Below are 112,250 nucleotides of genomic sequence, written 5' to 3'. Positions count from 1 at the left end.
GCCGAGCCGCTCGGCCATCTCGGCGCACACCTTCTCGAACCGCGGCCCCTCGACCATGCCCGGGCAGACGGAATTGACGTTGACGTTGAAGGGCCCCGCCTCCAGCGCGAAGCTCTTCGTCAGGCCGCGCATGCCCCACTTCGAGGCGCTGTAGGAGAGCCGGCCGGCCCGGCCGCGGAGCCCGAACGTTCCGCCGATGTTGACGATCTTGCCGTAGCGCCGCTCCATCATCCCCGGCAGCAGCGCCCGCATCGTCAGAAAGCAGCCGGTGACGTTGAGCCGCATGATGTCGTCGAACTCCTCCGGCGTCGTCTCGACACCCGACTTGCCGATCGGACCGCGCCCGCCCGCGACGTTCACCAGGATGTCGACCGGACCGAGCGCCTCCGCAGCCTGGGCGACCGCCGCGTCCACGTCGGCGGGGTCGGTCACGTCGCAGCCGATCACGACGGCACGGCGGCCCCGCTCGCGGACCTTGCCGGCGACCTCCTCGATGGGCGCGAGGTCGCGGCCGACCAGCGCGAGGTCGGCACCCTCGTCCGCGAGGGACAGCGACACCGCCTCCCCCATTCCCTTGGCGGGACCGGTGACGAAAGCGATTCGTTGCGACAGCAGCATGGGTGCTAGAAACTCCAAATGGCATGCATCGCCCCTTCCCGGGGACCGACGCCCATACCGAACGTGTGACAGCGCGGACGCCGATCCGGTGGATGACCGGACCGGGCCCGCGCACGAGCGGCGCATTTGTTGCAGAAACACAGCGCCATAGCGACAGGATACGAAGACACCCATGACAGACGCGGCCGACCTCGTCATCGCCAACGGGACCGTCGTCACCGAGACGGCGACCTTCACCGCCTCGATCGCGGTACGCGACGGGACCATCGTGGCGATCGGCGCCGACGGCGACATGCCCCCGGCCGCCGAGCGCATCGACGCCACCGGGCTCCACGTCCTGCCCGGCGTCATCGACATCCACGTGCACTTCCGCGAGCCGGGGATGACCCACAAGGAGGACTGGGAGACCGGCTCGCGCGCGGCGGCGATGGGCGGCGTCACCACCGTCTTCGAGATGCCGAACACAAGCCCGCCGGTCCACAACGTCGAGACCTACGAGCTGAAGCGCTCCCTCGCGGCGGAGAAGTCCTGCGTCGACTTCGGCATCTACGGCGTCCTCGCCGAGCACAACCTCGCCGACCTGGAGCCGATGGCAAGGGCCGGGGTGATCGGCTTCAAGCTGTTCCTCGGCAACACCACGGGGAACCTTCCCTGCCCGTCCGACGGGGCGGTGCTGGAGGGCTTCGAGATCCTCTCCCGCCTGGGCCTTCGCTGCTCGATCCACGCGGAGAACTCGCCCATTCTCTTCTGGCGGGAGGACCGGCTGAAGGCGGCCGGGCGCAACGCGCCCATCGACCACCTCCTCGCCCGGACCGACGTCGTGGCGCTGGAGGCGCTGTCGAAGAGCTGCATCTTCGCCGAGTGGACGGGCGCGCGGATCCACATCGTGCACGAATCCTGCGCCAGGAGCCTGCCTTACATCTCCTTCTTCAAGTCGCGCGGGGTGGATGTCACGGTCGAGACGCTGCCGCAGTACCTGACCCTCGGCGTGGAGGACATGGATGCGCCGGGCGGTCACGTCGCCCGCATGAACCCGCCGATCCGCGAGCGGGCGCAGCAGGGTCCGCTGAAGGACGCGTTCGCGTCCGGCCTGATCGACATCATCGCGACCGACCACGCCCCGCACACGCCGGAGGAGAAGGACGGGGCGACGATCTGGGACATGGCCTGCGGCTTCCCGGGGCTGGAATCGCAGCTCCCGCTGATGCTTACGCTCGCCTCTGAGGGCGCCTTCTCGCTGCAGCGCTACGTGCAGGCCTCGTCGGCCAACCCGGCGCGCGCCTTCGGCCTCTACGGCAAGAAGGGCTGTCTGGTGCCGGGCGCCGACGCCGACCTCGTCCTCGTCGACCTCGACCGGGTCGAGACGCTGTCGGCGGCGCGGCTGCAGTCCCGCGGCAAGGTCTCGCCGTTCGAGGGCCGCAAGGTGAAGGGCTGGCCGGTGGCGACGCTCGTGCGCGGCAAGCCGGTGATGCGCGATGGCGAGATCCTCGGCGAGAAGGGCTGGGGCCGTGCGGTGCGGCCCGCGATGCCCGAGCCCGCCCCGCGCAACGTGGACACGCAGCTCGCCACCCTCTGCGGCGCCTCCCCCGCCCCCTCGCTCTGAGCGAAGGGGAGCCGCCGCCGTTGCGCCCGCCTCTCCCGGGAGGCGGGACCGCGGGGGCCCGCCAGACCGGACTGCACGTTCATCGACGCCCGGACGTTCCCGCGGGGATGGGGCGCCCGGGCCGGAGCGACAGGCAGCGCCCGCTGTTCCCGGCGCGGACGTCCGCCAGATTCCCCGGCCGGGTACCGCGTTCACCCTCCCCGGCGCCCACGCAATCCGGGGCGGGAGCCTGATCGTCGGAGCCGCCGTCGCGCCCCCCGTAAGGCAGTGTCCGGGACCCGGTGCAAGGGGCCGGAGGCCGGCGAAGCCGCTTGCCCTTGCACCGGGTCCCGGACGCTGCCAGGGGGACAGCGCGATGGCGGCTTCGACGGTCAGGCGGGACCTGATCGCTGGTGGGTCCCGAGCCCGCCGGAGGCTTCGGCCTTGCCCGCAACCGATCCCGGTCCCGACAACGGGACCGGGCCGAGCCACCGACGCCACCGGCCCCAGCCCGGGGCGGCCTCCCGCCACCCGGGTTGGCATGCAATTTGGATTTTCCCGCCCATGGATACCGTTTCCCCGACACGACAGACCGCGGTGGGGCGTTCGCTCCCCAACCGGCGCTGGGACCGGCTGGTGCGCGGCAGAGGCCGGTTCGTCGCCAACGTCGCCCACCCCGACACCCTCCACGCCGCCGTGGTGCGGGCGGCGGAGGCCTACGGCACCATCGAGGCCGTCGACACGACGGCGGCTCGCGGCGCGGAAGGTGTCGTCGCGGTCTTCACCGCCGGGGACTTCGACGGGCTGTGCGCGCCGTGGCGCGCGACGCACCAGGTCTTCGGACAGGCCCGGGTGCCGCAGGAGTTCGCCCTCGCGCGCGGCGTGATCCGCTATGTCGGCGAGCCGATCGCGGTCGTCGTCGCAGAGACGGCCCATGCGGCGCGGGACGCGGCAGAGCTGGTGGAGGTGTCGGTCGCCGGCCTCGACCCGGTCATCGCCGCGACGGATGCGCTCGGCGCGTCCGCCCCCGTGCTGCACCCGGAGCTCGGCGCGGCCTCGCCGGCGAACCTTCACGCGCGGATCGCCCGGGACGCCCCGCCCGCCCCCGGCGGCACCCGCCACACGGTTCACCTGTCGCTCGCCCGCGTGGCGCCGCAGCCGATGGAGACGCGCGGCCTCCTCGCGCACTACGACCCGGCCGAGGGCACGCTCTTCGTGCGCCAGTCGCACCAGCACCCGCACCAGATGCAGGACGTCTACTCGCGCCTCCTCGGCATCCCCGAGCACAAGGTGCAGGTGCTGTGCGACGATGTCGGCGGGGCGTTCGGCCTCAAGCAGCAGCTCCACAAGGACGAGATGGCGGCGGTCTGCGCCTCGGTGAAGCTCGGCCGGCCGGTGCGTTTCGTCGTCACGCGCAACGAGAGCCTGATCTCGGACGGTCAGGCGCGGGACCACGACCTCACCGGCCACGTCGAGATCGGCGCGGACGGGCGCGTCGCCGCGCTGCGGCTGACCGACGTCTGCGGTGTCGGCGCGTTCGGCCTCTTCCCGCGCACCAGCTTCGGCGAGGCGGGCCAGACCTCGCGTCTCTTCGGCGCGCCCTACGCGGTTCCGGCGGTCGCCTACGACGGGACGCTGGCGTTCCAGAACCGGCCGCCGCTCGGGCACTATCGCGGCGTCGGGCACCCGGTCGCGTGCGTCATCACCGAGGCGCTGATGGACGCCGCCGCCCGCGCGTGCGGCGAGGACCCCATCGCCTTCCGCCGCCGGCACCTGCACGACCTCTCCGCCGGGCCCGTCACCACTCCGGGCGGGATCGTCGTCGAGCGCTACCGGATGGCCGAATGCCTCGACCTCATCGAGCGGCGCCTCGCCGAGCTGCCGCGGCCCGCGGACGGGCGCCTGCGCGGCGTCGGCGTCGCCTGCCTGCTGGAGCTGACGGCCAACGGCTCGCGCTACTACGGCGACGGCGACGTCAACATCGCCTGCACCGAGACGGCGGTCCTGAAGATGGAGCCGTCCGGGGTGGTGCGGCTCGCGACCGGCAACACGGACCAGGGCCAGGGCAGCGACCAGATGCTGGCCCAGGTGGTCGCCGGGACGCTCGGCATCGCTCCGGACGACGTCGCCGTCACCTCCGGCGACAGCGCGCATTCGCCCTATGGCGGCGGCGCGTTCGGCTCGCGCGGGACAGCGGTCGGCGGGCAGGCCGCGCGCAACGCGGCCGAGCGGCTGCGCGAGCGGCTCCTCGCGACCGCCGCCCTCCTCCACCAGCGCGACGCGGCGGAGCTGGAGCTGTCCGGCGGGCAGGTCGTCACCACCGACGGCACGGCGCTGATGTCGCTGGCGGAGCTCGCCCGGCTCTGCCACTTCAAGCCCCACCTGCTGCCGCCGGAGCACGAAGCCGGCCTCACCGTGGTCGGGCGCCACGTGCCGCCGGCGGATGCGATGAACGCCTCGGCCGCCTTCGCGGCGGTGGTCGCCATCGACCCGGACACCGGGACGGTCGAGGTGGAGCGGCTGATGGCGGCGCACGAGGCCGGGACGCTCGTCAATCCGCAGAGCGTCGACGCGCAGATCACGGGCGGCGCGGTCCAGGGCCTCGGCCAGGCGCTCTACGAGGCGGTCCGCATGGACGACGCCGGCCAGCCCCTCACCGGCTCGTTCATGGACTACGCCATGCCGCGCGCCGACATGGTGCCGCCGGTGGAGGTCCTCCACGTCCCCCCGCTCCCGGGGGACGGCTTCGCGCCGCGCGGGGTCGGCGAGGCGGGCGCCTCGTGCGCCCCGGCCGCGATCCTGTGCGCCATCAACAATGCGCTGGCCCCCGTGGGCGCAGCGGTCACCGAGCTGCCGGCGACCCCGCTCGTGGTGTGGAACGCCCTCCAGTCGGCACGGAAAGGCTGATCCGATGACCACACTGCGCGAGGCCCGCGTGACGCGCCTCTCGATGGCCGCTCCCGACGACGTGGCGCCGATCGAGGCCGCGATCGCGGCCGGGACGATCGACCCCGCCGCGATCCGCGCCGTCTTCGGCAAGACCGAGGGCAACGGCTGCGTCAACGACTTCACGCGCGCCTTCGCGGTGCGCGCGCTGCGGGACATGCTGAAGGGACATCTCGCCGCGGACGCGGTGGAGCGGGTCGCCCTCGTCATGTCCGGCGGCACCGAGGGCGCGCTCGCACCGCACTGGCTGGTGTTCGAGGCGCTCGACGCCGCCACGCCGCCCGGGGACAGGGCGGACAAGGCCCTCGCCATCGGCGTCCACGTCACCCCGCCGATGGCACCAGAGGAGATCGGCCGGATGGCGCAGGTCGAGGCGGTCGCGGCGGGGGTGCGGACCGCGATGGCGAACGCCGGGATCGTCTCGCCGGACGACGTCCACTTCGTGCAGGTGAAGTGCCCGTTGGTGACGGCCGAACGGGCGGCCTATGCGGCGCGCCGCGGGACCCCGCCGCGCACGGCCGACACGCTGAAGTCCATGGGCCTCTCGCGCGGCGCCTCCTCGCTCGGGATCGCGTTGGCGCTGGGCGAGGTGGCGGAGGGCGACGTGAGCGAGGCCGCCATCGGGGCGGACTTCGGCCTCTTCTCGCGCCGCGCCAGCGCGTCGTCGGGGGTGGAGCTGATGAGCAACGAGATCGTGGTGCTCGGCCGCTCGGCGGGGTGGTCGGGACCGCTCACCATCGACAGCGCGGTCATGGCGGACGCGGTCGACCTCTCCGGCGTCCTCGGGCTCTTCGCCCGGCAGGGGCTGACGGTCGGCGGCGATCGCCGCGTGGTGGCGCTGCTCGCCAAGGCCGAGGCGTCGTCCACCGGGCGCCTGCGCGGCTTCCGCCACACGATGCTGGACGACAGCGACATCGCCGCGACGCGGCATGCCCGCGGCTTCGTCGGCGGCGTCCTCGCCGGGGTGGTCGGACATGCCGAGATCTACGTCTCGGGCGGGGCGGAGCATCAGGGGCCGGACGGCGGCGGGCCGGTCGCGGTCATCGTCCGGCGCGACTGAGCGGCCGGCTCACGCAAAAGGCGCCCGGATCGCGGGCGCCTTTCGGTCCGGAGGCCCCTCCGCCTCTATTCGGCGGGCTGGACGCCGCCCTTGAAGCGCTTGATCTCGCCGGACCGCAACCGCTCGAAATAGGACGTGACCTCGGCCTTCACGATCGGCATCAGCAGGTAGAGCGCGATGATGTTCACCACCGCCATCGCGAAGATCATGGCGTCGGAGAAGTCGATCACGGCGCCGAGCTGCGCGGCCGCGCCGATCACCGTGAAGACGCAGAACGCGACCTTGTAGACCAGCTCGCGCACCTTCCCCTCGCCGACGAGATATGTCCACGCCTTGAGGCCGTAGTACGACCACGAGATCATGGTCGAGAAGGCGAAGAGCACCACTGCGACGGCGAGGATGTAGGGGAACCACGTGAGGCCCGTCGCGAAGGCCGCCGAGGTGAGTTCCACGCCGGTCACCCCGCCCTCGGTCGCGATCTTGCCGTCCTGGACGACGTAGAGCCCCGTCTCCGGGTCGACCTGCAGCGCGCCCGAGATGACGATGACGAGCGCCGTCATGGTGCAGATCACCACGGTGTCGATGAACGGCTCGAGCAGAGCGACGACGCCCTCGGTGGTCGGCTCCTTGGTGCGCACCGCCGAATGCGCGATCGCCGCCGAGCCGACGCCCGCCTCGTTGGAGAAGGCGGCGCGGCGGAAGCCCTGGATCAGCGCGCCGACGATGCCGCCGGCGACGCCGAGCCCGGTGAACGCGCCGGCGAAGATCTGCCCGATCGCCCAGCCGATCTGCTGGTAGTTGATGAGGATGATGATGAGCGCGGTGGCGACGTAGAGGACGCCCATGAACGGCACCACCTTCTCGGTCACCTGCGCGATCGACTTGATGCCGCCGACGATGACGAGGAAGACCACCGCGGCGAGGATCAGCCCGGTGATCCAGCCGCGCCCGTCGAGGAAGCTGTCCGCCCCGCCGGTCACGTTGACGAGCTGCGCGTGGGCCTGATTGGCCTGGAACATGTTGCCGCCGCCGATCGAGCCGCCCAACGTGAAGATGCAGAACACGATCGCCATGATCGAGCCGCCGGAGATGCCGCGTTCGGCAAAGCCCTTGCGCATGTAGTACATCGGCCCGCCGGAGACGGTGCCGTCCGGGTACTCGTTGCGATACTTCACTCCGAGGGTGCACTCGGTGAACTTCGTCGCCATGCCGAGTACGCCGGCGAGGATCATCCAGAACGTCGCGCCCGGCCCGCCGATGCCGACCGCCACGGCAACGCCGGCGATGTTGCCGAGGCCGACGGTGCCGGAGAGCGCCGTGGCGAGGGCCTGGAAGTGGCTGACCTCGCCGGAGTCCTTGGGGTTCGAGTAGTCCCCCTTCACGAGGCGGATGGCGTGGCCGAAGCCCCAGAGCTGGATACCGCGGAAGTAGACCGTGAAGACGACGGCGGCGACGACGAGCCAGCCGACGATCCACGGAAAGTTCGTTCCCGGCACGTTGGAGAAGATGAGCGAGACGAACCAGCCGGTGGACGAGGTGAACACGTCGTTGACCATCTGGTCGATGCCGGGCGCCGCTTCGGCCGCGTCGGCGGCCTCCTGGGCGCGGGCCGCGGCGGCGCAGATCGGAGCGAGAGCCGCGGCGAGCAGGGTTGTGCGGGCGGCACGACGGAAAAAGCTCATGGCGGGACCCTCAGGGAATGATGGTGACGGGGACGGGAGAGGACGCGGCGAGACGCACGCTGACGCTGCCGAACACGTGCTCGCGCACGCTGCGCGCCGAGTGACGTCCGATGACGATCTGGGAGGCGCCGTACTCGTTGGCGATCGCTTCCAAGACTTCGGCGGCGTGACCGTGCTGGACGATGCCCTTCACGGTGTATCCCTCGGCAGCGACCTGAGAAACGGCGGGGTCGATGATACGTTCTTGCGCGACCCGAAGCTCTTCCTCCCGCCGCGCGTGGCGCTTTTCATTTTCCTCCGCTGTCTGGAAGGCGAACGGTGACCATTCGATCACGTAGCATATCAGGAGAAGACAATCGTCGATCTGGCCCAGTCGCGTCTTTGCGAACTCGAGGACCTTGTCGCCTTGCTCGGTCCCGTCGAGACCGACAAGGATCGTGGTCTTTGGCATCGAAGACGCCTCCTCCGAGTTGAGAACACCATTCTCTAGTGTCGAGTGTGATTTACGAATCTGCCAATTACTTCACCTATGGCGAAATATTATGGGTCAACCGCGCGAAAAATCCTGCGCAGGATTGCTCAAATCGTCCGCATGCGGGCGGGGCCGAAGAGACACGCGATTCCCGGCGGTTCGACGGAGGCGCGCCCATTCGCCGGGCATGCGGTGCCTCGCGAGTGACCCGGCCGGCCGGAAACCCGCGGATGCTCCCGTATTCCCCCGGCAGCCGCCCGAAGGGCATCCCGGCACCCGCCCCCATGGGTGCGGGACGGCCGGCGGCCGTCGCCGGTGGCTGGCCGGCGCGTGGCCGGCGCGTCGTTCAGGATGAGAGATGGGGGGCGGTCAGGCCGCATCGCGTCCGGACACAAGGTCCGGCGCCGACCGACGGGGATCGGTGCGGCCGGCGGGCGTCTCCCCTCGAACCGCTCCGGCGGTCGAGCGATGCGAACAGCACCGGCCGAACCGGCACCGCGTCCGCATCCATCGGCATTTTGGTCGGATCTGTCGGCGCAGATGGCCTCACGCGGCGCCATGTCTGCGAATGCCGCGCTCAGGAGGACCGTGCGGATCCGTGACGGGCGGGGTGCGGTCTCCCCCGCGTCGCTGTCCGCGGAGGGCCGGGGCGCCCGGCACCGACGGGTCAGGCGCAGGCTGGGTCAGATTCCGGCGCAGATTCCGGCGCGGTCAGGCATCGGCGGGGTCAGGCGTCGGTGCCTTCCACCTTCCGCAGATAGCAGCCGGTGATGCGCCATTCGCCGTCGGGCTGGCGTGCCAGCATGTAGAGCGCGCGCCAGGGCTGGCCCTCGTTGTCACGGAAGGCCACCTCCTGGGCGAAGGTGCCGTCCGCCTTGGACTGGCTGCGCAGGAAACGCGGCGCACTGGCGTGCGTCACCGGCGCATAGCCCTTGCGCACCATGGAGATGAACCGCTCCGCCGTCGGGAACAGCCGCTTCAGGTCGGGGGCGGCGTAGGCGTAGGCCGACTCCGCGTCGCCGGCCCGCAGCGCGTTCATTTGTCCGAGGATCGTCGCGCGGACCGCGTCGGAATCGGCGTGGGCCGCGCTGGACAGGCCGATGAACGTCAGCACAACGAGGGACTTCATCCACTTCATGGGGCACTCCCGCTCGACGAGACCGTGACTCGCAAATTGCGGGCCAAATGGCCCGCAATGTCAAACCAGCCGAACGTTCGTATCCACCACCGAAGCGGCCGGATTTTACTTCAGAAGTCCCTTGGCGACCTCCGTCAGCTCCGGCCCCAGGTCCGGACGCGACAGGCCGTAGGCCAGGTTGGCCGCCAGGAAGCCGATCTTCGAGCCGCAGTCGTACGTGGTGCCCTGGAAGCGAAGGCCCTTGAAGCCGTCCTCGCGCATCAGGGTCAGCATCGAGTCGGTGATCTGGATCTCCCCGCCCGCGCCCTTCTCCTGCTTGGCAAGGAGGTCGAAGATGCGCGGCTTCAGGATGTAGCGGCCGGTGATGATGAGGTTCGACGGCGCGGTCCCGGCCTTTGGCTTCTCGACCATGCCGGTGACGTCGAACACGTCGCCGCCGCCGGAGATCTCCACCACGCCGTACTGGTCGGTGCGCTCCGGGGCGACCTCCTCCACCGCGATGACGTTGCTGCCGAACTCGTTGTAGACGTCCATCATCTGCGCCATCACGCCGCGCTCGTTCTTGATGATGACGTCCGGCAGCAGCAGGGCGAAGGGCTCGTCGCCGACGAGCTCACGGGCGCACCAGACCGCATGGCCGAGTCCGAGGGGCGCCTGCTGGCGCGTGAAGGAGACGTTGCCGGCGGCCGGGAGCTCGGCGCGAAGCTGCTCCAGCGGTCCGGTCTTGCCGCGCTCGGCAAGGGTCGCTTCCAGTTCGAAGGCCGTGTCGAAGTGATCCTCGATCACGTTCTTGCCGCGCCCGGTCACGAAGATGAATTGCTCGATCCCGGCTTCCCGGGCCTCGTCGACGACATATTGCAGGACGGGTCGATCGACGACGGTCAACATCTCCTTCGGCATGACTTTGGTGGCAGGCAGGAAACGGGTTCCAAGGCCTGCCACGGGCAGGACGGCTTTGCGGACGGGTTGCATCACATTGCCTTTGTCTCGTTAGGACGGCTCCGGCTGGAGCCGACGCGTTTATTACACGGTCGCTTGCAACAAACGATACCGATATGCGCGCTCGAGAAGCAATCCGACAACAATGCTCCCGACAACCCAACCCCCATAATAGTATGGGTCGAAAAAATGGCTGGTGTAGTCAGGGAAATAAAATGTCCGCATCAGCTCCGTGGAATGCATAAATGGATTATAATAGAGAACTTTTTTCATTGTCAGCGGAATATGGTCGGCCGTGTAGAACATGCCCGACACAATATTCAACGGACCGGTAATAATTCCAAATATTGTCGCCCAGAATTTGAAATAGAGTTTGATTACCATGTTCAGCATGCAGAAGCCGAACGCGATACATGCGTTACCAGCTGCTGGAATGATGGAAAGCCAGAAAAACTCCGGCGACGACGTGTTGTAGAAGAAGTGGAAGAAGAAGGTGATGATGGTATACAGGCCCATCACCGCGAGGAACTGGACGAAGATGCCGCCGAGAACGAGGTCGATCGGCTGGATCCCCGGCAGGACCAGGCTGCGCTTCATGCGATTGTACGTCCGGTCGCCGCTGCTCACCGAACCGCGGAACACCGAGAGCGGCACGATACCGGTCATCAGGAAGAGCATGATGTAGTCGCCCAGCCCGGCCGTGCGCAGCCGGATGTAGGAGAAGATGATCGTCATCATCCCCAGCGTGGCGAGCGGTTCGAGCACGAGGGAGAAGATGCCGACCGGTGACTCGGCTCCCCTCGACTGGCCCTCGCGCGCGGCAACACCGTAGATCACCCCGGCGGACCTGAAGACCGCTTCACCCACAGCCGGCATACAATTTCCTTGTGACGATCTCAGACGCGCCGGCGGAACCGAGCGTCGAGCGGATCAAACTGCGGCGGATAGAAGGGGTCGGCGTCAAGCATGTCGGCCCAGTCCTGGCGAAAGCGATGGCCCTCTACCGCACGTTCGTATTGCCAGATCTCGCCCCCCCTCGCAAACAGGCCCGTGGTGCGACGCTGGCCGATGGTCGCCGACTCGTGGTGCAAGGCGAGACTGCCCGGCACCAGCACGTTGGCGAGCCCTCTGGCCCGCACCCGCAGGCAGAGGTCCACGTCGTTGAACAGCACTGCGTAGCGCGCTGCGTCGAAGCCGCCGAGCGCATCGAAGAGGCTGCGGCGGATGGCCATCAGCGCGCCGGTGACGCCGACGACCTCGCTTCGCCGACGCTGACGCCCCTGATACCCCGGCGCACGCCCGGACAGGAAGCGCTCGGCGTGTCGCACCCGCGCCTCGCCCGCCAGCACGAGGCCGGCGTGCTGGACCCGCCCGTCGGGATAGAGGAGCCGGGCGCCCGCGACGCCGACGCCCGGCGCCTCGACGGCCTCCACCAGCGCGTGGAGCCAGCCCGGCTCGGTGAACTCGATGTCGTTGTTGGCGAAAACCAGTATGTCGCCGGCTGCGGACCGGGCGCCGAGGTTGTTGAGGGCGGCGAAGTTGAACGGCCGCTCGTCGCGCAGCACCGTCGCGCCCCGCCCTTCCGCCTCGGCGAGGAGGCGCAGCGCTTCGGCGTCACGCGAGCCGTTGTCGACGAGGACGAGCTGCACCCCCGGATAGTCGGTCGCGCGGATCGTCGCGAGAAAGCGCGTCAGGTGGTGCGGCGCGTCCCGCGTTGCGGTCACGACCGTCACGGCGGGTGCCGCCGCGCGGGCCGGATGTCGCGGCGTGCGAGCCGCCCGCCCTCCCCCGACGCGCGGCACCTGCCACCGCGACGCGGCCTCTCGGGCCAACCTGGCGCCGGCGCGGGCGGCGCGCTCCGGCGGCGACAAGGGCCGCAGCACGAGCCGGTCGATCACGACCGTTCCCGCGTACTCGCGCGGGCGCAGGAGCAGGCGCGGCGTCGTCCCGGAGAGATGAACGACGGCGGAGTGGGTCGCCCCGGCCTCGCGGCGCATGGCTGCGAGGCGCGTGCGCGGCGAGGCTGCGTCGACGGCGAGGACCTGCGGCTCGACCCAGGCCGGCGCCCCCGTCTCGTCGCGGAATTCGCCCGTGACGAGAACCGGCCCCGGCCCCCGCGGCGGCGTCAGTTCGAGGCTGAGGATGCCGTTCTCGGCGACGGCGAAGCGATTGCCCGCGACGGTCACCGCCTCGGCCTCGGCGATGCGGACGCCGGTCCAGCCGGCCGGCGTCTCCGGCCGTGTCCGCGGCGCCGTCTCCGCGCGGGGCGGCTGGCGCACCGGACCGAGGCGCCAGTCCGGCGTCAGGGTGTCCCAGGGCGGCAGGGGCACGGCCACCGCCTTTACGTCCGCCACCGGCTCGTCGAGCGGCCAGACGTCGAACCCGTCGATCGGGGCGTCGAGGGCGATCACCGCCGCGCCCGCGTGGATGCGGACGCGGATGGCGCCGAGAGCCGTGACGGCGGCGAGACCGACCGCCCCGTCGGCCGCCAGCGCCACCCGCCATGTCCCTGCCGGAAGCGGCAACGCCAGCCGGGTGACGGCGCGCGGCGCGAGCCTCGCGCATGCCTCGTGCGCCGCCGTGGCCGCCTCCCGGTGCCCGGCACTCGCCGTCAAGGACGGCCTCCGTTGCAGGGATGCTCGGACGCCGCCGGGCCGCGTCCGCCGTCGGCCGGGACGACTGCTGACTCGTTCGTGTACGATCCACCTCGCGGCATGCGACATTCCCGCCACACTGACTTACGGCTGTATCGGAACGCGAAGGGCATCTCATCCATTCGAGGGTGTCCAGTGTCGGTCGGGGCCGTGTGGGTCCTGATGCCGGTGCGGGCGGTTCGAGCGAAGGATCGGCGGGGGCGGCGTGGCGGCTGGTCCACCGAAACGCCAACAATAATCAAGTTTTATACTGCGCGAATGACTGCTAGTGTGCGGCACGGTTCGCTCCACGGGTGTGCCTGCACCGCGCCTTTCGCCCTGCCGATATAAGTATCTGCTTTCAGTGCTGTTTGCATCAGTTAACGGTTGCAACACTCGTATCGAACTAGCGTGCCTTGAAATACCGTGGTTGTCCTGTACGAATTCCCAACGCCAGGTGACGATAGGTCGTACCTTGCCTATACTTAAGGTCGACGGATGCGGCGATCTGGCTTAATCGCTTTCGGGCTAACGAAGCCGGGTCCGCGTATCCGAGGATGATGTGATGATTGCACAGCATATCCGGAGTTGGGTTTATTTACAGTTGGGTGTAGGACGCTCGCGCGGATGCAACGAAGGCAGGGCAGCGTAACTTGACCCGACCGCTGATCCTTTTTGATCTGACCAGACTGGTTTCGGCCTCGGGCCGTTCGGCGCCGACCGGGATCGAGCGCGTCGAGCTGGCCTACGCCAAGTGGCTGCACGGGCTCAGCAGCGCGGACGTCCGATTCGTCGTCACCATGCAGAGCGTGCGCATGATCGCGGACGCTGCGGTGCCGCAGTTCCTGGAACGGCAGGAGGCCACGTGGGACGCCGGTGCCCAGGGCTTCTCCGCCGAAAGCGCGATCCTCAACGTCAACGAGTTCCTCGCCGGCGACGGTTCGCCGACCGCCCCCCGCCTCGGCTACCTGTCGAAGGAGGAGCGCGAGCTGCGCCGCTCCCGCCGCGGCGTGACGGGGCAGCAGACCAGCCGCTCGCCGATCGCCACCTGGGCGCAGCACATGTCGGCGAGCTGGGCGCGCGAGCCGCTCACCCCGCTGCTGCGCCAGAACCACCGCGACCGCCCGGTGATCTACCTGCGCGCCTCGCTGGACCGGCTCGAGCGTCCGGCTCCGATCGAGCGCATCAAGGCCTTCCCCGGCGTGCGGATGGTCAACGTCTGCCACGACCTCATCCCGCTCGATTTCCCCGAGTTCGTGCGCCCCGGCACCGCGACGACCTGCGCCGCGCGGGTGGAGACGCTCGCCAAGCACGCCGACGGCATCATCTCCAGCTCGCACTACAGCGCCGCGCGGCTGCGCCAGTATCTCGGCCCGAAGCCGCCGAAGATCACCGTGTCGCACATCGGCTCGGAGCCGGCGCGGCACGACTGCGCGCTGCCGCCGCTGGTCGATTCGCCCTACTTCCTCGTCGTCTCGACGATCGAGGCGCGCAAGAACCACATGCTGCTCCTCAACGTGTGGCGCCGGCTGGTGGACGACCTCGGCCACGCGGCACCGAAGCTCATCATCGCCGGCAAGCGCGGGTGGGAGGCGCAGACCCCCATCGCCGTGCTCGACCGCGTCCGCCAGCTCTCTAGCCACGTCTACGAGGCCGGTGCCGTCCCCGACGCCGCGCTCGACCTCCTGCGCCGCAACGCGACGGCGGTCCTGATGCCCTCCTTCGTGGAAGGCTTCGGCATGCCCGTCACAGAGGCGCTGTCGGTGAACACCCCTGTCATCGCCTCCGACATCCCGGTCTTCCGCGAGATCGTCGGCAACGCAGCCGAGCTGATCGACCCGCTGGACGGTCCCTCGTGGCGCCGCGCCGTGATCGAGTATGCCGAGAAGAACTCGCCGCGCCGCGCCGCCGCGCTGGAGCGGGCGAGGCGCTACGAGCCGCCGCAGTGGTCCGACCACTTCCGCGACGTGCGTAACTTCATCGAGGAAGTCGGCCAGGTGCAGCCGAAGATCTACGTTCCGGCCCGGCGCCGGCCGACCTTCGCCGCCAGCCTCCTCGGCGTCTCCCCCTCCCGCACGCTGCTCTAGCCCCTCCCCCGGCCCCCGCTCCGCCGCCGGCGTCCGCCGGACGGGCGCCGCAGGGGTGGACTCTCGGCCCGGGGCGCAATCTGACCTTTGACCGGTGCGGCGCATCCGCTATCACACGCGGGAAACGTGTGTGTGAGGCAAGGGGGAACCGCTTGACCGCAATCATTGACATCGTCGGCCGGGAAATTCTCGATAGCCGCGGCAACCCGACGGTCGAGGTCGACGTCACGCTGGAAGACGGCGCGATGGGCCGCGCGGCTGTCCCTTCGGGTGCATCCACCGGCGCCTACGAGGCCGTGGAACGTCGCGACGGCGACGAGCGCTACGGCGGCAAGGGAGTCGCCGGGGCGGTCGAGGCCGTCAACGGCGAAATCTTCGACGCACTCTCCGGTCTCGACGCCGAGCGTCAGCGTGACATCGACGAGACGATGATCGCGCTCGACGGCACCGAGAACAAGAGCCGGCTCGGCGCCAACGCGATCCTGGGCGTCTCGCTCGCGACCATGCGGGCCGCGGCGGCCTCGGCGCAGCTTCCGATCTATCGCTATGTCGGCGGCGTCAACGCGACCGTGCTGCCGACCCCGATGATGAACATCCTGAACGGCGGCGTCCACGCGGACAACCCGATCGACTTCCAGGAGTTCATGGTGATGCCCGTCGGCTACCCCTCCTTCTCGGAGGCGCTGCGGGCCGGCGCGGAGATCTTCCACGCCCTGAAGTCCAAGCTGAAGCAGGCCGGGCACAACACCAACGTCGGCGACGAGGGCGGCTTCGCGCCGAACATCCCGTCGGCCAAGGCCGCGCTCGACATCATCATGGAAGCCGCCGCCTCGGCCGGCGCGCGGATGGGCGAGGACGTCTTCATCGCCCTCGACTGCGCCTCGACCGAGCTGGTGGCCGACGGCCAGTACCGCCTGGAAGGCGAGCAGCGCACGCTGCAGCCGGCCAAGATGGTCGACTACCTCGCCGAGCTCGTCGACGCCTACCCGATCATCTCGATCGAGGACGGCATGGGCGAGGACGACTGGGACGGCTGGGCGCTGCTGACGGAGCGGATCGGCTCCAGGTGCCAGCTCGTCGGCGACGACCTCTTCGTGACCAACGAGACGCGGCTGGCCGAGGGCATCTCCAGGAAGATCGCCAACTCGATCCTCGTGAAGGTCAACCAGATCGGCACGCTGACCGAGACGCTGGACACCGTGGAGCTGGCGCACCGCTCCGGCTACACGGCGGTGATGAGCCACCGTTCGGGCGAGACCGAGGACTCCACGATCGCCGACCTCGCGGTCGCCACGAACTGCGGTCAGATCAAGACCGGCTCCCTCGCCCGCTCCGACCGCACGGCGAAGTACAACCAGCTCCTGCGCATCGAGGAGCAGCTCGGCTCCTCCGCCCGCTACGGCGCCCACGGCCTGCCGCTCCGCTCGGAGTAGTCCGGCAGCCCCGCTCGTCGGGGCTCACGCCAGAACGCCCCGCGGCTCCCTCCTCCGGAGGACGGCCGCGGGGCGTTTTCATTTCGGCCGCCGGGGCTCGCGAGCCTGACCGCCGGGGCGACGGGCCGTTACTGGGTCGTCCAGCCGCCGTCGACGGGGATCGACGTCCCGGTGATGTTGTGCGCGACGGGGTTGCAGAGCCAGAGCGCCAGCGCGCCGATCTCCGAGGGGTCGGACAATCGCCGGGTGGGCTGCTTCTCGGCAAGAAGGCTCGCGATGCCGGCATCCCGGTCTCCGCCGTACTCCGCGGCGCGCGCCTCGATCTGCGGCGTGAGGATGGCCGTCTCGGTCCAGCCGGGACAGATGCAGTTGACGGTGACGCCGCCGGAGGCCTTGCTGCCCGCCGCCGCGTATTCGAGCGCCGCGACCCGGCTGAGGCCGACGAGGCCGAACTTCGAGGCGACGTAGGGCGCCTTCTCGACCGATGCGACGAGGCCGTGGACGGAGGCGATGTTGACGACGCGCCCGTAGCCGCGCTCCCCCATCCCCGGCATCGCGAGGCGCATCGTGTGAAATGCGGCGGAGAGGTTGACCGCGAGGATCATCTCCCACGTCTCGCGGGTGGCCTCCCTGAGGGAGACCGTCTTCTGGATTCCGGCGTTGTTGACGAGGATGTCCGGCCCGCCCCAGATCGAGACCTCGTGCATCAACGCGTCGATGGCGTCCGGGTCGCGCATGTCGGTGCCGTAGAACCGGGTCTCCGGCGCGCCGGCCTCGCGGATCGCCGCCTCGGCCCTCGCACCGTCGTCGTGGGTGACGAGGCCGTGGACGGCGACGCGCGCCCCGGCCGAGCCGAGCGCCTTGGCGATGGCGAGGCCGATCCCCTGGACCGAGCCGGTGACCAGGGCGGTCTTTCCCTCCAGATAGCGTTCCGTCATCGCATCCCCTTCCCTATGCGGCTGATTTTCGGGGGAGCTTAAACGCTTGCGGCGGCCGGTGGTCGGGCGCCGGAGGAATTTTTCACCGCCGCCCGCCCTGCCATCCGGAACGCCTCATCAGCCGGTCAGGTGTCCTCGCCACCTCCCCAGATGGCGGCGAGGCGGGCGCGCTCCTCGGCGAAGCGGCCGGCGGCGATGGCGTCGCGCAGGTCCGCCATCAGGCGCTGGTAGTAGGCGATGTTGTGCCAGGAGATCAGCGTCGCGGCGAGCGGCTCGCCGACCTTCACCAGGTGGTGCAGGTAGCCGCGCGAGTACTCACGCGAGGCGTGGCAGTCGATCGCCGGGTCGAGCGGCGTGTCGTCCGTCGCGAAGCGCGCGTTCTTGAGGTTGATCTTGCCCTCGGACGTGTACGCCATCCCGTGGCGTCCCTCGCGGGTGGGCATCACGCAGTCGAACATGTCGATCCCGCGCGCGACGGCGCCGATGAGGTCGCCGGGCGTCCCGACCCCCATCAGATAGCGGGCCGAGGTCGCCGGGAGCGAGGGCTCCGTCACGTCGATCGTGGCGAACATGTCCGCCTGCGGTTCGCCGACCGCGAGCCCGCCGATGGCATACCCGTCGAAGCCGATGGCGACGAGGCCCTCGGCCGAACGTGCCCGCTCCGACGGGTCCGTGCCGCCCTGGACGATGCCGAACTGCAGCCGCCCGGTCCCCGCCTCGAGGAAGGTGCGGCGCGCGCGGGCGCCCCAGTCGAGGCTGATCGTCACGGACCGCGCGATCGCCTCGGCGTCGGCCGGGAGGCGGACGCATTCGTCGAGCTGCATCTGGATGTCGGCGCCCAGCTTGAGCTGGATGTCGACGGCCGACTCGGGCGTCAGACGGTGCATCGAGCCGTCGACATGGCTCTTGAAGGTCACGCCATCCGCATCGATCTTGCGCAGCGCCGACAGGGACATGACCTGGAAGCCGCCGGAATCGGTGAGGATCGTGTGCGGCCAGTTCATGAAGCGGTGCAGCCCGCCGAACGCTGCCACCCGGTCCGCTCCGGGGCGCAGCATCAGGTGGTAGGTGTTGCCCAGAACGACCTGCGCGCCGGTGGATTCCACGTCGCGCATCAGCATCGTCTTGACGGTGGCCTGGGTGCCGACCGGCATGAAGGTCGGCGTCTCGACGGTGCCGTGCGGCGTCACCAGGCGCCCGCGCCGGGCGCCACCGTCGACGTGCAGAAGCTGGAAACTCATGACTTGTCCGGGAAGAGGAGCGAGGCGTCGCCGTAGGAGTAGAAGCGGTAGCCCTCGGCGAGGGCGTGGTCGTAGATCGCGTGCATCCGCGGCAGGCCGACGAGCGCGGCCACCAGCATCAGCAGCGTGGAGCGCGGCAGGTGGAAGTTCGTCATCAGCGCGTCGACGACGTTGAAGCGGAAGCCCGGACGGATGAAGAGCCGCGTCTCGCCCTCGAACGGCGCGAGCGTTCCGCCGACGGCGGCACTCTCCAGGATGCGCAGCGCCGTGGTGCCGACGGCGATCACCCGCCCGCCCGCGGCCTTCGTGGCGGCGATCTCGGCGACGGTTCCGGCGGTGACGGTGCCGGTCTCGGCATGCATCTCGTGTGCGTCGAGGCGCTCCACCTTCACGGGCAGGAAGGTCCCTGCCCCGACGTGCAGCGTGACGCGCGACAGGGCGATGCCGGCGCGTTCGAGCGCGGCCAGCAGGTCCTCGGTGAAATGGAGCCCGGCGGTCGGGGCCGCGACGGAGCCGGCGGGGTCGGCGTAGACGGTCTGGTAGTCGGTGGTGTCCTGCGCGTCCGGGGCGCGCTTGGCAGCGATGTACGGCGGCAGCGGCATGGAGCCGACGGCGAGCGGATCATCGGCGAAGCGCACGCGCACCTCGGGCCCCGCGCGGGAGAGGAGTTCCGCCTCGACCATGCGGCCGCCGTCGGTGAAGCGCAGGATGTCGCCCGGGGCGACACGCTTGGCCGGCTTGGCGAACGCGCGCCAGGTGCCGGGCGGATCCTCCGCCAGCAACGTCAGCTCGACCCGCGAGACGCTGTCGCCGCGCACGCGCTCGCCCGTGAGGCGCGCGGGCACGACGCGGCTGTCGTTGACGACGAGCCGGTCGCCGGGACGCAGCAGCCCGGGCAGGTCGCGCACGATATGGTCGCCGATCGCCTCGCCCGGGCGGGAGACGAGGAGCCTCGCCGCGTCGCGCGGCACGGCCGGGCGGAGCGCGATGGCCCCGTCCGGCAGGTCGTAGTCGTAGTCCGCGAGGGTGTCGCCCTCGCTCGCAGCGGCGCTCAAATCAGTCGTCGGCCTTGATGTGGGCGCGCACGATCTTGTCCGGGTTCGCCACGGCGCCGTTGTTGGCCTGGGTGCCGGCGTTCAGGGCGTCGACATGCTCCATGCCGTCGATCACGCGGCCGAACACCGTGTACTGGCCGTCGAGGAAGGTCGCGTCACCGAACACGATGAAGAACTGCGAGTTGGCGCTGTTCGGGTTCTGCGCGCGGGCCATCGAGACGATGCCGCGGGTATGCGGGGTCTTGTTGAACTCGGCCTTGAGGTCCGGATAGTCGGAGGAGCCCATGCCGGTGCCCGTCGGGTCGCCGGTCTGCGCCATGAAGCCCGGGATGACACGGTGGAAGACGACGCCGTCGTAGAAGCCCTCGCGCGTCAGCTTCTTGATGCGTTCGACGTGACCGGGAGCGACGTCCGGCAGAAGCTCGATGGTGACCGGACCGTCCTCGAGCTCGAGGATCAGCGTGTTCTCGGGGTCCTGCGCGGCCGCGTGAGCCGTGGAGACCAGCGCCATCGCGACGGCGGCGAGCAGGCGGGAAATCATGACGTATCCTTTCGGGTCGGCGGGGCGGGGCCCCGGTGTCGAACCCATAGCTCAACCAGGGGCTCGGATTGAGAGTTCAGCGCGACGCAGCCCGCGCCATAAGTGCTTTAGCCACATGTGCCGGCACGAACGGCGAGACATCGCCCCCGAGCGCCGCGATCTGGCGAACCAGGGTCGCCGTGATGTGCCGTGTCGCGGGCGACGCGGCGACGAAGATCGTCGACAACTCCGGCGCGAGAGTCCCGTTCATGCCGGCCATCTGCATCTCGTAGTCGAGATCGGTGCCGTCGCGCAAACCGCGAATGAGGAGGCTGGCACCATGATCGAGCGCCGCGCTGGTGACGAGGTTCTGAAAGGAGACGACCTCGAAGCGCTCCGGGTCGATGCCGTGCTCTGCGACGGCCCGGCGCAGCATCTCCTCGCGCTCCTCGAACGAGAAGAGCGGCTTCTTTCCGGGATGAACGCCGATGCCGACGATGACCTTGTCGCCCACCGCGAAGGCACGCAGCAGAACATCCATATGGCCGTTGGTCACGGGATCGAAGGAACCCGGGTAGAAGGCGATGCGCATGTGAGGGGTTTCCGCTCTCGTCGATCTGCGGCAACAGCATTGCCGTAACCGGATTCTTAACAAGCCTGATCGAGGTTCAGCAATCCCGGCAATAATTATGGTAAACAACTGTTATCATTTATTTTCTCATTGTCAGGGGAACCCTTTCAGGGGCGATGCGTTTTTTGACATAGACCGGCTGAGAGGCGCCCAGGCGCTGGCCGGTGGCCCAGCCGCGCTGAGGAAGCGCCGGCGGTTCAGGGTCGCTGCGAAACGCGCGAGTTGTGACGCACAACACAGGTTAATGCTGGCTTCAGTATTAATTGAATTTGCGTCGCCTGGACTTGAGTAGGGAGATTGACATGAACGCACACCGCCGCCTGTTGACGCCGATCGCCGGTACCGCCATCGCTGGCATCATGATTGCCGCAGCCACCCTGGGTGGCAGCATGTCGCAGAGCACCGCCGCGACGAAGACCGATCGCTTCGCCGTCGTCGGCGACAGCCTGTGTGCCGGACAGGCCTGGCCGAACCTCAGCTCCGAGTGCCTGGCCTGGGCGGACGGCGACGAAACCGGCGGTCCGGTCCGCTTCGTGACGGTCGCCTCGCACGACAAGACCCGTCAGGTGACGACGCTGAACCGCATGCCTGCCGCGGACGCTCCGCTGCAATAATTTCTAAGAAACAGTCAACGCCCTCGTTCAAATGCTGCACAAATTTGTGAGGGACTGTTGCAGATCTGCCGCGAGCGCCTACACTAATGCCTATGTTCGCATGAGGTCCATTATGTACGGTGCCATTCTCAAGAGCTCGATCCTCGCCTCCGTTTTGGGCGCAATCGTGCTCGTCGCAGCCCTGGCTGCGTCCAGCGTGGCTCCCGTCTCGACCAAAGTGGGTCAGAAAAGCGATCTTCTCGTGGCCGCGGCATACCACGCGTGCCCCACGACCGACTGCGAGAAGTTCCACGACGGGTTTGGTGGCTACCAGACCACCGTCGAGCGGGACGAAGACGCTGGCGTGTTCACGTTGACGCGGACACGCACGATGCTGGTGGACTAAAGGACTGACGGCGCGTCAGGCGACGAACCCGTCCGTCCGGGGTCTCACCACCCCTACCACACACGCTCAAGTCCTGGATGTGTCGCGCGTTTCAGCGATGCACCCCGGATGTGTCCGGCCAGGGAGGCCGCACACATCCGGGCGGAAACGTGTCGGCAATGAGAGCTGCCCGGCCCGCGGGGCGTGATGGACGTCGCCCGGTGCGTCTACAAAGCCCCGATATCCTGAAATCGACACGAAGTCGCCCGCGTCCGGCCGGAGCCGGGGCGGGCGTTGTCGTCGTGTGCGGCTACTCCTCGTCGGGTCCGGCGTCCTCGCCGGGACCTTCGGCGCCATTCTCGCCGATCTCACCGTTCTCGTCTTCGTCGCTCTCCTCCGTCACGCGGTCCACGGAGACCACGCGCTCGTCGGCTGCGGTGTTGAAGATGATGACGCCCTGGGTGTTGCGGCCGGCGACGCGGACCCCGTCCACCGGCACGCGGATGAGTTGGCCGGCGTTGGTGACGAGCATGATCTGGTCGCTCTCGTCGACCGGGAAGCCGGCGACCAGCGGACCGTTGCGGTCGTTCACGACCATCGCCGCGATGCCCTTGCCGCCGCGGGAGGTCACGCGGAATTCGAAGGACGACGAGCGCTTGCCGTAGCCGTTCTGCGAGATCGTGATGATCTGCTCCTCCGCCGCGCTCATCGCCGCGTAGCGGTCCTGGCCGAGCGGCATGTCGCCGGTGGTCCCCTCCTCGTCGTCCGCCACGGCCTCGGCCTCGCCGGCCACGGCGCGGCGCATCTTGAGGAAGGCCGAGCGCTCGTCCGGGGTCGTCTCGAAGTGGCGCAGGATCGACATCGAGATGATGCTGTCGCCCTTGCCGAGCGTGATGCCGCGCACACCCGAGGAGTTGCGGCCCAGGAAGACGCGCAGCGACGAGACGGGGAAGCGGATCGCCTGGCCGAGCGCGGTGGTCAGCATCACGTCGTGGTCGGGCGTCGCGATGGCGACACCGACGATGCCGTCGCCGTCGTCGAGCTTCATGGCGATCTTGCCGGCGCGGTTCACGTTGGTGAAGTCGCTCAGCTTGTTGCGCCGCACGTTGCCCAGCGTGGTGGCGAACATGACGTCGTAGTCGCCCCAGGTCTCCTCGTCCTCCACCAGCGGCAGGATGGAGGTGATGCGCTCACCCTCCTGCAGCGGCAGGATGTTGGAGAGGAACTTGCCGCGCGACTGCGGCGCGGCCTGCGGCAGGCGCCACACCTTCTCCTTGTAGACCATGCCGCGCGAGGAGAAGAACAGGACCGGCGTGTGCGTGTTGGCGACGAACAGGCGAGCCACGAAGTCGTTGTCCTTGAAGGACATGCCGGTCCGGCCCTTACCGCCGCGGCGCTGCGCGCGGTAGGTGTCGAGCGGGACGCGCTTGATGTAGCCGGCGTGGGACACGGTGACGACCATGTCCTCGCGGTTGATGAAGTCCTCGTCCTCGAGGTCCGGCCCGCCTTCCATGATCTCGGTCCTGCGGGGCGTGGCGAACTCGTCGCGCACGGCCAGCATCTCGGCCTTGATGATCCCCTGCACGCGGGCGCGCGAGGACAGGATGTCGAGGTAGTCGGCGATCTCGTCGGCGAGCTTCTTCAACTCGTCGCCGATTTCGTCGCGGCCGAGGGCGGTCAGGCGCTGCAGGCGCAGGTCGAGGATCGCGCGCGCCTGCTCCTCGGAGAGACGGATGGTGCCGTCCTCCTGCAGGCGGTGGCGCGGGTCGGCGATGAGGGCGATCAGCGGCGCCATGTCCTGGGCCGGCCAGTCGCGCGTCATCAGCTGCTCGCGCGCGGTCGCGGGGTCCGGCGAGGTCCGGATGAGGCGGATCACCTCGTCGATGTTGGCGACCGCCACGGCGAGGCCGACGAGGACGTGGGCCCGGTCGCGCGCCTTCGCCAGCAGGAACTTGGTGCGCCGCGCGACGACCTGCTCGCGGAAGGCGATGAAGGCGGACAGGATGTCCTTGAGGTTCAGCTGCTCGGGCCGGCCGCCGTTGAGGGCGACCATGTTGGCGCCGAACGAGGTCTGCAGCGGCGAGTAGCGGTAGAGCTGGTTCAGCACCACGTCCGCGTTCGCGTCGCGCTTCAGCTCGATGACGACGCGCATGCCGTCGCGGTCGGACTCGTCGCGCAGGTCCGAGATGCCTTCCACGCGCTTGTCGCGCACGAGGTCGGCGATCTTCTCCACCATGGTGGCCTTGTTCACCTGGTAGGGGATCTCGTCGACGATCAGCGCCTCGCGGCCCGAGCCGATCGGCTCGACGCGCACCTTGCCGCGCATCAGCACCGAGCCGCGGCCCATCTCGTAGGAGGAACGAATGCCGCCCCGGCCGAGGATGATGCCGCCGGTCGGGAAGTCCGGACCGGGGATGTAGTCCATCAGCTCCATGATCGACAGCGCGGGATTGTCGATCAGGGCGATCGTGCCGTCGATCACCTCGCCGAGATTGTGCGGCGGGATGTTGGTCGCCATGCCGACGGCGATGCCGCCGGCGCCGTTGACGAGCAGGTTCGGGAACCGTGCCGGCAGGGCGACGGGCTCGCGCTCGGAACCGTCGTAGTTGTCCTGGAAGTCGACGGTGTCTTTGTCGATGTCCTGGATCAGCGCCGTGGTGGACACCTTCTGCAGGCGCACCTCGGTGTAACGCATCGCCGCCGGAGCGTCGCCGTCGACGGAGCCGAAGTTGCCCTGCCCGTCCACCAGCGGCACGCGCATGGAGAACGGCTGCGCCATGCGCACCAGCGCGTCGTAGATCGCGCTGTCGCCGTGCGGGTGGTACTTACCCATGACGTCACCGACGATGCGGGACGACTTCTTATAGGGCCGGTTCCACTCGTAGTTGCCCTCGTGCATCCCGAAGAGGATGCGCCGGTGCACCGGCTTGAGGCCGTCGCGCACGTCGGGCAGCGCGCGGCTGACGATGACGGACATGGCGTAGCCGAGGAAGGATTTCTCCATCTCGGTCGTGATCGAGACGCCAGAGATTCCCTCTCCGCCCGCGGGCGGGCTGCCGCCACCGGGGTCCATCGGGCCACCACCGTTCGCCGTCTCGTCACTCACGCGCACATTCCCCTTACCGGAGTCTCTCAGTTAGGCGATTCAGGCCTCGTTTGCCAGTTAAGAGCTGGGACTATCCGCAACCCTTATGCGCAAATGCCGCGGGTCAGGCCCTCTCGCCGGCAAGACGGGCCTGTTGGGCGCCGCCGACCACCGCCACGCCGCCGGCCGCGATGAGGAGAACGCAGATCGCGCCGAGCCCGTCGACCGTCGCCGCGAGGCCGACGCTGCGCGCCGCGAAGCCCGCGACCAGCACCGGGATCGACATCGCGAGGTAGCACTGCAGGAAGTAGGCCGCCATCATCTCGGACCGCTCGTGCGCCGCCGCCAGCGGGACGAGGGTGCGCATGATGGCGAGGAAATTCCCGCCGAGACCGAGGCCGAGCACCATCAGCCCGCCGACCACCAGCGCCGGCGCCCCGAGGTGGACGCCCGTCACGACGAGCGCGATGCCGAGCATCGACAGCGGCGCGGCGAAGCGCACGATGGCGTGGGGCGCGACGCCGCGCAGGACGTGCGAGGAAAACGCCGCCGGAAGAAACACGCTCGCCACGATCGCCCCGCCGAGGAGCGGACTGTGGATACCCGTCGCGCGGGCGACGACCCCCGGCATCAGCGACATTGCGAACCCGCAGAGCGCCCAGTGGCCGACGTTGAGCGGCGTGATGCGCAGCATCGCCGTGCGGGCCGCCTCCGGGATCCGGATCCGCGGCACCAGCGACACCGGCGTCGCCACCCGCTCGGCGTTCGTCTCCGGGAATACGAAGGTGAGCGCGGCCTCGGCGAGGCAGAGCGCGAGGATGACGCCGTAGACGAGATGCAGCGGCTCCGGCGCGTACGTCACCAGCACCGAGGAGCCGAAGCCGCCGAGCGCCATGCCGAGGAGCGGGGCGAGGCCGTTCACCTGCGCGCCGAGCCGCCTGTCGCAGTCGACCAGCGCGGCGCCGAGCGAGGACACCGCGATGCCGGTCGCGAAGCCCTGGATCGTGCGGCCGACGAGCAGCGCGGCCAGCCCGTCGGCGCGCAGGAAGATCAGCATCGCCGTCGCCTGGAGGAGGAGCGCCGCGAAGATCACCGGGCGCCGGCCGAAGCGGTCGGACAGCGAGCCCATGAACAAGAGCGCGCCGAGCAGGGTGAAGGCGTAGACGGTGAAGACGACCGTGAGGAGGCCAGCGGAGAGGGCGAAGGCCTCGCGGTAGAGGACGTAGAGCGGCGTCGGCGCGACGGCGGCCGCGAAGTAGGTGCCGAGAACCGCGGCGTGGAAGCCGAGCGTCGCCCTCCCCGCCCGGGGCGCGGTACCCGCGACGGCGGAGACGGACGGCGCAGCGGCCGCGGACGTCAGGATCGACGCCGGCGCGGCGCCGGTTCCGGCCGCGCCACGGCTCGGAACCGTCATGCATGGGGAGGATGTCATGGACACGGGCTCACCTTAATGCCAAATCATTGCGTTAAGGATCGACCCGCTTGGGTGCTAATGCAAATATTTTGCGTTAGTGGCCGAGCAATGCAGATATGCGTGAGATGGACAGCGACGCGACCACCGACACCCGACCGACGCCCCGCCCCGGCGGCCGCAGCGCCCGCGTCCAGCGTGCGGTGCACGACGCCGTCAACGCCCTCCTCGGCGAAATCGACCGCGCCCAGATCACCGTCCCGGCGATCGCGGCGCGCGCTGGGGTGACGCCGTCGACGATCTACCGACGCTGGGGCGACCTCGGCGAGCTGCTGGCCGACGTGGCGGTGGAGCGCCTGCGGCCGGACACCCCTCCGGAGGACACCGGCAGCGCCCAGCGCGACGTGCTCCTCTACGTGACGCAGTTCGCCGACGAGATGGCGAGCGGGCCGGGCCGGACCGTCCTGAGGGACGTGATCGGCAGCACCGCGGAGAACCGGAGCGGCACCTGCTGCAACGTCACCCGCAACCAGCTCGAGCTGCTCGGCGAACGGGCGGCGGCACGCGGCGAGGACTTTCCCGGCGTGGAATACCTCATCGACACGGTGATCGCGCCGATCATCTTCCGCATCCTCTCCAACGAGCCGCCGGGCGAGGCGCGCGTGGCGGCCCTCGTCGCCCACGCGTTCGGCACGATGCCGGACCCGTCCCGCGCCGCCCCGGCCCTGTCGGCGCCTTCGTCCTAGCGTGTTCCGGCGCGCCGTCGACGCGGGGGTGCCCGCGACGGGTCTCGACCGGAAGATTGCGTGTGCGGGAACCGGAACGGCGCGGCGGCGAGGCTCGCGTGTCAGTCGGCGGCGAAGCGCAGCATGAGGGCGGTCGCGTCGTCGGAACGCTTGAAGCGCGGGTAGCGCGTGCAGTCCGGGTCGTCCGCCTCGACGGCGCGGATCGTCGCGAGCGTCCCGTCGACGTCGCCCTCCACGGCCGCCATCAGGCCGGCGCCGTCGTAGAGGCCGTAGTCGTCGATGGCCGCCTCGAAGCCGTCGGTGATCAGCAGCGCCCGGCCCTGGCGCGCGCCGTAGACATGCTGACGCGCCCGGCGGACGCTGCCGTGATCCGGCGCGAAGACGGGATAGCCTTCGGGGGTGTTGGCAGTGTTGCGCACCGTGCGCAGGTAGGCCGTGACCTCGGGGGTCCGCCCCTGACCGCCCCCCATCAGCCGGCGGGCGCTCTCATTCTCCCACTGCCGCTGCTGGTCGGAGCCGCCGACGCGGTGCATCACGCCGTCGGTCTCGATCCAGAGGCCGCAGTCGCCGAGCTCGACGATCTCGATCACGTCGCCGAACCGGGCGAGCATGACGGCGGCGGTCGGCACCTCGTAGCGCTCACGCGGCGCACGGCGGCGCTCGGCGTTGAAGCGCTCGGTGGCGACGTTCGCGGCGGACCGCAGCAGCTCCAGCGGCCGCGTCTCGGCTTCCGCGCCCGCCATCAACGCCTCGTGCAGCACGGCGGTGAGCCAGGCCGCATCGCTCGGCGCGTCGAGCAGCGCCTCGTCGCCGAGGCCGGTCGCGCCGTCGATCACCCAGGCGTAGAGGCCGGCCGACCCGCAGCCGTCCTCGTTCGCCCGCCGCGGCGACCCCGGGGCGCTGACCGAGGCGCGGACCTCGATCAAAACGGGATGTCGTCGTCGAACGGCTCGGGCGACGAGGGACGCGATCCACCGCCACCGCTGCCGCCGCCATAGCCGCCGCCGCTACTGCTGCCGCCGCCACCGCGATCGGAGTAGCCACCGCCGCCACTGCCGCCACCGTAGTCGCCGCCACCGCCGCCGTAGTCGCCGCCACCACCGTAGTCGCCGCCGCCGCCACCACCGCCGCGACTGTCCAGCATCTCGATGGTGCCGCCGAAGTTCTGGATCGCGACCTCGGTCGTGTAGCGCTTCTGGCCCTGCTGGTCTTCCCACTCGCGGGTCTGAAGCTCACCCTCGATGTAGAGCTTCATCCCCTTCTTCATGTACTGCTCGACCACGCGGCAGAGGCCTTCCGAGAACACCACCACGCGGTGCCACTCGGTCTTCTCACGTCGCTCGCCGGTCCCGCGGTCGCGCCAGGTCCGGGACGTCGCGACGCGCAGGTTGGCGATCGGACGGCCGTCCTGTGTCCGACGGATTTCCGGATCGGCCCCCAGATTGCCGATCAGGATCACCTTGTTGACGCTCCCAGCCATGCCGGTCCCTCCAGTCTTCGGGCGCGCACCCTAGCGCACCGCGGCGAATCAGAAAGCGCGACGGTGAATTGGTCCACAGTGGACCGTCCGTCACGCAGCATACATCCCCAGCCGAGAGCCTTATTCGGCCTCGGCGTCGTCCTCGTCGGTCGCCACCTGCGCGGCGAGCTCGTCGAGAACGCCGAGCTTGGCGAGCTTGGCCCGCAGCGGATGATCCTCGTCCTTGAAGCGGTTCGAGTAGGGCATCCGCGTGCCGAGCACACGGCCCAGCGCCGACCGGTCGAGCCGGTAGGCGAAGGCGTTGATCTCGTGGAAGACCTCCGCGAGCGAGGCGAGCTCGGCCTCCGACAGCGCCAGAGGCGCGCTCGGCCGCTCCGTCGACGGCGGCAGCTCGATGCCGAACTCCTCGCGCAGGAAGGCGACATGCGGCGCGGAGCGCTTGCGCACCCGGTCGAGCGCGGCCTCCGGCAGCACGTAGCGCGGGCCCTTGATGAAGTTGAAGGCGCGCTGCTGGTCGTACGGCATCTTGCGGTCCGGCATCCGCGCCATCGCCCGGTCCAGCATGTGGATGCCGAGGACGGAGAGCCCTTCGTTCACCGCCTGCCGCTGGAGCGCCGGGCCTGCCGACGCGCAGCCGAGGACGCTGAGCGCGTCGTCGATCACGTCGCCGTTGGCGAGCTGCGCCCGGTCGAAGGGACGCACGATCATGTTCTCCTTGCCCACCGCGCTGCGCCAGCGGGTGATGATCTGCGTCAGGTTGAGGATGCGCGGCTGCGCCTCGATCTCGGCGAGCGGACGCCCAGAGCGCACCCCCTGGTGCGCCGCGCTGATCGCCAGCGCCACCGGCTCGCGCACGTAGATCAGCACCTGGACCCGTCCGGCGATGTCGCGCATCGACGCGAGGCAGGCCTCGATCTCGTCCGGGGCGAGCCGCAGCAGCGTCTCCGAGCTGATCAGCCCCTGCGGCAGCCGGTTCGCCTTCGCCTCGTTGCGGTACTCCTTCAGGAACTTGGACTCGTTGCGCGCCTTGGTGCGCTTCGAGAAGGGTCGGACGAGGGCGTGGTTCGTGCGCGTCTTGCCGTAATAGTACAGCCCGTGCGCGGCCAGCGTCGCGGCATTGTCGCGAAAGGTGGCCTGAAGGGACGTCGTGCCGGTCTTCATGTGGCCGATGTGCAGGGTCAGGACGTCCACGGAATGCCTCGGGTCTGGTCGCGGGTCGCTGCGGTTTGCGCCAGCCGCCGGGCAGCGGTCAACTCTCCCCTGCGGCCTGTGGATTTGCGGAACAATGGTGCAAGGTCCATCTGTAGCATTGACCATCGCCCGTCGATGTTCCAGTTTTGGACCAACAGGTTTCCCCCGGAGTCCTTGGTATGACCATACGCGCGCGCGCCGCTGCGGACCGCAAGCTCGTCGTCAAGGGGGCGCGCGAGCACAACCTTAAAGGGGTCGACGTCTCGCTGCCGCGCGACACGCTGATCGTGTTCACCGGTCTGTCCGGCTCCGGCAAGTCCTCGCTCGCCTTCGACACCATCTACGCCGAAGGCCAGCGCCGCTACGTCGAGAGCCTGTCGGCCTACGCCCGCCAGTTCCTCGAGATGATGCAGAAGCCGGACGTCGACCAGATCGACGGCCTCTCCCCCGCCATCTCGATCGAGCAGAAGACCACCTCGAAGAACCCGCGCTCCACCGTCGGCACCGTCACCGAGATCAACGACTACATGCGCCTCCTGTGGGCGCGCATCGGTGTCCCCTACTCCCCGGCGACGGGTCTGCCGATCGAGGCGCAGACCGTCAGCCAGATGGTCGACCGCATCCTCGCGCTGCCGGAGAAGACGCGGCTCTACCTGCTCGCCCCCATCGTGCGCGACCGCAAGGGCGAGTACCGCAAGGAGCTCGCCGAGCTGCAGAAGAAGGGCTTCCAGCGCGTCAAGATCGACGGCACCTTCTACGAGATCGAGGACGCCCCCGCCCTCGACAAGAAGTACAAGCACGACATCGACGTCGTGGTGGACCGCGTCTCGACCCGTCCGGACCTCGCCAGCCGCCTCGCCGACAGCCTGGAGACCGCGCTCGGCCTCGCCGAAGGCATCGCCGTCGCCGAGTTCGCCGACGAGACCGAAGGCGACAAGCCGAAGCGCATCGTCTTCTCGGAGAAGTTCGCCTGCCCGGTGTCCGGCTTCACCATCGCCGAGATCGAGCCGCGCCTCTTCTCGTTCAACGCGCCGACCGGCGCCTGCCCGACCTGCGACGGGCTCGGCACAACGCTGACCTTCGAGGCCGACCTCGTCGTGCCCGACGCGTCACTGACGCTCGCCGGCGGCGCGGTGCTCCCCTGGGCCCGCACCGGCAACACGAGCCCCTACTACACGCAGACCCTGCAGGCGATCTGCGCCCACTACGACGCCGACATGACGACGCCCTGGCACGACCTGCCGGAGAAGGTGCGCGAGGTGATCCTCTACGGATCGAAGCGCGAGAAGATCAAGTTCACCTACGACGACGGCCTGCGCTCCTACACCACCGCGAAGACCTTCGAGGGGGTGATCACCAACATCGAGCGCCGCTGGAACGAGACCGACTCGCAGTGGGTGCGCGAGGAGCTGGCGCGCTACCAGTCGGACGCGCCCTGCCCGGCCTGCCACGGCTACCGCCTCAAGCCCGAGGCGCTCGCGGTGAAGGTCGGCGGCCAGCACATCGGCGAGGTCTCGGCGCTCGCGATCCGCGACGCGGCGCCGTGGTTCAACGCCCTGCCCGACCGGCTGACCGCGCAGCAGAACGAGATCGCCCGGGCGATCCTGAAGGAGATCCAGGAGCGCCTGCGCTTCCTCGTGGACGTCGGCCTCGACTACCTGCAGCTCTCGCGCGGGTCGCGGACGCTGTCGGGCGGCGAGAGCCAGCGCATCCGCCTCGCCTCGCAGATCGGCTCCGGCCTCACCGGCGTGCTCTACGTGCTCGACGAGCCGTCCATCGGCCTCCACCAGCGCGACAACGCCCGCCTGATCGACACGCTGAAACGCCTGCGCGACCTCGGCAACACCGTCATCGTCGTGGAGCACGACGAGGACGCCATCCTCGCGGCCGACTACGTCCTCGACATCGGCCCCGGCGCCGGCGTCCACGGCGGCGAGATCACCGCCGAGGGCACGCCCGACGAGATCATCGCCAACCCCAACTCGCTGACCGGCAAGTACCTGTCGGGCGTCCTGGAAATCCCGCTGCCCGAGAAGCGGCGCGCCAGGAAGAAGGGCAAGGCGATTAAGGTCGTCAACGCGACCGGCAACAACCTCCAGGGCGTCACCGCCGAGTTCCCGCTGGGGCTCTTCACGGCCGTGACGGGCGTGTCGGGATCCGGCAAGTCGACGCTGGTGATCGAGACGCTGTACCGCGCCGTCTCCCGCAAGCTGAACAAGTCCCGCGAGGTCCCCGCCACGCACGAGGCGATCACCGGCCTGGAGCACCTCGACAAGATCATCGACATCGACCAGTCGCCCATCGGCCGCACGCCGCGCTCGAATCCCGCCACCTACACCGGCGCCTTCACCCCGATCCGCGACTGGTTCGCCGGCCTCCCCGAGGCGAAGGCGCGCGGCTACGGTCCGGGCCGCTTCTCCTTCAACGTCAAGGGCGGGCGCTGCGAGGCGTGCCAGGGCGACGGAGTCATCAAGATCGAGATGCACTTCCTGCCCGACGTCTACGTCGAATGCGACGTCTGCAAGGGCAAGCGCTACAACCGCGAGACGCTGGAGATCGAGTTCAAGGGCCGGTCCATCTCCGACGTCCTCGACATGACCGTCGAGGAGGGATGCGACTTCTTCTCGGCCGTCCCGGCGGTGCGCGACAAGCTCGTGACGCTGAACCAGGTGGGCCTCGGCTACATCCGCATCGGCCAGCAGGCGACCACCCTCTCGGGCGGCGAGGCGCAGCGCATCAAGCTCGCCAAGGAGCTTTCCAAGCGGGCCACCGGGCGCACGCTCTACATCCTCGACGAGCCGACCACCGGGCTCCACTTCCACGACGTCGCCAAGCTCCTCGACGTCCTGAAGCAGCTCGTCGACCAGGGCAACACCGTCGTCGTCATCGAGCACAACCTCGAGGTCATCAAGACCGCCGACTGGATTGTCGACATCGGCCCCGAGGGCGGCGACGGCGGCGGCCGCATCGTCGCCTCCGGGAGGCCCGAGCAGGTGATGAAGGTCGCCGAAAGCCACACCGGCCACTACCTCGCCGAACTGCTGGAGCGCCGTCCCTCCCGGCGGGAAGCCGCGGAGTAGGTCGGGAAGGCTCCGCCGGCGGCCGGGGATGCGGCGGCGCCTCGCATTCGCCGGAGCGTCGGTACGGGCGGAGCGGCCGAGTGCGAGGGTGTTCCCCCTCGCGCTCCCCCGCCTCGCCGGCGGGCAGGGGTTCAGCCCGGAACGGCGCTTCGCACCCTTCCGACCTGACCCCGCCCCCCGAGGCTGTGACGGCGTGCGGGCGCGTCAAGGGTAAAGGCTCCGCCCGCGCTGCGCGCGCCCTTGACCCGCCCGCACCCCGTCGGAGACGAGCCCCGCGGTCCCCCTGGCCGCGCGGCCTTCCCTACAGCGAGAAGGTGGGGAGGGTGAGGACGAAGCGGGCGCCCTTCCCGGGCGCGTCGCCGACGGTGATCGACCCGCCGTGCGCCTCGACGAGGCCCTTCACGATGGCAAGGCCGAGCCCCGCGCCGCCCGTCGCCCGGTTGCGCGAGGCCTCGAGTCGCACGAACGGCTCCAGCAGCAGCGCCCGGTCGGACTCGGCGATGCCCGGGCCCTCGTCGTCCACGGTGAAGACGACGGACCCGGGCGCCGCCGTCAGGCTGACGTGCGCCCTCGCGCCGTACTTCACCGCGTTGTCGACGAGGTTCGCGATCATCCGTTTCAGGGCAAGGCGGTCGCCGAGGACGCTGGCGTCCGTCGCGTCGTCCGCCACGACGAGCGTCACCGGCGCGCCCAGCTCGCCGCGGCCGCCCACCTCCTCGCGCACCAGGTCGGCGAAGGTGAGGAGCTCTTCGGACAGCTCGCCGACGCCCGCGCGCGTCGCGACGATGGCGTCGTCCAGCATCGCGACGATGTCGATCACGTCGCGCACCGCCCGGTCCCGCGTCTCGCTGTCCGGCAGCTGCTCCAGGCGCAGGCGCAGCCGGGTCGCGAAGGTGCGGACGTCGTGGGAGATCCCCGCCACCATCACCATCCGCGAGGCGACCAGCGTGGCGAGGCGCGCCTGCAGCCGGTTGAAGGCCGCGACCAGCGAGCGGATCTCCGGCGCCGAGGAGCGCGACTGCGGCAGCGGCGGCGAGGAGCCGGAGAGGTCGATGGCGTCCGCCGCCTCCGCCAGGCGCCGCAGCGGCGCCATCTCCCGGTGCATGATCACCAGCGAAGCGAGCGCGATCAGCGTCCCGATGAGGCCCGCGACGATCCCCACCGGGAGCCCGGCATAGTTCAGCGACGACGGGTTGTGCGCCGTGATGACGAGGGTCTCGCCGGTCCTGAGGCCGATCTGGAAGCGATAGCCCTGGCGCGTGCGCGTCAGGCGGTTGACGAGGCGCCCGGTCGAGGCGACCGGGGTGACCGTCGCCGTCCGCCCGTCGGGGAGCCTCATCGGCTCCGCGTCCTCCGGCGGGGTCGTGCCGCCGGGCCGGAGGGGGGCGGATTCGATGTCGATCTCGAGGCCGGAGGTGTGCAGCGCGTCGCCGAGCGCGGCGCGGTTCTCGCCGGTCTCGTAGAGGGCGACGATGGCCGCGAGGCGCTCGGGCGCCAGCAGCGCCGGCTCCCGGGCCGGGCGCTGCGAGGCGTAGTAGTAGGCGACGTTGCCGAGCCAGGCCGCGACCATCGCCGCGAAGATGATGAGCGCGATCCGGCTGCCGAGGCTGAGCGGTGCCCTCACGTCAGCGGCCGAACCGTGGCGGTAAAGAGGTAGCCGCCGTTGCGCACGGTGCCGACGAGGGCGGAGCCAGGGCTCGCCGCGTCGAGCTTGCGGCGCAGGCGCGAGACCAGCATGTCCACCGTGCGGTCGAACGGGTCGGCGTCCCTCCCGCGGATCTTGTCGAGGATGTAGTCGCGCGTCAGCACCCGCCGGGGCGCGCCGACGAAGCACGCCAGGAGGTCGAACTCGCCGGTCGTCAGCGCGACCTCGTCCCCCTCCTCCGTCGTGAACTGGCGTGCGTCGAGGTCGATGACGAAGCGGTCGAACGCGTAGCGGCGGTTGGTGCGGACCGGCGCCGGATCCGACGCCCGGCGCAGGCGTGCGCGCACCCGCGCCACCAGCTCGCGCGGGCCGAACGGTTTCACGACGTAGTCGTCCGCGCCCATCTCGAGACCGAGCACGCGGTCGATCTCGTCGCTCTTGGCCGTCAGCATCAGGATCGGCACCTGGTCGCGGGCGCGGATGCGGCGGCAGATGGCGAGGCCGTCCTCGCCCGGCAGCATGACGTCGAGGATGATGAGGTCGGGCCGCATGTGGGACATCACGGCGTCGAGCGCCGCGCCGTCGCCGGCGACGGCCACGCCGTACCCCTCCTTCCGGAGGAGGCTGGCGACGAGGTCGGCGATGTCGGGATCGTCCTCGACGACGACCACGTTGGCGGCAGAAACGGTCATGGCAATACTATGGCATCCTCAACGGATATAGTAAATTCAGCTCACGACCTCGTATACAAATTGTTACGCATGGTGACAGATCGCGACAAACCGATGCAGCGGTGAAATTTCATCGCAACAATGACTTTCTATCTTCCTCCTGTCGCCAGCAACAGGGTGGGCCGGGCGCCCACGGACAGGAGGCTACGATGCTCAAGGTTCTGACCGGTTCCGCTCTCGCTCTCGCCCTCGTCGTGGGGACCGCCTCGGACGCGGACGCGTTCAGCCGCAAGCGCACCGTCACCGGGCCGAACGGCAATACGGCGAGCTACAACGCCGACGTCAACTGCGCCGGCGGCACCTGCTCGCGGCAGTCGACCCGCCGCGGCTTCTACGGCAACACCGTGAACCGCAACGGTTCGGTGAGCTGCGCCAACGGGACCTGCAGCGGCGCGAGCTACGCCGAGGGTCCCTGGCACCAGGGCGTGAGCCGCTCCGGATCCATCTCGCGTTACTGATCATTAGTGATGGTGGTGGCGCCGCAGTTCGCCGCCATCATCGCCGAAACCGCCGCGCACCGGCCCTTGCGGCCCGGTCGCCGGCCCAGTGTTCAGGAGTTCGACCCATGAGCCTGACGAGACGAGCAGGAGTGTCCGCCCTGGCCGCGGCCGCTCTGCTCACCGCCGGTGGCATCGCCGCCGCGCAGACCGCCAAGCCGCAGCTCAGCCGTGACCAGCAGGTGGCAATCCTCAAGGCCTGCAAGGACGACTACAAGCGCTACTGCACCGGCGTCGAGCCGGGCGACGGGCGCATCGCCCGCTGCATGGCGGAGCATCGCGAAAGCCTGTCGGACCAGTGTCGGACGACAGTCCGGAACGTCATGTTGAAGTAGGATGGCCGTCCGCGACAGTGCGCGCACGACGGCGCACGTCGCGGATGTCCAGGCCGGCGGCCGGGCGGCGGCGACGTCCGCACCGATCCCCCGCGCCCCCTCCGATCTCACGCCGCAGGACCTCTCGCGGCCGGACCCCGCGCCCCGGGCGCGGCAGATGGCGCCGACCCTCTCGGCTCCGCGGCCGCCCTCCCGAGGGCGCCGCTTCCCGTTCCTCTGGACCGCCATCGCCGTCGCCGCCTGCGGCCTCGCCCTCTTCGGCGTGCGCTACGAGATCCCGCGGCAGGTCGATCACTATCCGATCCTGCCGGCCACCTTCGTCGCCGAGCTGACGGCGCCGGCGACGCTCGACGCGCGCCGCATCGCCAACGTGGCGACCACCGGGGCCGGGCAGATCGTCTCCCTCCCCGTCGAGGAAGGGGACGTGGTCGCCGCCGACGACGTGCTCGCAGAGCTCGACCCGCGCACCAACAGGGCGGAACTCGCCGCGGCCGAGGCGTCCGCGGCGTCGGCGGCCCGCACCGTCGAGATGGCGCGGGCCGAGCTGGCGCGGGCACGCTCCGCGCAGGAGCGCCTCGCCCGGGAGCACCAGCGCCAGACCTCGCTCGCCGGCCGGGGTGTCATCGCCAGCGCCGCGCTGGAGGCGTCCGCCGACGCCCTCGCCCAGGCGCAGGCCGACCGCGACCGCGCCGGGGCCGCCGTCGCCCAGGCCCTCGCCGAGGAGAAGGCCGCCACCGCCCGCACCGACGTGCGCAGGACGCTGCTCGACGAGAGCACCGTGCGCGCGCCCTTCGCCGGCATCGTCACGGACGTCCCCGTCCACGTCGGCGACACGCTGGCGACGGGTGCGCCGGTCGCCACGGTCGTCGACCCCGCATCGCTGATCTTCACGGCCTGGCTCGACGAGGCGAGCGTCGGCGCGATCCGGCCCGGCCAGCGGGCGACGGTGACGCTGCCGGGGACACCGGCCGAAACCCTCGGCGCGCGCGTCCTGCGGGCGGACCGGACCGTGGACAGCGAGACGCGCGAGTTCACCGTCGACCTGGTGCCGGACATGGCTCCTTCCCATTGGGCGATCGGCCAGCGGGCGCGCGTCACGATCGACATTGCAGCGCGCGAGGGCGCGCTGGCGACCCCGACCCGCACGCTCGCACCGCGCGGCGGCGAGCCGGGCGTATGGGTGGTCCGCGACGGCCGGATCCATTGGCGGCCGATCACGCTCGGCGGCGTCAGCGGCGACCGGGTGGAGGTCCTGGACGGCCTCAGCCCCGGCGAGATCGTCGTCGACGCGGACCGACCGTACGAGGCGATGCGGGTGGTGCCGAGGTCGTCCGAGGACGGCTCGTGAACCTCGCCCTCAAGGACATCCTGCACGCGCCGGCCCGCTTCCTCGTGACGATCGCCGGCGTCGCGTTCCTGATCACGGCGGCGGTCGGCATGATCGGGCTCTACCGCGGGATCGTCTCGGACGCGCTCCTGATCGTCGACGTGGTGGGGGCGGACCTCTGGGTCGTCCAGGGCGGGCGCGCCGGCCCGTTCTCGGAACGCTCCTCGGTGCCGATGACGCTGGAGCGGCGCGTCGCGGGGGTCGCGGGCGTCGCGACGACGCGGCGCTTCATGCAGACCAGCGAGCAGTTCACCGCCCGTGGCGCCTCCCGCCGCGCCGCCGTGACGGGGGTCGACCTGTCCGCCGACGACGGGCGCTGGATTCCGCTGGTCCGGGGCCGGATGATCCGCAAGGGGCACTACGAGGCCGTCGTCGACCGCGCCGTCGGCATCGGGCTCGGCGAGACGATCCACCTCGCCGGGGACGACTACGCCGTCGTCGGGATCACGCGGGACATGGTCGACATCAGCGGCGACGGCATGATGTTCGTCTCCATCAACGATGCGATGACCATCGCGGTCGACCGGGTGGCCGCCGAGGTCCGCCTCGCCCGGCGCGCCGGAGAGGCCGATCCGGACCTCAAGGTCGCCGCGGTGCTGACGACGCTCCAGCCGGGGGCCGACTCAGCGACCGTGGCCGCGGCGATCGCCGAATGGGGAGACGTCAACGTCCTGACCGCAGCGGAACAGCGCGAGCTGCTGCTGGGCCAGCGGCTCTGGCGGCTGCGGGTCCAGATCCTCGCCTTCACCTCGGTCCTGCTGGTGGTGACCGCGATCGTGGTGTCGCTCATCGTCTACACGATGACGCTGGAGAAGCTGCACACCATCGCGATGCTGAAGCTGATGGGGGCGCGCGGGCGGCTCATCGCCGTCATGATCGGCGAGCAGGCGGCGCTGATCGGCCTGCTGGGGTTCGCGTTGGGACTGGCGCTGGCGCACGTCATCTTCCCCCTCTTCCCCCGCCGCGTGCTGATCGAGCCGGGCGACAACGCGATGCTGTTCGGCGTCGTCGCCGTCATCGTCTTCGCCTCGGCGCTCGTGGGGGTGCGACGCGCGAACCGGGTGCGGGCGCAGGAGGTGCTGGCGTGACCGCCCTCCCCGCCGAGATCCTCTCCGTCCGCAACGTCTCCAAGGCGTTCCCGTCCGGCGGGACGGTGGTCCACGCGCTGTCGGACGTCTCGCTGTCGGCTGGGCCGGGCGAACTGATCGGCATCGTCGGCGAGAGCGGGTCGGGCAAGAGCACGATGCTCCTCATCGCCGGCCTGCTGGAGCTGCCGACCGAGGGCGAGGTCTGGCTGAAGGACACCAAGGTCTCCGCACCGGGGGCCGACCTCGACGCGATGCGCGCGCTCCGCCGGACGGTCCTCGGCTTCGTCTTCCAGAAGGCGAACCTCATCCCGTTCCTCACCGCCGAGGAGAACGTCGCGCTCGCGCTGACCATCGACGACGTGCCCCGCCGCGCCGCCGTCGACCACGCGCGCGGACTTCTCGATGCGCTGGGGCTGGGGCACCGGCTGGGAAGCATGCCGGCGCGCCTCTCCGGCGGCGAACAGCAGCGCGTCGCGATCGCGCGGGCACTGGCGACGGACCCGGCGCTCATCCTCGCCGACGAGCCGACGGCAGCGCTCGATTCGATGCGCAGCCGCCAGGTGATGGAGCTGCTGCGCCTCATCGCCGATGCGCGCCACTCGGCTGTGGTGGTCGTCACGCACGACCAGCGCTCGCTCGACCTCTTCGACCGCGTCTACACCTTCCACGACGGCCGCATCGCGGACACCGCCTGAGCGCCGCGCAAACGAAAAGCGCCGGGCGCGGGGCCCGGCGCTTCGAAGTCGGATCGGCCGACGTCTCAGATAAGGAAGTCGGAGGCCGTCAGGTCCGTAACGTTGAGCACGGTGAAGGTGAAGTCGGCCTCACCATCCCCGGACACGTCGCCGGACACGATGGAATCGCCGTTCTGCACCACGATCTGGAGCTCGCCGCCGGCGCCGGAGAAGTCGTCGTCGCCGATGATGGTGAAGCCGTCCTTGCCGGCCGTCGACGTGTTGGCGTCGAAGCGGCGCAGCGAGATGAGGTCGGCGCCGTCGCCGAAGTCGGCGATCACGTCGCCGTCCGGCTCGTCGGCTGTGCGGTAGTGGAAGACGTCGTTGCCCGGACCGCCGTCCAGCGTGTCCGCGCCGATGCCGCCGATGAGCTGGTCGTTGCCGGCGCCGCCGAAGAGCTGGTCGTCGTCGGTGTTGCCGAGGAGCTGGTCGTCGCCCTCACCGCCATGCAGGACGTCGTCGCCCCAGCGGCCGCGGAGCTTATCGTTGCCCTCCTCGCCGTACAGCGTGTCGTCGCCGGCGCTGCCGACGAGCACGTCGATCCCGTCGCCGCCGTAGATCACGTCGTCGCCGTTGCCGCCGAGGATCACGTCACGACCGTCGTTGCCGTAGATCGTGTCGTCGTAGGGGGTGCCGGTGTAGTTGTCGTTGCCGGCCGATCCCTCGACGTGCTGCGCCTCGCCGTTGAGCGCATCGTCGAGAACCTCGGTCCCGCGATCGTCGCCGCTGCCGAGGTACATCAGCTCGGCCACGATCTCGTGCACGTCGCCGCGAACGCTGGAGGAGTTCGAGAGGTCGAGATTGTCGAACGCGATCAGCGCGTCGTAGTTGACGATGTGGCCGTCGGAGTCGAGGTCGAAGGTCCCGTCGTCGTTGAAGCTGTCGCCGAGGGTGGCGACGATCACCTCGTCCAGCTCGCCGCTGACCGTGTGGCTGCCGAGGTCGTAGGCGAGGTTGTCGCCGTTCAGGATGAAGATCTTCGTATCGGCGCCGTCGCCTTCGCCGATGATGATGATCTGGTCGTCTTCCTCCATGTAGGGGAAGCCGCTCGACACGAAGCTTCTGACGAAATCGTCGAAGTCCGACGGGTAGCTCGTGCCGACCTTGCCGGTGTTGGACAGCGTGACGTTGATGGTCAAAGCGCGTCTCCTTGCGCGAGCGCGGGCGAGATTCCGCCGCCGAACCGATGGCTGACGGTGAGGAACGCGGAGAAGCCCGGGCTGGGTTCGAGGTCGAGATACTGCGTGTATTGCTTGTTGAGGATGTTCTTCAGCGTGAGCCGAACCGCGGTATCTTTGGTGATGTCGTAGTTTACGTAGGCGTCGAGCAGCGTGTACGCCTCGCTCGTGATGTCGAGGCTCTCGTCGTCTTTCGCCGCCGTGTAGGTCAGCGTCGCGCCGGCATCGAGCTTGCCGTGCAGCGCGCGCGCGCCCAGCGTGCCGGAGACGCGCCAGGGCTGGACGCTGCCGAGGGGCTCGTCGTCCTCCTCGTCCTTGCTCTCGATGTAGGTCGCCGTCACGCGGCCGTAGACGCGGCCGGTGTCGTAGAGCGCGTCGAGCTCGAAGCCGTAGAGCTTGGCCTTGGTGACGTTCTCGTAGGTGCAGCCCGGCTCGAGGATGTTCGAGGTGCAGACGGTGTCGATGTAGTCGTCAACGGTGTTGTGGAACACGGACCCCTTGAGGCGCATCTGGTCGCCCTTGAAGGCGAGGTCGTTGAACGCGAGGTTCACGCCCGCCTCGATGTTGTGAGCGATCTCGGGGTTGAGGTTCGGGTTCGGATAGAACGGGAACGCCGGCGCCGGGTGAACGCCCTGCACCAGCGTCTCGGTGACGGAGGGCGAGCGGAACGCCTCGGAGTAGGACGCGTAGAGCGTGACCGGGTCGACCGGCGTCACGGCGAGCGTGATCTTGGGCGAGAGGTGGCCGCCGTCCTTGTGGATGTCTTCGTTGTTGTCGTGGTCGACGCCGTCCAGCACGTAGCCGTCGTAGCGCAGGGCGCCGATCAGCTCGAACCAGCCGCGCTTGATCTCGTGCTGCACGTAGACGCCGTAGACGCCGCGCTGGCCGGACGGCGTGTTGCCGTTGGCGAGACCGCGGTCGTCCTCCGACGTCACGTCGTCGTAGAACCCGTCGCCGCCGACGGTGGTGGTGTTCTCGAAGCCCGCGATCTCGTAGGTCGAGGCGTTGTAGAACTCGCCGCCGTAAGTCTTAATGTCGAAGGACCGGCGGGAGCCGACGTAGGGCCCGGTCCTGTCCTTCTGATCGAGGTGGGTGCCGCTGTAGTAGGCCTTGGCGGTGAGGTCGATGTAGGGGTTCTCGCTGTCCCAGCGGTGGCCGAGCGTGACGGTGTCGTCGGTCTGCTCGGTGTAGCGGACGGTCGAGGTCCCGTTGTCGAAGTTGTTGGCGAGGCGCATCGCCGTCAGCGTCGTCTCGTGGCCATCGTCGTTGCGCATGCGCACCTTCGCGAGGCCCGACATGAGGTCCGACGCGCTGATCACCGTGTCGCCGATGCCGTCCACGTAGTCGGACGAGCGGCCCACCGTGGCGGCCGCCAGGACGTCGAACGCCTCGTTGATGCGCCAGGCCGCCTCGCCGTGGAGCTTGCCGCCGGGGCCGTTGGTCTCGACCGTCGACTCCACGCGCGCGCCGTAGCGCTCGCCCTCCAGCAGGACATCGTCCGGGTCGATGGTCTGGAAGGCGACGGTGCCGCCGACCGCGCTGCCGCCGACCGCCTGGATCGGGCCGCGCGTGATGTCGACCGACTTGATCATGCGCTGGTCGATGTAGACCGAGCCGTTGGCGGAGTGGCCGGAGCGCGAGAAGTTCTGCCGCGCCCCGTCGACGGTGACGGCGACGCGATCGAACTCCTGCATGCCGCGGATGTTGATGGAGATGCCGGGATCGTCGGCCGTTTCGGTGACGAGCACACCCGGCACCGACTGGAGCGCATCGGCGACGGAGCGCCCCTGCTCGCGCTGGAGGGTGCCGCGCGTCAGGATCGTCGTCGCCTCGGGCGCCGCGAGCGCGGCCTCGGCCTCCGGCGAGAGGCGCGGATTGAGGGCCGAGACCGAGCTGCCCGCAGGCGTGTCCGAGGGCGTGCCCGCATCCGCGTCAGCCGCCTCGCCGGTCTGCTCGCCTTCGGAGCCGGCCACGACGATTTCCTCCAGCACGATGCTCTGCGCGCTGGCGGTGGTGACGGCGGTCCCCGCGAGGAGGACCGCTAGGAGTCGGGTACGCCACATCGAACTTTACCGGTGCTAGGCCAGCAGCAGGTCGTTCTCGGTGAGGCCGGTCGTGTGGACCACGATGTAGAGGTCGGCACTCCCGTCACCGTCGATGTCGGCCTGCACGCTCGTGCGGTCCGACCGCTCGACAAAGGTCACCTCGTCGCCCGCGCCGGTGAACTCGTCGACGAAGACGAGGTCGAAGGCGCTCAGGTCGATGGTGTCGACGCCGGCTTCGAAGTCGCGCAGGTTGTCGGCCGAGCCGAGGTAGGACTCCGACGCCTCGAAGTAGGTGAAGACGTCCGCGCCCGCGCCGCCGAAGAGGCCGTCCGCGCCGTCGCCGCCGTTGATCGTGTCGTTGCCCTCGTCGCCGAAGATCCGGTCGTTGCCGTCGCCGCCGAAGAGCAGGTCATTGCCGCGCTTGCCGTAGATGACGTCGTTGCCGGCCTCGCCTTCGACCGTGTCGTTGCCGCCGCCGGCCATGATCGTGTCGTTGCCCGCGCCGCCCCACAGCTCGTCGTGGCCGGCGAAGCCGCCGATCAGGTCGTGCCCGTTGCCGCCCTCGATGTAGTCGTCGCCGCCGTTGCCATAGAGCGAATCGGCGCCGGCACCACCGTAGAGGGAGTCGTTGCCCGCATCGCCGTAGAGGATGTCGTTGGCGTTCCCGCCGTACATCACGTCCGCGCCGCGGTCGCCGAACATGCGGTCCTCGCCCGCGCCGCCGTACAGGACGTCGTCGCCGTTGAAGCCTTCGATGAGGTCGCCGTAGCCGGTGCCGGTGTAGACGTCGTTGTAGTTGGTGCCGAGGAAGTGCTGCGCGTCCGAGGCGAAGGTCGCGTAGAGGTCGGCGATGTGGTCGATGGTCTCGGCGTCGTTCAGACCATAACGGACGTCGTTGTAGAGCGCGTAGACGAGGTTGCTGTAGTCGTTGCCGCTGCCCGGCTCGGACGAGACGTCGAGGCCGCTGACGACGAGCCCGGTCAGGCCGACCACCAGACCGTTCTCGGTGCCGTCGGCGGTCGTCGTGTTCTCGTCGGCGACGCCGAAGATCACGGTGTCGACCTCGCCGGAAATGCCGTGGCCGTATTCGGCGCCGTACGTCAGGAAGTCGTAGGAGATGTCCTCGCCTTCGAGCAGCACCATCTTGTCGCTGTCGTCGCCGAAGTCGAACGACACCTGCGGTCCGGTCACATAGTAATAGCCGCCGAACGCGAACACGGGGTCGCCACCGTGGTAGGTCGAGGCACCTGCGGCGAGGCCAGCATAATACTCAGACAGGAAGGTGGAGTAGTCGATCCCTTCCGAGAGCTGAGTGGCGTTAATTGTAATCATGGCTCTACCTATCCGTGAGACATCCGAGCGCAATCCGCAAACATTTATACGGTATTGGCCACATTACTCGCATACCTGCGCCACATTTCATGCCGAGTCAATTGGTGTGCGTTACAAATACAATGACGTTGCCCGAAATCATCATCGCATTGGACTGCGAATACTGAAGTATTCTTAGAACGATTACACACTCAGCGTCGGGACGTCGGGGCAGCCCGCCACGCGCGGCTGCCCCGAGCGATCACGCCGCCTCGGTCTCCTCGCGGCCCACCGTCTGGACCACGCGGAAGCCCTCGAACTGCGGCCCGCCGATGTAGAGCGGGGCGCGCGACGGCGCCGAGCGGTGCGCCTCCTTGAAGGCCTCGCCCTTGGTCCAGGCGATGAAGTGGTCCTCACTCGCCCACACCGTGTGGGAGGCGAACAGGGTGTGGTCCTCGTTCTCGGGGCCCTTCAGCAGATGAAACTCGACGAAGCCGGGCTCCGTGCGGAGCTTGACCTCGCGGTTCATCCACACGGCCTGGAACTCGTCCTCCGAGCCCTTGCGAACCTTGAACCTATTCATCGCGATAAACATGCGCGTCTCCGTCGTCTGGCATGAGAGAAGGCGGTCATCCCAGCGACCACCAACGGTCGATGGGCGACGGCGGGAATCCGGCGCGCTCGGCCTCCGGGCGCCCGAAATGATCCCACCACGCGGTGCGGATCGTCGCGGAGCGCCAGAGCGGCACCATCGGAAGGATGTGGCGGAACACGCGGTCGAAGGCGCGGCCCGCGCGGTCGAGCTCGGCCGGACTCGACGCGCGCTCCAGCGCCTCGATGCAGTCGTCCAGCACCGGCGAGGCAAGGCCCGAGAGGGCATAGGAGTGGGGCGCCTCGGCGAGCGCGCTGTGCCACAGGAGGCGCTCGGCCGTCCCCGGCAGGCGCGCCGGCGACCAGGTGAGCGTCGCCAGGTCGAAGTCCTTGTCCAGCATCATCTTCGCCGCGGTGGCGGGATCCACCCTCACCTCCTGCAGCGCGATGCCGAGACGGCCCAGGGCATTGCCGAACCATGCGATGGACTTGCCGAACGCGGGGTTCATCGACAGCACCGAGAAGCGGAGCGGCCGCCCCGTGGCGGGATCGACCCGCGCCCCGTCCGTCACATCGAGCCCCGCCTCGCCGAGGAGCCGCGCCGCCTCGGCGAGCGCCTCGCGCGTTCCGGGACGCGGCAGGCCCGCGAAAGGGTCCGGGTCCTCGAGCGCCGCCTCGGGGATCCGCCCCGCGATGAGGTCGCGCTCGTCACCGGCGGGCCCGGCGGCCTCCAGCGGCGTCCCCGCGAAGACACTGTCGAGCGGCGCGTTGGCGCCATGGAAGAGCAGCCGGTTGACGTCCTGGAAGTCGTAGGCGAGCGCGAGGGCGAGGCGCACGCGGCGATCGGCGAAGAGCGGCCGGCGCAGGTTCATCACCAGACCGGCGAGCTCGCCGACGCCCGGCGTCGGCGTCTCTTCCCGCACCACCGCTTCGGAGGCGAGCGCCGGACCGTCGTAGCCCAAGGCCCAGCGCGTCGGATCGTCCTCCGAGCGCACGTCCGACTGGCCGGCCTTGAAGGCCTCGAGCGCCACCGTCGGATCGCGGAAGAAGGTGAACGCGAGGCGATCGAAGTTCCACCGGCCCCGGTTCACCGCGAGGTCCGCGCCCCAGTAGTCCGGCACGCGCGACAGGACGATCCGCTGCGGCGCCTCGATCGATTCGAGGCGGTACGGCCCCGACCCCACCGGCATCTCCGGCTTGCCGTTCGCCCACACGTGCTCGGGGTGGATCGGGATCGTCGAGATGCGGCGCACCACGTCGCGATCGCCGGTCCGCTCGTTGGTGAAGACGACGCGCGGTCCGTCGGCGACCACGGTCAGCGGCCGGAAGGCCTGGCGGTAGTAGGGCGCGCCCTGCGCCTTCAGCGTCTCGAAGGTGAAGACGACGTCCTGCGGACGCACCGGCGCCCCGTCGTGCCACCGCGCTTCGGGCCGGAGCGTGAAGACGACGGACGAGTAGTCCGGCGCGACCTCGATGTCCTCGGCGAGGAGACCGTAGTAGCTCGCGATCTCGTCCTCGCTCTCGACGATCAGGTGGTCGTAGATGAGGCGCAGGTCCGCCGGCGGACGGCCGGGATAGGTCAGCGTGTCGATGGTGTCGAAGGCGCCGACGCGGGTCAGGTGCAGCGCCCCGCCGCGCGGTGCCTCGGTGTTGACGTAGCCGAACGGGTCGGCGGCGCCGTACTTCACCGGCCCCAACGGGGAGAAGCCGTGCCGGGGAGCCGAGCCGGTGGCGAAGGCGGCGGGGACGCGCGCCAGCGCCGCGCCGGCGGCGGCCATGGCGAGCACGTGCCGGCGGGAGGGTGCGAACCGCGTCACCGCGAAGAACCCCTCACCACAGGAGCGCCAAAGCCATAAGCCACTGCCATCGCCAGTCCTTCGTGCGAAAATCGGGAACGACGAGGGCGTAGCGAGCGGCGGCGCGGGCCGTCAATACTAAAGTTGACAGTCAAAGACTAGATTAATTCCAACCTAGTCTCAGGCAGACTAGATTTAGTCTAAATCATTGACGGGCATCGTCACATTCTGGAATCGGTCTGAGATTCAAAGCCCTTGGAAGCGCAGGCTTTTGCGCGATCGTCGCACGCCTTTGCCCGAGCATCAGACATGCGCGGGTCCCGCCCCGCCCCGCCGGGCGTGCGACAAGAAGTTCGCGGAGTGTGGCGGGAGAGTCGCGCCGGAACCGGGCCCAACGGGGCTCGGCGGCACGCTGCCGGACAGCCGGGAGGCGCGTCCGCGTCGCACGACGGGATTCGCGACGGGCGGCGCGAGCCGGCGAGTGCCGCCCGCGGCGCTACGGTCGACCCAGGACTCGACCTAGAACTCGACCTCGAGCTCGATCACCTCGTCCGGCTCCTCGAGCGCGGCGGCGGTCCACTCCTGCATCGGCGCCCAATCGAAGATCGTGTCGCAGTAGGCCTGCAACACCGGCTCAAGCTCCACCGCGTAGGTTCTGAACCGGGTGCACACCGGGGCGTACATCGCGTCCGCCATGGTCGGCGCGCCGAACAGGAACGGACCGCCGTAGGTGGCGAGGCAGTCGGTCCAGATCTCCTTGATGCGCTGCACATCCGGGCGCGCGCCGGAGAAGATCTTGAAGCTCTGGTGCTTGGCCTTGATGTTCATCGGCAGTGCCGAGCGGAGATTGTAGAAGCCGGAGTGCATCTCGCCGGAGATGGCGCGGCAATGGGCACGCGCGGCGGCCGCCGTCGGCAGCAGGCCGGCGTCCGGGAACGTCTCGTTGAGATATTCGGCGATCGCCAGCGTGTCCCAGACCTCGACGCCGTCGTGGCTGAGGCGCGGCACGCGGACCGACGGGGAGAGGAGCAAGAGCTCCTGCCGCTGTTCCGGATCGTCGATGTCGATGGCCTTCTCGTCGAAGTCGAGGCCTGCCATTTTGCACAGGAGCCAGCCCCGCAGCGACCAGGAGGAGTAGTTCTTCGACGAGATCGTCAGGGTGGCTGAGGCCATGGCCGTCGCTCCAGGTGGGCAGTGCTGTGCGAGAATTGTGTCGCACTGCACCATAGAATGCACTAGCTATTTTGGCGAGTTGGGTTCTCCGAGGGAACGTGCGTATGCTGTATCAAATGTACCAGCTGCAGGACGATCTGATCGCGCCGATGCGGGCATTGGCACGGCATACCCGGATCGGCGGCTGGCCCATCATCCCGATTCCTCAAGGCGAAATGTCCATCTTCGACGCGTCGATGGAGATGCTGTCGCGCTTTCGCCTGTCCCATCGCCGGCCCCCCTTCGGCATCCATTCCGTCACCGTCGGCAACCGCCGCGTTCCGGTCCGCGAGGAGGTCGCCCTCTCCCTGCCGTTCGGCAACCTCCTCCACTTCGCCAAGGACATCGACACCCCGCAGCCGAAGATCCTCGTCGTCGCCCCGCTGTCGGGCCACTTCGCCACGCTCCTGCGCGGCACCGTCGAGACGCTGCTGCAGGACCATGACGTCTACATCACCGACTGGACCAACGCGCGCGACGTGCCGCTGTCGGCCGGCGAGTTCGGGGTCGAGGACTATGTCGCCTACCTGATCCGCTTCCTCGAGGAGATCGGCCCCAAGGGCAACATCCTCGCCGTCTGCCAGCCCTGCGTGCAGGCGCTGATCGCGGTTTCGGTCATGTCGCAGCAGAACCACCCGGCGACGCCGCGCACGATGACCCTGATGGCCGGCCCGATCGACACGCGCGAGAGCCCCACCCTCGTCAACGAGCTGGCCTTCGACCAGCCGCTGGAGTGGTTCGAGCGGAACCTCATCTCCACCGTGCCGTGGCGCTACAGGGGGGGTGGCCGCCGCGTCTATCCCGGCTTCGTGCAGCTCGTCGCCTTCATGACGATGAACATGCCGCGCCACAAGGATCAGCACCGCAAGCTCTACAAGTACCTGATCAACGGCGAGATGGCGAAAGCCCGCAAGATCATGGACTTCTACGACGAGTACTTCGCGGTCCTCGACCTGACGGCGGAGTTCTATCTGGAGACGGTGGACCGCATCTTCCAGCGTGCCGAGCTCGCCAAGGGCGAGTTCACCTACCGCGGGGAGCTCGTGGACCCGGGCGCCATCCGCAACACCTTCCTCCTCACCGTGGAAGGCGGGCGCGACGACATCTGCTCGCTGGGCCAGACGACCGCCGCGCACGACCTCTGCCGGTCGCTCCGGCCGCACCTGAAGCGCCATCACCTGCAGGCCAACGTCGGCCACTACGGCGTCTTCAACGGCAAGCGCTGGGAGAAGGAGATCTACCCCGTCGTGCGCAACATGATCCTGGCGATGGAGTAGGCCCCTCCCCGCCTCGGACCGTCCCGCCCCCCGCGCCCGGCACCGCCCTCAGATCAGGCGGCTGACGTTCGCGCGAAACTCCTCGATATGGTGGCGCATCGCCGCCTCGGCCCGGTCGGGATCGTGCGCCGACACCGCATCGACGATCGCGCTGTGCTGCTCGTAGATGCGCGACAGGTGCGAGGGCACCTTCAGCGACACGAACCAGAACCGCAGCGCCCGGTCCTGCAGGCCGCCGAGGAAGTCCGCCAGTATGAGATTGCGCGCCGCCGCGGCGATGGTCGCGTGGAACTCGCGGTCGACGCCGATCAGCGCGTTGTAGTCGTTGATCTTCTCGGCATCGTGCATGCGCTTCATGTTGTCGCGCAGGAGCGCCGCCTCGGTCGGGCTGATCCGCTCGGCGGCGAGACGCACGCAGTAGATCTCGTTGACCAGCCGCACCTCGATGATGTCGTGGACCTCGTCGAGGCTGAGCGGGCGCACGATGACGCCCTTGCGCGGCATCACTTCGACGAGCTCGTCCACCATCAGCCGGTCCAGCGCCTGGTGGACCGGGGTGCGGCCGATATCCAGCGAGGCGCTGAGGGCCGCCTCGCTGATCACCTCCCCGGGCCGAAGCTCACACGTAATGATCTTCTCTTTGATGAGATCGTACGCAATGTCCCGGAGAGATCGTCGACGTGCCGGCTTGCCTGCCGCCGGCAGGGTCTCCGATCCAATGCTCATCTACAAACAGGTCCCTTCATCAACAAGGCGGCCCTATACAACCACCGAGTTGAAATAGTGCTCAACCTGGGACGTCCAAGTTGCGCACGCTATACCCATGGGTGAGCGTCCGGCCGAGCACGGGGTCATGCAGCGTCGCCACGAAGCGGGAGGCCGGGCGCACGCCGCCGATCGCCGGCAGCGTCCCGCCGAACATCACCGTTCCCGCCGGCAGGCCGCCCGGACGGCCCGCGATCAGCGTCTCGGGCGCCAGCATCGCGCTGACCTTGCCGGACTGGTAGGTGACCGTTTCCCCGTCGATCTCGACGACGCTCTCGATCTCGAGCTCGTCCCAGTGGTCGGCGACCTCCTCGTAGGGCCACACCGTCACGCTCACCGGCTTGTCGCAGAGCTGCTTGGAGAGCGTGACGCCGACGGTCTCCGCCTCGCGGTCGGTGTGGTCGGAGCCGACGCCGACGAACATGCCCTCGGGCGTCGAGAACAGCACGTACTCGGCCTCGCCGCTCGACGCGGTGCCGATCGCCTCGATCATCTCGGCGTGGGTCAGGCGGCTGACGGAAGCGGGGTAGTACATCGGCGTCGCCGCCGGACGCTTCACCCCGAGGGCCTCGAGCTCGGCGATGTGATGCTCCATCGCCTCCCGGTCGCGGGCGGTCCACCCGGCGATCACCAGCGCGTCGATCGCAACAACGATCTCGCGCACACCGTCACGGCTCTCGATCCTCAGCGGCAGCTCGGTCATTCTCGCTCCTTCGTCAGCCACGGGCGGCCGATTGGCCCTGGTCTTGTATGCGACCACGGGGTGAACCCGCCGCAAGGCACAGCCCCTTGGCGAAGTACACAATTACACAAAACGTTCATGGAAGAACTTGTGAAATTTCACAAGTTCTTTTTAGATGACACCACCGTCGCCAACGGCGACGCGGGACGGGCGCCACCTGTCCACGACCCCCGGGACGGCTCCTGCCCGTCCAAGCCCGAAGTCGACCGCCCGGCTCGGCGGTCACGCTCGAAGGAGAGCTTCGTTATGAAGACAATTCTGGCTGCCGTGGCCCTCACGCTGGCCGCCGCGCCTGTCCTCGCTCAGGATGCGCCGGAGGGCGCGCCCGACGAGCTGGGCATGGGCATCTTCACCTTCACGTCCGGCCCGGCCGCCGCCTACGGCATGCCCGGCCGCAACGCCGCCGAACTGATCATCGACCAGATCAACGAGGACGGCGGCATCGGCGGGGCGAAGATCGTCCCGACCTATGTGGACGAAGGACAGGGCGGCGAAGGCGTCGTCTCCGAGTTCCGCCGGCTCGCCGGCGACGGCTCCGTCGACGTGATGGTCGCGGCCCTCTCCTCGGGCAACTGCATGGCGCTCGCACCCATCGCCGACCAGCTCGAGATGCCGATGGTGACGTGGAACTGCGACACGCACCAGCTCTTCCTGAACGCCGAGCACCCGTACGTCTTCCGCCCGAACTCCTCCACCGTTCCCGAGTTCGTCGCCTACGCCGCGTACGTCGCGCAGAACAATCCGGACGCCAAGCGGATCGCCATCATCAACCCGGACTACGCGTTCGGCCATGACGCGGCGCAGATCTTCACCGCCGCGATGAAGGCCTTCAACCCGGACGTCGAGGTGGTCGCCGAGCTGTTCCCGCGCATGGGCACGCCGAGCTTCAACACCGAGATCTCGCGCATCGCCGCCGCCCGCCCGGACATCATCTTCTCCAACCTGTGGGGCGGTGACCTCGAGAACTTCGTGCGTCAGGCGTCCGCGCGCGGCCTCTTCCGCTCCTCGCAGGTGGTGTTGGCGCTCGGCGAATCGGCCCTGCAGCGCGTCGACCTGCCGGAAGGCGTGATCGTCGGCGTCCTCGGCGACGGCTTCTGGAACTCGCCCGACGCGCAGGACAACGAGGCGGCCCAGGCGTTCGCCGAGGCCTACCACGGGAAGTTCGGCGAATGGCCGGTCTTTCCGGGCATGAAGATGGCCAACACCATCCTCGTCGTGAAGCAGGCCTACGAGGAGGCGATCGCCGAGGCGGGCAAGTGGCCCACCAAGGACGAGCTCCTCGCGGCCCTCTCCGACATCGAGGCCGAGACGCTGACCGGCACCGTCACCGTCCGCGAGGACCACGACGGCCTCGTCGACCAGATCGTCGGCGTCACCACCGGCGGCGGCGACAAGCCGGCGCTCGCCAAGATGGCGCGCTACCCGGGGTCCGACATCACCCCGCCGGTTGGCGCCGATCCCATCGAGTGGGTGTCGACCCTCACGCCGGAGTTCGCCGCAGGCCTGCCGGCCCCCGGCTCCTACGAGTAATCCCGTCGCGCCGGCGCCATCGCCGCCGGCGCACCTCCCTCCGCCAGCGTAACCACAGGCGACAGTAGCGAACCTCATGGATCTGATACTGCCCATGCTGGTCGACGGCCTCGCGGCCTCGGCCCTGATTTTCTTCATCGCAGTGGGGCTGACGCTGGTCTTCTCCGTGCTGCGGGTGCTCAACGTCGCGCACGGCAGCTTCTACGCCATCGGCGCCTACGTCGCCGTCGTCATCGGCGGCTTCGTGATGAGCGCGGGGGCGAGCCCGTGGCTCTCCTTCCCGATCCTGTTCCTGTCGGCCGCGCTGGTGGCAGCGCTCCTCGGCCCGGCGATCGAGCGCACCTTCATCCGCTTCACCTACGGCAAGCCGGAGGCGGTGCAGATCCTCGTCACCTTCGCCCTCTTCCTCATCTTCGAGGACCTGCAGAAGCTCGTCTTCGGCGTGCAGGCCTACTACCAGGACGCGGCCGTCTCGGTGCTCGGCATCTCCGACATCGGCGGCATCATCTACCTCAACTACCAGCTCCTCCTGATCGCGCTGGCCGTCCTCACGGTGCTCGCCCTGCGCCTCCTGATGCGCAACACGCGGCTCGGCAAGATGATCGTCGCCGTCGTCGCCGACCCCGAGGTCTCCGCCACGCTCGGCATCGACACCAGGCGCGTCTACGCCGCCGCCTTCACCATCGGCGTCTTCCTCGCCGCGCTGGGCGGTGCCCTCGCCTCGCCAAACTCGGGCGTCGCGCCGGGCCTCGGCGCCGAGGCGATCGTGCTCGGCTTCGCGGTCGCGGCCATCGGCGGCCTCGGCCAGATCGAGGGCGCCGCCATCGCCGCCATTATCGTCGGCATCGCCCGCGTCGTCGCCATCTACGAGATGCCCGCACTGGAGCCGGTCGCGCCCTACCTCGTCATGCTCGCGGTGCTGCTCGTGCGGCCATACGGCCTCTTCGGCGCCGCCACCCAGCGCAGGATCTGACGACCGTGCTGCAGCTCCTCATCATCGGCCTCCTCGTGGCGGCGTTCGCCACGATCCCGGTCGCCTTCCCCTGGCTCGCGTTCGTCTTCACGCTGGTCCTCGCGAAGGGCTTCGCCGCCCTCGGCGTCGCGATCCTGCTGCGCGCCGGCCTCATCTCCATCGGCCACGCCCTCTTCTACGCCATCGGCGCCTACACCGTGGGCTTCCTCTCCCAGGGGGCCGGCGTCGACCTCCTCATCCCGCAGCTTCTCGCGGCGGCGGCGATCTCGGGCGTCGCCGGGCTTCTCGTCGGCCTCTTCATGGTGCGCTACCGCGGCATCTTCTTCGCGATGCTGAACCTCGCGGTATCGATGGTCGGCTACACCCTCCTCTCCAAGCTCTACAACGTGACGGGAGGCACCGACGGCCTCGCCATCGCCACCCCCAGCGTCCTCGGCATGACGCTGAGCCGCGAGGCGTTCGAGCACCTCCTGCTCTACGGCGGGCTCGGGCTCGCGGTCGTGGTCTGCATCGTCGCCCACCGCTATCTGAAGAGCCCGATGGGCGAGGCGCTGTCGGCGGTCGAGACCAACGAGATCCGCCTCGAATACCTCGGCATCGCGGTGCCGCGCGTCCTCCTCTTCGCCTACGTCGGCTCGGCGATCCTCGCCGGCATCGGCGGCGCGATCCACGCGCTGGCGGTCGGGCACATCACGCCGGACCTCGCCTACTGGACGACCTCCGGCCAGCTCGTCCTCGTCGCGGTGCTCGGCGGCATCGGCGGCGTCGTCGGCCCGTTCATCGGCGCGACCTTCATGGAGAGCGTGCGCTCGTTCGCGGCCATCTACGCGCCCGACGTGTGGAACATCATCATCGGAGCGGGGCTCCTCATCGTGATCTTCTTCCTGCCCCGGGGCCTCTACGGCCTCATCGAGCGGATCGGCGGCCGGAGGGACGGCCAATGACCGCCCCCCTCCTCTCCGTCCGCGGCATCAAGGTCTCGTTCGGCGGCGTGAAGGCCGCCGACGGTGTCGATCTCGACGTCAACCAGGGCGAGTTCCTGGCCATCATCGGCCCCAACGGGTCTGGCAAGACGACGTTCATCAACCTCGCCACCGGATACGTGAAGCCGAAGGCCGGCACGATCCACCTCGAAGGCCGGGACATCACCAGCCACAAGCCGCGCGAGATCACCAAACTCGGCATCGCCCGCGCCTTTCAGATCCCGCAGCTCTTCGGCGACCACACCGTGCTCGACAACCTGATGCTCGCGGTGGCCGCCAACCGGGGCTTCTGGCGCTGGCAGACCCCGCTCGGCAGCGAAGGCGTGCGGCAGGCGGCGATGGAGCTCCTCGACACCGTCGGCCTCGCCGATCTCGCCGCCACCCACTCCTCGGCGCTGTCCGAGGGAGGGCGCAAGCTGACCGACATCGCCCTCGCGCTCGCCCTGCAGCCGCGCCTCCTGTTGCTCGACGAGCCGACGGCGGGCGTCTCCACCGACGAGAAGCATCCGCTGATGGAGAAGCTCGCCAAGGTGCTGCGCGACCGCGGCGTGACGGCGGTGTTCGTCGAGCACGACATGGACCTCGTGCGCCGCTACGCCGACCGCGTGGTGGTGTGGAACCAGGGCCGCGTGGTGGCGGAAGGCCCGCCTGACACGGTCCTCTCCGACCCGGCCGTGCTGCGTGACGTCGTGGGGGTCCTGTGATGCTCGCGCTTGACGACGTTCGCGTCTCCCTCGCCGGGCACACGGTGCTGCGCGGGGTGTCCTTCGAACTGCCGCAGGGCAAGACCACCGTCCTCGTCGGCCGCAACGGCGCAGGCAAGACGACGACCCTGCGTGCCATCATGGGCATCGTCCCGCTGACCGCCGGACGCGTGACGCTGGACGGCGACGACCTCACCGCCCGGCCCGACCACGCCCGTGCCGGCCTCGGCATCGGCTACGCGCCGGAGGACCGGCGGATGATCCCGGCCTTCTCGGTCGAGGAAAACCTGCTCCTGCCGACCGTCGCCCTCAACATGCCGGCGACGCTGACGCGCGAACGGCTCGCCGCCGTCTACGAGCTGATGCCGGAGCTGGTCGACCTCAGGGGCCGTCCGGGCGGCAGCCTCTCGGGCGGTCAGGGCAAGATGGTGGCGCTGGGCCGGGCGCTGATGGTGGCGACCAGGGCGATCCTGCTCGACGAGCCCTTCCAGGGCCTCGCCCCGGCGCTGGCGCTCAACTACGCCCGCACCCTCGCCAGGGTTCGCGACCTGCGCGGCGACCTCGCCCTGCTGGTGACGGAATCGAGCCCGCACCTCCTCAAGGGCGTGGCGGACAGGGCGCTCAGGATCGAGCGCGGCGAGGTCGAGGAAACCACGCTCGAAGCGCTCGGCCGTCACGACTGACACGGCCCGCGGCGCCGCCGGGCGACACGGCCGCCGCGGCGGTGCCACCCGCCGCGGGCCGCCGGGGCGGAGCACCCGTTGCCGTCCGGATGCGCCGCCCGGCCGCCCCTAGGCGGCCGCGCCCGAGCCCGTGCGCTCGGCGATCTCGGCGAGGATCTCCTCGGTGTGCTCGCCGAGGGTCGGCGGCGCGGTGCGGGGCTGGCCGTCACGGGTGCCGTCGATCCAGACCGGGTTGCGCACGGTCCGCACGGTCCCTTCGGTCGGGTGCTCCAGCTCCATGAAGGTGCCGAGATGCTCGGCCTGCGGATCCGCCAGCGCCTCCGGGACCGAATTGACCGAGGCGAACGGCACGTCCGCCTCGGCAAGACGCGCGGCCCATTCGGCCCGCGTGCGCGTCGAGAACGACGTCTGCGCCGCCTCCGCCAGGGCGAAGTAGTTCTCGATCCGTCCCTCGCGGGTGGCAAAGCGGGGATCGGTCGCCAGCTCCGGCCGCTCGATGGCGGACAGGAACCCGGTCCAGAATTTTTCCTGCGAGGACATGTGGACGTTGAGGAGGCGTCCGTCCGAGCAGCGGAAGGCATATGACTGCGACGTGCGCACCCTGAGGTAGGGGTCCGACACCAGACCCATCTGCCCGTAGTAGTGGAACGGATCGGGCATGAAGGCGGCCGTCGCCTCCAGCATGTTGACGTCGACGCGCCGTCCGACGCCGCTCCTCTCCCGCTCAAACAGCGCCGCCAGGATCCCGTAGGCCGCGTAGAGGCCGGTGACGTTGTCGGAGATCGTCGGGCCGGAGAGCGCCGGCGCCTCCGGGTCCACGAAGAGGCTCGACATGCCGGCGATCGCCTGCGCCACCGCGTCATAGGCCGGCCGCTGGGCGTACGGCCCACTGCGGCCGAAGCCGGAGATGTTGCAGCGCACGAGGCGCGGGTTCAGCTCCGTCAGCGCGGTGTCGGAGAAGCCGAGCCGGTCCAGCACGCCGGGGCGGAAATTGTCGAGGAGGACATCCGCGTCCTGAAGCAGCGCCCGCAGCACCTTGCGGCCCTCGTCCGAGCGCAGGTCCAGCGCGACCGAGCGCTTGTTGCGGTTGTAGGCGCAGAAGTGCGGGCTGTACGCGCCGCCGCGGAAGGAGCGGAACGGGTCGCCGCCGTCCGGCCGCTCCACCTTGATCACGTCCGCCCCCATGTCGGCCAGCATCATCCCGGCGAGCGGTGCGGTGATCATCGTCGACAGCTCGACGACGCGCGTTCCCCGGAGCGGGGCGGTGTCGGGGACGTTCACGGGGGCGTTCTTCGGGGCGTTCATGGGAAACTCTCAGCGGGCGGGCGGCTCGAGCAGCGCGAGCAGCGCCTCGGTCGCCTCGTGCATGGGAAAATGGCCGACGTCCGCGAGGATGCGGGCCGAAACACCGAGCTGCTCGGCGATGACTTCGACGGAGGCGACCGGCGCCACGGGATCCACCGCCCCGCCGATCACCGCCGCCGGCCCCTCGTAGGGGGCGAGGGTGGCGAGGATGTCGGAATCGCACAGCATCCGCCACGCGGTGAGGTACGCCTCGTCCGGAACAGCGGCCATCGTCGCGATGATCCCGGCGAGGTCGGCCTCGGTCACCGTGGGGCCGACGATCGAGCCGGTGCGCGCCTTGGCGAACGCGTCCATGCCGCCGTCGCGGATCTCGTTCGCGCGACCGTCGTGGATCGCCTCGCGTTTCTCCGCCGGGAGCGGCGCGAAGCCGGAGACCGGGCAGATCAGGGTCAGGCTCTCCACCCTCTCCGGCGCGATGCGGGCGAGGTCCGCCGCGACGATGGATCCGAGGGAGTGGCCGCAGACGGCGGCCGAGGCGATCCCGAGATCGTCCATCAGCCCCAGCGCGCGGGCGGCGTAGGCGGCGGAACTCGGCGTCTCGCTGGCGAGCGGCGCGGCACCGTCGTAGCCGGGAAAGGTCCAGGCGACGACACGACCGGCCCGCGCCAGGCTGTCGATGACCGGAAGCCATGAGGCGGTGGTCCCGCCAATCCCGTGGATGAGGAGGAGGACGGGGCCCTCCCCGCCGGTGTCGATCCAGCGCTCGCCGTGGAGGTCGTTCAAAGTGTTGGTCATCGCGACTGACTCACATGAACCGCGCCGGATACCAAGTGACGTTGACCACCTGATCAAACACACCCCAGAGGAGGAGGAAGATCGCGCCCCCGTAGAGCGCCGCCACCCAGAGCTTCGCGCGGGCCCGCAGGAGGACGAACAGGAACGCGAAGACCGGCAGCGCCACGAGCTGGCCGAAGCAGATCGTCGCGGCGACCACGAGGACCATCCACAGCGCGAACTCGCCGAGGAGCGCCAGGGTGGCGAGCGGGATCTGTCCCTTCTCGTGCCGCGCCCCGAAGTCGCCCGCCAGCGCGATCGCGGCGGCGATCACCCCGGGAACGGCCATCGCCACCGGGAAGGCGGCGAGCGCGGCGGGCCAGGCGCGCGCCTCCCACATCGCATACCCGAAGGCGGCTATGGCGAGGGCGGCGAACACCATGCCGAAGAGCGGCGAGGTCTCGCGGAAGGCGAACGTCTCGGCCGCCGCGCCGCCGGGATGCGTGGCGGCGATCTCGGCGCCGTGGACGCGCTCGGCCTTCGCCTTCCGCGCCCGGCGGATGGAGAGGACCACCGTGACCACCGCCACCACCAGCAGCGCGATGACGATCGGCCGGCCGAGCCAGGCCATGCCGTACGACTGGCGCGAGATGTGAAGCGCGTTCTCGATGATCGGGGCGATGATGAAGCCCAGGATCAGCGGCGGACGCGGCCACCCGGCGTGCTTCATCGCCATGCCGAGCGCGCCGGCGCCGAACAGCGCCACCCAGTCGCCGAGCTGGAACGTCGCCGTCCACGCGCCCATCAAGGTGAAGACGACCACCGCCGGCACGAGGTAGCGCGACGGAACGAAGATGAGCCGCGCAATCGGCTTCGTCAGCGCGAAGAGGAGCAGCGCGGCGACGACGTTGGCCACGACCAGCGTCCAGATGAGGCTGAATGTCAGCGGCAGCTGCGTCGTCAGCATCGACGGTCCGGGCGTGATGCCCTGGATCAGGAAGGCGCCGAGGAGCAGCGCCATCGGCGGGCTGCCGGGGATGCCGAACGCGATGGTCGGCACCAGCGCCCCGCCCTTCACCGCGTTGTTGGCAGACTCCGGCGCGATCACGCCGCGCACGTCGCCCTCGCCGAAGTGCGGGTTCTTGCGCACCGTCTGCACGGCGTGGCCGTAGGCGATCCAGTCGGCGATCGCCGCGCCGAGGCCCGGCAGGAGGCCGATGTAGACGCCAAGGACCGAGCAGCGCAGCATCAGCCACCAGTTGTTCATCGCGTCGCGCACGCCGCGCATCAGGCCGGAGGCGTCGCCGGCCGGCTGGCTCACCCGGGCGATGCCGCCGCCCTTCATGAGGTCGACGATCTCGGGAACGGCGAAGAGGCCGAGGACGACGGGCATCAGCGGGATGCCGTCGATCAGATAGATGATGTTGAACCAGTAGCGCGGGATCGCGATCTGCTCGCCATAGCCGACCGAGGCGATCAGCGTGCCGAGCGCGGCCGCCGCGACGCCCTTGGCGATCGAACCGCCCGACAGCGCCCCCACCATGGTGAGCCCGACGACGCCCAGCATAAAGAACTCGGGCGAGGAGAAGGCGAGGATGATCGGCTGCAGGATCGGGATCGACAGGACCACGGCGATGGCGCCGATGACGCCGCCGATGGCCGAGACGGTGAAGGCCGCGCCGAGCGCGCGCTCCGCTTCCCCTCGCTTGGCCATCGGGTAGCCGTCGAGGACCGTCGCCTGCGAGGCCGCCGTCCCGGGTATCCCGAGGAGGACCGAGGAGATCGTGTCCGCCGTTGAGGTGACCGCGTACATTCCGAGCAGGAAGGAGAGCGCGGACACGGTGTCCATGCTGAAGGTGAACGGCAGCAGGATCGCCATGCCGTTGAGGCCGGACAGGCCCGGCACCACACCGAACACGATGCCGATGAGGATGCCGAGCATCAGAAAGCCGATGGCCGGCCAGACGAAAAGCTGCGTGGCGCCGAGGATGGCCTGTTCGAGCATGGGCTACCGTCGAAATGGGTGGGCGTGGCCCGGCGGGACCACGCAAGAAAAGGGCCCCGCAGGGCCCTCGGGTCTTACTGCTGGTTCACGTACTCGGTGAACTTGGCGAGGAAGTCCGGGTCGAGGTCCGCGAGGCGCTCGATGATGGCCTGCCCCTCCTCGCCGAAGGTGAAGCGCGGCTCGACGCCGACGGTCTTCTTGTAGTCGGCGACGAACTCCGGATCCGCGGCGAGATCCGTGAACGCCTGGCGCATGGTGGCGACGGCGTCCTCATCGGTGCCCGGGGGCATCAGGATGGAGCGGTACATCGATTCCATGATGGCGTTGATCAGCGACAGCGCCTCCCACTCGAAGCCTTCCGGCATCGCGTCCGCGCCGAACTTGGCGTGGTACATGTCGAGGAAGGTCGGGATGTGCATCTCGGAGAGCAGCGGGTTCGGGTGGTAGCCGCCGTCCGTGTCCTCGATGTCGAAATGGAAGAGCGGGATGGCGATGCCCGGCTCCACCATCGTCGGCATCACCGAGCCCATGAAGCCCGGCAGCGAGCCGTTGGTCAGCTGGATCTCGTCCTGCAGCATCGCGGTGTCGATCGGCTTCAGGCCGCGGTAGCCGGAGACGAGGTCGAAGTCGATGCCGAGGAGGTCGAGCGCGAGGCGCGTGCGGACCGTCTGGTGGATGGTCGGCGACATCGTGCCGGCCTTGAACCCGGACGCCTTCAGGAGGTCGGTCGGCTCCTCGATGCCGGGCGCGACGTCCTTGCGCATGTAGAAGATCGTCGGGTGCGAGATGCCGGCGATGAACGCGAAATCGTTGTACTCGATCATCAGGCCGGGAGCCTTGATGAGCTGGTCGATGGGGTTCCAGGTGAAGAAGCCGACCATCGTGCCGTCCTTCGGCGCCGAGGTGCCGAGGAAGTTGGAGCCGATGTTGCCGCCGCCGCCGGGCATGTTCTGCACGATGACGTTGGGCTCGCCGGGCAGGTGCGCCCCGAGGTGCTGGGCGATGATGCGGCCCTCGATGTCGGTCGAGCCGCCGGCGCCGTAGTTGATCAGCAGCGTGACCGTTTCGTCGGAGTAGTCGGTCTCGGCCTGCGCCGGGCCGAAGCCGATGGCCGCGGCGAGGGCCGAGGCGGCGGCAAGGAGCTTCAGTCTCATTCCGGGATCCCCTTTTCGTGTGCGGGTTGCGGATGGGCGCGCGGACGCCGCCTCAGGCGTAGTCGCGCAGGATTTTCTGGGCCAAGGCGCCGCGGAGGATCTCCTCGGGACCTTCGGTGATCATCATCGAGCGCTGGTCGCGCCAGAATTTCTCGATGGGCAGGTCCAGCGTGACGCCGGCGCCGCCGAAGATCTGCATGGCGCGGTCGGTGGCCTCGAAGGCCATCTTGTCGCCGCGCATCTTCACCACGTAGGCGTCGTTGCGCACGTCCTCGCCGCGGTCGTAGGCGGCGGCGGTCGTGTAGACCATCAGGCGCAGCGCCTGCAGGTCCACGTACGAGTCGACCAGCATCCACTGCACCGCCTGCCGCTCGGCGAGCGGCTTGCCGAAGGTCTTGCGATCCTTCGCGTACTCGGCGGACAGCTCCAGCATGCGCTCGATCACGCCGATGGCGCGGGCGCCGTGGCGGATGCGGCCCTGGTTGATCCAGTCCTGGGAGAGCGCGAAGCCCTGCCCCTCCTCGCCCATCAGCGCGTCGGCGGGGACGCGCACGTCCTCGAAGGCGAGCTCGCAGGGGCGGTCGCCCATCATCGTCTGCTGCTCGCGGGCGATGGTGACGCCGGGGGTGTCCATGTCGACGAGGAAGGCGGAGATGCCGCCGCGGCGGCCCTTCACCGGGTCGGTCACGGCCATCACCTGCGCGAAGTCGGCCTTCTGCGCATTGGTGATGTAGCGCTTGTAGCCATTGATGACGTAGCCGTCGCCGTCCTTCACCGCGGTGGAGCGGATCGCGCCGGGATCGCCGCCGGCGTCCGGCTCGGAGAGGGCGAAACAGCTCGCCTTCTCGCCGCTGATCACCGGGTAGAGGTACTTCTCCTTCTGCGCCTCGGTGAGGTTGATGAGCATCGGGCTCACCTCGGGGCCGAAGATCGACTGCTTGCGCGGCGGGCAGGCGATGGTGCGGCCCATCTCCTCCCACAGGATGACGCGGGCGGTGAGGCCGAGGCCGAGGCCGCCGAGGTCTTCCGGCAGCTCGACGTACCAGTAGCCGAGCGCCCTGGTCTTGGCCTCGAGCCTGGCGCGGTACTCGGGCAGCATGTCGAAGCCGTCGCTGGCCTCGCGCTCGATGGGGATGACCTCGGTGTCGACGAAGCGCCGCACCTGGTCCTTCATCATCTTCAGGTCGTCGGAAAGTTCAAAGTCCATGGGAAGTCCGGGCGGTATGGGCCGGCGCCATCAGTCCTTCACCTCGGTGTAGGAGCCTTCGGCGGGGCGGTAGCTCTTGTCGTCGACGAAGCGACGGATGGCGGTCTGCTGGGCGGAGGCACCGGCGCGCATGCGCAATTCGCCGATCTTGGCCGCAAGGTAGTCCTCGGCCTGGCGCATCGGCATCGCGCGCACCTGGCGCACGGCATGCTTGGTGGCGCGGTAGGCCTCCGGGTCCTTGCCCGCCAGCGTCCTGGCGAGTTCCGTGACGCGCGTGCGCAGGTCCCCCTTCGGGACCGCCTCGTTGACGAGGCGCAGGCGTGCCGCCTCGATGCCGTCGATCTTTCGGCCCGTCAGGGCGAGGTCGAGCGCATCGCGGTAGCCGAGGCACTCGGTCAGGACGCGGGCGACGAGGCCGCCGGGAATCTGGCCCCAGTTGATCTCGGAGAGTGCGAACATGGCGTCTTCGGCCGCGACGGCGAAATCGCAGGCGATCATCTGCGTGAAGGCACCGCCGATGCATACGCCGTCGACCATGGCGATGGTCGGCTTGGGGAACAGCTCGAGCTTGTGCCAGCGCCAGGAATTGGCGGCCGCCTGGGCCTTCTTCTGCCCTGCCGGGTCGCCCTCGAGGTCGCGGAAGAACTCCTTGAGGTCCTGCCCCGCGCTGAAGGCGCCGCCCCGTCCGGAGATGACGACGGCGCGCACGGCGGGATCGGTCTCGAGCCGGTCGAGGGTCTCGTCCATGGCGAAGTGGAGCGCCGGGTTCATGGCGTTCTTCTTCTCGGGACGGTTGAGGAAGACGAAGGCGACGCCGTCCTCAAGCTCGGTTTCGACGACGCTCACCAGTGTCCTCCCCTGCCGCTCTCGCTGAACCGGAGGCGCATCTAACGGCGCCTCAAATTGCAGTAATATTTCACAAGCACATCTTATTGAGTGATTTTCGACCGTCAAGCGCCCTTGTGCCCACTCCCAAGGCATGCCTACCCGCATGGCATTGACAGGTCAAATTAGCTATGTAACCTAGGTAAATGAGTTCGATGAATGCGCGGACGGCGTCCGCCGAGACCCAAGTGGTGACCGTGTCAGCCGGTGATTGCGACCCTCGCCCGATGACCGCGAGCCGCCCCGCCCTGATCCGCGACGGGCGGGACGACGCGTTCCGCGCGTTCGTGCACGGCCTGCTCGCATTCACCGCGCGCCTCGAAGCGACGCGGCAGGCGCTCGGCTCCGTCACCGGGCTCACCGGGCCGCAGTACACGATCCTCATCTCGATCGCGCACCTCTCGCGCCTCGGCGACGTGAGCGTCAGCACCGTCGCCGGCCACCTCCACTACAGCGGCCCCTTCGTGACCGCCGAAGTCGGCCGCCTCGCCAAGATGGGCCTCGTCGACAAGGCGCCGAACCAGAACGACGGGCGACGCGTGAACCTCACCGTCACGCCCGACGGGCAGGCCCGCCTCGACGACCTCGCCCCGCTCCAGTCCCAGGTCAACGACACACTCTTCGCCGCGCTCGGCCCGGCGGACTTCGACCGCGTTCTTACGTTGCTACCCGGACTGATCGCGGGCGGCGACAATGCGCTGGCGCTTCTCGAATACGAGAGCCAACGCAAGGAGCTGCAGGAATGAGTGGATTCGACCCCAAGACGTTGCGCCGCGCGCTGGGCGACTTCGCCACCGGCGTCTGCGTCGTCACCGCCGAGCCCTCCCCGGGGACCCGCATCGGCATGACGGTCAATTCGTTCTCGTCCGTGTCGCTCGACCCGCCGCTCGTCCTCTTCTGCGTCGCCAACACGGCCAACGGCCTCGAAGGCTGGCGCAGCGCCGGCCACTACGCCGTCAACGTCCTCGCCGACAACCAGATCCACATCTCCAACCGCTTCGCCCGTTCCAGCACGGACAAGTGGGAGGGGTTCGCCGCCGACCCCGGGGTGACCGGGGCGCCGCTGATCTCAGGCGCCATCGCCCACTTCGAGTGCACGCCCGAACACCAGTATCCGGGCGGCGACCACACCATCTTCGTCGGCCGCGTCGTCGCCTTCGACCGGCCGCGCCCCAACGCCGAGCCCCTGGTCTTCCACCAGGGCCGCTACCGCGAACTCACTCACCAGCATGACATTGCCGTCCCCGCCGACGCCCTTTGGCTCCTCGGCTGGTGACAGGCCGACCCGGAGAACCAGTCCGATGATCAAGAACGGCGCGATGCATATCGACAGCCTGCGCGATGGGCGGGAGGTCTTCATCGACGGCGAGAAGGTCGCCGAGCCGGTCGACCACCCCGCGTTCCACAACGCGGTGCGCTCCTACGCCAAGCTCTACGACATGCAGGCCGCCAACGCCGACCTGATGACCTTCACCACCGAGACCGGCGCGCAGGTGAACCGCCAGTGGGACCTGCCGACGAGCTACGAGCAGCTCGTGACGCGCCGCGAGGCGCTGGAGGCCTGGGCCGGCGAGCACTTCGGCTTCCTCGGCCGCTCGCCGGACCACGTCGCCTCCTGCCTCTCCGGCATGGTGATGGGCGCGAAGATCTTCGAGGACTACGATCCGGCCCGCGCCAAGGCGCTGAGGGACTACTTCGCCTACGCGCGCGACAACGACCTCTTCCTCACCTACGTCATCATCAACCCGCAGGCGGACCGGTCCAAGAGCGCGGCCGGCCAGACCGACCCGTACCTGACCGCCGGCGTCGTCGACGAGGATTCGGAAGGCATCACCATCCGCGGCGCGAAGATGCTGGCGACGTCCGGCATCATGGCCAACGAGGTGTTCGTCACCTGCATCCAGCCGCTGCGCGAGGGTGACGAGAACTACGCCGTCTCCTTCGCCATCCCGATGAACGCGAAGGGCCTCAAGATCCTGTCGCGCAAGTCCTACGAGGCCGCTGCCCCGTCGCGCTTCGACAACCCGCTCGCCAACCAGTTCGACGAGAACGACGCCGTCCTCTTCTTCGACGACGTGAAGGTTCCCTGGGACCGCGTCTTCATCAACAAGAACGTGGAGATGGTGGCCCGGCAGTTCCACGCGACGCCCGCCCACTCCTACCAGAACTACCAGTGTCAGATCCGCCTGATGGTGAAGATGCGCTTCCTGGCGGGTCTCGCGCGCGGCATCGCCGAGACCAACGGCACCCTCGCCTTCCCGCAGGTGCGCGAGATGCTGGGCCAGCTCGCGGCCGAGGCCGAGCTCGTCGACGCGCTGGTGCGCTCGATGGAGGTGAAGGGCCGGATGGAGGGCGGCTACTTCGTCCCCGACCGCCACACCCTCTATTCCGCGCAGGTCCTGACCCAGCAGCTCTACGGCAAGGTGATCACCACCCTGCGCGACCTCGCCGGCGGCGGCGTCATCATGCTGCCCTCTTCCGTGGACGACTTCGCCAACTCCGAGATCGCCGCGATCATCGACAAGACGCAGCAGTCGCCGGTCCGCTCGTCCCGCGAGCGCGTGAAGTTCTTCAAGCTGGTGTGGGACGCGATCGGCTCCGAGTTCGGCTCGCGCCACACGCAGTACGAAATGTTCTATGCCGGTGCGACCTTCGTCACGAAGGGACACTCCTTCCGCACCTACGACTGGTCCGGCGCGACCGCGCTCGTCGACCGCTGCCTCAACTCCTACGCGCTGTCCGACGAGGTGAGCGCGCTGAAGACCGCCGCCGAATAACGCTCGAGAGGATGCCGAATGGCCATCGACAAGGAACACAAGGAATTCCACCCCGTGGACCTGACGGAGGGGTTCGCGCCGCCTCCCGGCTACCCGGAGGGGATCAAGCAGAAGATCCTGGCGGGCTTCCTCGATGAGGAGAAGAAGGTCGGCAACCGCACGCGCCTCCTGAAGTTCGACCCGGGCGTCTACACCACGAAGCCGTTCGTGCACGACTACTTCGAGGAGGTGTACCTCGTCTCCGGCGACCTCACCGTCGGCAACGACGAGAACGGCGAAGGCGGCGAGGCGTTCGAGCCCAACACCTACGCCTGCCGCCCGCCGGGCGCCGTGCACGGCCCGTTCAAGTCCGAGAACGGCTGCGTCCTGATCGAGATCCACTACTACCCGGAGAGCTGATCTCCCGCACCGCCGCAGCCCGCAGGGTCTGCGGCGGTCTCGTTTCCGCCTCCGGCGTGACGGCCGCCCTCCCCGCGGCACTCCGGCGAGCCCCCATGAAAGGACTGTGGATCCGGCGCCGCCCGGCACCCGCCTTGCTCGCCAGACCCCGCACCTCCTCCACGGGACACGCCAGATGGACCTCATCCTCCGAGACGCCCGCCTGCCCGGCGACGCCGCCACCAGCGTCGACATCGGCATCGAGGACGGCAAGATCGCCGCCATAGCGACGGACCTTGCCGCCGAGGGCGAGACGCTCGACCTCGGCGGCCGCCTCGTCACGCCGGGCTTCGTCGAGACGCACATCCACCTCGACAAGTCCTGCATCCTGGACCGCTGCTCGGACCAGGGCGGCGACATCACCGGGGCGATCGCAGAGGTCGCCAGGGCCAAGGGGAGCTTCACGCCCGAGGACGTCTACGCGCGCGGCCGCCGGACGGTCGAGAAGTGCATCCTCCAGGGCACCACGCACATGAGGACGCAGCTCGAGGTGGACCCGGTCGTCGGCCTGCGCGGCTTCGAAGGCGTCCTGCAGCTTGTCGACGACTACCGCTGGGCCATCGACATCGAGATCTGCGTCTTCCCCCAGGAGGGGCTCCTCAACAATCCCGGCACGGAGGAGCTGATGGTCGAAGCGATGAGGCGCGGCGCCAGGGTGGTCGGCGGCGCGCCCTACACCGACAGCGATCCCCACGGCCAGATCGACCGCGTCTTCGCCATCGCCCGCGAGTTCGACGCCGACATCGACATGCACCTCGACCTCAGCAACGACCCGACGACCCTCGACCTCGACTATGTCTGCGAGCTCGCCGAACGGTACGGGCGGGGCGGGCGCACCGCCATCGGCCACGTGACCAAGCTCGCATACGCCGGGCCCGAGACCTTCGCCGACGCGGCCCGGCGGCTCGCCGACGCTGGCGTCGCGCTGACCGTGCTGCCGTCCACCGATCTCTTCCTGATGGGCCGCGATCAAGCCTGCGGCCAGTCGCGCGGCGTCACCCATGCGCACAGGCTGCTCGGGTACGGGGTGAACTGTTCGCTCTCGACCAACAACGTCCTGAACCCGTTCACCCCGTTCGGCGACTGCTCGCTGGTCAGGATGGCGAACCTCAACGCCAACATCTGCCACGTCGGCGCGGCGCACGACGTCGTGGAGTGCTTCAACATGGTCACCACGCGCGCGGCCCGCCTGATGAACATCGACGGCTACGGCCTCGAGGCCGGCATGGCGGCCGATCTCGCGGTCCTCGACTGCGACAGCCCCTACGCCGCCGTTTCCGAGCTGGCGCCAGTGCTCTACGCGTTCAAGCGCGGGCGGCGGACGATGACGCGGCCGGCGGCGCAGATCCACCGCCCGGCCTGAGCCTCCCGCCGCGAGGGCCCGGTCAGACCCCGGTCAGGGGTACGATCCTCGAGCCGTCGAAGAAGCGCGACAGGCGGAAGGCCGCCGGGTCCACGAACGGCGCCGAGCCGCTGGCAAGGTCGGCCGCGAGGCGTCCGCCGGCCGGCCCCAGCCCGAAGCCGTGGCCGGAGAAGCCCGTCGCGATCACGAGCCCCGGCCGGCTCTCCACCTTTGAGATCACCGGCACGGCGTCGGGCGTGACGTCGATCATGCCGGCCCAGCGCTGCGCCACCTCGGCCTTCTCGAGCACGGGGAGCGCCTTCTTCGCCGCGGCGAAGGCGCGGTCCGTCAGGCGCTTGTTCGGCTTGGGATCGAGAATGCGGATCTCCTCGAACGGGCTCTCCGTATTCGGGTCCCACGGCGCGAATTCGCGCCACTCGCGCCAGAAGCGCGGGCCGAGGCGCGGGCGGAGCTGGCGCCACTCCATCTTCGCCGCGGGCCAGAACTTCATGAAGAAGCGGAAGCTGTCCGGCGTCAGGTCGAAGTCGTTGGCGACCAGCGTGGAGATCGTGTACCCCCCGTCCGCGCGCTTGCGGACCGAGAAGTTCGGGCCGCGCACCGTGACCGTCGGCCCGTCCTCCACCGGCGTCGTGCGCATGACCGAGTTGATGACCTTGAGCTGCGGCAGGGTCACGCCCGCCTGCCGCAGCAGGAGGCGCGACCACGCCCCGCCCGCGACGACGACGGCACCCGCCTTGATCCGCCCCTTCTCGGTGATGACGCCCTTCACGACGCCGCCCTCGACGTCGAGCGCCCGCACGGCGCAGCCCGTCAGCACGGTGCCGCCCTTCGCCATCACGGCGCGGGCGACGGCGGGAGCGGCCTTCTGCGGCTCGGCACGGCCGTCGTGGGGAGCGTAGATGCCGCCATTATGCTCGTAGTTCAGCTGCGGCAGCATCCGGTTGACCGCGTCGCGGTCGATCCGCTCGATCCGCGTCTGGCGGCCTTCGACGTTCTTCAGCCACTCGGTGTTCTCGGCCTCCGAGGCGGCGTCGTAGAACGGGACGACGACGCCGCACTGGGTGTAGCCGACGTCCGCGCCGACGCGCTCGGCCATCCCCTCCCAGATGCGGATCGAGGCCATCATCAGCTCGATCTCGCGCGGATCGCGGCGGGCGAGTCGCACCCAGCCCCAGTTGCGGCTCGACTGCTCGCCGGCGATGATCCCCTTCTCGCAGAGCACCACCTTGAGGCCGCGCTCGGCGAGCTCCAGCGCCGTCGTGGTGCCGATGATCCCGCCCCCGACGACGACGACATCCGCCTCGGCCGGGAGCGTCGCGGCCCCCTCGACCGGCTCGACTGTGGGTCCTGGCACCTAATGCCTCCTTGCGCGCATCGCGCTCGCCGCCCTCGCCCCCATGGCGCGCGGCCTGTCAGATATCGAGCGTATTGGCTCGTTCCCACTGGGTGAAGTGGCGGGAATAGTCGTTCCACTCCTGGTGCTTGAGCTTCAGGAAGGCGGCCGAGACCTCCCCGCCCAGCGCGGCCTGGAGCGCGCCGTCCGCCTCGAACGCCCGCAGTGCGTCGAGGAGATTGAGCGGCAGCTTCACCCCGTCCGCGAGATGGCCCTCGGCATACATGTTGACGTCGCTGCGCGGCCCCGGATCGGCCTTCGCCTCCAGCCCGGCGAGGCCGGCCGCGATGGCCGCCGCCTGGAAGAGGTACGGGTTCGCCGCACCGTCCGCGAGGCGCAGCTCGAACCGGCCCGGCCCCGGCACCCGAACCATGTGCGTGCGATTGTTGCCGCTCCAGGTCACCGTGTTGGGCGACCACGTGGCGCCCGACAGGGTCACCGGCGCGTTGATGCGCTTGTAGGAGTTGACGGTCGGGTTGGTGATCGCCGCCAGTGCCTTGGCGTGGCGCATGATGCCGCCCAGGAAGTGCCGGGCGTCGGCCGACAGCCCCACCTCGTCGGCCGGGTCCTCGAAGAGGTTCCTGCCCGCCCCGTCCCAGATCGAGAGGTGCATGTGGCAGCCGTTGCCGGTGAGGCCCGGGAACGGCTTGGGCATGAAGGTCGCGCGAAGCCCGTGCTTCTCCGCGATCGACTTCACCATGAACTTGAAGAACGAGTGGCGGTCGGCGGTGACCAGCGTGTCGGCGAAGGCCCAGTTCATCTCGAACTGGCCGTTCGCGTCCTCGTGGTCGTTCTGGTACGGCTCCCAGCCGAGCCCCAGCATCCCGTCGCAGATTTCGGCGATGACGTCGTAGCGCCGCATCAGCGCCTGGGCGTCGTAGCAGGGCTTGGCGGCGATGTCGGCGGAATCGGAGATCGCCTCGCCGTCGGGCGTGATGAGGAAGAACTCGGCCTCGATGCCGGTCTTGACGGTGAGCCCCTTCGCCGCGGCCTTCGCCAGCACCGCCCGCAGCACGTTGCGCGGGGCCTGCGCCACCTCGGCGCCGTTCATCACCGGGTTCGCCGCGACCCACGCGACCTCCGGCTTCCACGGAAGCTGGAAGACAGACGACGGGTCCGGGACGGCGAGCATGTCGGCGTCGGCCGGCGTCATGTCGAGCCAGCTCGCGAAGCCCGCGAAGCCGGCGCCTTCGGCCTGCATGCCGCCGATCGCCGCGGCCGGCACGAGCTTCGCGCGCTGCCCCCCGAACAGGTCGGTGTAGGAGATCATGAAGTACTTGATCTGCCGGTCCGCCGCGTAGGCAGCGAGGTCGGTCGTGGGGCCGTCAGCGTCAGTCATTGAAGTCCTCCGTGTCCGCCGCCTCGGCCCGTGGTTACGAGCGGTCCGCGCCGGGTATCCAGTTCGTCCCAGCAAGCGGCACGCCAGCCATGGCGGCCGCCTCGATCGTCAGCGCACAGAGGTCTTCGGGCTCCAGGTTGTGCACGTGATTGTGGCCGCATGCCCGCGCGATGGTCTGCGCCTCCATGGTCATGACCTTGAGGTAGTTGGCGAGGCGCCGCCCGGCCGCGACCGGGTCCAGTCGCTTCATCAGCTCGGGGTCCTGCGTCGTGATGCCGGCGGGGTCGCGCCCCTCGTGCCAGTCGTCATAGGCGCCGGCGGTGGTGCCGAGCGCCTGGTACTCGGCCTCCCACCGCGGGTCGTTGTCGCCGAGCGCCACCAGCGCGGCCGAGCCGATCGACACCGCGTCCGCCCCCAGCGCCAGCGCCTTGGCGACGTCGGCGCCGTTGCGGATGCCGCCGGAGACGACGAGCTGCACCTCGCGGTGCATGCCGAGGTCCTGCAGCGCCTTCACCGCCGGCCGGATCGCCGCCAGCGTCGGAATGCCGACGTGCTCGATGAAGACGGCCTGCGTCGCCGCCGTCCCGCCCTGCATGCCGTCGAGCACCACAACGTCCGCGCCCGCCTTCACCGCCAGCGCGGTGTCGTAGTAGGGGCGCGAGGCGCCGACCTTGATGAAGATCGGCTTCTGCCAGTCGGTGATCTCGCGCAGCTCGCCGATCTTGATCGCGAGATCGTCGGGCCCCGTCCAGTCCGGATGGCGACAGGCCGAGCGCTGGTCGATCCCCTCGGGGAGCGTGCGCATCCCGGCGACGCGCGCGGAAATCTTCTGACCGAGCAGCATGCCGCCGCCGCCCGGCTTGGCGCCCTGGCCGATCACCACCTCGATCGCGTCCGCCCGGCGCAGGTCTCGCGGGTTCATGCCGTAGCGCGACGGCAGGAGCTGGTAGACGAGCCGCTCGGAGTGGCCGCGCTCCTCGTCCGTCATGCCGCCGTCGCCGGTGGTGGTGGACGTGCCGGCGAGGCTCGCCCCGCGCCCCAGCGCCTCCTTGGCGGCGCCGGACAGCGAGCCGAAGCTCATCCCCGCGATCGTGATGGGGATCTTCAGGTGGATCGGCTTCCCGGCATACCGGGTGCCGAGCATGACGTCCGTGTCGCAGCGCTCGCGGTACCCCTCCAGCGGGTAGCGCGACATCGACGCGCCCAGCACCACGAGGTCGTCGAAGTGGGGCACCTTGCGCTTCGCCCCGCCGCCGCGGATGTCGTAGATCCCGGTCGCCGCGGCGCGGCGGATCTCGGCGAGGGTGTAGTCGTCGAAGGTGGCAGACTGCTGCGGCGGCGTCTGGGCCGCGTGGGGGGACTTGGTCATCGGTGCGGCCTTAGTAGGCGTCGGCGTTGTCGACGTCGAAGTGATAGAGCGTGCGGGCCGAGCCGTAGCGCCGGAACGCGGCGGGGTCGGCGTCGAGGCCCGCCGCGGCGAGGAGCGCGGCGAGCGCCTCCCGGTGCGGCCCGTCCATCTCCTTCTCCTCGCAGTCGGCGCCGAGGCTCGCGACCGTGCCGCGCACGTAGAGCTCCGCCTCGTAGATGGAATCGCCGAGCCCATGCCCCGCGTCGCCCAGCACCACGAGCCGGCCGGCCTGCGCCATGAAGGCCGACATGTGCCCGACGTTGCCGCCCACGACGATGTCGACCCCCTTCATCGAGATGCCGCAGCGCGACGACGCGTTGCCCTCGATGACGATGAGACCGCCCCGCCCCGTCGCGCCCGCGTACTGGCTGGCGTCGCCGGTCACGCGGATGCTCCCGGACATGATGTTCTCGCCGAGCCCCGGCCCGGCCGAACCCTCCACCCGGATGGTGGCAGCCTCGTTCATGCCGCCGCAGTAGTAGCCGACGTTGCCGCGCACGAGGATCTCGACCGGCTCCATCACGCCGACGGCGACGGAGTGGGCGCCGCGCGGGTTGAGGATCTCCCAGGTGGTGCGGTTGTCGCCCGCCGCGATCTCGTGCAGCGCGCGGTTCAGGTCGCGCAGCGGCGCCTCGGCCAGGTCGAAGGTGGTCATTGGTGCGTCCAGAAGTAGCTGGTGGCCGGCTCCGGCTCCCAGACCTTCGCGGCGTCGATCCCCGGCAGCATCGCCATCGCGCGGTACTCGGAGCCGATGGCGACGTAGTCGTCCGTCTCCGCCAGCACCGCGGGCTTGCAGGCGATCGGGTCGCGCAGCACGCCGAAGCCGGTCTTCGTGGCGACGACGAAGGTATAGAAGCCGTCGAGGTCCCGGATGCCGGCGTCGAGCGCGGCGCCGAGGTCGAGCCCTTCGGCCATCCTGTGGGTGAGGTAGGCGGCGGCGACCTCGGTGTCGTTCTCGCTCTCGAACGAGATGCCGGCCCACTTCAGCTTGCGCCGCACGTTGTTGTGGTTCGACAGCGATCCGTTGTGGATGAGGCACTGGTCCGCGCCGGTGGAGAACGGGTGCGCGCCCATCGTCGTCACCGCCGACTCGGTCGCCATGCGGGTGTGGCCGATGGCGTGGGTCCCGGCCATCCGGCCGATCTCGAAGCGCTTCGTGACGTCGGCGGGAAGACCGACCTCCTTGTAGATCTCCATCGCCTCGCCGCGCGACATCACCGCGATGTCCGCCCGCTGGTGCCTCACCGCCGTGGCCGCGCTCTCGACCATGTCGGCCGGCACGGTCAGCACCGCGTGCGTGTCGCGCGCGACGACGCCGACGGAGTGGCGGATGCTCTCGCCGACCCCCGCGGCGACGGCGTCCCAGTCGATCTTGGGGTCGTCGGAGCGGACGGTGAGCTTCGCCTCTCCCACGCCGGCGGGGGCGTAGATCGCGATTCCGGCGCTGTCGGGCCCGCGGTCGGTGAGGACCGCGAGCATCTCCGCCGTCATGGCGCCGAGGTCGCCGCGAAGCGTCTCGTTCTTCAGAAACAGTCCGACGACACCGCACATAAGGCCCGCTCCCATGCTGCACTGCGACGTACCAGATGGACGGCACCGATTCAACTGAGAGGAAATATTTTTTCCTCTCAGGATTCCCCTTCAGTCCGCCTCCCGGTGGGCCCGGTACGAGATGATCGAGAGATATCGAATCGGCCGGCGCACCAGCTCCTCCGGCCCGTGCTGGGCGTCGGCGTCGAAGAAGAGGCTGTCGCCGGGGGTCATGCGGTAGAGGTTGTCGCCGTGGCGGTAGACCACCTCCCCCTCCAGCATGAACAGGAACTCGAGCCCCTCGTGCTGGAAGGCCGGGAAGACGTCCGACTCCTCGGTGAGCGTGATCAGATACGGCTCGACCGTGACGCCGGCGGAATTGAAGCCGAGGTGGCCGAGGAGCGTATACTGGTGCCCTGCACGCGTGCCGCGGCGGTCGACGTCGACGCCTTCCCCCGCCTTCACGAAGACCGCGCTCCGCTCCTCCTCGAAGCGGCGGAAGAAGACGGTGAGCGGGACGCCGAGCGCGCCCGAAAGCGCCTGCAGCGTGGTCAGAGACGGCGAGGTCTGCCCGTTCTCGATCTTGGAGAGCATGCCGACGGAGATGCCGGTCTTGGCGGCGAGCTCCGCCGCGGTGATGCCGAGGCGCACCCGCAGCGCACGCACCTCCCGCCCGATGGCGACCTCCAGCACGCGCTCGCGCGGGTCGCGCACGGCATGGGGGTCCTGGTCGAGATGGGGGCGGTTGGCGAGCGGGGCGGCCGTCGTGGCGGCAGCGGCGGACCGCTTCGGTGCGGCAGCGCCGGGCTCGCGCGGTGTCTTCTTCGCCCCCACCGGCGCCCCTTTCATGACGGTCGAGGGAGCATCCTGCCCGAAGCCGGGGCGCGCCGCATCCCGTCAGAGGGCGGAGACGATCCCCTCGACGAAACCGTCCACACCGACCAGCCGGCGGCGGCGCAGCCGTTCGGCGTGCAGGATCGCCGTCACCCCGTCGAGCGCCGTCTGAAGCTCGTCGTTCACGATGACGTAGTCGTAGTCGCTGTAGTGGCCGAGCTCCTCGCGCGCGTTGGCGAGCCGGCGCAGGATGGTCGCCTCGTCGTCCTCGGCGCGCCGGACAAGGCGCGAGTGCAGCTCCGGACCGGACGGCGGCAGGACGAAGATCGACACCACGTCCTCCGGCATTGCCGCGGCGATCTGCTCGGCGCCCTGCCAGTCGATGTCGAAGAGGACGTCGCGGCCCTCCGACAGCGACGTCTCCACCGGGTCCCGCGGCGTGCCGTAGCAGTTGCCGTGCACTTCCGCCCACTCCAGCAGCTCGCCGCGCTCGCGCATCTTCTCGAACTCGCGCATCGCGACGAAGTGATAGTGGACGCCGTGCACCTCGCTCGGGCGGCGGGCCCGGGTGGTGACGGAGATGGAGAGGGAGAGATCCTTCTCGCGGTCCAGGAGGAGGCGCGAGATGGTGCTCTTCCCCGCGCCGGACGGCGACGACAAGATGACGAGGAGACCGCGCCGGGCGAAGTGGCGCGTGCTCATTCGAGGTTTTGCACCTGTTCGCGCATCTGCTCGACCACCGCCTTCAGCTCAAGACCCATGGCGGTCACGGCGTGGTGCGGGGACTTGGCGCAGATGGTGTTGGTCTCGCGGTTCAGCTCCTGCGCCAGGAAATCGAGGCGGCGGCCCACCGGCCCCCCTTCCGCCAGAAGCTCGCGCGCGGCGGCGATGTGGGCGGAGAGACGGTCGAGCTCCTCGCGCACGTCGGCGCGGGTGGCGATGAGCGCCGCCTCCTGGTGGAGCCGCTCCTCCGACAGGGACTGGCCGGAGAGGAGCGCGGCGATCTGCCGGTCGACCCGCGCCTTGATGGTCTCGACCGAACGCTCCGGGTGCTCGTCGATGTAGCCGCGGATGCGGTCCATGTCCTCCAGCTGGCCGAGGATCATCGGCACGATGCGCCCGCCCTCGGCCTGCCGCTCGGTGGTCAGGTCGGCGATCAGGCCGGCGACACCCTCGATGATGACGGCGCCGGAGAGCAGCGTCTCCTCGTCGCCGGTCGCCTCGATCACGCCCTTCAGGGCGAGGAGGCCGTCGGCGCGCGGCGCCGCGACGGAGCCGGAGGCGGCGAGCGACTGGATCGCATCGACGTAGGCGGCGAGCTGTTCCTGGTTGACGATGTAACGTGCCGGTGCCTCGCCGCGGCGCAGCGTCAAGGTCATCGCGATGTTGCCGCGGCGGAAGGCGCCGCCGATCATGCGGCGGATTTCGGGCTCGTGACGGTCGAGGCCGGCCGGCAGGCGGATCCTGACGTCGAGCGAGCGCCCGTTCACCGAACGGACGTCCATCTGCCACCCGATCCCATCCTGTTCCCCCTCTCGGCTGGCAAAGCCGGTCATGGACTGGATGGGGGCGGTCTCGCGCTGGGCCATGTCGCTACTCTGTCGGTCCGGTGCCGGCTGCCCGGCGCTCCGCTTCGATCTGGCGCCAGCGCGTCACGTTGCGCTGGTGCTCGGCGTACGTCTCGGAGAACACGTGCCCCCCGGAGCCGTCGGCGACGAAGAAGAGGTCCTTGGTCTCCGCAGGCTGTGCCGTCGCCTCCAGCGCGGCCACCCCCGGATTGGTGATCGGCCCCGGCGGAAGCCCGGCAATCTGATAGGTATTGTACGGGTTCGGCCGGTCCAGATCGCTCTGGAAAAGAGTTCGTCCCTGCGCCCACGCCTCGCCGCCGTAAAGGCCGTAGAGGATGGTCGGGTCCGACTGCAGCTTCATGCCCTGCTTCAGGCGGTTCTCGAACACCGCCGCGACACGCCCGCGCTCACCGTCGACCCCGGTCTCCTTCTCGACGATCGAGGCGAGCACCACGAGTTCGGCGGGCGAATCGATCGGAAGGTCCGGGCTGCGGGCGGCCCAGATGCGCTCCACCGCGCGGTTGTGCGCCGCCTTCATGCTGTCGATCAGGCGCTCGCGCGGCATCCCGCGGGTGATCCGGTAGGTCTCCGGGAGGAGCGAGCCCTCGGGAGGGATCTCCGCGACCGGACCGGTCAGGATGTCGTTCTCCAGCATGCGCTGGACGACCTGGTAGGAGGTCAGCCCCTCGGCGAAGGTGATCTGGTGCTGGATCACGTCGCCCGAGGCGATCCGCTGCATCACCTGCTCCATCGAGGAGCGGGCGGGGATCATGTACTCGCCCGCCTGCATCTTCCCGGCCGCGCCGGTCGCCTGCGCGGCGGCCAGGAACACGTACTGGTTGGTGATGATGCCCTGCTCTTCGAGCCCGCGCGCGATGAACTCCAGCGCGGAGCCGCGCTCGATCAGGATGGCGACATCCTGCTGCAGCGGCCCTTCGGCCGTGTACATGCGCTGTCCGATGACGAGCGCCGCGACGCCGCCGACGAGGCCCGCCACCAGCAGGAAGAGCAGCATGTTGGCGAACAGGACCACAGGATGCCGGGCGACGCGCGAACGGCGCTTGCCCTTCGGCACCTCCGGCTCGGCGCCCCGCCGGCTCTTTCCACTCTTGGAAGAGACCAGCGGCTCAGGCCGCCGCGAGGATCGCTTGCCCGATCTTTGCGGCGGTTCGGGTTCCCGTGAGCCTCGCTTGAGCACGACCGTTGTCCTTGGCTAGACGCGGCGGAAGACGAGCGATGCGTTGGTCCCGCCGAACCCGAACGAGTTCGACAGAACGACGTCGATCGATTTCTCGCGGGCGGTATGTGGAACGAGGTCGATGGGGGTATCCAGCGACGGATTGTCGAGGTTGATCGTCGGCGGGGCGACCTGGTCGCGCATCGCGAGGAGCGAGAAGATCGCCTCCACCGCTCCGGCGGCACCCAGGAGATGGCCGGTCGCGGACTTGGTGGAGCTCATCGTCAGGCGCTCGAGGTCGTTGCCGACCACCCGCGAGACGGCACCAAGTTCGATCTCGTCGGCCATCGTCGAGGTGCCGTGGGCGTTGACGTAGTCGATCTCGCTCGGCGCGATCTTCGCCCGCTTCAGGGCGGCGGTCATGCAGCGGTAGGCCCCGTCACCGTCCGGCGAAGGCGCGGTGATGTGGTGCGCGTCGCCCGACAGGCCGTAGCCGATCACTTCGCCGTAGATCTTGGCGCCGCGCTTCTTGGCGTGCTCGTACTCCTCGAGCACGACGACGCCGGCCCCCTCGCCCAGGACGAAGCCGTCGCGGTCCTTGTCGTAGGGACGCGAGGCGCGCTCGGGCTCGTCGTTGAAGTTCGTCGACAGCGCGCGGCAGGCGGCGAAGCCGGCGAGCGCCAGACGGTTCACCGTCGCCTCGGTGCCGCCGGCGATCATCACGTCGGCATCGTCGTAGGCGATCATCCGCGCGGCATCGCCGATGGCGTGCGCGCCGGTGGAGCACGCCGTGACCACGGCGTGGTTCGGGCCGCGGAAGCCGTACCGGATCGACACCACGCCGGACGCCATGTTGATGAGCGCGCCGGGGATGAAGAACGGCGAGATCCGCCGCGGGCCACGCTCTTCGAGCTGCGCGGAGCAGGCGTCGATGAGGTTGAGGCCGCCGATACCGGAGCCGATCAGGACGCCGGTGCGGAAGCAATCCTCGTCATCGGTCGGTTTCCAGCCGGAGTCGGCAATCGCCTCGTCGGCCGCCGCGGACGCGAAGACGATGAACTCGTCGAACTTTCGCTGATCCTTGGCATCCATCGTCTGCGACGGGTCGAACTCGCCCTTCCCGGTGCCGCGCGGCACCTGGCAGGCGATCTTCGAGGGAAGATCGTCCGTCTTGAACTTCGTGATCTTCGAAGCCCCAGACTTACCCGCGAGGATATTCTCCCAGGACGTCTCAATCCCACTTCCCATGGGGTTGACCGTCCCGAGCCCCGTCACAACGACACGACGCACTATGCCACTCCGCCAGACCGATTTGAGATGAGAGGCGGTTACGCCGTCGCGTTCTTGTCGAGGAACTTGATGGCGTCGCCGACCGTCAGGATCGTCTCGGCGGCGTCGTCCGGGATCTCGACACCGAATTCTTCCTCAAACGCCATCACGAGCTCGACGGTGTCCAGCGAATCGGCACCCAGATCGTCGATGAAGCTCGCGTCCTCGGTGACCTTGTCCCGCTCGACGCCGAGGTGCTCGACGACGATCTTCTTCACACGTTCTGCCGTGTCGCTCATTGGAAGTCCTTCTAAGCCTTCTTGGCCCCCTCGTGGGACCGCTGGGATGATGTCGGTCGCGGCTGAGCGCGTGACGTTAGGAAGTGGGGCGACGGGTCCGCCTCCCCGAATTGCCGGTGCCGGTATCACACCTTTTTGCCATTTGAAAAGCGGCTGGCGCCCGGCAAAGGATCGCGTAGGCGTTTTCCTTGAATTTAGCTACTTCGGAAATGCCCTGCGCGGGATCGTCGGCCACCTGGGGAGTGGACAACCGGTCCTTCTCCCCAGAATCAGGCCTCAGAAGCCCATGAACATGCCGCCGTTCACGTGGATCGTCTGGCCTGTGACATAACGTGCCTCCTCGGACGCGAGATAGACCACGGCGCCGGCGATATCCTTCGGGTCGCCGAGGGCGCCCATCGGGATCACGTTCAGCATCATCTGTCGGGCGTCGTCGGTCATGGCATCGCTCATCTTGGATGCGATGAGGCCCGGCGCAACCACGTTGGCCGTAATGTTTCGGCTCGCGACCTCGCGCGCCATCGATTTGGTGAAGCCGGTGAGGCCCGCCTTGGCCGCCGCGTAGTTCACCTGGCCCATGTTGCCGATGGAGCCGACGCCCGAGCCGATCGTCACGATCCGGCCCCAGCGGCGCTTCAGCATGCCCCGCATCAGCCCGCGGGAGAGGCGGAACGCCGAGACGAGGTTGACCTCGATGACGGCGTCGAAGTCCTCGTCCTTCATGCGCATCATCAGCTGGTCGCGCGTGATGCCGGCATTGTTGACGAGAATGTCGACGGGGCCCGCCTTGTCCGCGTCGCCGACCAGCTTGTCGACGGCGGCCCGGTCGGACATGTCGGCGCCGAACGCGGCGTCGGCGCCGAGCGCCTGTGCGGCCGCCTCGGCGCGCTCCTGGGTGGAGCCGGTGACGATGATCTTCGCGCCCTGCTCCTTCAGCGCCGCCGCGGTGGCGCCGCCGATGGCCCCGGTCGCACCGGTGATGAGCGCGGTTTTTCCCGTCAGATCGAACATTACGCTGCAGCCACCCAGTGTTCCGCCATCCGTTTCACATCGTCGGCGCCGTTGACGACCATCGTCTCCAGCGACTTGTCGATGCGCTTCGCGAGACCGGTCAGCACCTTGCCGGCGCCGATCTCGGCCGCGATCGATACTCCGTGGCCGCCGAACTTCAAGACCGACTCGCGCCAGCGGACCCGCTCGGTCACCTGCCGCACGAGGCTCGCCTTGATCGCCTCGGGGTCGGTCAGGAGCTCGAGCGAGACGTTCGCGAGCACCGGCACGACCGGGGCCTTCATGGCGACGGTGGAGAGCGCGTCCTTCATGGCCTCGGCGGCGGGCGCCATCAGGCCGCAGTGGAACGGGGCGCTGACCGGCAGCATCATCGCCCGCTTGGCGCCCTTCTCCTTCGCGATCGCGACCGCGCGTTCCACGGCGGCGACGTCGCCGGAGACGACGACCTGGCCCGGCGCGTTGTCGTTGGCGACGTCGCAGACCTGGTCCCCGGCGGCGAGCTTCGCCACCTCTTCCGCCGCCTCGAGGTCGAGGCCGAGGAGCGCGGCCATCGCGCCCTCGCCCGCCGGCACCGCCGTCTGCATCGCCTCGCCGCGCAGGCGCAGGAGCCGCGCCGCATCGCTGATCGAGAGCGCCCCGGCGGCGGCCAGTGCGGAGTACTCGCCGAGGGAATGCCCGGCCACGAGCGCCGCCTCGCCGATCTTCACGCCTTCCGATTCCAGCGCGCGCATGGCCGCGAGGCTGACGGCCATCAGCGCCGGCTGCGTGTTGGCGGTGAGGCGCAGGGCCTCTTCCGGTCCCTCGAAGATCAGCGCCGAGAGCTTCTCGCCGAGCGCCTCGTCGACCTCCTCGAACACGCGGGCCGCGGCAGGGTATGCGTCATGGAGCGACAGGCCCATGCCGACCGATTGGCTGCCTTGCCCCGGGAAGGTAAACGCGAAGGTCATTGTGAATGGCTGCTCAATTGTGAGGCGGCTCATGGCCGCTGAGTGGGCGCACTCACACCAAGCTTATGACCCACGTCAAGATCCAGCGCACAGGAAATAAGCCGCACCGCGTATTTTCCCGCTTGATTTTACCGACCGTCCGGCCCCATATGCGCGCTCGCTCAACGTTGGCCTGGGGCTGAACGGCGGGTGCGTTTGTCGCATCCGGAGCGCTGCTTCGTTCCAGAAGTCGCGATTCCGATCCGCCCGTGTCCCTGCTCGCGAAGGTCGAGGAGCCCTCACCGGCACTTCGACGAGGCTTTGCGCCGACGCTGAGACGCCCCGCCGATGGTCGGTGGGGATACTTGAGGACGCTACATGCCCCTTTACGAGACCGTTTTCCTGGTCCGCCAGGACGTGTCCGGTCAGGCTGTCGACGAACTCGTCGAGCAGTACAAGGCCGTGCTTGCCGAAGGTGGTGGCTCCGTCGGCCGCACCGAGAACTGGGGTCTCAAGACCCTGTCCTACCGGATCAACAAGAACCGCAAGGCGCACTTCGCGCTGATGGACATCGACGCGCCGGCCGCCGCCGTGCTCGAGATGGAGCGTCAGATGCGCCTGAACGAAGACGTTCTGCGCACGCTGACCATCAAGGTCGACGAGCACGAGGACGGCCCGTCCGTCATGAAGCAGAAGCGCGACCGTGACGACCGCCGCCGCCGCGAGCGTGGCGAGCGCGAGGACGGTGGCGGCGACAGCTTCCGCTCCGACCGCGATCGCCCGGACCGTGACCGCCCGGACCGCGATCGCCCCGACCGTGATCGTGAAGGTGGCCGCCAGAGGGAGATGGCATAATGGTCGATATCGCTCAGCTTCCGACCCGCCGCCCCTTCTTCCGCCGCCGGAAGACCTGCCCGTTCTCCGGCCCGAACGCGCCGCGGATCGACTACAAGGACGTCAAGCTCCTGCAGCGCTACATCTCCGAGCGCGGCAAGATCGTCCCCTCGCGCATCACCGCCGTCTCGGCGAAGAAGCAGCGCGAGCTGTCGAAGGCCATCAAGCGCGCCCGCTTCCTCGGCCTGCTTCCTTACGTCATTAAGTAATTCGCCGGCCGTTTCGGCGGCCGCGACACGATCTGCCGGTCACCCGGCAACCTTCCCACTGCCGCCCGGCCGGGTCCCCCCGGTCGGACGGCAGTTTCATATGGCCGGTTCGCCGGTCACCATCCACGGCCGGTTCGCCGGCCCCATCTGGGGCAGCCGCCCCTAACCGCTGTCACGCGGGACAGATCGGAGACACGAACGATGCATGTCATTCTTTTGGAGCGCGTCCCCAAGCTCGGCGAGATGGGTGAAGAGGTTCGCGTGAAGGACGGGTTCGCCCGCAACTTCCTCCTGCCGCAGGGCAAGGCGCTGCGCGCCAACCGCGACAACCGCGCCAAGTTCGAGGCCCAGAAGGTCGACCTCGAGGCCCGCAACGCCGAGCGCCGTCAGGCCGCCGAGGCGCTGGGCAAGCGCGTTGCCGGCAAGAGCTTCGTCGCCATCCGCCAGGCCGGCCAGACGGGCCAGCTCTACGGCTCGGTGTCCACCCGCGACATCGCCGACGTGCTGACCGCCGAGGGCTTCTCCGTCGAGCGCCGCCAGGTCGACCTCGGCGCGCCGATCAAGGCCATCGGCCTGCACGAGATCACCCTCGTCCTCCACCCGGAGGTCATCGTGCCGGTGACGATCAACGTCGCCCGCTCGCAGGACGAAGCCGAGCGTCAGGCCAAGGGTGAGGACGTCCTCGCCGAGCGCGACTTCGACGACGATGTCGACTTCGAGGACGAAGACGAGACGCCCGCCGCCGACGAGCCGACCGAGGTTCCGGGTCTCGGCGAGCAGCCGGAAGTCTGATCCGACCGGCGACGACATAGAGCGCCCGGCCGAATTCTCAACGCCGGACGATCGTTCATATCTGAATGCCACCGTTGCATCGTAACGGTGGCATTCTTTTTTGATGGAATGTTTAATGCATAGCGCCATGTCTATTTGGCACTGATACGCTGTCGTGGCGGTGGGGCGGAGGCCCGTCGGTTCTGCGTTCCTTGGCTACGAAGGAGAGACGCGATGAACCCCATTTTACACCGGTTATTTCGGACAATTGTACGCGACGGATCGCTGACCGTCATCGATGCGGCCGGCGAGCAGAATATTTATGGCGACGGCACCGGGCCGGGGTATGCGATCCGCTTCACCGACACCTCCACGGAGCGCGCGCTCGTCGGAAATCCCGAGCTGACCCTGGGCGAAGCCTACATGAACGGGCTCTGGGTCGTCGAAGAGGGTGACCTGACGTCCCTTCTCGTCATGCTGATCAAGAATTTCGAATCGTCCGGAAGCTCGCGGCTGAGCCGTGCGATGCGCCGGATCATGCGCCGCTGGCACCAGCACAACACCGCCCGCGTCGCCCGGCGCAACGCCAAGTCCCATTACGACGTCGGCAACGACATCTACCGCCTCTTCCTCGACGAGGACTGGCAGTATTCGTGTGCCTACTTCCCGCATTTCGACATGTCGCTGGAATCGGCGCAGCTTGCCAAGAAGCGCCACATCGCGGCCAAGATGCTGCTGGACGAGGGCCAGACGGTCCTCGACATCGGCTGCGGCTGGGGCGGGATGGGCCTCTACCTCGCCAAGAATACCGGCGCGAAGGTCACCGGCATCACGCTGGCCGACAACCAGGTCGCCTACGCCAACGAGCGCGCCGCCAACGAGCCCAACGCCAAGTTCCGCGTCCAGGACTACCGCGCGGTGACGGAAACGTTCGACCGCATCGTCTCGGTCGGCATGTTCGAGCACGTCGGCGTCGGCTACTACGACGAGTACTTCCAGACCGTCGCCCGCGTCCTCAAGGACGACGGCGTCATGCTGCTCCACTCCATCGGCCGGACCGACGTGCCGGGCTCCACCAACCCGTTCATCGAGCGCTACATCTTCCCCGGCGGCTACATCCCGGCCCTCTCGGAGGTGCTGCCGGCGGTGGAGCGGGCCGGCCTCATCGTCACCGACGTGGAGATCCTCCGCCTGCACTACGCCGAGACGCTGAAGCACTGGCTCGCCCGGTTCACCGAGCACCGCGAGGAGGTCCTGAAGCTGCGCGACGAGACCTTCCTGCGGATGTGGGAGTTCTACCTCGCCGGCTCAGAGGCCTCCTTCCGCGCCGGCGACATGATGGTGTTCCAGATGCAACTCGCCAAGAAGATCGACACCGTGCCACTGACCCGCGACTACATCACCTCGGCCGAGCGCTCCCTCGCCTCGCGCGATGCCGGCCACATGACCCCGCCGGCGCTCGTGGCGCGACACGGATGAGCGTCGACGAAGAAGCGCTCGGCACGGCCTACGACGCCGCCCGCGCCGCCGAGGACGCCGGCGACATCGAGGCCGCGACCCGGCTGTTCCGGCGCTGCCTGGAGATCGACCCGGACGACCACTGCGGCGTCGTCATGCGCCTCGCCAAGTACGGCGCGGCGACGCCGGCGGCCGCTCCCCCCTCCTACGTCGCCACCCTGTTCGGCCAGCACGCCGAGGCGTTCGACGCCATCCTCGTCGGCGATCTGGGCTACGACGTGCCGGCGATCGCCCGGCGCCTCGCCGGGCCCTTCGTGACGCCGCCCGCGCGCATGCTCGACCTCGGCTGCGGCACGGGTCTCGCCGGCGTCGCCTTCGCCGACCTCGCCGGGGAGATCGTCGGCGTCGACCTCGCCGAGGAGATGCTGGAGATGACCGACGCGCGCGGCATCTATGGCGACCTCTACGTCGCCGAGGCCGTGGCCTTCCTTGAGGAGTGGGACGAGGCGCCGTTCGACCTCGTCGTCGCCACCGACGTCTGGCCCTACCTCGGCGACCTGACCGCCTTCGCCGGGGCCGCCGCACGCTGCCTCGTGCCGGGCGGGCTCCTCGTCGCCTCGACCGAGCGGGCCGAGGCGGGCTGGCGCGTCACCCAGACCCAGCGCTTCGCCCACGCCCCGGCCTACATCCACGCCACCCACGCCGCGAACGGCCTCGAGGTGGTCGCCGAGGAGCCCGTCACGGTCCGCCTGGAGGAAGGCGTCCCCGTCCCCGGCGACCTCTTCGTCCTGAAGAAGACGGGCTGACCGGCGCCCGGGCGGAACTCCCGCCCGCCGTACGCCGTCCGTCCCGACCGACCGGGAGAGGGAAGCATGGAGCGTTTCACCGGGGGATGCCTTTGCGGCGATGTCCGGCTCGTGGCGTCGGGGCGGCCGTACCGGGTGGGTCTCTGCCACTGCCTCGACTGCCGCAAGCACCACGGCGCCCTCTTCCACGCGTCGGCCGTGTTCCCCGAGGCCGCGGTGACGGTCGACGGCGAGACGCGCGACTTCGCGGGGCGGTTCTTCTGCCCGCGCTGCGGCTCGTCCGTCTACTCGCGCTCGGGCGACGAGGTCGAGGTGCACCTCGGCGCGCTGGACGCGCCCGACCAGCTCACGCCGACCTACGAGCTCTGGACCGTGCGCCGCGAGGGCTGGCTGCCGCCCTTCCCGCTCGCCCACCGCTATGAGCGCGATCGCGAGAGGACGGGCCGCGACGAGGACTAGGTCGCCCGGCCCCGACCCAGACCCCTGCCCCGGTCGCCGACGGGCGACGCACCCGGGCGATTCGGCCGCGCGGCCGTGGTCAAGCGAATCATTTCCGTTAGCCTTAATTCACCGTTAACCCATCCACAGCGAGTGGAGAACGGCAGGGTTCGCGTCTGTTCCGCGTGTCAGGCGCGAACCGGATCGCTCTCCGGCGTACACCGTCGGGAGAACCGACGGGAGCCACGATGAACCAGCCGCTCGACCACGCCGCACTCGAAATCCGCACCGCGCCGCAGAATGTCGAGATCGAGCAGCAACTGCTCGGCGCGCTGCTGGTCAACAACGAGGCGTTCTACCGCGTCTCCGACTTCCTCAAGACGGAGCACTTCTACGTCGAGCCGCACCGGCGCATCTTCGAGATCGCCGGCAAGCTGATCCGCGCCGGCAAGGTGGCGACGCCGCTCACGGTCAAGACGTTCTTCGCCGCCGAGGAGACCATCGCCGAGCTGCCGGCGGTGGAGTACCTCGCGCGCCTCGCCGCCAATGCGACGACCATCATCAACGCGGTCGACTACGGCCGCAGCATCTTCGACCTCGCCGTCCGCCGCCAGCTCATCACCATCGGCGAGGAGATGGTGAGCGAGGCCTACACGTCCGACGTCGACGTCACGCCGCGCCAGCAGATCGAGGGCGTCGAGCGCAAGCTCTACGAGCTCGCCGAGAACGGCGAGATCAACCAGGGCTTCGTCGACTTCACCAACGCCCTCACCGCGGCAGTCGAGATGGCGGATGCCGCGTTCCACCGCGCCGGCGCCCTCTCCGGCATCGCCACGGGGCTGTCCGACCTCGACCGGCTGATGGGCGGCCTGCAGCGCTCCGACCTCGTGGTCCTCGCCGGCCGTCCCGCGATGGGCAAGACCTCGCTCGCCACCAACATCGGCTTCGCAGTCGCGCGCGCCTTCCGCCGCGGGATGGAGAACGGCGTCAACAAGACCGTCGACGGCGGCATCGTCGGCTTCTTCTCGCTCGAAATGTCGGCCGAGCAGCTCGCCACCCGTATCCTCGCCGAGCAGTCGGGCATCTCCTCGGCCCTCATCCGGCGCGGCGCCTTCGAGGAGCACCAGTTCCAGGACCTCGTCTCCGCCGCGACCGCGATGCAGACGCTCCCGTTCTACATCGACCAGACCGGCGGCATCTCCATCGGCGCCCTCGCCGCCCGCGCGCGCCGGCTGAAACGGCAGAAGGGGCTCGACCTCCTCATCGTCGACTATCTCCAGCTGCTGTCGGGCTCGGGCAAGCCGGGCGCAAGCCGCGTGAACGAGATCACCGAGATCACCACCGGCCTGAAGGCACTCGCCAAGGAGCTGGAAGTCCCCATCGTCGCGCTCTCCCAGCTCTCACGACAGGTGGAAAACCGCGACGACAAGCGGCCGCAGCTTGCGGACCTGCGCGAATCCGGTTCCATCGAACAGGACGCGGACGTGGTGCTCTTCGTGTTCCGCGAGGAGTATTACCTGCAGTCTCGCAAGCCGCCGGAGGGCAGCCAGGAGTTCTTCGAGTGGGAGGCCAAGATGGAGGCCTGCCACGGCATCGCCGAGGTGATCGTCGCCAAGCAGCGCCACGGCCCCACCGGCACAGTGAAGCTGCAGTTCGAGGCCGAGCTCACCCGCTTCGGCAACCTCGCGCCGGGTCAGGTGGCGGTGACGTACGAGTAGGACGGACGTTATGGCGGATTATGACAAGGACGCGGTTCCGGTCGGCTACGTGCATGCCACGGTGACGCTGGCGGGCGAGGCCAAGCTCCTCGCCGCGGAGCTGGAGCGGCTGCGGGTCTCCGGGCTCGTCGACCGCGCCAACCTCGAGGTGGTGGTGCACCGCTCGCGGCTCGACCCGACGCCGGAGCTCAAGCGCCTCCCGCCCATCGTGCGCGGCGAGTCGCAGGTCACCGAGGCGGACCTGCCGACCATCGAGAAGCGCCTCGGCGAGAAGGAGCTGAACTTCCTCGCCGAAATGATCCGCCGCTTCGAGGCGATCACGACCGACTGACGCTGAGGGCAGCCCTGCGCAAAGCGGCATTTGCCCTCGCCGCGTGGCACGTTAGGCTGACCTCATGCTCGCTGCCGCTTCCCAGACCCCGCCCGCCCCGGCCCCGGCCGCATGGACCGGATCGCGCCTGACGGTCGACCCCGGCGCGGTCGTGCGCAACTGGAAGACGCTCGCGGCCCGCACCGGTGCCGCCTGCGCCGCCGTGGTAAAGGCCGACGCCTACGGGCACGGCATCGAGGCGGTCGCCCCGAAGCTCGCCGCCGCCGGCTGCCGCACCTTCTGCGTCGCACTCCACGCCGAGGGCGCCAGGCTCCGCCGGCTCCTGCCGGACGTCGAGATCTACGTCCTCAACGGCCTCTTCGACGGGGTCGAGGACGCCGTCCGCGACCGGCTCCGCCCCTTCATCTCCTCCCTCGACGCCCTCGCCGACTGGCCGGAGCACGCCCCCTTCGCGCTCAACGTCGACACGGGGATGAACCGGCTCGGCGTCAGCGTCGCGGAGGCCGTCGCCTACACCGGCCCCGCGCCGGCCCTGATCGCGAGCCATTTCGCCTGCGCCGACACGCCGGACCACTCGCTCAACGCCGCGCAGGAGGCCGCCTTCGCCGCCGCGCGCCGGGCGCACCCGTCCGTCCCCGCCTCGTTCGCCAACTCCGCCGCGATCCTCACCCGCCCGCAGGCCCACTACGACCTCGTGAGGCCCGGGATCGCGATGTACGGCGCCGTCGCGGCGGAGGGCACCACCGCGCTGGAGCCGACCGTGCGGCTCGAGGCGCGCGTCATCCAGGTGCGCGAGGGGGTCGCCGGCGAGACCGTCGGCTACGGCGCAGCGCAGACGCTGACGCGGTCGAGCCGGATCGCCATCGTCTCCCTCGGCTATGCCGACGGCTACATCCGCGCCGCGGGCGGGTCCGACATCCACGCCGGGGCGCCCGCCTTCGTCAACGGCCATGCCGTGCGTCTCATCGGCCGCGTCTCGATGGACCTCATCGCCGTCGACGTCACCGGCGTCCCCTGCGTCCGGGGCGACTACATCGAGATGATCGGGCCCAACGTGCCGGTCGACACCGTCGCGGCTCACGCCGGCACCATCGGCTACGAGTTCTTCACCGGCCTGACCCACCGCGCAGACCGGCGGATCGCCCCGCTCTGACCGATCGCTACAGCGAAGCGGGAAATAGCGGCTTAGACCTCGACGTTCCGGTCTGACGGCGGGCGATTGAGGCCGCGGCTTCCGGTCCGGCGCCGTGCGGCGTTAAAGTGCCGGCCGGGCGCCACCGGTGAGGGTTCAGACCATGACACGCACCGCAACCTGCTCCTGCGGCGGGCTCCGCATCGACGTCGTCGACGAGCCGAGGGCCGTCGGGATCTGCCACTGCATCGCCTGCCAGCGTCGCACCGGGAGCGTGTTCGCGACGCTCGCGGCGTTCCTGCCGCCCTACACGGTGACGGGCGAGGCGACGGAATATGTGCGCATCGGCGACCAAGGCTCGCGCATGGTCTTTCGCTTCTGCCCCCGATGCGGCACCACGGTCTTTCATACCGAGGAGGGCTCGGACTACGTGTCCGTGGCCGTCGGCGCGTTCGCCGACCCCGGCTTCCCGGCCCCGCGGGCGTCCGTCTACGACAGCCGCCGCCACCACTGGGTGCGGCTGCCGGAGGGGATCGCGACGTACGAGACCGACCCCGACTGAGGCCGGCCCCCTGCCGCCTCATCAAAGGAGCTGCCATTGGCCAAGCGTGCCGCGCGGTTCGTCTGCCAGGAATGCGGCGCCGTCACGTCGCGCTGGTCGGGCAAATGCGAGTCCTGCGGCGAGTGGAACACCATCGTCGAGGAGGCCGCCACCGCCGACATCATGGCGGCCGCCACCGGCAAGACCTCGCGCGCCAAGGGCCGCCGCCTCGTGCTGTCCTCGCTCGACACGCCGATCCCCGAGGCCCCGCGCATCGAGACCGGCATCGCCGAGTTCGACCGCGTCACCGGCGGCGGCCTCGTCCCCGGTTCGGCCGTCCTGATCGGCGGCGACCCTGGCATCGGCAAGTCCACCCTTCTCCTGCAGGTGGCGGCGACGCTCGCGGACTCGGGCCGGCGCGTCGTCTACGTCACCGGCGAGGAGGCGACCGCCCAGGTCCAGCTCCGTGCCCGGCGCCTCGGCGCCGACAAGTCCGCCGTCGCCCTCGCGGCCGAGACGGAGGTCGAGACCATCCTTGAGACGCTGTCGGCCGGGCCCCCTCCCGCCCTCGTCGTCATCGACTCGATCCAGACGCTGCAGACCTCCATCGCCGAGGCGTCCCCAGGCACCGTGACGCAGGTGAGAGCCTCGGCGCAGGCGCTGATCCGGTATGCCAAATTGTCGGGTGCCGCGGTCATCCTCGTCGGCCACGTCACCAAGGACGGTCAGCTCGCCGGTCCGCGGGTCGTGGAGCACATGGTCGACGCGGTCCTCACCTTCGAGGGCGACCCCAGTCATGCATTCAGGCTGCTTCGAGGGTCAAAGAACCGCTTCGGGCCCACCGACGAGCTGGGCGTCTTCGAGATGACCGGCGGCGGTTTGCGCGAAGTGGACAACCCGTCGGAATTGTTTTTAGGCGAACGCGACGTCTCGTCACCGGGCGCGGCGGTGTTCGCGGGCATGGAGGGGACCCGTCCGCTCCTCGTCGAGGTACAGGCTCTGGTTGCACCGTCCCGCCTCGCCACGCCGCGCCGCGCCGTTCTCGGATGGGACTCTTCGCGCCTCTCCATGGTCCTGGCCGTGCTGGAAGCCCGGTGCGCGCTTGTGTTATCCAGCCACGATATTTATCTCGCGGTGGCAGGAGGCCTTAGAATTGCTGAGCCGGCGGCCGATCTTGCGGTTGCAGCAGCGCTGATTTCTTCTCGCGCTGGGATCGCCCTTCCGCCGGACGTGGTCTATTTCGGTGAGGTGAGTCTTTCGGGCCGCGTGCGTCCTGTGCCCCATGCCAGCGGGCGTCTCAAGGAGGCGGCGAAGCTCGGATTTCGCGGAGCCATCGTTCCGCCGCAGGCGGCTGCGGATAGCGAGGGTTGCGCAACCAGTGAGGTTGCATTGCTTAGCGATTTGGTTCACCGCATCGCACCAAACGGTTTTGCCGACGAGCGGCAGGCCTCCTCTTTCGGAGACGATTGATGAATATCGCGATCCTCGACGGCGTTGTCATTGCCGTGGTGTTCATTTCGGCAGTGCTCGCCATGTTCCGCGGTTTCGTGCGCGAAGTGCTGAGCATCGCCGCATGGGTCGCTGCGGCGATCCTTGCCTATATGTTCTACGAGCAGGCGCTTCCGTACGTCTCGCAGTACGTGGACAACCAGACCATCGCGATCGGACTGTCCGCCGCCGGCATCTTCCTGGTGTCGCTGATCGTGGTGTCGCTCATCACGATGAAGATCTCCGACTTCGTCATGGATTCCCCCGTCGGCCCAGTCGACCGTCTCGTCGGCTTCGTCTTCGGTGCCGCCCGCGGCCTGCTCCTCGTGGTCGTGGCGGTGATCTTCTTCAACTGGCTGGTGGCCGCGCCCGAGCGTCCGGCGTGGGTGACCACCGCTGCGTCCTACCCGCGCCTGTCCGAGCTCGGCAACCGCCTCCTGGCCGCCATCCCGGACGATCCGGAGCGGGCGATCCGCGGCGCCTTCGAGGACGGCGCCGGCAGCTCGACGCCGCCCGCCGGCTCGCAGCCCACCATCGGCACCCCCGGTGCGGTTCCGGGCACCCCCGGCGCCGTTCCCGCGACCCCCGGCGCGACCCCCGGCACGACCTCCGGCACCGGGACCACGAGCAACCAACCGTCCCCGCAGCAGGAGCCCGCGACGCCTGGAGCTCCGACCACCGGCGGCACCAGCGGCACTGACGACAACACCGTCATTCAGCCGCAACCGCTCGGCGGCAACACGAGCGCGAACTGATTTGGCACGCCTGATCGATACCGCTGACCGCTTCAACGATGAATGCGGTGTGTTCGGGGTTTTCCGGAACCCCGGCGCGAGCGCCCTCACGGCGCTCGGCCTCCACGCCCTGCAGCACCGCGGACAGGAGGCGGCGGGTATCGTCGCCTGCGACCGCGGCAAGTTCAGGCTCGAGCGACACATGGGCCTGGTCGACGACAACTTCACCAGCCAGGACGTCATCGACCGCCTGAAGGGTGACTGCGCGATCGGGCACAACCGGTATTCGACCACGGGCGAGCCCGCCCTGCACAACGTCCAGCCGCTGTTCGCCGAGACGGCGATCGGCGGCTTCGCCGTCGCGCACAACGGCAACATCACCAACGCGCGCAAGCTCCGCGAGACGCTGCGCAACTCCGGATCGATCTTCCAGTCCTCGTCGGACACGGAAGTCCTCATCCACCTCCTCGCCACCTCCACCAAGGCGACGTTCATCGAGCGCTTCGTCGACGCGATCCGCCAGCTCGAAGGCGCCTTCGCCCTCGTCGCGCTGACCGACAACCTGATGGTCGGCTGCCGTGACGCGCTGGGCATCCGCCCGCTCGTCATCGGCGACTTCGAAGGCTCCTTCGTGCTGGCGTCCGAGACGTGCGCGCTGGACATCATCGGCGCGCGCTTCGTGCGCGAGGTCGAGCCGGGCGAGATGGTCGTCATCTCCGACCGCGGCATGGAATCGGTGCGCCCCTTCCCGGACCGCCCGTCCAACCGCTTCTGCATCTTCGAGTACGTCTACTTCGCCCGCCCCGATTCCACGATCAGCGGCCTGTCGGTCTACGAGGTGCGCAAGCGCATCGGCCGCGAGCTCGCGATGGAGGCGCCCGCGGACGCGGACATCGTCGTCCCCGTTCCCGACTCCGGCACCCCGGCTGCGATCGGCTACGCGGAGGGGGCGGGGCTCCCGTTCGAGCTCGGCATCATCCGCAACCACTACGTCGGGCGGACCTTCATCGAGCCGTCCGACCAGATCCGCCACATGGGCGTGAAGCTGAAGCACAACGCCAACCGCTCCGTGCTGAAGGGCAAGCGCGTCGTCCTCGTCGACGATTCCATCGTCCGCGGCACGACCTCGATGAAGATCGTCGAGATGGTGCGCGACGCGGGCGCGGCCGAGGTGCACATGCGCATCGCCTCCCCGCCGACCACCGACTCCTGCTTCTACGGCGTCGACACGCCCGAGAAGTCGAAGCTGATCGCCTCGCGCATGTCCGTCGAGGAGCTGACCCGCTACATCCGCGTGGACAGCCTGGCGTACCTGTCGATCGACGGCCTCTACCGCGCGGCCGGTCAGGATTCCCGCCACGACGTGCCGCAGTACTGCGACGCGTGCTTCACCGGCGAATATCCGACGACCCTCACGGACCGCACCGACCGCCTGCCCCAAGATCATCTCGCGTTCCTGGAGAAGGCGTGAACGAACTGTCCGACCCCGGCCGACTGGACGGGAAAATCGCTGTCGTCACCGGTGCCACCCGCGGCATCGGTGAGGCCGTCGCCGTCGACCTCGCCGGCCGTGGCGCCCACGTCATCGCCGTCGGCCGAAAGGTCGAGCCGCTGGAGGCGCTGGACGACCGCATCAAGGCCGTCGGCGGCTCGGCGACCCTCGTCCCCCTCAATCTGACCGACGGGGCCGGCGTCGACCGTCTCGGCGCCTCGATCTACGAGCGCTGGGGCAAGCTGGACATCCTCGTCGGCAACGCCGGGGTGCTGGGCCGCATCTCGCCCCTCGCCCACATCCCCGAGAGGGTGTGGAAGGAGACGTTCGAGGTGAACGTGTCCGCCAACTGGCGCCTCATCCGCACGCTCGACCCGATCCTGCGCCGCGCGGAGGCCGCGCGCTGCGTGTTCCTGACGTCCGGCGCCGCGACCAAGCTGCGGGCCCACTGGGGCGTCTACAGCATCTCCAAGGCCGCGCTGAACGCGCTCGTCGCGACCTACGCCGCCGAGGTCGCCAACACGCCGATCCGCGCCAACCTCTTCTCCCCCGGTCCCGTGCGAACCGGCATGCGCGCCGCCGCCGTCCCGGGCGAGGACCCGATGACCCTCCCGGCGCCCGAGGAGATCGCGCCCTACATCGCCGCGATGTGCGCCACCGGCTTCGACCGGAACGGCGCCACCTGGTCGTTCACCGACAAGGCGTTCGTCTAGGGGGGGGGTCTCGCAATGCCGCTCCGGCCGGGACGCTCCCCGGTTCGGGGTCAGGCGAGCGGGCGGCCGCCGTCAGTCTGGCCGGGCCAGCACCGCCTCGCGCCGGGCAATGCTCTCCGCCGACCAGACCTCGCTGCGCCGGTAGTATTCCGCCGCGACCGGCACCCCCTCCGGCAGCGTCAGCCATGGCCGCTTCGTCGACGTGAAGATGTGAATGTCCGGCACGATGGCGTGCGGATTGTCGAGCGAGCCGACCCGCACGAAGCGGATGCGTGGGCCCGACCCGGAATAGTTGCTCCAGATCGCCACCCGGCAATGCGGGCAGCGCGCGATCATCTGGCCCTTGCCGCTGGCGCTCGGCGTGTGGACGATCTCCGGCTCCTCGCCGGTGTGGCGCACCCGGTCCGCCTCGATCATCGCGTTGGTGGCGAAGGCCGAGCCGGTCTCGCGCTGGCACCAGGTGCAATGGCAGGCATGGACGATCATGGGCGGCCCCTGCATCTCATAGCGTACCCGACCGCACGTGCAGCCTCCGGCAAGAATGTCCGCCATCGTGGCCTCCCTCTTTATGCGGCCGTCGGGACCGCCTTCGGCCCGGCAGCATAGGGAGGCCGGCCAGCAAGGGCTATGGCAGAACGCGCCGCTTCCCCTGCCCGCTCAGCCCTCGAGCCACTTCGACTCCACCACGATCTGCTCCTCGGGCACGCCGTAGGCGCGCAGGTCCGCGATGACGGCGCGCATCATGGGCGGCGGACCGCATACATAGAAGCGGTTGTCGAAGCCCACCATCTCGTCGATGAAGCCGGCGTCAATCTCGTCGCGGTGAAGCGGCCCGTCCTCCTCAGTGGTGACGAAGATCGAGCGAAGCCCGTCCATGCTCTCCCAGGTGTCGCGCAGGATGATGTCCGCCTCGCACTTGTTGGAGAAGATCAGCGTGCTGCCACCGACCTCGCCCGCACGCTGGCGCTGCAACAGGATCGGGATGAACGGCGTTACCCCCGCGCCGCCGGCGACGAACACCCCCGGCCCCCGGTCGCGGATGTCGCCGGACGGCCCGTCGACGAACACCTTGTCGCCGGGCTTCAGCCGGCCGATGCGCTCCGTGACGCCGTCATGGTCCGGGTGTTCGGCGGTGTTGTAGATCTTGATGACGAATTCAAGCCTGTCCTGATCCGGCAGCGACGTAATCGTGAACGGCTTTCCCGCATCGCGGAAGCCGGGAATATCAAGTCCCCAGTGGTTCGCCTGTCCCGGCAAGAAATCGTACCCGGCCGGACGATCAAACACCAAGTGTACCGTATCCGGTGTGACGGGCGTAATACGCTGCAAGGTCAGGGTGTATAGCATCGCACTCTCCACATAAATTCGGAGAGTGAACGCAGAAGGCCCGGAATCGTCCCATCGATGCTGCGAATTGTGATCGTCAGACGAGCGCGACACCCATCCCGGCGAGCTCCACCGTCGCCGCGGCCAACGAACCGTCGAGGTCGATCGCCCGGCAGAGCTCCATCCGCACCGTCACCTCGTAGCCGTGCCGGATCGCGTCGCGCGCGGAATAGGCGACGCAGAAGTCGGTCGCGAGGCCGACGAGCGTCACGCTGTCGATCCCGCGCGAGCGCAGGTAGCCGTCGAGGCCGGTCGGCGTCGTGCGGTCGTTCTCGTAGAAGGCCGAGTAGCTGTCCACCGACCGGTGGTAGCCCTTGCGAATGATGAGTTCGGCCCGGTCCGTCACCAGATCCGGGTGGAACGCCGCGCCCTCGGAGCCGATGATGCAGTGGTCCGGCCACAGGACCTGCGGGCCGTACGCCATCTCGATCATCTCGAACGGCGCGCGGCCGGGATGCTGGGAGGCGAACGACGAGTGGCCGGCCGGATGCCAGTCCTGCGTGAGGACGACGGCCGCGGCCTCCGCCATCGCGGCGTTGATGCCGGGGACGATGACGTCCCCCTCGGGCACCGCGAGCGCACCGCCGGGGCAGAAGTCGTTCTGGACGTCGACGACGAGGAGAGCGTGGCTCACATCAGCCGCGCGCCGTTCGGCACGTCCTTGTCGGGCACCGCGAGGACGATGGCGCCGCCCTCGTCCTCGTAGCCGAGCACAAGCACCTCGGACATGAACTTGCCGATCTGGCGCGGAGGGAAATTGACCACGGCCATCACCTTCCGCCCGACGAGCTCGTCCGGCTTGTAGTGAACGGTGATCTGGGCCGACGACTTCTTCTCGCCGACGGCCTCGCCGAAGTCGATGCGCATCTTGATCGCGGGCTTGCGCGCCTCGGGGAACGGCTCCGCGGCGACGATGGTGCCGATGCGGATGTCGACTTTCATGAAGTCGTCGAAGACGATAGGGGTGCTCGGTGCGCTCATGCGCCACGTTTAGCATGCGTCCGCGAGCGCGCCACCCTCCTCGGCGGCGCCCTTGTCACGGGCCGGTCAGTTTCCCGTGCTGTCGTCCCGGGCCTTGCCGCCCCGAGTGGTCTTCCGCGCCGGTTTGGCCTGCGCCGTCCGGGACTTGGGGCTGGCGCTCCGGCCCGCCGCTCCCTTCGCTCCGGCGCCCTTCGCCGCGCCGGCCTTCGCCGCCCCGCGCGACGAGCCTCGAGCGGGGCCAGCCGCCTTGCCAGCTGTCCCCCGCGACGCCTTCGGCCGCGCGGTGCCGCCCGAGGCGTCGGGCGCGGCATCGGTCTCGGGCGTCGTCGGCGCGGCGGGCTCTTCGGCGGCTGTGACCGTCTCGGCTCGGCCGGGGTCGGCGGCGGCGCGGGCGGGCCGCGGGGCCGTCCCTGTCGCGGAGCCGGCGGCTTCCGTTGCATCGGCGGCCGGGGCCGCGCCGTTGGAGGCGCCCGCCGCCACGCCGGCGCCCGGGTCCTCGCGGGCCCTGCGCGCGCGGACGGCCGGGCCGAGCCAGCGGGCGAGGCGGTTGTGGCGGCTCTCGCTGCGGCGAAGCTCCTGGTCGAGGGCGGCCATGGTGCGCGGCATGCCGGGGTCGTCCTCGGTCACGAAGATCCGCAGGACGCGCATGAACGCCATCGAGAGCGCCTGCGCCGCGATGCCGCCGCGGAAGCCGGACGCGTCGACGCCCGCCGCCGCCAGCATCCACACCTGCGAGCGCACCGCCAGCGCGTTGAGCGAGAGCGCCAGCGCCGGGTCGCGGGTCGCCGAGCGCATCAGCGACCTGAGCGCCGCGCGGTAGGGGCGCAGCGCGTCGAGCCGGGTCATCAGGACGTCGAACAGGCGCTCGCGCGGCGGCTCGTCCGCCATGTCCTCGAACGAGCCCTCCAGCACCTCGCCGTCGATCCGCCGCATGAAGGCGTCGAGGATCTCGCCACGGCTGCCGAAGGCGGCATTGAGCGCGGAGAGGCCGATGCCCGCCTCGTCAGCGATGTCCTGAAGGGAGATGCGGTCGAACGTCCGCGTCTCGAGCAGCGCCAGCGTGGCGTCGATGATTGCGTCGGACGTCGTCACCCGTTCCTCCGTTCGGGCGGGAGGGTGCCCGCCCACGGCGCGCCCGTCTGGACAGGCCGCGCCTTGCGATCGCGCCGGCCGCTCCTGCCGGCGTGGCCCTAGCTGCCGAGCTCGCGGGACCGCCTGGCCGCGGAGTCGACGGCGCGCGTCATCAGCTCGGTCAGCGCCCCGGTGTCGGCGAGGACCGACAGCGCGGCGGCGGTCGTGCCTCCCGGAGAGGTCACATTGCGGCGCAGCGTGGCCGGATCAAGCGGGCTGCGCGCAAGCAGCGCACCGGCGCCGACGACCGTCTGCCGCGCCAGCACCGCCGCGACGTCGGACGGTAGGCCGGCCGCCTCCCCCGCCGCGGTCATCGCCTCGACGAGGTGGAACACGTACGCCGGACCGGAGCCTGAGACCGCGGTCGCCGCGTCGATCAGCCCCTCGTCGTCCACCCACGCCACCTTGCCGAGCGCGCCGAGCAGCTCGTTCGCGATCTCGATCACGTGCGGGGTGGCGTCGATCGCGACGGCACAGGTCATCCCCTGGCCGATCGCCGCCGGGGTGTTCGGGATCGATCGCACGATCGGCCCGCGCCCCAGCGTCTTCAGCTTCGCCACCGTGATGCCGGCGGCGATGGAGATGACGATGGTGTCGCCGTCGACGTTGCCCTGCAGGGTCGGCAGCACCTCCGCCATGCTCTGCGGCTTCACCGCGAGGACGACGGTGTGCGCGACGACGTCCGGCGGCGAGGTGTAGACGCGCAGGCCCGGACGGCGCGGCGTGTCGAGATCGGCGGCGGGGTCCACGACCACGATGGAGCGCGGGTCGGTCCCCGCATTGAGCCAGCCTTCCAGCATGGCGCCGCCCATGTTGCCGGCGCCGACGAGAAGGAGGGGACGTTCAGGCGACATGTCTCGGTCTCTGGCCTCAGCGTCCCGGATCAGGTCCGAGGTCACGCTTCACCTACGGTTTCAAAGAGCGCGCCTTCGAGCGCGTCCGCCGCACTTTTCCCCGCCCATACGACGAACTGGAACGCCTGGTAGTGGCTGTCGCACGTCTCCACCGCGTGCGACAGAAGCGCCTGGACGTGGCTCGTCGCCGGCAGCTCGTCGCCCGCGAGAAGCTGCGTGTGGCGAAAGATGACGACGCCTTCCTTGCTCCACAGGTCGAAGTGTCCCATCCACATCCGCTCGTTGACGAGGGCGAGCAGGCGCGTCACCTCCGTGTAGCGCGGTTCCGTGACCTTGAGGTCGAAGGCGACCGCGATGTGGAGGGAATCGAACTCGTCCATGTGGGTGAAGGCGACGTGATAGGCGCTCCACCGCCCGGTGACCGAAATGGTGATTTCGTCGTCGCCGACGCGCTCGTACGTCCAGTCGTTGCCGTTGGCCACCTCTTCGATGCGGTCGATGGGATTGGCGGTCTGAGAGAATTCGTCGTAATCGATCAAGCTCATCGCTGATCCTTTCAGCACGCGGGGGACAAGGCCCTTCGGGGCTCCCGCGCTTGGGACGACGTAGAGAGCGCGAGGGGAGCGAATCCCGCGCTGTCGCCGACAGGAGATCAGATAAGGTGCGGCAAGGAAAGGGCGAGGCGCACGCGGTCCACGGCCCGAACTATTGCGGACCGGGGGCCGAATGCCCGGTGTCCGGAGCCTCGGATTCGGCCGGTGCCGGCGGCGACAATTTCGCCTCCAGGGCCTCCACCCGAGCCCGCAGCGCGTCGACCTCGTCGGCCGCGCGGACCGCGATCGCCTTCACCGCCTCGAAGTCGTCCCGCTGGACCACGTTCGCCTCGGAGAGCAGACGCTCGACCTGGGAGCGCATGGCACCCTCCACCTCGCGCCGCGCACCCTGGGCCACGGCGGCCGCGTCGGTCGCGAGACGGGCGATCTCGTCGATGAGGCGGTTGTTCGTCTGTGTCATGACGCTCTCCAGTGCAAGGCGACGGTATATATTCCGAGGGACTTGGTCCCTTCCGGGCGACCGGACAAGTGATGTCCTTCACCAGCGTGTCGCGCCCGCCCGCGATACTCGATAAGTCCGCAGTCCGCGAGTGCTCCCATGCTGCCAGTCATCCCTTTTCCGGCCATCGATCCGAATGCAATTGTCATTCCGATCCCTTTCGCCGACCTCTCGATTCCGATTCGCTGGTATGCCCTGGCGTATATCGCCGGCATCCTTCTGGGCTGGGCCTATGCCCGGCGCCTCGTGCGCGCCTCCGGCCTGTGGGGGACGCGACCCCGCCCCACGGTCACGGACATCGACGACCTCGTCACCTGGGTGACGCTCGGCATCGTCGTCGGCGGACGGCTCGGCTACATCCTCGTCTACGATCTCGGGGTCTATCTGGCCGATCCTATCAAGATGGTGCGGATCAATGATGGCGGGATGGCGTTCCACGGCGGACTTATCGGCGTCATCATTGCGGTCGTCGCCTATTGCCACGTCAAACGCATCTCTTTCGTCGCCGTCCTCGACGTGATGGCGGCCGTCGTACCTATCGGTCTCTTTTTCGGCCGCCTCGCGAACTTCGTGAACGGCGAACTTTGGGGCCGTCCGAGCGACGTTCCGTGGGCCATCGTCTTCCCGGACCCGCGCGCCGGCGACATCCCCCGCCACCCCAGCCAGCTGTACCAGGCGGCCATGGAGGGGGTGCTGCTCTTCGTCATCGTCGGCATCGCCGTCAGAATGGGCGCGCTGAGGCGCCCGGGACTGGCGCTCGGCCTCTTCGGGGGTGGATATGGCGTGATGCGCATCATCGGCGAGACCTTCCGCATGCCGGACCAGCAGCTCGGCTTCTTCTTCGGCGACCTCACGATGGGGATGATGCTCTCCGGGCCGATGATCGTCATCGGTGCGATCGTCGTATGGTGCGCGCTCGCCCGCCCGGCCTACCCGGACGCGCCGCAACCGGATGCCGACGCCCGCGCCAAGCCGGAGACGCCATGACCCCGGTCGCCGAGCGTCTCGCCCGCCGCATCGCCCTCACCGGACCGATCACCGTCGCCGAGTTCATGAGCGCGTGCCTGACGGATCCGGACGGCTACTACGCGCAGCGCGAGCCCTTCGGCACGGCGGGCGACTTCATCACCGCCCCGGAGATCAGCCAGATGTTCGGCGAGATCGTCGGCGCCTTCCTCCTCGACCGCTGGCAAGCCGACGGGCGGCCCGCCCCGTTCGACCTCGTCGAGCTCGGCCCCGGCCGGGGAACGCTGATGCGGGACGTGCTGCGGGTCTGCGCCACCGACCCGCGCTTCATCGGCGCGAGCCGGGTCGTCCTGGTGGAGGCGTCCGACCGGCTGCGCCAGCTCCAGCGCAGGACCCTCGCCCCGCTCCACCCCAACGTCGCCTGGGCGGACGGGCCGCCCACCGAGCGCCCCTTCTACCTCGTCGCCAACGAGTTCTTCGACGCGCTGCCCGTGCGGCAGGTCGTGCGGCGGGACGGGCGCTGGTACGAGCGGGTCGTCGGCCTCGCGGACGGCGCCCTCGCCTTCGGCCTGTCGCCCTTTCCCCTGACGCTCTCCGCCGACGCGCCCGAGGGCGCGGTGCGCGAGCTGCGGCCGGGGGCCGAGACGATGATCCGCACCATCGCCCAGGGCCTCGTCACCCACGACGTCGGTTCGGCGCTCGTCATCGACTACGGCTACGCCACCGCCGGCACGCCCGACGCCACCACCGGCTTCGGCGAGACGCTGCAGGCCGTGCGCGGCCACCAGCACGTGGACGTCCTCGACCGGCCCGGCGAGTCGGACCTCTCCGCCCACGTCGACTTCACCGCGCTCGCGACGGCGGCGACCAGCGCCGGAGCGGTCGCCCACGGCCCGGTCGACCAGGGCGACTTCCTCGTCAACCTCGGCCTGCTGCAGCGGGCCGGCGCGCTGGGCTCGCGCGCCGGCGACGACGAGCGGGCGATGATCGAGGCCGTGGTGCGCCGCCTCGCCGGCGCTGGCGAGGGGGAAATGGGGACCCTCTTCAAGGCGCTGGCGATCACCGCCCGGCCGGCCCCTCCCCCCGGCTTCCAGGTTGTGAACGGCCCGGCTGACTGATAGGAGCGGCCGATTGACCCAGCAACGAGGGTGCCGCCCGTGATCCGTCCGCCGGAGCCGATTTCGGCCGAAAGCCTTGCGCTGCCGCGGGTTCGCCATGCCTTCTTCACCCGTGAGGGCGGCGTGTCGACCGGCATCTACGCCTCGCTCAACACCGGCACCGGATCGGCCGACGATCAGGTCGCGGTGGCCGAGAACCTCAACCGGGTCGCATCCCACATGGGCGTTGCGCGCGATCACCTCGTGATGCTCTTCCAGACGCACTCGGCGATCGCCCACACTGTCGCCGGCCCGAGCCTCGACCGGCCCGAGGGGGACGCCATGGTGACGGCCGTCCCCGGCATCGCCCTCGGCATCCGCACCGCCGACTGCGCGCCGGTCCTCTTCGCGGACGAGCGCAACGGTGTCGTCGGTGCCGCCCACGCCGGCTGGCGCGGCGCCGTCGGCGGCATCCTGGAGGCGACCCTCGCCGCGATGCTGGGCGCCGGCGCCGAGGCGGACCACATCGTCGTCGCCATCGGCCCGACCATCGCCCAGCCCTCCTACGAGGTCGGACCGGAACTGCGCGATTCGCTCGCCAGCGACACGCCGCGCGGCATCGACACCGCCCCCTTCTTCGTCCCCTCGCAGACCGAGGGACGGCTGATGTTCGATCTCCCCGCCTACGTCACCGCGCGGCTGCGGCACGCCGGCGTCGGCGCGGTCGAGAACCTCGCCTGCGACACGTACACGGACGAGACGCGCTTCTACTCGTATCGTCGGCGCACCCACCGCAAGGAGGCCGGCCAAGGCAGCCTCCTCAGCGCCATCTCACTGGAGGCCTGACCCATGGCTCTGCACTTTACCTGCGACGAATTCGACGCGCGGATGGACCGGCTGCAGGCCGAGATGGCGGAGCACCGTCTGGACGCCATGCTCCTCTTCTCCCAGGAGAGCATGTACTGGCTGACCGGCTACGACACGTTCGGCTTCGTCTTCTTCCAGTGCCTCGTCGTCACCAAGAACCGCCGACTGGCGCTGATCACGCGTTCGGCGGACCTCAGGCAGGCGCGGCAGACCTCGATCATCGACGAGATCATCGTCTGGGCCGACCGTGCCGGCTCGGATCCCGCCAAGGCGCTGAAGGACCACCTCTTCGAGATGGACCTCCTCGGCTGCCGCCTCGGCATCGAGACCGACACCCACGGCCTCACCGCGAAGAACGGCAAGCGCGTCCAGGAGCAGCTCGAGAGCTTCGGCACCCTCGTCGAGGCGTCGACGATCATCCCCGAGCTGCGCAGCGTGAAGAGCCCGGCGGAGATCGAGTACGTGCGAAGGGCCGGCCAGCTCGCCGACGAGGCGCTGACATCGGGCCTCGCCCTCGTGAAGCCCGGCGCCGACGAGGGCGCGATCCTCGCCGCGATGCAGGGTGCCGTGCTGGCGGGCGGCGGCGACTATCCGGCAAACGAGTTCATCATCGGCTCGGGCGAGAAGGCGCTGCTGGTGCGCTACGCCTCCGGCCGCCGCGCGCTCGACGCCAACGACCAGCTCACCCTGGAGTTCGCCGGCGTCTACCGCCACTACCACGTCGCCATGATGGAGACGGTGGTGATCGGCGAGCCCCACCCGCGCCATGCCGAGATGTTCGAGGCGGCCGACGCGGCGCTCTCCGAGGTGCGCGAAGCGATGCGTCCGGGCCACACCTTCGGGGATGTGTACGACGCCCATGCCCGCGTGCTGCACGAGCGTGGTATGGGTAGCTTCCGTTTAAACGCTTGCGGCTATTCGTTGGGCGCAGCATTTACCCCGTCCTGGATGCAGTGGCCCATGTTCTACCCTGCCAATCCCGCCAAGATCGTGCCGAACATGGTGCTGTTCGCGCATATGATCCTGCTCGATTCGGAGAGCGGGACGGCGATGACCCTCGGCCGCACGTTCCTGACGACCGACGCCGACCCGGAGCCGCTGTCCGCGCTCGCACCGCGAATGCTGACCAAATGAGGGTTGTCCTGGCCCTCCTCCTGACGCTGGCGCTTACGGCCTGCGACGCGCCGCGGCTGACCGGCCTCGCGACCGGGGTTCAGAACAACGCCTACTCGCCCATCGCCGCCGTCGGCCGCCCCGAGGAGGCGACGTTCGCGTTCGCGCCCTTCCCCGGCATGCCCGGCAACGTCGCCGACGAGCTCCTGCGTCGGATCTGGCGCCGCTCGGAGGACGAGGGCCTCACGATCATCAAGCGCCCCGGCGGCAAGGCGCTCTTCCAGGTGGAAGGCACGCTGACGGCGGTGTCCGAGGACACCAACTCCCTCGTCTTCTACGTGTTCGACGTGAAGGACGTGTCGGGCCGCCGCGTCCACCGGATCTCCGGGACCAAGCGGTCGAGCTCGACCGAGGGCGACCCCTGGTCGTCGGTGAGCGAGGGCGATCTCGACATCATCGCCCGGCGCCTCGCGGCGCGCCTGCGTGCATGGCTCTACTCGGACGCCTGATCCCCTCGCGTCGCAGGAAGAAGCGCCGGACGGCGACGTTCGCCGTCAGCGAACGCGGCCGGGCCGACTGGGAACCTGTATTCGGCGGAACACCGCCCCGGACCCTCCGGCCCGCGCTCTCGTTCGACCAGCGCCTCACCCATTGTCTCGGCGCACTGGCGTCGATCGAGACCGCCACCTTCCGCGTCGACACCGGCCACCCGCAGATGATCGGCCGCACCGGCATGGACCGCGCGGCGTTCGAGGCGGCCGCAGCGCATTACGCCAGCGGACGGCGGTTCCTGACCGACCATCCCGAGCGGCGCCGGAGCCGCCTCTTCCGCACCTACGTCGCACCCGTCTCCGTGGACCACGGGGAGATCGCCACCGGGCACCCCTTCCTTGTCTTCGTCTCCGACAACGTCGAGGCGTACGAGCTTCCGACCCTCGTCAAGTCGCGGCCGGCCGGCTTCGCCGGGCTCAGCGTCCTCTTTCCGCTCAACTATGCCTGGCACTTCGGGTCGCTGGGCAAGGTCGAGGCGGCGGACATGCCCTTCGAGAAGAAGGCGCGCCGCCTTGTGTGGCGGGGCAAGACGACCGGGCTGCAGCTCGACCGGCCCGGCAGCCTGGACCGGGGCAGCCGCTCCTTCGTGCCGCAGTTCAACGCGCGCAACACGAACCCGGCCATCGACCTCGGCTTCTCCCACCTCACCCCGTCGGTGGACAATCTCGGCGACGCGGTCCTCACCGCCGCGCTCCGCACCGCGGTGAAGGAGACGCTTTCGCTGGAGGAGCACCTCGGCTCGCGCTACCTCCTCAGCCTGGAGGGGCACGACGTGGCGTCCGGGCTGAAGTGGATGCTGGCGTCGAATTCCGTCGTACTCATGCCGCGGCCGCGCTGCGAGTCGTGGGCGTGCGAGCGGCACCTGGAGCCATTCGTCCACTACGTGCCGGTACGGCCGGACCTCTCCGACCTCGAGGAGGCCTTCGCATGGTGCCTCGACAATGACGCCGCGTGCCGGCGGATCTCGGCCAACGCCCGCGCCTTCATGGCGCCGTTCCTCGACGCCGGGGCGGAACGCGCCCTCACCGAGGCGGTGCTCGAGGCCTACTTCGCCAAGGTCCGCCTCGTGCCGGGGGATGGCCTCGACGCGCGGCTTCTGGCATGAGGGGCGCGGGCGGGTTGTCCCCAGCCAGAGTGGCGCGTTTGCCGCACTGATGAACCGTTCGCCCCACGATCGCCCGAAACATTCCGACACCGGCGAAAAGTTGCTAACTAGGTGTGCCGCGCCGGTCCGGTGCGCTCTTTCCGATCCAATGGCGGCGCTATGAAGCTCGTTTCAGGCAATTCCAACCGGCCCCTTGCCGAGGCAATCTCCCAGTATCTCGACCTTCCGCTGACGGAATGTGCCGTCCGCCGGTTCGCCGACCAGGAGGTCTTCGTCGAGATCCGCGAGAACGTTCGCGGCGAGGACGTGTTCGTCATCCAGTCGACGAGCTACCCCGCCAACGACAATCTGATGGAGCTCCTCATCATCATCGACGCGCTGGTCCGCGCGTCGGCGAGGCGCATCACCGCGGTGGTCCCCTACTTCGGCTACGCCCGGCAGGACCGGAAGATGGGCGGACGCACGCCGATCTCGGCCAAGCTGGTGGCCAACATCATCACCCGCGCGGGCGCCGACCGCGTCCTGACGGTCGACCTCCACGCCGGTCAGATCCAGGGCTTCTTCGACATCCCGACGGACAACCTCTACATCGCCCCGGTGATGAGCCGGGACATCAAGGAGCGCTACACGCTCGACAACCTGATGGTCGTCTCGCCGGACGTCGGCGGCGTGGTGCGGGCCCGCGAGCTCGCCAAGCGCATAGACGCGCCCCTCGCCATCGTCGACAAGCGACGCGAGCGGCCGGGCGAGTCCGAGGTGATGAACATTATCGGTAACGTCGCCGGGCGGGACTGCATCCTGTTCGACGACATCGTCGATTCCGGCGGCACACTGTGCAACGCGGCGGACGCGCTGCTGGCGGCCGACGCCAAGAGCGTCGCGGCCTTCATCACCCACGGCGTCCTGTCCGGGGGTGCCGTCGCGCGCATCGAGGCCTCCCGCCTCGAGGAGCTGGTGATTACCGATTCCATCGCCGCCACCGACGCGATCAAGCAGGCGGACAAGCTCCGGGTCGTGTCGATCGCGCCGCTGATCGGCGAGGCGATCTCGCGCACCGCGCTCGAAAAATCGGTCTCAAGCCTCTTCGACTAGAGAAGAAGAGACCCCGCCCCCGTCGCGGCTCTCTGACCGGCGGACATTCCCCGCGCCGGCCCGCCGCCCGCGCGGCATCGTTGCGGGCCGGAGCCCGCGTCACGTCATCGGATCTTTCGGGATTGGCCCGGTTCGGCTCGGGCGGCGCCCGGCGGCCCCGGAGGGGGCTCGCCGTCGGGGCGTGGCCCTCAGGCCGCCGCGGTGCGGGCGAGCGCGTGGTGCGCTTCGCTGGCGGCGCCGAGCGCGTCGAAGAAGCCGTCGATATCCCGGAGCTGGTCGACCAGCGCGGCGCGGCGGTCGGACAGGTCGTCGATCGTCGCGGTGAGATTGTCGCGGCGGTCGCGTGCGGCCCGCGCTACTGTGGAGTAGGCGAAGTTCTCCGGATCGACGACGCCGGAGCGACGCTCCTCACCTTCGATCTGTTTGCCGAGTTCCACGCGGATCACCTCGAGGTCGGCGATCATGCGCTCATACTGGGCGAGCTGGCGCCGGAGCGCACCCGCCTGGAATTCCTTAGCCTGAATCGTGCTTTCGCGCGGCTTCATCGATTTTGCCCCCCATCTTGCTGAGCGAGGCTCAACCTAGTCGGCGCGGCTTGCAATTTGGTTCGCCGGCTCTGTCCAAACCCGACGGGTGCGTTAACCGATGCGAGGGAAAGCCTGAGCGAGGCTTCAGCGAACCTGATCGACCGCACAGTCTTTGTTTCCCATCGGTTTACCCTCTCGCGGTGCCGGCTCGCCACAGGCACCGAAAACCCCAGGGTCGATGCGGGATTCGTATGCGGCCGGCTCCGATACTTAGAATCCCTATGGTTACGGCTTCGTGCCCATGGCGTCCGGAAATGGTCCCGGCCGTGTTGGAGATTGCGAAAGGTTTGGAATGGCGCGGTGGTCAAAAACGCCGCCGCTGCGGCCCATCATGCTGAACAGGCAGTGAATTTCATGCCCGGCCCATCATCGGGCCTTTGGCTTCGATCGCGCGACGCGTTAAGGGTTGTGTGACACCTATGCCACAGGTCGCGCCATCAAAACCCCGCAGAAACCCTGGAATCAGCGCACGGACATGCGGGAAAGCCTAACGCGCAAAACACTGCCATTAAGCAATCGTTTACCGGATCCGCTCATGGTCCTCCTGTGTCCCGCGCCGCGACGCGAAAGTCTTGGACAAGCGTTTCTCGCCGCGCCGGACGATGCACCGTTTTGGTACCAAGGATTCGGCACTGAATCGGCCTTCCGTTCCGGGTCCTGCGACCCGCACCGATTGACTACCAAGACCCGCTATCCGGCGGATCGCATGAGGGGACTTGCATGCGCGTTCTATTGATCGAGGATGACAGCGCCACGGCTCAGTCCATCGAGCTCATGCTGAACTCCGAGCGGTTTAACGTCTATACGACGAACCTCGGCGAAGAAGGCATCGATCTCGGGAAACTGTACGATTACGACATCATCCTTCTCGATATCAATCTGCCGGACATGTCCGGCTACGAGGTCCTCAGGACCTTGCGCGTCTCCAAGATCGATACGCCGATCCTGATCCTGTCGGGTCTCGGCAACATCGAGGACAAGGTGCGCGGGCTCGGCTTCGGTGCCGACGACTACCTGACCAAGCCCTTCCACAAGGACGAGCTGGTGGCGCGGATCAACGCGATCGTCCGCCGCTCGAAGGGCCACGCGGAATCCATCATCCGCACCGGCGAGCTGGCGGTGAACCTCGACACCAAGACGGTGGATGTCGACGGCCAGCGCGTCCACCTGACGGGCAAGGAGTACCAGATGCTGGAACTCCTCTCGCTGCGGAAGGGCACGACGCTCACCAAGGAGATGTTCCTGAACCATCTCTACGGCGGGATGGACGAGCCCGAGCTGAAGATCATCGACGTCTTCATCTGCAAGCTGCGCAAGAAGCTGTCGGCGGCGACCGGCGGGCGCAACTACATCGAGACGGTGTGGGGCCGCGGTTACGTGCTGCGCGAGCCGGAGCCCGAGCATCGTCGCGAAATGGCATGAGACAGGGGGCCCGGGCGCCCACCCACTGCGAGACGCAAAACGCCTCGGCCCTTCTCCCAGGGCCGAGGCGTTTTAGCGTTTACGACGTTAACAAAGACGGCGTGATGGCGGCCCCAATGAGCCGATCGCGCGACGCGCTAGCGTCGCACGGTGCGGAAGGTCATGCGGCTGCCGTCCGAGGCGACGTCGACGCGCCAGCCGCCGCTCTCGGCGAGCATGGCGATGATCTTCGCCTGGACGCCGCGCGGGTCGGTGATCTCGCCGCCGCCGGTGGTGACGTCGACGAAGGGCGGGTTGCGCAGCGTTTCGCCGGCGGCGGTGACGACGAGGCCCCCTTCCCCGTACTCGACGGTGACCGTGCCGCCGCGGGGCACCGCGCCGAGCGCATAGGTGGCGAGGAGCATCCCGAGCTTCACCTCGGTGCGCGGCTGGGCGCCGCCCTTCCAGGCCCAGTCGAGCGTCGCCCGCTCGCCCTTGAAGAGCTCGGCGGTGAGGCGGCCGGCCTCGCCGGGGTCGAGCTCGTCCGCGCCGCCGGCCGCGCCGTAGGCCATGCGCGCGTACTGCAGCTTCGCGCTCGCCTGGAGCGCGCTCTTCTTGATGAGATCCATGGCCATCTCGGCCATCGCCTCGTCCTCGGCGATGAGTTCCAGGCCGTTCTGGATGGCACCGACCGGGCCGACGATGTCGTGGCACAAGCGCGAGGCCATCAGGCTCGCAAGCTCGAGTTCGCTTTGCATCTCATTCCCCGTGGCGCGCGATCCGCGCCGCGCTTTCCAAGATCTCGATTCGTCGGCCGTCCCGCAGGTCGGCCGCGTGCGAACCCTAACCAGTAAAGTCGGAGGTGTCCCATGTTGCGCCAGGTTGTCCCCGTCGCTGCACTCGCAGCGGCCCTCGTGTCGGCGCCGGTCTTCGCTCAAACGGCGATCCAGCCGGTCGACCCGACGAGCGAGGTGATCACCCAGTCTCCCGTCACCTATGCCGGAACGCGCCAGCCCGTGGTGCAGCCAGTCACAACCTATACGGCCGACGAGCTTCTCGTCACCGGACAGCAGTTCTTCGGCCAGGCCTCGGGCGGTCTCGCCCAGATCCTGCAGAACGCTTTCGCCCAGTTCGGCCAGCCCAACGGCTACATCCTCGGCGAGGAGGCGTCCGGCGCGTTCTTCGGCGGGCTGCGCTACGGCGAGGGCGTCCTCAACACCACCCAGTTCGGCCGCCAGAAGGTGTTCTGGCAGGGTCCGTCCGTCGGGTGGGACTTCGGCGGCAACGGCAGCCAGGTCATGATGCTCGTCTACAGTCTGCGGGACATCTACGCGATCATGGGACGCTTCGGCGGGGTCGAGGGTTCGGCCTACATCGTCGGCGGGCTGGGCATGAACGTGCTGGTCGCGGGCGAGATGGTGCTGGTCCCGGTGCGCACGGGAGTCGGCGCACGGCTCGGCGTCAACGTCGGGTACCTCAAGTTCACGCCGGAGCCGACCTGGAACCCGTTCTGAGCCGGCCCAACGCCCGTGACAGGCTTTGCCGGAGGAGAGTATGACAGCCCAATCTCCAAGCCGGTGAAATAGGTGAACCCTTGTTTGAAGACCTCACCCTCCCGATTGCTGCCTTTGGTGTGGTCGTTGCGTTCATCGTGATGGCGATCATCTCGAACGTGATGAGCAAGCGGTCGAACCGCGAGTCGGGCGATCTGGCCGCGATGCAGGCCGAAAAGGACGTCATGCGCGCCAACCACGCGGTGGAGATCGCCGCGCTGGAGCGACGGCTCGCGACGGCCCAGACCCGCGGCCTCGAGGGCGATGCCGCGCTGCGCGTCGCCGAGGCCGAGAGCCGGGCCGCCGAACTGAAGGGCGAACTCGATTCCCTGAAGGCGGGCGCTCAGCAGAGCGAGGCCGGGCTCAAGTCCGCGACGGAGGAGCGTGACACGCTCGCGAAGTCGCTGGCGACCGCGGCGGCCGAGCGCGATGCCGCGGTTGCCGAGCGCGACAAGGCCGCCGCCGACGCCAAGGAACGGGCCAGGACGATCACGGCCCTGCGCGAGGAGCTCGCGACGGCGACGAACCGCCTCGTGCGCCCGAACGATCCCCCCAAGGGACCATCGCCCGCAGAGCTCGCCGCGGCGGTGGCGGCGAGGGAGGTCGCGGAGCGTGAGGCGGACGAGCTGCGCCAGGAGCGCGACGCGCTGAAGGCGAATGCCGGGGCCGGCGCCGCCGGTTCGGCCGAGCTCGCCGCGCTGCGCGAGAGCCTCGCGGCCGCCGAGCGCACCATCGCCGACCGCGATAAGGCCATCGAGGCGCTGAAGGCCGCCGGCACCGCGCCGGGCGAAGGCGTTTCGTCGGCGAAGGTGGCCGAGCTGACGGCGGCGCTTCAGGCCGTGGAGGCGCGGGAGCGCACCGCCAACCAGGAACTGTCCCGCCTCTCCTACGATCTCGACCAGATGCGGGGCAGGATTGCATCGCACGAGCGGCTCGAGAGCGAGGCCAAGGCCAAGGTCGACCAGCGCGAGGCGCTGCTGGAGCTGCGGCAGCAGAAGATCTACGAGCTCGAGGCGACCGTCCGGGAGCTGCGCGAATCGGCGACCGCCGCGGCTGCGCCCAATGATCAGGTGGCGCTGCTGAGAAAGCGCCTCAACGGCGTGCGGTCCGAGAAGGACGCGCTGCTGGGCGAACTGGAGGCGCTTCGGCAGGACATGTCGGCCGCCGCGGAGGCCGGCGGCTCCGCCGATGTCGCGGCGCTGCGCAAGACTGTGGATGAGTTGAGGGCCGAGAACGCGAATCTGAAGGCGGCGGCGGGCGAGGCGAGCGCCCTCAACGCCGCGGAAGTCGCCTCCCTGCGCGAAGAGCTGCGCAAACTGGCGCAGAAATTCATCGACATGGCAGGGTCCCAGCCGGAGGAGAAGTCGCCGGAGGAAATGACGCTTGCCGAACGGATCCGCGCCTTCAAGGCGGCCCGCACCACCGGCTGACCCCCGTCCCGTCGCCGGGCGATCCCCCGGCGGACGCCGGCAAGAACGACCGAAAGAGCCCGCACGCCGCCGCGCTGCGGGCTTTTTTGCGTCCGGCGAAGGAGGATCGGTGATCGGAGGGACGTGACCGCTTGGTGGGCGGTGACGGATTCGAACCGCCGACCTACTGGGTGTAAACCAGCCGCTCTAACCAGCTGAGCTAACCGCCCGCGGGGGGAGGAATAGCGTGCCGTCGCCCATCTGGAAAGGTCGTCCACAAAGTCGCTTGAAAGTCGCTTGACAGGACAGCGGGGTGGCCTTAGTTCAGCAGCTCTCGCGGGCACAGCGGCAACGCCAAGCCCGGATGCGGGGGTGTAGCTCAGATGGTTAGAGCGCCGGCCTGTCACGCCGGAGGTCGCGGGTTCGAGCCCCGTCACTCTCGCCACCATGACCCTGCGTCGCAGACTTCCCCTTCCCCGAAGTCCCTCCCTCTTCGATCATCCGACTATCGTCTCCAGTGAGCCTCTCGCTCTCTTTGGTCACGCTCGTCGTTCCCGATTACGACGCGGCCATCGCGTTCTACGTCGGCGTCCTCGGCTTCGAGCTGGTGGAGGACACCCCCGTCGGCCCCCTCAAGCGCTGGGTGGTTGTCCGCCCGCGCGGTAGCGGCACGGCCCTCCTCCTCGCGAGGGCGGCAGCGCCCGAACAGGCGGACGCGGTCGGCCGGCAGACCGGCGGGCGCGTCGCCTTCTTCCTCACCGCCGACGACTTCGCCTCCGAGCACGGGCGGCTGCTCGCCGCCGGTGTGCGCTTCGAGGAAGCGCCGCGACAGGAGCCCTACGGCACCGTCGCCGTCTTCCGCGACCCGTTCGGCAACCGCTGGGACCTCCTGTCGAAACGCTGAGCAATCGCCGCTCCATGCCGTCGATCGGCGTGAGCGGGGCCGATCCCGGCCCCCGCCAGTCTCGAAGCGCTCCAATTCGCGGCGGCGGCGCGACGGATCCGCCGGGCGGGCGCGACGGGGAACCGCGGGTGCGGCGCCGGGGAGCTTGCATTTCACGGCCCGCGGTCGCATTGCGTGGTGGGTCGGGCGGGTGCCAACCCTTGGATTCGCTTGCCTGAAGCGTGCCGGCCTGCGATGTGACGGGCCTGGAATGCACTCCAACCGTCGATGATGACCAAGCAAATGCTCGCGTCAGGTTGCGGCGGTCTGCGGTTTGAGTCATTCCAAGGACGCCATACATGGAATGAGGCGTCAGGACGGCACCGTCTGCCTGCCTGCGCCTCGAAGGGGTACCGATGGAAGACCTCCTCACCAGCTACCTTCCGGTGATCATTTTTACCGGGATCGCCACCGTCATCGGGCTTGCGCTGCTCGTCATCCCGTTCATCGTCGCCTACAAGGCGCCGGACGCGGAGAAGCTTTCGGCCTACGAGTGCGGCTTCAATGCGTTCGACGATGCGCGCATGAAGTTCGACATCCGGTTCTATCTGGTCGCGATCCTGTTCATCATCTTCGACCTGGAGGTGGCCTTCCTGTTCCCGTGGGTGCTGTCGTTCGACAACATCGGCTGGTTCGGGTTCGGCTCGGTGATGCTCTTCCTCGCGATCCTCACCATCGGCTTCGTGTATGAGTGGAAGAAGGGAGCGCTGGAATGGAATTGACGCAGGACAAACCGATCCTCGACCAGCGCGGTGCCGGCACGGGTGGCGCGCCGGCGACCAGCGTGTCCGTCGCGGGCAACCAGCCGGACGACGAGTTCTTCCGGTCGATCTCGGACGAACTGGCCGACAAGGGCTTCGTCCTCACCTCGACCGAGGCGCTCATCCAGTGGGCGCGTACCGGCTCCCTGATGTGGATGACCTTCGGCCTCGCCTGCTGCGCGGTCGAGATGATGCAGATGTCGATGCCGCGCTACGACGTCGAGCGCTTCGGCATCGCCCCGCGCGCGTCCCCCCGCCAGTCCGACGTGATGATCGTCGCCGGCACGCTGACGAACAAGATGGCGCCGGCGCTGCGCAAGGTCTACGACCAGATGCCCGAGCCGCGCTACGTCGTGTCGATGGGCTCGTGCGCCAACGGCGGCGGCTACTACCACTACTCCTACTCGGTGGTGCGTGGCTGCGACCGGGTCGTCCCGGTGGACATCTACGTCCCCGGCTGCCCGCCGACCGCCGAGGCGCTGCTCTACGGCATCCTCCTTCTGCAGCGCAAAATCCGGCGCACCGGGACGATCGAGCGTTAAGATGGCCTTCCAACCCGACATCAGCGCGCTCGAGGACCTCGCCGAGATGGTCCGCACCCAGGCCGGTGACGGCGTGGTGGAGTCCGGCATCGAGTTCAGCCAGCTCACGATCACCGTGACGCGCGAGGCGATCGTCGACGTGGTGCGCTTCCTGCGCGACGACCCGCGGGCGGCGTTCGTCAACCTGGTCGACATCTGCGGCGTCGACTGGCCGGCCCGGCCGGAGCGGTTCGAGGTGGTCTACCACTTCCTTTCCCCGGTCCAGAACCAGCGCGTCCGGCTGAAGGTGCTCACCGACGAGGTCACGCCCGTCCCGT

109 protein-coding genes and 2 tRNA genes (2 of these 111 only partly in view) are annotated in these 112,250 nt (G+C 69.2%); 54 read left to right on the top strand and 57 right to left on the bottom strand.

Annotated features, from left to right (window positions below; translation table 11 throughout):
* Window positions 1-618, bottom strand: partial view of an SDR family NAD(P)-dependent oxidoreductase gene (locus DLJ53_RS25530; RefSeq protein ID WP_111350521.1) — the 5' portion only. Its footprint begins 162 nt before the window's first position; only the first 618 of its 780 coding nucleotides appear in the window; its start codon is at window positions 616-618; its stop codon lies off the left edge, out of view.
* Window positions 619-790: 172 nt separating this feature from the next.
* Here DLJ53_RS25530 and DLJ53_RS25525 point away from each other — a divergent pair, with 172 nt between their 5' ends.
* The 3 genes from DLJ53_RS25525 (at window position 791) to atzD (ending at window position 6,206) form a co-directional block, all read left to right on the top strand.
* The gene (locus DLJ53_RS25525) at window positions 791-2,221 is read left to right on the top strand and encodes a dihydroorotase (RefSeq protein ID WP_111350519.1); all 1,431 of its coding nucleotides are present in this window, start codon (window positions 791-793) and stop codon (window positions 2,219-2,221) included.
* Between the two features lie 543 nt (window positions 2,222-2,764).
* On the top strand, window positions 2,765-5,107 hold the full coding sequence (locus tag DLJ53_RS25520; RefSeq protein WP_111350518.1) for a xanthine dehydrogenase family protein molybdopterin-binding subunit: 2,343 nt from the start codon (window positions 2,765-2,767) through the stop codon (window positions 5,105-5,107).
* A gap of 4 nt (window positions 5,108-5,111) precedes the next feature.
* Window positions 5,112-6,206, top strand: a complete 1,095-nt coding sequence (gene atzD, locus DLJ53_RS25515) for a cyanuric acid amidohydrolase (protein WP_111350516.1) — start codon at window positions 5,112-5,114, stop codon at window positions 6,204-6,206.
* Between the two features lie 65 nt (window positions 6,207-6,271).
* On the opposite strand, the gene DLJ53_RS25510 is transcribed toward atzD, so the two are convergent.
* From DLJ53_RS25510 to DLJ53_RS25485, 6 genes are all read right to left on the bottom strand, one after another.
* Complete coding sequence (locus DLJ53_RS25510; RefSeq protein ID WP_111350515.1) at window positions 6,272-7,888, bottom strand: alanine/glycine:cation symporter family protein; 1,617 nt, start codon at window positions 7,886-7,888, stop codon at window positions 6,272-6,274.
* Window positions 7,889-7,898: 10 nt separating this feature from the next.
* Window positions 7,899-8,339, bottom strand: a complete 441-nt coding sequence (locus DLJ53_RS25505) for a universal stress protein (protein WP_111350513.1) — start codon at window positions 8,337-8,339, stop codon at window positions 7,899-7,901.
* A gap of 748 nt (window positions 8,340-9,087) precedes the next feature.
* Window positions 9,088-9,498 carry a DUF4864 domain-containing protein gene (locus DLJ53_RS25500; RefSeq protein ID WP_111350511.1) on the bottom strand — a complete coding sequence of 137 codons (411 nt, stop codon included), beginning with the start codon at window positions 9,496-9,498 and terminating at the stop codon, window positions 9,088-9,090.
* Window positions 9,499-9,603: 105 nt separating this feature from the next.
* The gene (galU, locus tag DLJ53_RS25495; RefSeq protein ID WP_111350509.1) at window positions 9,604-10,470 is read right to left on the bottom strand and encodes a UTP--glucose-1-phosphate uridylyltransferase GalU; all 867 of its coding nucleotides are present in this window, start codon (window positions 10,468-10,470) and stop codon (window positions 9,604-9,606) included.
* A 51-nt stretch (window positions 10,471-10,521) separates the two neighbouring features.
* Entirely contained in the window at window positions 10,522-11,313 is a 792-nt protein-coding gene (locus tag DLJ53_RS25490; protein ID WP_111350507.1) for an ABC transporter permease, read from the bottom strand.
* 20 nt (window positions 11,314-11,333) lie between these two features.
* The gene (locus DLJ53_RS25485; protein WP_146620086.1) at window positions 11,334-13,052 is read right to left on the bottom strand and encodes a glycosyltransferase family 2 protein; all 1,719 of its coding nucleotides are present in this window, start codon (window positions 13,050-13,052) and stop codon (window positions 11,334-11,336) included.
* Window positions 13,053-13,723: 671 nt separating this feature from the next.
* On the opposite strand from DLJ53_RS25485, the gene DLJ53_RS25480 reads away from it, so the two are divergent.
* Together DLJ53_RS25480 and eno are read left to right on the top strand one after the other, a co-directional pair.
* A complete protein-coding gene (locus DLJ53_RS25480) occupies window positions 13,724-15,157 on the top strand; it encodes a glycosyltransferase family 4 protein (RefSeq protein WP_111350503.1) in 1,434 nt (477 codons plus the stop codon).
* A 152-nt stretch (window positions 15,158-15,309) separates the two neighbouring features.
* The gene (eno, locus tag DLJ53_RS25475) at window positions 15,310-16,590 is read left to right on the top strand and encodes a phosphopyruvate hydratase (RefSeq protein ID WP_111350501.1); all 1,281 of its coding nucleotides are present in this window, start codon (window positions 15,310-15,312) and stop codon (window positions 16,588-16,590) included.
* Window positions 16,591-16,718: 128 nt separating this feature from the next.
* On the opposite strand, the gene DLJ53_RS25470 is transcribed toward eno, so the two are convergent.
* The 5 genes from DLJ53_RS25470 to coaD all read right to left on the bottom strand — a co-directional run bounded on the left by DLJ53_RS25470 (window position 16,719) and on the right by coaD (window position 20,936).
* Complete coding sequence (locus tag DLJ53_RS25470; RefSeq protein ID WP_111350499.1) at window positions 16,719-17,528, bottom strand: SDR family NAD(P)-dependent oxidoreductase; 810 nt, start codon at window positions 17,526-17,528, stop codon at window positions 16,719-16,721.
* Between the two features lie 125 nt (window positions 17,529-17,653).
* Complete coding sequence (gene tgt, locus DLJ53_RS25465; protein ID WP_111350498.1) at window positions 17,654-18,769, bottom strand: tRNA guanosine(34) transglycosylase Tgt; 1,116 nt, start codon at window positions 18,767-18,769, stop codon at window positions 17,654-17,656.
* Window positions 18,766-19,824, bottom strand: a complete 1,059-nt coding sequence (queA, locus tag DLJ53_RS25460) for a tRNA preQ1(34) S-adenosylmethionine ribosyltransferase-isomerase QueA (RefSeq protein ID WP_111350496.1) — start codon at window positions 19,822-19,824, stop codon at window positions 18,766-18,768. The genes tgt and queA overlap by 4 nt, the downstream gene beginning before the upstream one ends.
* Before the next feature lies 1 nt (window position 19,825).
* The gene (locus DLJ53_RS25455; protein ID WP_111350494.1) at window positions 19,826-20,365 is read right to left on the bottom strand and encodes a peptidylprolyl isomerase; all 540 of its coding nucleotides are present in this window, start codon (window positions 20,363-20,365) and stop codon (window positions 19,826-19,828) included.
* Between the two features lie 76 nt (window positions 20,366-20,441).
* Window positions 20,442-20,936, bottom strand: a complete 495-nt coding sequence (gene coaD, locus DLJ53_RS25450; protein WP_111350492.1) for a pantetheine-phosphate adenylyltransferase — start codon at window positions 20,934-20,936, stop codon at window positions 20,442-20,444.
* 341 nt (window positions 20,937-21,277) lie between these two features.
* Between coaD and DLJ53_RS25445 the strand changes: the two genes are divergently transcribed.
* On the top strand, window positions 21,278-21,589 hold the full coding sequence (locus DLJ53_RS25445; RefSeq protein ID WP_111350490.1) for a hypothetical protein: 312 nt from the start codon (window positions 21,278-21,280) through the stop codon (window positions 21,587-21,589).
* 112 nt (window positions 21,590-21,701) lie between these two features.
* Window positions 21,702-21,974, top strand: coding sequence for a hypothetical protein (locus DLJ53_RS25440; RefSeq protein WP_111350489.1), 273 nt, complete (start codon window positions 21,702-21,704; stop codon window positions 21,972-21,974).
* A 289-nt stretch (window positions 21,975-22,263) separates the two neighbouring features.
* Here DLJ53_RS25440 and gyrA read toward each other — a convergent pair whose 3' ends face one another.
* Together gyrA and DLJ53_RS25430 are read right to left on the bottom strand one after the other, a co-directional pair.
* Complete coding sequence (gyrA, locus tag DLJ53_RS25435; protein ID WP_111350487.1) at window positions 22,264-25,026, bottom strand: DNA gyrase subunit A; 2,763 nt, start codon at window positions 25,024-25,026, stop codon at window positions 22,264-22,266.
* Between the two features lie 136 nt (window positions 25,027-25,162).
* Window positions 25,163-26,470 carry an MFS transporter gene (locus DLJ53_RS25430; protein WP_146620085.1) on the bottom strand — a complete coding sequence of 436 codons (1,308 nt, stop codon included), beginning with the start codon at window positions 26,468-26,470 and terminating at the stop codon, window positions 25,163-25,165.
* Window positions 26,471-26,568: 98 nt separating this feature from the next.
* On the opposite strand from DLJ53_RS25430, the gene DLJ53_RS25425 reads away from it, so the two are divergent.
* The gene (locus DLJ53_RS25425; RefSeq protein ID WP_202913344.1) at window positions 26,569-27,195 is read left to right on the top strand and encodes a TetR/AcrR family transcriptional regulator; all 627 of its coding nucleotides are present in this window, start codon (window positions 26,569-26,571) and stop codon (window positions 27,193-27,195) included.
* A gap of 101 nt (window positions 27,196-27,296) precedes the next feature.
* Here the strand turns inward: DLJ53_RS25425 and DLJ53_RS25420 are convergent, their stop codons facing one another.
* The 3 genes from DLJ53_RS25420 to DLJ53_RS25410 all read right to left on the bottom strand — a co-directional run bounded on the left by DLJ53_RS25420 (window position 27,297) and on the right by DLJ53_RS25410 (window position 29,866).
* Window positions 27,297-28,121 carry a protein phosphatase 2C domain-containing protein gene (locus DLJ53_RS25420; RefSeq protein WP_162409540.1) on the bottom strand — a complete coding sequence of 275 codons (825 nt, stop codon included), beginning with the start codon at window positions 28,119-28,121 and terminating at the stop codon, window positions 27,297-27,299.
* Window positions 28,118-28,675 (bottom strand): single-stranded DNA-binding protein, encoded by a 558-nt coding sequence (ssb, locus tag DLJ53_RS25415; protein ID WP_111350481.1) that lies wholly within the window; start codon window positions 28,673-28,675, stop codon window positions 28,118-28,120. Before ssb ends, DLJ53_RS25420 begins: the two co-directional genes overlap by 4 nt.
* Window positions 28,676-28,795: 120 nt before the next feature.
* Window positions 28,796-29,866 carry a hypothetical protein gene (locus tag DLJ53_RS25410; protein ID WP_111350479.1) on the bottom strand — a complete coding sequence of 357 codons (1,071 nt, stop codon included), beginning with the start codon at window positions 29,864-29,866 and terminating at the stop codon, window positions 28,796-28,798.
* Between the two features lie 179 nt (window positions 29,867-30,045).
* On the opposite strand from DLJ53_RS25410, the gene uvrA reads away from it, so the two are divergent.
* Window positions 30,046-32,946, top strand: a complete 2,901-nt coding sequence (uvrA, locus tag DLJ53_RS25405) for an excinuclease ABC subunit UvrA (RefSeq protein WP_111350477.1) — start codon at window positions 30,046-30,048, stop codon at window positions 32,944-32,946.
* A gap of 301 nt (window positions 32,947-33,247) precedes the next feature.
* Here the strand turns inward: uvrA and DLJ53_RS25400 are convergent, their stop codons facing one another.
* Window positions 33,248-34,570, bottom strand: coding sequence for a HAMP domain-containing sensor histidine kinase (locus DLJ53_RS25400; protein WP_202913343.1), 1,323 nt, complete (start codon window positions 34,568-34,570; stop codon window positions 33,248-33,250).
* Entirely contained in the window at window positions 34,567-35,283 is a 717-nt protein-coding gene (locus DLJ53_RS25395; protein ID WP_111350475.1) for a response regulator, read from the bottom strand. Before DLJ53_RS25395 ends, DLJ53_RS25400 begins: the two co-directional genes overlap by 4 nt.
* A gap of 188 nt (window positions 35,284-35,471) precedes the next feature.
* On the opposite strand from DLJ53_RS25395, the gene DLJ53_RS25390 reads away from it, so the two are divergent.
* From DLJ53_RS25390 to DLJ53_RS25370, 5 genes are all read left to right on the top strand, one after another.
* On the top strand, window positions 35,472-35,780 hold the full coding sequence (locus DLJ53_RS25390) for a hypothetical protein (RefSeq protein WP_111350473.1): 309 nt from the start codon (window positions 35,472-35,474) through the stop codon (window positions 35,778-35,780).
* A 107-nt stretch (window positions 35,781-35,887) separates the two neighbouring features.
* Window positions 35,888-36,154 (top strand): cysteine rich repeat-containing protein, encoded by a 267-nt coding sequence (locus DLJ53_RS25385; RefSeq protein WP_111350471.1) that lies wholly within the window; start codon window positions 35,888-35,890, stop codon window positions 36,152-36,154.
* A 1-nt stretch (window position 36,155) separates the two neighbouring features.
* Window positions 36,156-37,502, top strand: a complete 1,347-nt coding sequence (locus DLJ53_RS25380) for an efflux RND transporter periplasmic adaptor subunit (RefSeq protein ID WP_111350469.1) — start codon at window positions 36,156-36,158, stop codon at window positions 37,500-37,502.
* Entirely contained in the window at window positions 37,499-38,629 is a 1,131-nt protein-coding gene (locus DLJ53_RS25375; protein WP_111350467.1) for an ABC transporter permease, read from the top strand. The genes DLJ53_RS25380 and DLJ53_RS25375 overlap by 4 nt, the downstream gene beginning before the upstream one ends.
* The gene (locus DLJ53_RS25370) at window positions 38,626-39,324 is read left to right on the top strand and encodes an ABC transporter ATP-binding protein (RefSeq protein ID WP_111350465.1); all 699 of its coding nucleotides are present in this window, start codon (window positions 38,626-38,628) and stop codon (window positions 39,322-39,324) included. The genes DLJ53_RS25375 and DLJ53_RS25370 overlap by 4 nt, the downstream gene beginning before the upstream one ends.
* A gap of 65 nt (window positions 39,325-39,389) precedes the next feature.
* Here the strand turns inward: DLJ53_RS25370 and DLJ53_RS25365 are convergent, their stop codons facing one another.
* The 6 genes from DLJ53_RS25365 to DLJ53_RS25340 all read right to left on the bottom strand — a co-directional run bounded on the left by DLJ53_RS25365 (window position 39,390) and on the right by DLJ53_RS25340 (window position 47,457).
* Window positions 39,390-40,502 carry a calcium-binding protein gene (locus DLJ53_RS25365; RefSeq protein ID WP_111350463.1) on the bottom strand — a complete coding sequence of 371 codons (1,113 nt, stop codon included), beginning with the start codon at window positions 40,500-40,502 and terminating at the stop codon, window positions 39,390-39,392.
* A complete protein-coding gene (locus tag DLJ53_RS25360; protein WP_111350461.1) occupies window positions 40,499-42,604 on the bottom strand; it encodes a TonB-dependent hemoglobin/transferrin/lactoferrin family receptor in 2,106 nt (701 codons plus the stop codon). The genes DLJ53_RS25365 and DLJ53_RS25360 overlap by 4 nt, the downstream gene beginning before the upstream one ends.
* Before the next feature lie 15 nt (window positions 42,605-42,619).
* Window positions 42,620-43,918: a calcium-binding protein gene (locus tag DLJ53_RS25355; protein WP_111350459.1), complete on the bottom strand. Its 1,299-nt coding sequence runs from the start codon at window positions 43,916-43,918 to the stop codon at window positions 42,620-42,622.
* Window positions 43,919-44,159: 241 nt separating this feature from the next.
* On the bottom strand, window positions 44,160-44,492 hold the full coding sequence (hmuQ, locus tag DLJ53_RS25350; RefSeq protein WP_111350457.1) for a heme-degrading protein HmuQ: 333 nt from the start codon (window positions 44,490-44,492) through the stop codon (window positions 44,160-44,162).
* A 34-nt stretch (window positions 44,493-44,526) separates the two neighbouring features.
* Window positions 44,527-46,305: an extracellular solute-binding protein gene (locus tag DLJ53_RS25345; protein ID WP_111350455.1), complete on the bottom strand. Its 1,779-nt coding sequence runs from the start codon at window positions 46,303-46,305 to the stop codon at window positions 44,527-44,529.
* 498 nt (window positions 46,306-46,803) lie between these two features.
* Window positions 46,804-47,457, bottom strand: a complete 654-nt coding sequence (locus DLJ53_RS25340; protein ID WP_111350453.1) for a glutathione S-transferase family protein — start codon at window positions 47,455-47,457, stop codon at window positions 46,804-46,806.
* Window positions 47,458-47,561: 104 nt separating this feature from the next.
* Between DLJ53_RS25340 and DLJ53_RS25335 the strand changes: the two genes are divergently transcribed.
* Window positions 47,562-48,773 carry a polyhydroxyalkanoate depolymerase gene (locus tag DLJ53_RS25335; protein WP_111350451.1) on the top strand — a complete coding sequence of 404 codons (1,212 nt, stop codon included), beginning with the start codon at window positions 47,562-47,564 and terminating at the stop codon, window positions 48,771-48,773.
* A 48-nt stretch (window positions 48,774-48,821) separates the two neighbouring features.
* On the opposite strand, the gene DLJ53_RS25330 is transcribed toward DLJ53_RS25335, so the two are convergent.
* Window positions 48,822-49,499, bottom strand: coding sequence for a GntR family transcriptional regulator (locus DLJ53_RS25330; protein ID WP_111350449.1), 678 nt, complete (start codon window positions 49,497-49,499; stop codon window positions 48,822-48,824).
* A gap of 61 nt (window positions 49,500-49,560) precedes the next feature.
* Window positions 49,561-50,241, bottom strand: a complete 681-nt coding sequence (locus DLJ53_RS25325; RefSeq protein ID WP_111350447.1) for a DUF2848 domain-containing protein — start codon at window positions 50,239-50,241, stop codon at window positions 49,561-49,563.
* A 285-nt stretch (window positions 50,242-50,526) separates the two neighbouring features.
* Here DLJ53_RS25325 and DLJ53_RS25320 point away from each other — a divergent pair, with 285 nt between their 5' ends.
* From DLJ53_RS25320 to DLJ53_RS25300, 5 genes are all read left to right on the top strand, one after another.
* Complete coding sequence (locus DLJ53_RS25320) at window positions 50,527-51,810, top strand: ABC transporter substrate-binding protein (RefSeq protein WP_111350445.1); 1,284 nt, start codon at window positions 50,527-50,529, stop codon at window positions 51,808-51,810.
* Between the two features lie 76 nt (window positions 51,811-51,886).
* A complete protein-coding gene (locus DLJ53_RS25315) occupies window positions 51,887-52,783 on the top strand; it encodes a branched-chain amino acid ABC transporter permease (RefSeq protein ID WP_111350443.1) in 897 nt (298 codons plus the stop codon).
* A gap of 5 nt (window positions 52,784-52,788) precedes the next feature.
* Window positions 52,789-53,727 carry a branched-chain amino acid ABC transporter permease gene (locus tag DLJ53_RS25310; protein WP_202913342.1) on the top strand — a complete coding sequence of 313 codons (939 nt, stop codon included), beginning with the start codon at window positions 52,789-52,791 and terminating at the stop codon, window positions 53,725-53,727.
* Window positions 53,724-54,470: an ABC transporter ATP-binding protein gene (locus DLJ53_RS25305; protein ID WP_111350441.1), complete on the top strand. Its 747-nt coding sequence runs from the start codon at window positions 53,724-53,726 to the stop codon at window positions 54,468-54,470. The genes DLJ53_RS25310 and DLJ53_RS25305 overlap by 4 nt, the downstream gene beginning before the upstream one ends.
* Window positions 54,470-55,153 carry an ABC transporter ATP-binding protein gene (locus DLJ53_RS25300; protein WP_111350439.1) on the top strand — a complete coding sequence of 228 codons (684 nt, stop codon included), beginning with the start codon at window positions 54,470-54,472 and terminating at the stop codon, window positions 55,151-55,153. Before DLJ53_RS25305 ends, DLJ53_RS25300 begins: the two co-directional genes overlap by 1 nt.
* Before the next feature lie 108 nt (window positions 55,154-55,261).
* Here the strand turns inward: DLJ53_RS25300 and DLJ53_RS25295 are convergent, their stop codons facing one another.
* The 6 genes from DLJ53_RS25295 to DLJ53_RS25270 form a co-directional block, all read right to left on the bottom strand.
* The gene (locus tag DLJ53_RS25295) at window positions 55,262-56,458 is read right to left on the bottom strand and encodes a CaiB/BaiF CoA transferase family protein (RefSeq protein WP_111350437.1); all 1,197 of its coding nucleotides are present in this window, start codon (window positions 56,456-56,458) and stop codon (window positions 55,262-55,264) included.
* A gap of 9 nt (window positions 56,459-56,467) precedes the next feature.
* The gene (locus DLJ53_RS25290; RefSeq protein ID WP_111350435.1) at window positions 56,468-57,253 is read right to left on the bottom strand and encodes an alpha/beta fold hydrolase; all 786 of its coding nucleotides are present in this window, start codon (window positions 57,251-57,253) and stop codon (window positions 56,468-56,470) included.
* Window positions 57,254-57,263: 10 nt separating this feature from the next.
* Window positions 57,264-59,237, bottom strand: a complete 1,974-nt coding sequence (locus DLJ53_RS25285; RefSeq protein WP_111350433.1) for a tripartite tricarboxylate transporter permease — start codon at window positions 59,235-59,237, stop codon at window positions 57,264-57,266.
* A gap of 74 nt (window positions 59,238-59,311) precedes the next feature.
* Window positions 59,312-60,391: a Bug family tripartite tricarboxylate transporter substrate binding protein gene (locus tag DLJ53_RS25280; protein WP_111350431.1), complete on the bottom strand. Its 1,080-nt coding sequence runs from the start codon at window positions 60,389-60,391 to the stop codon at window positions 59,312-59,314.
* 52 nt (window positions 60,392-60,443) lie between these two features.
* Entirely contained in the window at window positions 60,444-61,598 is a 1,155-nt protein-coding gene (locus DLJ53_RS25275; RefSeq protein ID WP_111350429.1) for an acyl-CoA dehydrogenase family protein, read from the bottom strand.
* 30 nt (window positions 61,599-61,628) lie between these two features.
* Window positions 61,629-62,444, bottom strand: a complete 816-nt coding sequence (locus tag DLJ53_RS25270) for a p-hydroxycinnamoyl CoA hydratase/lyase (protein WP_162409538.1) — start codon at window positions 62,442-62,444, stop codon at window positions 61,629-61,631.
* Window positions 62,445-62,710: 266 nt separating this feature from the next.
* On the opposite strand from DLJ53_RS25270, the gene DLJ53_RS25265 reads away from it, so the two are divergent.
* The 5 genes from DLJ53_RS25265 to DLJ53_RS25245 all read left to right on the top strand — a co-directional run bounded on the left by DLJ53_RS25265 (window position 62,711) and on the right by DLJ53_RS25245 (window position 67,061).
* Window positions 62,711-63,229: a MarR family winged helix-turn-helix transcriptional regulator gene (locus DLJ53_RS25265; protein ID WP_162409536.1), complete on the top strand. Its 519-nt coding sequence runs from the start codon at window positions 62,711-62,713 to the stop codon at window positions 63,227-63,229.
* The gene (locus tag DLJ53_RS25260) at window positions 63,226-63,759 is read left to right on the top strand and encodes a flavin reductase family protein (RefSeq protein ID WP_111350423.1); all 534 of its coding nucleotides are present in this window, start codon (window positions 63,226-63,228) and stop codon (window positions 63,757-63,759) included. Before DLJ53_RS25265 ends, DLJ53_RS25260 begins: the two co-directional genes overlap by 4 nt.
* Window positions 63,760-63,784: 25 nt before the next feature.
* Entirely contained in the window at window positions 63,785-65,260 is a 1,476-nt protein-coding gene (locus tag DLJ53_RS25255) for a 4-hydroxyphenylacetate 3-hydroxylase family protein (RefSeq protein ID WP_111350421.1), read from the top strand.
* Between the two features lie 18 nt (window positions 65,261-65,278).
* On the top strand, window positions 65,279-65,659 hold the full coding sequence (locus DLJ53_RS25250) for a cupin domain-containing protein (RefSeq protein ID WP_111350419.1): 381 nt from the start codon (window positions 65,279-65,281) through the stop codon (window positions 65,657-65,659).
* A gap of 175 nt (window positions 65,660-65,834) precedes the next feature.
* Window positions 65,835-67,061, top strand: coding sequence for an amidohydrolase family protein (locus DLJ53_RS25245; RefSeq protein WP_111350644.1), 1,227 nt, complete (start codon window positions 65,835-65,837; stop codon window positions 67,059-67,061).
* A gap of 22 nt (window positions 67,062-67,083) precedes the next feature.
* Here the strand turns inward: DLJ53_RS25245 and DLJ53_RS25240 are convergent, their stop codons facing one another.
* The 13 genes from DLJ53_RS25240 to fabD all read right to left on the bottom strand — a co-directional run bounded on the left by DLJ53_RS25240 (window position 67,084) and on the right by fabD (window position 79,836).
* On the bottom strand, window positions 67,084-68,415 hold the full coding sequence (locus DLJ53_RS25240) for an NAD(P)/FAD-dependent oxidoreductase (RefSeq protein WP_111350417.1): 1,332 nt from the start codon (window positions 68,413-68,415) through the stop codon (window positions 67,084-67,086).
* Between the two features lie 58 nt (window positions 68,416-68,473).
* Complete coding sequence (gene glnT / locus DLJ53_RS25235) at window positions 68,474-69,793, bottom strand: type III glutamate--ammonia ligase (protein WP_111350415.1); 1,320 nt, start codon at window positions 69,791-69,793, stop codon at window positions 68,474-68,476.
* A gap of 34 nt (window positions 69,794-69,827) precedes the next feature.
* Window positions 69,828-71,162 carry an FMN-binding glutamate synthase family protein gene (locus DLJ53_RS25230; RefSeq protein WP_111350413.1) on the bottom strand — a complete coding sequence of 445 codons (1,335 nt, stop codon included), beginning with the start codon at window positions 71,160-71,162 and terminating at the stop codon, window positions 69,828-69,830.
* A gap of 10 nt (window positions 71,163-71,172) precedes the next feature.
* Complete coding sequence (locus DLJ53_RS25225; protein ID WP_111350411.1) at window positions 71,173-71,856, bottom strand: GltB/FmdC/FwdC-like GXGXG domain-containing protein; 684 nt, start codon at window positions 71,854-71,856, stop codon at window positions 71,173-71,175.
* The gene (locus tag DLJ53_RS25220; protein WP_111350409.1) at window positions 71,853-72,752 is read right to left on the bottom strand and encodes a class II glutamine amidotransferase; all 900 of its coding nucleotides are present in this window, start codon (window positions 72,750-72,752) and stop codon (window positions 71,853-71,855) included. The genes DLJ53_RS25225 and DLJ53_RS25220 overlap by 4 nt, the downstream gene beginning before the upstream one ends.
* 90 nt (window positions 72,753-72,842) lie before the next feature.
* Window positions 72,843-73,580 carry a helix-turn-helix domain-containing protein gene (locus tag DLJ53_RS25215; RefSeq protein ID WP_111350407.1) on the bottom strand — a complete coding sequence of 246 codons (738 nt, stop codon included), beginning with the start codon at window positions 73,578-73,580 and terminating at the stop codon, window positions 72,843-72,845.
* Window positions 73,581-73,628: 48 nt separating this feature from the next.
* Window positions 73,629-74,267: a guanylate kinase gene (gene gmk / locus DLJ53_RS25210; protein ID WP_111350405.1), complete on the bottom strand. Its 639-nt coding sequence runs from the start codon at window positions 74,265-74,267 to the stop codon at window positions 73,629-73,631.
* The gene (locus DLJ53_RS25205; protein WP_111350403.1) at window positions 74,264-75,154 is read right to left on the bottom strand and encodes a YicC/YloC family endoribonuclease; all 891 of its coding nucleotides are present in this window, start codon (window positions 75,152-75,154) and stop codon (window positions 74,264-74,266) included. The genes gmk and DLJ53_RS25205 overlap by 4 nt, the downstream gene beginning before the upstream one ends.
* Before the next feature lie 4 nt (window positions 75,155-75,158).
* On the bottom strand, window positions 75,159-76,208 hold the full coding sequence (mltG, locus tag DLJ53_RS25200; protein WP_226577073.1) for an endolytic transglycosylase MltG: 1,050 nt from the start codon (window positions 76,206-76,208) through the stop codon (window positions 75,159-75,161).
* A 138-nt stretch (window positions 76,209-76,346) separates the two neighbouring features.
* Window positions 76,347-77,600 carry a beta-ketoacyl-ACP synthase II gene (gene fabF, locus DLJ53_RS25195; RefSeq protein WP_111350399.1) on the bottom strand — a complete coding sequence of 418 codons (1,254 nt, stop codon included), beginning with the start codon at window positions 77,598-77,600 and terminating at the stop codon, window positions 76,347-76,349.
* 38 nt (window positions 77,601-77,638) lie between these two features.
* Entirely contained in the window at window positions 77,639-77,878 is a 240-nt protein-coding gene (locus DLJ53_RS25190; protein ID WP_075221129.1) for an acyl carrier protein, read from the bottom strand.
* Between the two features lie 276 nt (window positions 77,879-78,154).
* Window positions 78,155-78,889 (bottom strand): 3-oxoacyl-ACP reductase FabG, encoded by a 735-nt coding sequence (gene fabG / locus DLJ53_RS25185; RefSeq protein WP_111350398.1) that lies wholly within the window; start codon window positions 78,887-78,889, stop codon window positions 78,155-78,157.
* The gene (fabD, locus tag DLJ53_RS25180) at window positions 78,889-79,836 is read right to left on the bottom strand and encodes an ACP S-malonyltransferase (RefSeq protein ID WP_111350396.1); all 948 of its coding nucleotides are present in this window, start codon (window positions 79,834-79,836) and stop codon (window positions 78,889-78,891) included. The genes fabG and fabD overlap by 1 nt, the downstream gene beginning before the upstream one ends.
* A gap of 357 nt (window positions 79,837-80,193) precedes the next feature.
* Between fabD and rpsF the strand changes: the two genes are divergently transcribed.
* The 14 genes from rpsF to DLJ53_RS25110 all read left to right on the top strand — a co-directional run bounded on the left by rpsF (window position 80,194) and on the right by DLJ53_RS25110 (window position 92,540).
* Window positions 80,194-80,670: a 30S ribosomal protein S6 gene (gene rpsF / locus DLJ53_RS25175; protein ID WP_111350394.1), complete on the top strand. Its 477-nt coding sequence runs from the start codon at window positions 80,194-80,196 to the stop codon at window positions 80,668-80,670.
* On the top strand, window positions 80,670-80,918 hold the full coding sequence (gene rpsR, locus DLJ53_RS25170; protein ID WP_075221125.1) for a 30S ribosomal protein S18: 249 nt from the start codon (window positions 80,670-80,672) through the stop codon (window positions 80,916-80,918). Before rpsF ends, rpsR begins: the two co-directional genes overlap by 1 nt.
* Window positions 80,919-81,119: 201 nt before the next feature.
* Window positions 81,120-81,710, top strand: a complete 591-nt coding sequence (gene rplI, locus DLJ53_RS25165; protein WP_111350392.1) for a 50S ribosomal protein L9 — start codon at window positions 81,120-81,122, stop codon at window positions 81,708-81,710.
* A gap of 213 nt (window positions 81,711-81,923) precedes the next feature.
* A complete protein-coding gene (locus DLJ53_RS25160) occupies window positions 81,924-83,168 on the top strand; it encodes an SAM-dependent methyltransferase (RefSeq protein ID WP_111350390.1) in 1,245 nt (414 codons plus the stop codon).
* Complete coding sequence (locus tag DLJ53_RS25155; protein ID WP_111350388.1) at window positions 83,165-83,953, top strand: class I SAM-dependent DNA methyltransferase; 789 nt, start codon at window positions 83,165-83,167, stop codon at window positions 83,951-83,953. Before DLJ53_RS25160 ends, DLJ53_RS25155 begins: the two co-directional genes overlap by 4 nt.
* 66 nt (window positions 83,954-84,019) lie before the next feature.
* Window positions 84,020-84,412 (top strand): GFA family protein, encoded by a 393-nt coding sequence (locus DLJ53_RS25150; protein ID WP_111350386.1) that lies wholly within the window; start codon window positions 84,020-84,022, stop codon window positions 84,410-84,412.
* Window positions 84,413-84,639: 227 nt separating this feature from the next.
* Window positions 84,640-86,109 (top strand): replicative DNA helicase, encoded by a 1,470-nt coding sequence (locus DLJ53_RS25145; protein ID WP_111350384.1) that lies wholly within the window; start codon window positions 84,640-84,642, stop codon window positions 86,107-86,109.
* A gap of 10 nt (window positions 86,110-86,119) precedes the next feature.
* On the top strand, window positions 86,120-86,440 hold the full coding sequence (locus DLJ53_RS25140) for a hypothetical protein (protein ID WP_111350382.1): 321 nt from the start codon (window positions 86,120-86,122) through the stop codon (window positions 86,438-86,440).
* 64 nt (window positions 86,441-86,504) lie between these two features.
* Window positions 86,505-87,593 carry an alanine racemase gene (gene alr / locus DLJ53_RS25135; protein WP_111350380.1) on the top strand — a complete coding sequence of 363 codons (1,089 nt, stop codon included), beginning with the start codon at window positions 86,505-86,507 and terminating at the stop codon, window positions 87,591-87,593.
* Between the two features lie 142 nt (window positions 87,594-87,735).
* Window positions 87,736-88,134, top strand: coding sequence for a GFA family protein (locus DLJ53_RS25130; RefSeq protein WP_111350378.1), 399 nt, complete (start codon window positions 87,736-87,738; stop codon window positions 88,132-88,134).
* 36 nt (window positions 88,135-88,170) lie between these two features.
* Complete coding sequence (radA, locus tag DLJ53_RS25125; RefSeq protein ID WP_111350376.1) at window positions 88,171-89,583, top strand: DNA repair protein RadA; 1,413 nt, start codon at window positions 88,171-88,173, stop codon at window positions 89,581-89,583.
* Window positions 89,583-90,356 carry a CvpA family protein gene (locus DLJ53_RS25120; protein ID WP_111350374.1) on the top strand — a complete coding sequence of 258 codons (774 nt, stop codon included), beginning with the start codon at window positions 89,583-89,585 and terminating at the stop codon, window positions 90,354-90,356. The genes radA and DLJ53_RS25120 overlap by 1 nt, the downstream gene beginning before the upstream one ends.
* Window position 90,357: 1 nt before the next feature.
* Window positions 90,358-91,806, top strand: coding sequence for an amidophosphoribosyltransferase (gene purF, locus DLJ53_RS25115; RefSeq protein WP_211100680.1), 1,449 nt, complete (start codon window positions 90,358-90,360; stop codon window positions 91,804-91,806).
* 5 nt (window positions 91,807-91,811) lie between these two features.
* On the top strand, window positions 91,812-92,540 hold the full coding sequence (locus DLJ53_RS25110) for an SDR family NAD(P)-dependent oxidoreductase (RefSeq protein ID WP_111350640.1): 729 nt from the start codon (window positions 91,812-91,814) through the stop codon (window positions 92,538-92,540).
* A gap of 72 nt (window positions 92,541-92,612) precedes the next feature.
* Here the strand turns inward: DLJ53_RS25110 and DLJ53_RS25105 are convergent, their stop codons facing one another.
* The 8 genes from DLJ53_RS25105 to DLJ53_RS25070 form a co-directional block, all read right to left on the bottom strand.
* Window positions 92,613-93,092 (bottom strand): GFA family protein, encoded by a 480-nt coding sequence (locus tag DLJ53_RS25105; RefSeq protein WP_111350372.1) that lies wholly within the window; start codon window positions 93,090-93,092, stop codon window positions 92,613-92,615.
* Between the two features lie 105 nt (window positions 93,093-93,197).
* Window positions 93,198-93,899: an FAD-binding oxidoreductase gene (locus DLJ53_RS25100; protein ID WP_211100679.1), complete on the bottom strand. Its 702-nt coding sequence runs from the start codon at window positions 93,897-93,899 to the stop codon at window positions 93,198-93,200.
* A 64-nt stretch (window positions 93,900-93,963) separates the two neighbouring features.
* Entirely contained in the window at window positions 93,964-94,560 is a 597-nt protein-coding gene (gene pncA / locus DLJ53_RS25095) for a bifunctional nicotinamidase/pyrazinamidase (RefSeq protein WP_111350368.1), read from the bottom strand.
* Window positions 94,557-94,907: a tRNA-binding protein gene (locus DLJ53_RS25090; RefSeq protein WP_111350366.1), complete on the bottom strand. Its 351-nt coding sequence runs from the start codon at window positions 94,905-94,907 to the stop codon at window positions 94,557-94,559. Before DLJ53_RS25090 ends, pncA begins: the two co-directional genes overlap by 4 nt.
* A 66-nt stretch (window positions 94,908-94,973) precedes the next feature.
* Entirely contained in the window at window positions 94,974-95,999 is a 1,026-nt protein-coding gene (locus DLJ53_RS25085; RefSeq protein ID WP_162409534.1) for a TetR/AcrR family transcriptional regulator, read from the bottom strand.
* A 98-nt stretch (window positions 96,000-96,097) separates the two neighbouring features.
* On the bottom strand, window positions 96,098-96,892 hold the full coding sequence (gene proC / locus DLJ53_RS25080; protein ID WP_111350362.1) for a pyrroline-5-carboxylate reductase: 795 nt from the start codon (window positions 96,890-96,892) through the stop codon (window positions 96,098-96,100).
* A 41-nt stretch (window positions 96,893-96,933) separates the two neighbouring features.
* Complete coding sequence (locus DLJ53_RS25075; protein WP_111350360.1) at window positions 96,934-97,437, bottom strand: type III secretion system chaperone family protein; 504 nt, start codon at window positions 97,435-97,437, stop codon at window positions 96,934-96,936.
* Between the two features lie 160 nt (window positions 97,438-97,597).
* The gene (locus DLJ53_RS25070) at window positions 97,598-97,906 is read right to left on the bottom strand and encodes an accessory factor UbiK family protein (RefSeq protein WP_111350358.1); all 309 of its coding nucleotides are present in this window, start codon (window positions 97,904-97,906) and stop codon (window positions 97,598-97,600) included.
* Between the two features lie 138 nt (window positions 97,907-98,044).
* On the opposite strand from DLJ53_RS25070, the gene lgt reads away from it, so the two are divergent.
* The 7 genes from lgt to DLJ53_RS25035 all read left to right on the top strand — a co-directional run bounded on the left by lgt (window position 98,045) and on the right by DLJ53_RS25035 (window position 104,737).
* Window positions 98,045-98,932: a prolipoprotein diacylglyceryl transferase gene (gene lgt / locus DLJ53_RS25065; protein WP_111350356.1), complete on the top strand. Its 888-nt coding sequence runs from the start codon at window positions 98,045-98,047 to the stop codon at window positions 98,930-98,932.
* Entirely contained in the window at window positions 98,929-100,029 is a 1,101-nt protein-coding gene (locus DLJ53_RS25060) for a class I SAM-dependent methyltransferase (protein ID WP_111350354.1), read from the top strand. The genes lgt and DLJ53_RS25060 overlap by 4 nt, the downstream gene beginning before the upstream one ends.
* 39 nt (window positions 100,030-100,068) lie before the next feature.
* Window positions 100,069-100,854: a peptidoglycan editing factor PgeF gene (pgeF, locus tag DLJ53_RS25055; protein WP_226577014.1), complete on the top strand. Its 786-nt coding sequence runs from the start codon at window positions 100,069-100,071 to the stop codon at window positions 100,852-100,854.
* Between the two features lie 3 nt (window positions 100,855-100,857).
* Window positions 100,858-102,009, top strand: coding sequence for a M24 family metallopeptidase (locus DLJ53_RS25050; protein ID WP_111350352.1), 1,152 nt, complete (start codon window positions 100,858-100,860; stop codon window positions 102,007-102,009).
* On the top strand, window positions 102,006-102,497 hold the full coding sequence (locus DLJ53_RS25045) for a hypothetical protein (protein ID WP_111350350.1): 492 nt from the start codon (window positions 102,006-102,008) through the stop codon (window positions 102,495-102,497). Before DLJ53_RS25050 ends, DLJ53_RS25045 begins: the two co-directional genes overlap by 4 nt.
* The gene (locus tag DLJ53_RS25040; protein ID WP_111350348.1) at window positions 102,476-103,645 is read left to right on the top strand and encodes a glycosyl transferase family 90; all 1,170 of its coding nucleotides are present in this window, start codon (window positions 102,476-102,478) and stop codon (window positions 103,643-103,645) included. Before DLJ53_RS25045 ends, DLJ53_RS25040 begins: the two co-directional genes overlap by 22 nt.
* A gap of 159 nt (window positions 103,646-103,804) precedes the next feature.
* Window positions 103,805-104,737 (top strand): ribose-phosphate pyrophosphokinase, encoded by a 933-nt coding sequence (locus DLJ53_RS25035; protein ID WP_111350346.1) that lies wholly within the window; start codon window positions 103,805-103,807, stop codon window positions 104,735-104,737.
* Window positions 104,738-104,925: 188 nt separating this feature from the next.
* Here the strand turns inward: DLJ53_RS25035 and DLJ53_RS25030 are convergent, their stop codons facing one another.
* Window positions 104,926-105,282 (bottom strand): hypothetical protein, encoded by a 357-nt coding sequence (locus tag DLJ53_RS25030; RefSeq protein WP_111350344.1) that lies wholly within the window; start codon window positions 105,280-105,282, stop codon window positions 104,926-104,928.
* A 762-nt stretch (window positions 105,283-106,044) separates the two neighbouring features.
* On the opposite strand from DLJ53_RS25030, the gene ctrA reads away from it, so the two are divergent.
* Window positions 106,045-106,746 carry a response regulator transcription factor CtrA gene (gene ctrA, locus DLJ53_RS25025; protein ID WP_111350342.1) on the top strand — a complete coding sequence of 234 codons (702 nt, stop codon included), beginning with the start codon at window positions 106,045-106,047 and terminating at the stop codon, window positions 106,744-106,746.
* A 137-nt stretch (window positions 106,747-106,883) separates the two neighbouring features.
* Here the strand turns inward: ctrA and DLJ53_RS25020 are convergent, their stop codons facing one another.
* Window positions 106,884-107,483 (bottom strand): histidine phosphotransferase family protein, encoded by a 600-nt coding sequence (locus DLJ53_RS25020; protein WP_111350340.1) that lies wholly within the window; start codon window positions 107,481-107,483, stop codon window positions 106,884-106,886.
* A 111-nt stretch (window positions 107,484-107,594) separates the two neighbouring features.
* Here DLJ53_RS25020 and DLJ53_RS25015 point away from each other — a divergent pair, with 111 nt between their 5' ends.
* Window positions 107,595-108,239, top strand: a complete 645-nt coding sequence (locus DLJ53_RS25015; protein ID WP_111350338.1) for a DUF1134 domain-containing protein — start codon at window positions 107,595-107,597, stop codon at window positions 108,237-108,239.
* A gap of 80 nt (window positions 108,240-108,319) precedes the next feature.
* Window positions 108,320-109,708, top strand: coding sequence for a coiled-coil domain-containing protein (locus DLJ53_RS25010; RefSeq protein ID WP_146620084.1), 1,389 nt, complete (start codon window positions 108,320-108,322; stop codon window positions 109,706-109,708).
* A 132-nt stretch (window positions 109,709-109,840) separates the two neighbouring features.
* On the opposite strand, the gene DLJ53_RS25005 is transcribed toward DLJ53_RS25010, so the two are convergent.
* Window positions 109,841-109,917, bottom strand: a tRNA-Val gene (locus DLJ53_RS25005).
* Window positions 109,918-110,055: 138 nt separating this feature from the next.
* Between DLJ53_RS25005 and DLJ53_RS25000 the strand changes: the two genes are divergently transcribed.
* The 5 genes from DLJ53_RS25000 to DLJ53_RS24980 all read left to right on the top strand — a co-directional run.
* Window positions 110,056-110,132: transfer RNA gene (locus DLJ53_RS25000), tRNA-Asp, on the top strand.
* Between the two features lie 72 nt (window positions 110,133-110,204).
* Complete coding sequence (locus DLJ53_RS24995) at window positions 110,205-110,591, top strand: VOC family protein (RefSeq protein ID WP_111350334.1); 387 nt, start codon at window positions 110,205-110,207, stop codon at window positions 110,589-110,591.
* Window positions 110,592-110,986: 395 nt separating this feature from the next.
* Window positions 110,987-111,352 (top strand): NADH-quinone oxidoreductase subunit A, encoded by a 366-nt coding sequence (locus DLJ53_RS24990; protein ID WP_111350332.1) that lies wholly within the window; start codon window positions 110,987-110,989, stop codon window positions 111,350-111,352.
* On the top strand, window positions 111,343-111,933 hold the full coding sequence (locus DLJ53_RS24985) for a NuoB/complex I 20 kDa subunit family protein (protein WP_226576997.1): 591 nt from the start codon (window positions 111,343-111,345) through the stop codon (window positions 111,931-111,933). Before DLJ53_RS24990 ends, DLJ53_RS24985 begins: the two co-directional genes overlap by 10 nt.
* 1 nt (window position 111,934) lies before the next feature.
* Window positions 111,935-112,250: the 5' portion of an NADH-quinone oxidoreductase subunit C gene (locus DLJ53_RS24980; protein ID WP_111350328.1), read on the top strand. It continues 302 nt past the right edge of the window; only the first 316 of its 618 coding nucleotides appear in the window; the start codon lies at window positions 111,935-111,937; its stop codon lies off the right edge, out of view.

The organism is Acuticoccus sediminis (assembly GCF_003258595.1).
Taxonomy (GTDB): domain Bacteria; phylum Pseudomonadota; class Alphaproteobacteria; order Rhizobiales; family Amorphaceae; genus Acuticoccus; species Acuticoccus sediminis.
This window is presented reverse-complemented; position numbering and strand designations above follow the sequence as displayed.

Bases quoted from the DNA above. Each gene is read 5' to 3' on its own strand.
- DLJ53_RS25255 (WP_111350421.1), top strand. From the start codon at position 63,785: ATGATCAAGAACGGCGCGATGCATATCGACAGCCTGCGCGATGGGCGG.
- DLJ53_RS24990 (WP_111350332.1), top strand. From the start codon at position 110,987: ATGGAAGACCTCCTCACCAGCTACCTTCCGGTGATCATTTTTACCGGG.
- DLJ53_RS25280 (WP_111350431.1), bottom strand. From the start codon at position 60,391: ATGAGACTGAAGCTCCTTGCCGCCGCCTCGGCCCTCGCCGCGGCCATC.
- DLJ53_RS25510 (WP_111350515.1), bottom strand. From the start codon at position 7,888: ATGAGCTTTTTCCGTCGTGCCGCCCGCACAACCCTGCTCGCCGCGGCT.
- DLJ53_RS25120 (WP_111350374.1), top strand. From the start codon at position 89,583: ATGAATATCGCGATCCTCGACGGCGTTGTCATTGCCGTGGTGTTCATT.
- DLJ53_RS25505 (WP_111350513.1), bottom strand. From the start codon at position 8,339: ATGCCAAAGACCACGATCCTTGTCGGTCTCGACGGGACCGAGCAAGGC.
- DLJ53_RS25070 (WP_111350358.1), bottom strand. From the start codon at position 97,906: ATGACACAGACGAACAACCGCCTCATCGACGAGATCGCCCGTCTCGCG.
- DLJ53_RS25500 (WP_111350511.1), bottom strand. From the start codon at position 9,498: ATGAAGTGGATGAAGTCCCTCGTTGTGCTGACGTTCATCGGCCTGTCC.
- DLJ53_RS25090 (WP_111350366.1), bottom strand. From the start codon at position 94,907: ATGAGCGCACCGAGCACCCCTATCGTCTTCGACGACTTCATGAAAGTC.
- DLJ53_RS25425 (WP_202913344.1), top strand. From the start codon at position 26,569: ATGCGTGAGATGGACAGCGACGCGACCACCGACACCCGACCGACGCCC.
- DLJ53_RS25490 (WP_111350507.1), bottom strand. From the start codon at position 11,313: ATGCCGGCTGTGGGTGAAGCGGTCTTCAGGTCCGCCGGGGTGATCTAC.
- DLJ53_RS24985 (WP_226576997.1), top strand. From the start codon at position 111,343: ATGGAATTGACGCAGGACAAACCGATCCTCGACCAGCGCGGTGCCGGC.
- DLJ53_RS25340 (WP_111350453.1), bottom strand. From the start codon at position 47,457: ATGGCCTCAGCCACCCTGACGATCTCGTCGAAGAACTACTCCTCCTGG.
- DLJ53_RS25305 (WP_111350441.1), top strand. From the start codon at position 53,724: ATGACCGCCCCCCTCCTCTCCGTCCGCGGCATCAAGGTCTCGTTCGGC.
- DLJ53_RS25445 (WP_111350490.1), top strand. From the start codon at position 21,278: ATGAACGCACACCGCCGCCTGTTGACGCCGATCGCCGGTACCGCCATC.
- DLJ53_RS25360 (WP_111350461.1), bottom strand. From the start codon at position 42,604: ATGTGGCGTACCCGACTCCTAGCGGTCCTCCTCGCGGGGACCGCCGTC.
- DLJ53_RS25325 (WP_111350447.1), bottom strand. From the start codon at position 50,241: ATGACCGAGCTGCCGCTGAGGATCGAGAGCCGTGACGGTGTGCGCGAG.
- DLJ53_RS25155 (WP_111350388.1), top strand. From the start codon at position 83,165: ATGAGCGTCGACGAAGAAGCGCTCGGCACGGCCTACGACGCCGCCCGC.
- DLJ53_RS25230 (WP_111350413.1), bottom strand. From the start codon at position 71,162: ATGACCAAGTCCCCCCACGCGGCCCAGACGCCGCCGCAGCAGTCTGCC.
- DLJ53_RS25355 (WP_111350459.1), bottom strand. From the start codon at position 43,918: ATGATTACAATTAACGCCACTCAGCTCTCGGAAGGGATCGACTACTCC.
- DLJ53_RS25290 (WP_111350435.1), bottom strand. From the start codon at position 57,253: ATGACCAACACTTTGAACGACCTCCACGGCGAGCGCTGGATCGACACC.
- DLJ53_RS25440 (WP_111350489.1), top strand. From the start codon at position 21,702: ATGTACGGTGCCATTCTCAAGAGCTCGATCCTCGCCTCCGTTTTGGGC.
- glnT (WP_111350415.1), bottom strand. From the start codon at position 69,793: ATGACTGACGCTGACGGCCCCACGACCGACCTCGCTGCCTACGCGGCG.
- hmuQ (WP_111350457.1), bottom strand. From the start codon at position 44,492: ATGTTTATCGCGATGAATAGGTTCAAGGTTCGCAAGGGCTCGGAGGAC.
- DLJ53_RS25245 (WP_111350644.1), top strand. From the start codon at position 65,835: ATGGACCTCATCCTCCGAGACGCCCGCCTGCCCGGCGACGCCGCCACC.
- DLJ53_RS25045 (WP_111350350.1), top strand. From the start codon at position 102,006: ATGAGGGTTGTCCTGGCCCTCCTCCTGACGCTGGCGCTTACGGCCTGC.
- DLJ53_RS25260 (WP_111350423.1), top strand. From the start codon at position 63,226: ATGAGTGGATTCGACCCCAAGACGTTGCGCCGCGCGCTGGGCGACTTC.
- DLJ53_RS25035 (WP_111350346.1), top strand. From the start codon at position 103,805: ATGAAGCTCGTTTCAGGCAATTCCAACCGGCCCCTTGCCGAGGCAATC.
- DLJ53_RS25075 (WP_111350360.1), bottom strand. From the start codon at position 97,437: ATGAGCTTGATCGATTACGACGAATTCTCTCAGACCGCCAATCCCATC.
- rpsR (WP_075221125.1), top strand. From the start codon at position 80,670: ATGGTCGATATCGCTCAGCTTCCGACCCGCCGCCCCTTCTTCCGCCGC.
- coaD (WP_111350492.1), bottom strand. From the start codon at position 20,936: ATGCGCATCGCCTTCTACCCGGGTTCCTTCGATCCCGTGACCAACGGC.
- fabG (WP_111350398.1), bottom strand. From the start codon at position 78,889: ATGTTCGATCTGACGGGAAAAACCGCGCTCATCACCGGTGCGACCGGG.
- DLJ53_RS25520 (WP_111350518.1), top strand. From the start codon at position 2,765: ATGGATACCGTTTCCCCGACACGACAGACCGCGGTGGGGCGTTCGCTC.
- tgt (WP_111350498.1), bottom strand. From the start codon at position 18,769: ATGAGTTTCCAGCTTCTGCACGTCGACGGTGGCGCCCGGCGCGGGCGC.
- DLJ53_RS25215 (WP_111350407.1), bottom strand. From the start codon at position 73,580: ATGAAAGGGGCGCCGGTGGGGGCGAAGAAGACACCGCGCGAGCCCGGC.
- DLJ53_RS25430 (WP_146620085.1), bottom strand. From the start codon at position 26,470: ATGACATCCTCCCCATGCATGACGGTTCCGAGCCGTGGCGCGGCCGGA.
- ctrA (WP_111350342.1), top strand. From the start codon at position 106,045: ATGCGCGTTCTATTGATCGAGGATGACAGCGCCACGGCTCAGTCCATC.
- fabD (WP_111350396.1), bottom strand. From the start codon at position 79,836: ATGACCTTCGCGTTTACCTTCCCGGGGCAAGGCAGCCAATCGGTCGGC.
- gyrA (WP_111350487.1), bottom strand. From the start codon at position 25,026: ATGGACCCCGGTGGCGGCAGCCCGCCCGCGGGCGGAGAGGGAATCTCT.
- DLJ53_RS25130 (WP_111350378.1), top strand. From the start codon at position 87,736: ATGACACGCACCGCAACCTGCTCCTGCGGCGGGCTCCGCATCGACGTC.
- DLJ53_RS25385 (WP_111350471.1), top strand. From the start codon at position 35,888: ATGAGCCTGACGAGACGAGCAGGAGTGTCCGCCCTGGCCGCGGCCGCT.
- DLJ53_RS25190 (WP_075221129.1), bottom strand. From the start codon at position 77,878: ATGAGCGACACGGCAGAACGTGTGAAGAAGATCGTCGTCGAGCACCTC.
- DLJ53_RS25265 (WP_162409536.1), top strand. From the start codon at position 62,711: ATGACCGCGAGCCGCCCCGCCCTGATCCGCGACGGGCGGGACGACGCG.
- DLJ53_RS25275 (WP_111350429.1), bottom strand. From the start codon at position 61,598: ATGGACTTTGAACTTTCCGACGACCTGAAGATGATGAAGGACCAGGTG.
- DLJ53_RS25040 (WP_111350348.1), top strand. From the start codon at position 102,476: ATGGCTCTACTCGGACGCCTGATCCCCTCGCGTCGCAGGAAGAAGCGC.
- rpsF (WP_111350394.1), top strand. From the start codon at position 80,194: ATGCCCCTTTACGAGACCGTTTTCCTGGTCCGCCAGGACGTGTCCGGT.
- DLJ53_RS25285 (WP_111350433.1), bottom strand. From the start codon at position 59,237: ATGCTCGAACAGGCCATCCTCGGCGCCACGCAGCTTTTCGTCTGGCCG.
- DLJ53_RS25205 (WP_111350403.1), bottom strand. From the start codon at position 75,154: ATGGCCCAGCGCGAGACCGCCCCCATCCAGTCCATGACCGGCTTTGCC.
- DLJ53_RS25250 (WP_111350419.1), top strand. From the start codon at position 65,279: ATGGCCATCGACAAGGAACACAAGGAATTCCACCCCGTGGACCTGACG.
- DLJ53_RS25455 (WP_111350494.1), bottom strand. From the start codon at position 20,365: ATGATTTCCCGCCTGCTCGCCGCCGTCGCGATGGCGCTGGTCTCCACG.
- rplI (WP_111350392.1), top strand. From the start codon at position 81,120: ATGCATGTCATTCTTTTGGAGCGCGTCCCCAAGCTCGGCGAGATGGGT.
- DLJ53_RS25030 (WP_111350344.1), bottom strand. From the start codon at position 105,282: ATGAAGCCGCGCGAAAGCACGATTCAGGCTAAGGAATTCCAGGCGGGT.
- DLJ53_RS25470 (WP_111350499.1), bottom strand. From the start codon at position 17,528: ATGACGGAACGCTATCTGGAGGGAAAGACCGCCCTGGTCACCGGCTCG.
- DLJ53_RS25140 (WP_111350382.1), top strand. From the start codon at position 86,120: ATGGCGGATTATGACAAGGACGCGGTTCCGGTCGGCTACGTGCATGCC.
- DLJ53_RS25060 (WP_111350354.1), top strand. From the start codon at position 98,929: ATGACCCCGGTCGCCGAGCGTCTCGCCCGCCGCATCGCCCTCACCGGA.
- DLJ53_RS25020 (WP_111350340.1), bottom strand. From the start codon at position 107,483: ATGCAAAGCGAACTCGAGCTTGCGAGCCTGATGGCCTCGCGCTTGTGC.
- uvrA (WP_111350477.1), top strand. From the start codon at position 30,046: ATGACCATACGCGCGCGCGCCGCTGCGGACCGCAAGCTCGTCGTCAAG.
- DLJ53_RS25300 (WP_111350439.1), top strand. From the start codon at position 54,470: ATGCTCGCGCTTGACGACGTTCGCGTCTCCCTCGCCGGGCACACGGTG.
- DLJ53_RS25525 (WP_111350519.1), top strand. From the start codon at position 791: ATGACAGACGCGGCCGACCTCGTCATCGCCAACGGGACCGTCGTCACC.
- DLJ53_RS25145 (WP_111350384.1), top strand. From the start codon at position 84,640: ATGAACCAGCCGCTCGACCACGCCGCACTCGAAATCCGCACCGCGCCG.
- DLJ53_RS25220 (WP_111350409.1), bottom strand. From the start codon at position 72,752: ATGTGCGGTGTCGTCGGACTGTTTCTGAAGAACGAGACGCTTCGCGGC.
- DLJ53_RS25295 (WP_111350437.1), bottom strand. From the start codon at position 56,458: ATGAACGCCCCGAAGAACGCCCCCGTGAACGTCCCCGACACCGCCCCG.
- ssb (WP_111350481.1), bottom strand. From the start codon at position 28,675: ATGGCTGGGAGCGTCAACAAGGTGATCCTGATCGGCAATCTGGGGGCC.
- alr (WP_111350380.1), top strand. From the start codon at position 86,505: ATGCTCGCTGCCGCTTCCCAGACCCCGCCCGCCCCGGCCCCGGCCGCA.
- DLJ53_RS25105 (WP_111350372.1), bottom strand. From the start codon at position 93,092: ATGGCGGACATTCTTGCCGGAGGCTGCACGTGCGGTCGGGTACGCTAT.
- proC (WP_111350362.1), bottom strand. From the start codon at position 96,892: ATGTCGCCTGAACGTCCCCTCCTTCTCGTCGGCGCCGGCAACATGGGC.
- DLJ53_RS25335 (WP_111350451.1), top strand. From the start codon at position 47,562: ATGCTGTATCAAATGTACCAGCTGCAGGACGATCTGATCGCGCCGATG.
- DLJ53_RS25160 (WP_111350390.1), top strand. From the start codon at position 81,924: ATGAACCCCATTTTACACCGGTTATTTCGGACAATTGTACGCGACGGA.
- DLJ53_RS25050 (WP_111350352.1), top strand. From the start codon at position 100,858: ATGGCTCTGCACTTTACCTGCGACGAATTCGACGCGCGGATGGACCGG.
- DLJ53_RS25380 (WP_111350469.1), top strand. From the start codon at position 36,156: ATGGCCGTCCGCGACAGTGCGCGCACGACGGCGCACGTCGCGGATGTC.
- gmk (WP_111350405.1), bottom strand. From the start codon at position 74,267: ATGAGCACGCGCCACTTCGCCCGGCGCGGTCTCCTCGTCATCTTGTCG.
- DLJ53_RS25320 (WP_111350445.1), top strand. From the start codon at position 50,527: ATGAAGACAATTCTGGCTGCCGTGGCCCTCACGCTGGCCGCCGCGCCT.
- DLJ53_RS25315 (WP_111350443.1), top strand. From the start codon at position 51,887: ATGGATCTGATACTGCCCATGCTGGTCGACGGCCTCGCGGCCTCGGCC.
- DLJ53_RS25330 (WP_111350449.1), bottom strand. From the start codon at position 49,499: ATGAGCATTGGATCGGAGACCCTGCCGGCGGCAGGCAAGCCGGCACGT.
- DLJ53_RS25395 (WP_111350475.1), bottom strand. From the start codon at position 35,283: ATGACCGTTTCTGCCGCCAACGTGGTCGTCGTCGAGGACGATCCCGAC.
- atzD (WP_111350516.1), top strand. From the start codon at position 5,112: ATGACCACACTGCGCGAGGCCCGCGTGACGCGCCTCTCGATGGCCGCT.
- DLJ53_RS25225 (WP_111350411.1), bottom strand. From the start codon at position 71,856: ATGACCACCTTCGACCTGGCCGAGGCGCCGCTGCGCGACCTGAACCGC.
- lgt (WP_111350356.1), top strand. From the start codon at position 98,045: ATGCTGCCAGTCATCCCTTTTCCGGCCATCGATCCGAATGCAATTGTC.
- DLJ53_RS25390 (WP_111350473.1), top strand. From the start codon at position 35,472: ATGCTCAAGGTTCTGACCGGTTCCGCTCTCGCTCTCGCCCTCGTCGTG.
- DLJ53_RS25150 (WP_111350386.1), top strand. From the start codon at position 84,020: ATGGAGCGTTTCACCGGGGGATGCCTTTGCGGCGATGTCCGGCTCGTG.
- galU (WP_111350509.1), bottom strand. From the start codon at position 10,470: ATGCAACCCGTCCGCAAAGCCGTCCTGCCCGTGGCAGGCCTTGGAACC.
- DLJ53_RS25015 (WP_111350338.1), top strand. From the start codon at position 107,595: ATGTTGCGCCAGGTTGTCCCCGTCGCTGCACTCGCAGCGGCCCTCGTG.